Genomic DNA, 115,343 nt, shown 5'->3' with positions numbered 1-115,343 from the left:
TATACGCAAAGACAGAGTCTTTATGTCTGGTTGGGTGATGCCTGACAATGATCTTCGCGTAGAAAGTCTTTCTCTCTATTTGAGATACAAGTCTGATAGTTCGCCCGTAATAATTCCTATTTCGTATAGTTCTAAAAGAGAAAATATTGCATTACTGTACCCCGCCAGAACTGGTGCTGAGTTTTATGTATTTTCTTTATTGTCGGGTAGCTTGCAGATAAGAGATATCTTGAGCGCCGAATTGCACTGGGGGTTATCTAATGGACAGACAATAACAGCAGATCTTTCGAGTATGATTTTTAGAAACAAGTTTCATTGGTGGCTCACTACCTTTCATAATTATAAAAAATTACTATATAAAGCTGTAAAACTATTAAGAAATGCGGAAGTTAGCGTTTTTATAAGCAAAATAAAAAAATACATGTCTAAGCCAGCCCGGAAATATCCTGTCGCCTCTATACAACGTGTGCAAAGCGCAGTGAAAGGCAAAGCGATCGCTTTAATTGTTGATCATGATTTGGGCGGCGGAGCCAATTTATATCGAAAAGAGTACGTCGCTAACAAACTAGCGGTAGGGCAAGCGGTTATTGTTGTGGGATTTGATATTATTAAATTGCAATACTTTTTAGACGTTTTTAGAGAAAAAAAACGTTTGAGATATGGTATCGATTCTATTGAAGATGTTTTGTCTTTTATACATTCGGCAGATGTAACGAGTATGCTTTATAATTGCGCGGTTTCTTTTCCTGAGCCGATTCTCTGTTTTGAGTTTCTAATAAATTTAAAAAAACAACAAAACTGTGAATTTATTGTTGCGTTACATGATTATTTTTTAATATGCCCAAGTCCTTTTCTTATTAATAGTGAGGGTAGTTATTGTGGAATTCCTGATCCTAAGGTGTGCGCGTCATGCCTTGCCCACCATAACGATGATTTCGTGAGAATGTTAGCCGTTAATAATATTACGGACTGGCGAGAGCAGTGTGCTTATTTATTAAAAGCTGCGGATCAAGTAGCACTTTTTTCCGAGGCTTCCAAGAGGCTTTTAAAAAAAGCGCATCCTAAATTGTCGGATGAGAACTGGAAAGTTATTCCTCACGTTCTGCATACAATAATGCATAAAGTATCATTAAAAGCAGCTAATCATTTACATATAGGTGTTGTGGGCAGTATTGGAAAACACAAAGGCGCTGATGTCGTAAATGAGCTTGCGCACGAGATTTTACGAGTGGGATCAGAGGCGAAAATAACAGTAATAGGCATGTTAGATGCTATTGCGCCTGTAAACATAGTGACGGTTACAGGAAACTACAAACCTGCTGATTTACCTGATTTGATTGCGAATTCTGGCATAGATATATTCTTATTCCCTTCAATTTGCGCCGAAACTTTTTCTTACGTTTGTCATGAATTGGTGGCGATGGATGTGCCCATTGCGTGTTTTGATTTAGGCGCTCCTGCTGATTTAGTTCGTGATTATGCTAAGGGTCAAATATTAAAATCTACAGCGCCTGATGATATTTTAAAAAATCTAGCTGAATTTAAAAACAGAATTTATAAGTTATAAAGGATTTTATTATGAAAAAAATACATGTCTTTACAAGCGCGGCTTGTAACTATATTCCTAAAGTAAGAGTTTTGCTTCGTTCTATTAAAAAGTGGCATCCAGAGTGGGTGATCCATTTGGCTCTTTCGGACGAGATTCCAGAAGGGATTGATTTGTCCGATGAATTGTTTGATGAAATACACCCTGCTTCTGAATTAGGTATTCCTGATTTCGTGGGCTGGGCTTTTTGTCATAACATCGTTGAGTTGTCGACAGCCATTAAACCATTTGTTCTAAAAAAACTGCTTGCACGCGATGATTGCGCTGGCGTTATTTATCTTGATCCAGACATGGTAGTTTTTTCTAGGCTTGAAGAAGTGCTATTAGCTTTGAAAGATTTTAATATTGCTTTAACTCCGCACCAGACAAGCCCCGAAAAAAGTTTGGTTGCGATCATGGACAATGAGATATGCAGCCTTAAACACGGTATTTATAATTTGGGTTTTATTGCTGTGAGCCCGACCGATATTGGAAAGACTTTCGCTAATTGGTGGGCTGAACGTTTATATTATTTTTGTCGAGATGAAATCCCCAATGGCCTATTTACAGATCAGCGCTGGATTGATTTGGCGCCGGCCTTTTTTGAGGGTGTACATATTTTGCGGTCTTCACGGTTTAATGTTGCGCCTTGGAATTTAACTACACGCGTAGTAACAGGTGATATAAATGGCGAGGTGTTAATTGATGGCAAACCATTGGGCTTTTATCATTTCACGGGGTTTGATAGTGGCGCTCATCATGTAATGATGCAAAAAAATTCCAATAATAATAATACTGCGATCGATTTAGTTAATTGGTACACGGGCATGACGTCTGAGCTTAGCAAAGATCCTTTGAGTGCCGTGCCTTGGAGTTTTGGTTCTTTTTCTGATGGCAGCAAAATACCATCGTACGCACGGTTAATATATAGAGAGCGTGTGGACTTGCAGCATAAATTTCCAAACCCTTTTGACTCTGCTGTAGAGAATGGTGGATATAAAACATGGTGGCAAAGAAGAGCCAAAAAAGAATACCCTGAATTATTTAGCACGAAAAAACAAGCCTTAGAATTAATGCGTATACAAAAAGCTTTAACTCCAGGATTTCAGGCAGGCAGTACGTTGGGCGCGATCGCTATATCGTCCTGGGGGCATTTGCGCGAATCTTTAAGAGCACCCGGCATGCTGGTAAAACTATTTAACAAAGCATGGAATATTTTTAAAAACGAAGGTGTAAGCGGTATTGCAAAACGTATTCATAGACTCTATTAATATTTTTATAAAGTAGAGTTTAAAATTCCTTTTAAAAAAAGAGATATTAAGAATGACAGTTAGTTCTATTCCTTTTAACAAACCTTATATGACTGGGCGTGAGCTCTATTATATTGCTCAAGCGCATCATGACGCTCATCTAGCCGGAGATGGCCGCTTTACTAAAAATTGTCATGCTTGGTTAGAGAAAATCACAGGCACGAAAAAAGCATTGCTTACGCATTCCTGTACTGCGTCGCTGGAGATGGCTGCCCTTCTGGCAAATATTCAGCCTGGTGATGAAATAATAATGCCTTCTTATACATTCGTGTCTACGGCTAATGCTTTTGTTCTTCGAGGCGGAGTACCTGTATTCGTAGATATTCGTTTTGACACATTAAATATTGATGAGACATTAATTGAAGCCGCGATTACTGGACGGACGCGAGCGATTGTCCCTGTGCATTATGCTGGAGTGGCATGTGAAATGGACTCCATTATGGAGATTGCTCATCGTTACAATCTCATCGTCATAGAAGATGCTGCGCAAGGTGTTATGTCGACTTATAAAGATCGATCACTGGGTACGATTGGAAATTTAGGAGCGTATTCTTTCCATGAAACAAAAAATATTATTTCTGGCGAAGGCGGCGCTTTGTTAGTTAATGATGAAAATTTCATAGAGAGAGCAGAAATTATTCGTGAAAAAGGTACTAACCGGAGTCAATTTTTCCGCGGCCAAATCGATAAGTATACCTGGGTTGATGTCGGATCTTCATATTTGCCTAGTGAGATTGTTGCAGCTTTTCTTTGGGCGCAAATGGAAGAGGCTTTTAATATTACAGAACGAAGATTAGAGCTCTGGACGCAATATCATGAACAATTTGAATCGTTGGAAAAAGCCGGTAAATTGCGACGGCCAATTATTCCTGCGCACTGTCAACATAATGCCCACATGTATTATGTGCTACTAGATTCATTGGGAACTCGTATGAGAGTGATTGATGGACTTAAGAAACAGGGCGTTAATGCAGTCTTTCATTATGTCCCGCTCCATGTTTCTATAGCGGGCAAACAATATTCGAAAACCCATGGAAATATGACTCATACAGAAGATTTATCAGATCGTTTATTGCGTTTGCCCTTATGGATTGGTATGGAGAATGTAAATAAAGTAGTAAATGCACTTTCTAATATTTTGTAAAGTTTTTCGATAGTTAATGATTTTCTATTAAATAATTAAATTTTTTATACCAAGGATGCGTTTTTGTATGATTAAAAAAATAGACAAGTTAGCGGGTCAAACATTTCCGCAGTCTGTTTCAATACTGTTCGCAACGATAGTTACGGTATTAGGGATGTTTCTTTGGCAAAGTCATAATGGGCAGGCTTTGTTATGGGATGAAGGTTTTCTTTGGTATGGCGTCCAGCGAGTTATGGTGGGAGAAGTGCCTATTCGCGATTTTATGGCTTACGATCCAGGCCGTTATTATTGGTCTGCGACTTTAATGGGTTTATGGGGCGATAATGGGTTGGTGGCTTTAAGAGCAACTACTTCGATTTTCCAAGCCATCTGTCTTTTTATCGGGTTGAAAACAATTTTTCAAAAAGAGGTACAGCCTAATCTCATTTTATTGGGGGCTGTAACAATAACATTGGCTTTATGGACATTTCTTAACTATAGATTTTTTGATACTTGTTTGCCTTATCTATTGATAGGCGTTCTTACTTTTCTTATTAATAAGCCGTCATATTATAGGTATTTCATAACGGGCTTGATTGTAGGTTTAGCGGCAGTTTTTGGTCGAAACCATGGTGTATATGGTGTGCTTGCTACTCTCGGCGTTATGGGATATTTGGCAATTCGCGATGGAACCAAGATCAATTTTATAAAAGCATTTTTCTGCTGGGGCGGCGGGATTTTTATTGGATATCTTCCCGTTTTATTAATGTTAATTACTATGTCGGGATTTGCCTCGGCTTTTATAGACAGCATTGTTTTTTTGTTTGAGTCTCAAGCTACGAATATATTCGTTCCGATTCCTTGGCCATGGCGTGTTCCTTTTGGGCAGCTGCCTCTTTTTGAAATATTGCAAGGTTTGTTATTGGGATTTTCTTTTATTGCTATTGGATTATTCTGGATATTAGGGATTCCATGGGTTTTATGGAGAAAATGGAAAGAAAAACAAGTGGCCCCAGCATTGGTAGCATCAGTATTTTTAGCGCTCCCTTATTCTCACTACGCTTATTCCAGAGCAGATTTGCATCATTTAGCACCGGGTATTCCGCCTTTATTAATTGGCATCTTGGTATTGTCATTAAATCAATCGATAAGAATCAAAGCAGCAATAGTAGGACTGCTTTTTGTAACCAGTTTAATAATACTCGTTCCCGGTCAACCGAGTTGGATATGCCTAAAACATACTTGCAACAAAATTAATATTGGCGCAGATCAATTTAAGGTCGTACCGAGTGAAGCCGCTGATTTAATGATGCTGAAAAAGTTGACAGAAGAATTTACCCCAAATGGGGAAAGTTTTGTTGCTATGCCTTTTTGGCCGGGGGCCTATGCTGTATTGAATCGCAAATCACCGGTATGGGAAACTTATGTTTTGTTTCCTCGCAGTGAAGCATTCCAAAAGGCTGAAATTGAACGTATTAAAGCGAGTGACGTCAAATTAGTGATAATATTTGATTATCCGCTCGATGGACGAGACGAGTTGCGTTTCCGCAACACACATCTCATACTTGATGAATATTTTATTAATAATTTCAAACGTTATTATGATGATAGGTGGTCGCCTATTTATCGCATATATATTAAAAAATAGTAATTATGTTAACTTTAGTTTTAAAGGCATTGACTAAAGTTACGCATTACAAGTCAAATTTATTCTTTTAAGAAGAATGTAAAACTTACTAGACATATTACATTTTAATATTGATTACATGCAGAGCTTTCAAATTATTCATAACGGTATGTTAATTCTTTAATAAGGAATGCGAATTAATTTTAAAGCCTTTCCAGGTTGTATTATATATTTAAAGTGAAGCATCATTTCGTCATGATGCGAAATTAGTTTCTCTGGCATAGTGAAATTATAGTTCCGTAAATGGAAAATAAAAAATTTTAAAGTGAAAAATGATCCGAATGAAAAAAATCGCAATTTTACAATCTAATTATATTCCCTGGAAAGGATATTTCGATTTGATCGCGGCTGTGGACGAATTTATTTTGTACGATGACATGCAATATACACGGCGTGACTGGCGCAATCGCAATCAAATTAAAACTCCACAGGGAGTGCAGTGGCTTACTGTGCCTGTTATGGTTAAAGGTAAATACTACCAAAAAATTCGAGAAACTGAGATCGATGGTCTGGAATGGGCGGGAGCGCATTGGAAAGCGTTGTTGCAGAACTATAAGCGCGCACCACATTTTGATGAAATTGCAGCATGGTTAGAGCCACTTTATATGACAGGGTCTTACACTCATCTATCTCAACTCAATCGCCATTTTATTGAGGCTATTTGTACTTACTTGAGTATAACTACTAAGATTACTGACTCATGTGAATATTCTTTATTGGAAGGTAAAACAGAGCGTTTAGTTGACTTATGTGTGCAGGCAGGCGGTGCAGAATATATTTCCGGTCCTGCAGCCAAAGGTTATGTTGAAGAGCAACTGTTTGCTGATAGGGGTATTACATTGACTTGGTTTGATTATGCTGGGTATCGTGAATATCCCCAGCTTTGGGGTGAGTTTACTCATGGCGTTACGATTTTAGACTTGCTCTTTAATTGCGGGAAAGATGCGCGCCACTATATGAGATACGTGTAGTTATGAGGCTTTCTATTGTTGCAACGCTTTACCAATCAGCACCTTACCTCAATGAATTTTATCAGCGAACGAGTGCTGTAGCTAAACAGTTAGCAAATGAAGATTATGAAATTGTTTTAGTAAACGATGGCTCGCCTGATAACAGCCTGAACCTTGCGGTGCAACTCGTTGATAGTGACATTCATGTTGTTGTTGTTGATCTGTCGCGTAATTTTGGACATCATAAAGCAATGATGACGGGACTTGCGCATGCGAAAGGAGATTGGATATTACTGCTTGATAGCGATTTGGAAGAAGAGCCCGAGTGTTTGATTGTCTTCGCCAAAAAAATGCAAAATCAACATTGTGATGTTGTATATGGTATTCAAGAAAAGCGCAAGGGTGGTTGGTTCGAGCGCTGGAGTGGTCAGTGGTTTTATCGTTTCTTCAAAATTCTTACAGGTATAGCCTTGCCAGAAAATATTGTGACTGCTCGACTGATGACTCGCCGTTATGTTGATGCTTTGTTGCTCCATAAAGAAAGAGAGGTCTTTATGGCTGGGCTCTGGCACATCACTGGCTTTGAGCAATGTCCTTACATTGTGAAAAAGCACAGTACAAGTGAAACTACTTATACTCTTCGTAGGAAAATGTCATTGTTAGTTAATTCAGTTACTTCATTTAGTAATGTTCCTTTAGTTGGCATTTTTTATATCGGTTTATCTATTTGTCTAATTGCAAGTACCTATATCGCTTACTTAACAATTAACTGGATTTTTCTTGCGCGACCATTAAGCGGCTGGACGTCTGTTATGGCTTCAATCTGGTTGTTAGGCGGTATGATTATTTCTTTTATAGGGGTGGTTGGCATTTATCTTTCAAAAATATTTTCTGAAATAAAACAGCGTCCTTATACTATTGTGAAGCAAATTTATGCAAAAAACACAAATTGATCTATTGGCAGAGATTGCTGATTACTACAGCACTAAATTTACTCAGCATGGAGAAACCCCATGCGGAGTTGATTGGAATGGAGAAGAAAGTCAAACGTTACGTTTTGCGCAGTTATGCAAAATTATTGATGCAACCCACCCATTTTCAATAAATGATCTTGGATGCGGCTATGGCGCACTATATGATTATCTTGCGTGTAAATATCAACACTTCTCTTATTCTGGAATTGACGTCTCCGATAGTATGATTCAAGCAGCCGAACAGCGTTATAAAAATAAGTCTAATGCTCGGTTTGTGTTGTCTGGTAATCCTGATGAAATTGCGGATTACGGCATAGCGAGTGGGATATTTAATGTTCGTTTGGAAAGACCCGACAACGAATGGCGGTCTTATCTAGAAGATACTCTTGATGTGCTCGATAAAACCAGTCGTATTGGTTTTTCTTTCAACTGTTTAACTTCTTATTCTGATAAAAATAAAATGCGCGACTATTTATACTACGCCGATCCTTGTATTATTTTTGATTTTTGTAAAAGACGCTATTCTCGTAACGTCGCTCTATTGCATGATTATGAATTATATGAATTCACGATACTCGTAAGGAAATGAGCATGAATGAAGCACTGATATTTTTTATTTTAACTTTAGTCCTATCCTATTTAGCCATTCGTTATTGTGCGCCTTTATCTAACGTGATGTTGAAGTTGGGTGAATATCTTGCCAAGAGAGTATTTTTAAGCGTTTCTGGGTACGAGCATAATAAATTTGCTTTGTTAAGAATCATATTCGGGGGCATTTTAGTAATCAGGAGTCTTTTTGTTCTTCAATTCCTGCTTCCCTCTGAATATTTTTCTCCTGTTGGTCTATGGAGTATCGCTGAATTAATTGGCGGAATATGTTTGGTATTGGGTTTATTTACTCAATGGGCATTCATATTTTTGATGGCGGGGATGTGGCAAATAGGAGACCAGGTAGTTGAAAAATCAACATTGGGGAATGATATCGCCGCGATGGTTTCTCTTTTATTGTTACTTACAAATGCAGGCAAGTACATTTCTTTGGATGCAAAAATTCTTAAATTCGTACCGAAGAGCAAATATTTTTTGTTTTATTACGAAGGAGACCCCACTCCGGAACAAATAGCGTTAGCAAAATTTGGGGCAGTCATAAGTTATTGGGCTCTTTGCATGTATTCGCTTGCTATACATTTAAATGAACCTGCGTGGACAACCGGCGTGGCGGGCCCTTTACTATTAACTAATAATTTCATGTCATCATGGTATGCACAATTAATCGTGTTTTTTTCATCCAGTGAAAATTTTACTTATTTAGGCAAAATATCGCTGTGGTCTATAATGCCTTGGTATGCATTGATTTTACCCTTTGTTATTTTGGGTGGAATTTTTCGTGCTTATATAGTTATTTTTGGAATTTTATTTTTTTCACTGTCGTTCTTTGTATTGAATTTGGGATCTCTAGCAGAGATTGAGTTTGTTTTATGGGCTGCTATTTTTTGGTCTACTCTTGGATTAAATGCAAATAAGTCGATTCAAATTTTTTATGATGACCGCTGTAATTTGTGTGACAAGACTGTTCAGGTAGTGACATTCATTGATGTTTTTGGAATCGTTAAATTAAAGCCAGCCTCTACTAATCAAGACATTCTCATGAGTCATGGCATCACAAGAGATCAATCACTTACGGAACTTTATGGTCTTATTGAAGACAAGGCTACGCTTACGTACGGATATGATTTTTATATTCAGCTGTCTAAATCATTGGTTTTATTGTGGCCTTTATTACCCCTTCTGCTTCTCGGAAAAGCATTGAAAATTGGCCCAGTAATGTATCGGTTCATTGCCAAACGTAGACTAGAATTATTTGGCATTTGTGAGTTACCAAGAAAAAAACTTATTAGAACTTCTACTAGATCCTATAGTCGTTCTAAAGTGACAAGTGTAGTAATTTTGCATGTGATGACGTTAACGGTTTTTTACTTTTTAACGATACCGATGCCTTATCTTGGATTTAATAGTCAAGCTAATGCGAGAGGGGAGGCCGCGCATTATTATGGTATAGCACCGATTAATGTATTTAATCATACTGATTTAAGAATGGCTGAAAATTGGTTCACGTTAGTTAGTCTAGATTTTAAGGAACGCGTACCATTATTTACAGATGAAGGTTCGCGGTTAAATATGCACAAATCTGATCGTATCTATTTTGGCCATACATTGCAGTTTCGAAGAGCCACTATCGGCTCCGATATATGTCAATTTGAAATATGGGAAGATAAGATCACATATCTGAGTAAAGTCTATCTTAGTGCAAAACAGGCTAAATCTGGTTTATATACCTTTAAATATACGCAAAAATTTCAAGCTTTACCTGATTGGGAGTTGTTGGTCAAAAATAAATATTTAAAGACTAGCACTGTGGATCGGTGCACAGTTATATATTTAGTCGATCACGCAGGTTAATAGGTGATGAAAAAAAATTTGGTAATATTTGGTTCTGGTGAAATTGCGCAACTTGCGCACTTTTATTTTAGTTCTGATTCGCAATACCAAGTTGTTGCTTTTACTGTTGATGCCGCGTATTTAACGGAACCAATTTTCTGTGACCTTCCAGTAATTCCTTTTGAAGAGGTCGTCACTCGCTTTTCTCCTGACCAATATGAAGTTTTTGTAGCGCTCAGTTACTCTAAATTAAACTCTGTGAGAAAAGAAAAATATTTAGCCGTGAAGGCACTGGGATATCGTTCGGCCAGCTATATTAGTTCTCGTGCCACTATTTTGGATGCCAATTGCATTGGAGAGAACTGTTTTATTTTTGAAGATAACACGATACAACCATTTGTTACTATAGGTAATAACGTTACGCTATGGAGTGGTAATCATATAGGTCATCACTCTACTATAAAAGATCACTGTTTTATTGCTTCACACGTAGTTGTTTCTGGTGGTGTGGAGATTGGAGAACAATGCTTTATTGGCGTAAATGCAACGTTACGTGATCACATCACGATCGGTGATCGATGTGTAATTGGTGCAGGCGCATTGTTATTAGCTGATGCCGAACCAGATGGGCTTTACATCGGGACAGCAAGTAACCGTTCACTTATGCCGAGCACGAAGCTAAAAAAAATATGAAAAGACGGTGGCAAAAAATCGGCTTACTTTATTGTCCTTTTGGTGCTAATAGACATCCTAAGCTTTTATCACATGCTGCAAATCCTTTAGCAGTTTTTATTGAAAAAGACGTTTATCGTATTTTTTTTAGCGGTAGAGATGCTGACAACAGATCTTCAGTCGGTGCTGTTGATATTGATATTGTGAGTCGAAAAGTTATTCAGGAGCACAGGAATCCATTTTTTGAGCATGGATCAGAAGGAAGCTTCTATCGCGATGGGATAAGCATTGGCAATTGTTATGAAGCGAACGGCGTACAGTATATGCTTTTTATGGGATGGCAAAATCCTAAAGATGGACATTGGCGGGGCGATATAGGCCGACTTATTGTGCACTCTGATCTCAGCTTAGAGCTAGATTCCGAATATCCTTTCATGACTTCTGACAATGTTGATCCTATAAGCCTTTCTTATCCATGGGTGAAAAAGCAAGACGAGAAAAGCTACAGTATGTGGTACGGCTCAACGATAACGTGGGATGCAGGCAATGGAGAAATGTTACATGTTATCCAATATGCTTCCTCTGTGGACGGACATACTTGGAATCGTGAAGGCTTAGCTGTTCCTTATGAGCTGGGAAGAGCGCAAGCATTTTCAAGACCTACGGTGCTGGGAAATATAGAAATAGGCTATGAAATGTGGTTTTCTTACCGTAGTGGTATAGGAGCAAAATATCGCATTGGATACGCGGTTTGTAAGGATGGAGAAAAATGGAATTTGGCATTGGATGCGGTAGGCATTGATGTTTCCGCTGATGGATGGGACTCTGAAATGATTGAATATCCTTTTGTGTTTGATCATAAAGGCGAACGATACATGCTCTATAACGGAAATGGGTATGGTAAAACGGGATTTGGTTTGGCTCTGTTAGTATATGGATGATATATTTATTTTTGCTAAAAAACAAAACTCCGTTAAACAATTATTTCACTATGGTCTGGTGGGAATAGTAAGCAACTTTGCGGGCTATATAATTTATTTGTTAATAACTTATTTTGGGGCTTCGCCGAAGATAACTATGACTATTTTGTATATAGTGGGCGCTGGCATGGGTTTTGTTGGAAATCGTAAATTAACATTTAAATATACAGGTGATTTGTTAGAAACAGGATTTCGCTACTCTGTTGTACACTGCTTTGGATATCTTATTAATCTTGCAATGCTTATCATAATGGTTGATAAACTTGGATATGCTCATCAATGGGTTCAGGCAATTGCAATTTTTGTTGTAGCTATTTTGCTTTTTCTTGGCTTTAAGTTTTTTGTTTTTCCTGACTTAAATATTTTAAATAAGGAAAGGAAATGAAGCGTTGTCTCGCTTGTAATGAGCATTACGCCATGCCCATGGTTGCTTGTCCAAGTTGCAAATTTAAGCCGATTCTTATGAATGGTTTTCATGCTTATGCTCCTGATTCGGCCCATGCCGGAGGTGGATTTAAATCAAGTTATTTTTCAGAATTGGCCCGGTTAGAAGAAGCTAATTTTTGGTTTCAAGCTAGAAATAGATTAATTCTTTGGGGGCTCGAAAAGTATTGCAAAAATTTCAAATCTTTTCTTGAAATTGGATGTGGTACTGGATATGTTTTATCTGGAATATCCAAACAATTTCCCCACTCAACAATCTCAGGAAGCGAAATTTTTATAGATGGCCTTGCGTTTGCAGCGGCGAGATTACCATCTGTCAATTTTATGCAGATGGATGCAAGAAATATTCCTTTTGAAGAAGAATTTGATGTTATTGGAGCTTTCGATGTTCTGGAGCACATTGAAGAGGATGAACGCACTTTAGCGCAAGTGCATACGGCATTGCGGCCTGAAGGTTATATGTTGCTGACGGTACCGCAACATGCATGGCTGTGGAGCCCTGTCGACGAATATGCGTGCCATGTGCGGCGTTATTCTGCGTTAGATATACACGCTAAAATAACGGCAGCAGGATTCCATATTATAAGAAGCACATCATTCGTAACTTCCTTGCTACCTGCCATGTTGGTTTCTAGAATTGTGCAGAAAAGGGCGTCTAAAGAAAAGTTTGACGCAACTTCTGAATTAAAAATTTCTCATTGGTTAAATTCATTATTTTTTAGAATGCTGAGCTTGGAATTGGCATTAATCAAAAAAGGATTTAATTTTCCGATAGGTGGCTCTAGATTGGTCGTTGCAAAGAAAATTTAACTGTTTTTTCTTTAAAGTCAAACATGTTATGTTTTTTGCTGGTTATTTTTTAAGACCTGTAGTGGTCTAATAAATTCAGTGCTACTGATAGGGTAAAATTGCCTCAATCATTGAGGCATGCAAATCTCATGAGTTGAAGGCATTTTATTGAAGAATTTAATTTGGAATGCGCGCATTTCAAAGTCATAGCAAAGCATTTTTTAAAGGTCAATATATTTTATGAAAAACACGGATGGAAGATTTTTCTGGGTTGATTGCCTGCGTGTTGGAGCCATATTCGGCGTAATAGTTATACATATAGTCTGTCAATGTTTGTATGTGTACACCGAAAACATGAGGAATATTTGGTGGTCGGGGCACTTAATGAATTCATTTGCTCAGGTTTCAGTGCCTATTTTTTTTATGGTTAGTGGGTATTTGGCGTTACTTGATCATGAGTCTGATGTGTTTTCTGATATTCCGAGGAAGCTAAAAAAAATCATTGTGCCTTTAATAGGCTGGTCTTTGATGTACATAGTATTTTCAGGATATCTAGGCAATGAAAAACCGCTGTCGATCATCGGTTTTTTTAGTATAGCTTGGACTCCTAGCTATTTTCATTTGTGGTTTATCTATTTTTTGATTGGGTTGTATTTAGTGACACCCTTTCTTCGAGTGCTAGTCAGGTTTTCGGATGATAAGGTTGTTATCTATTTTTTGGTGTTATGGTTCTTATTTTCGTCGATTGGAATGCTGGTTAAGCACTATTTTAATGTAAGTGTAATGGGTGTCCCTGGAATGGTCATTGGCTATGTTGGTTATTATATGCTTGGCCACTTGCTCGGCTCAAAAAAAATTGAACTCCGTAACCCACAAGCAGTTTTTTTATTGGTGGTAGGTTATTTGATAACGGTGATTGGAACAGCGGTGGAGAGTATGCCTTCTAGACAATTGGTGCCGGCATATTACGATAACTTTTCCCCCGGCATTGTTTTTATGGCTATTGGCATGTTTGTTTTGGCCATACTTATAAAAAATGTAGAAAATAAAAAAATAACTCGTTTTGTAAATTCCGCAGCACAGTGTAGTTTTGGAATTTATTTTATTCATTTGTTTTTAGTTATGATTGTTGATGGGTATACAGCGGGCATGGAACATTCTTTTAGTGGGCATTTTGCCGTTTTTGTTTTTTTATGTCGCGCGGTCGGAGTTTTTCTGCTTTCTTGGTTTTTTATTTATATCTTAAGATTGTCATATTTGAAGAGTTTGTTGGCTCCCTGATTAAGTATTAAGTGGCCCGTATTATTTAAATGTAATGCGGGCTCGTTTGATGTTTTCCGGTTATTTGGCGACTGTTGCCATGTCGGTTTTCTGTCATATGGTAGGCTTGGTTGTATGTAAAAATGCAGCCTGTTACCGATTGCTGAATGGCTGAAGCCGCATAACTTTGCGGCGCGGATGAGTGACAAAGGTAACTGTTGGGGCTATGCTGGCGTAGAAGTTTTTTTGGGTTGCTTAAGCGCAAATGTATCCATCGAAAAGTATATAAAACCCGTGCGAAGGCAAAGTGCGATATATATAATTATAATGAGCTATTTTATAATTCCACTACGCGGCATAGTAACTACACTGACTTATCACCGATGGAATTTGAAAAGGATTATTTTTTGAAACAGCAGAGTGCCTAGAGATTCAGGAGCGATCCAGAGTAAAATAACGCTTTCCCATTTGAAGCAATTTGGCTTATGTTAGCAAATCCTTCTTCGAATATGTCTTATCGCCTTTATAGTCTAGGAGTATTTACGTTAGCTCCTTTTTCCATGGCTTCTTGGCTTCTCAGATCAAAAGATAGGGCAACGTGAGGCAATTTAGCAATTAAAAGAAACGGCACCTATTACGGGCTTCCGAACACTATTTTGAATATCTAAAAATATATTGTGTAAAACATTTTCAAGCAAGTTAAAAGATCTACGTCCTGTTTCTACTATTTGTTCGGAGATGCATAATGTGAATTACAGGCAATGTGATTTTGACCAAAATGCATTAATACTTTTTAAATTATTTTGTTATTTAATAATGTTTGTTTGGACATAGAATGTTTGTTTGGACATAGCTTGTGTGAGCGTGGATTTAATTCACATCGATTTTTTTGCAATAATTAATTTCTAGGAAAGCACGTGCTGTTTAATTCATACATATTCATATTCTGTTATTTACCAATTGTATTAGTTGGATACTTTGGTTCAGCTCGTTACTGGGGACAAACGGCAGCTCTTTTATGGTTAGTAGCTATGTCGCTGATATTTTATGCTTGGTGGAATCCAATATATAGTCTTTTGATCATTGGCTCCATGAGCATTAATTACAAATTGAGCCAGATACTCCATAAGTCTTATATAAAGAAGATTTATCTTATCATTGGTATCACGCTCAATTTAGCATTGATAGGTTATTTTAAATATACGAATTTCATGATTGAGCAATTCAACCAAGTATATGGCACTGATTTTTTTATCAAAGATATAATGTTGCCATTGGCAATATCTTTTTTTACATTTCAGCAGATAGCTTATCTTGTAGATGCGTATCATGGCCAAACTAAAGAATATAATTTTTTGCACTATTGCTTGTTTGTTTTATTTTTCCCCCAGTTAATTGCTGGACCGATTGTTCATCATAAAGAATTATTGCCGCAATTTTTTAATAGTGCTGTATACAAATGGAGTTCAGAGCATTTTTCGATTGGGTTGACAATATTTGTTATAGGGTTATTTAAAAAAGTAGTGCTGGCAGATGGGGTGTCTGTTTATGCTACCCCTATATTTGAAGCCGCAGAAAGCGGAGTTGTTTTAACACTATATGAGGCATGGGCGGGTGCTTTAGCTTATACGTTACAACTTTATTTTGATTTTTCTGGGTATTCAGATATGGCCGTTGGATTGGCTCGAATGTTTGGTGTTTTGTTGCCTATTAATTTTCTATCGCCTTACAAAGCTAGCAGTATTATAGATTTTTGGCATCGCTGGCATATTACTTTATCTAGATATCTGCGCGACTACTTGTATTTTCCTCTTGGCGGTAATCGTCGCGGGGTGGTGAGACGTTATTTTAATTTATTTATAACAATGTTATTAGGAGGGTTGTGGCACGGAGCCGGGTTAACCTTTTTAATCTGGGGTATGCTTCACGGTTTTTATTTAATCATAAACCATTTATGGCGCTCTTTGAAACAGACGTTCAATGTTACCCTTCATTTAAGTTGGTTGAGTGGCGCTCTGACTTTTCTCTGTGTGGTTATTGGATGGGTTTTCTTTAGAGCAGAGTCATGGAGTGTTGCGCTTTCAATATTAAAATCTATGATTGGCATGAATGGTATAGTGTTATCGAATAAGATTATAACCGCTAGCCATATTCCGCTTCATGTTTTTAATGCAATGGGCGTGCAGGCAGGAGATTTTTTCGCCAATGAAATAATTTCCGGAAAACTTGCGGCGAAATGGATTCTTGTATTATTAGTATTAGTTTGGTGTTTCCCTAATGTATATGAATTCATGAGAAATCAAAAACCAGCTCTAGATTTTGAGGGAAAAGGAAGCCGTTTTGTTTGGCAGCCATCTTCCAAATATGCATATTTTATTATGATTTTATTTGTGTGGGCAATTTTTGGACTCTCCAAAGAGACTGAGTTTCTGTACTTTAATTTTTGATATATATGAGCCATAAAAAATATCTTATTTCATTTTTTTTGGGTGTGCTGATTTTATATTCAGTCAAGCACTTGATGTTTTATATCGTAGATCCTTTGCAGATATTTCATCCGCCGTGGGTGCGAGGTGAATATTTTATTCGCGACTTGCGAGTGCAGGCCGCAGGTATTATAAGGCATGCCGAATTTGATTCTATTATTATTGGTACAAGCCACGCTGCCAACTTTTATCCCAAAGATGCTGAAAAGTTATGGGGTGGGCGGTTTGTAAATTTAGCCGCCGATGCTTCTTTTTTGTCAGAGCGTGCTTTGATTTTGGATTTTTTATTTAAGCATAAAAAAATTAACAACGTTATTATTTCAATGGATGGTTATGCGAAAATAGATGAGTATTCTGCCAGTTATCCAGTAGGTAGTTATCGATATTTGTATAATGATTATGCGTTTGATGATATTAAGGTTTACGGCGGCAATAAATATTTGTCATACCTAACCTGTGATAGCAAGGTTTTCCCTTCTTTAAAAGAACATGATGTTTGTCTGCAATTAAAGCCCTTAGATACTTTGGCGGAGTGGGCAAGTGACAAAAGCCATAGCGAACGGTTTGGCGGCATAAATAATTGGTTTTCAGCTAAAAATAATTGGCAAATTCAAGAGGCCTTTAAAACTATTGTTGAGAATGCAGATCGCGTACAAACATCAGGTGTTCCACAAATAAATGAAACCGAGTTAGCTCGACAGGAGCTGGAGGATCAAGCTTGTTTTGATCAATATGTTATGCGATTTATTAAAGAACACCCTGGTGTACAGTTTTATTTGTACTATCCGCCGTATTCTCGTTTAAATTATGCTATGTGGGCTCAAACAAACCCGACTTACTATGCGCGTTATTTGGCTCAATTACGGTACGCTGTTAAAAAAACGAGCGGGCATAAGAACGTTTCTGTGTATGGTTTTGATGAGCTCGATTTTTTAGATGATATTGCAAATTATAAAGATACGATTCATTACCGTCCCCAGCTTAATGTAGCTATGCTCGAATGGATGCATGGCTATAAGCATAGATTAAATGATAGAAATATAGATGATTATATTAAGTATATTAACTATAAGGCCAAGGCTTATAATTTTATTTTTATTGGCAATGAGATAAAAACCTATTTAAATAGAACAAATGAAAAATAAAATATTTTATCGGTAAGTTGGTAGTGCGCTTAGATTTATAATGATGCAATTTTAATATGATGTTTGTTCGTGACAATATTGCATTGGTTCATATTTCAAAGTTCTGTGTCACGCGGGGACCATGCTAAATAAATTCTTTTAGCGGTGTTCATTATATTTTTTGGCTCGATAATTGTTGAGGTTATTTTTTAAAAAATTCATGGTGCATACTTAGTTTGGAGTTAATTAAAGAAGGAATATATTTTTCAATTGCTCCTAATCGGTAAGCGGCATACTTTAAAATATTTCGAATGACAGCCGCAAGTAGAAGCATTGAGCGGGCTCGTAATAAAAATCCACATTCTGAAATGATAAATTTTTTACCTTCTCCTTCTGATTTTCCGAAAGCATTCGTTATCCATTTTTCGCGGCTATGAAAAACGCCAATATCAAAATAACGTTTGAATTCCTGAATAAGACTGTAGTCGTGTGAATGTGTTGCTAAGGCGTCCGCGACATAAGCAATGCTGTGGCCATTGAGTAGTAGTTTTGCAGTTGCATACATGTCTTCGCCCAGAATCACGTCATTAGGAAATCCGCCAATGCTGTTTAGTGCTTGTTTGCGATACGCGGCAAAAGAATTGGACATGAAAGCATCTTTAATACTGCTTTTTTCTTTGGAGGTATACGTTTTTATATGTGAATGCGGTGGATAGTTAAACAAGCGATGGTGTGCTTCTATAGGACCTGCTTGAGGGCGTGGTAATTGTCTGCCGTAAGCGGCGGCGATTTTGGGATTTTCAAAGACTTTGAGCAAATTCTCTAATGAAAATTCATTTGTCAGATAAGCATCTTGGGTCATGTAGACCAGGATATCGCTATTAGTGTGTTCGATAGCACGATTCCGCGTGGCACCATGATTAAAATCTTTTTGGTCTATGACGACAATGTGAGTGGTAAATTGTTGAGCAAGCAATACAGTTTTGTCGGCAGAAGAAGAATCAATGATTACAATTTTGTCGGGCTGTATGGTTTGCTGCTGAATGCTAGAGAGTAATTGTGTGATACAGGATTCGCCGTTAAACGTGGGGACAATCAGGCTAAAAGTTGGAGCGGGCTTCATGGGATGCATTGGATCCGTAAGGTGAGTTTTTAAGTGCCGCTTTCTTAATAGGGCGGTGGTATTAAAACACAAACGAGTGGGTGAGGTTAAATAGGCGTTGAGCTCGCGTTAATTCAGCGGTGGCGGTGTCTACGAACAGGGCTGTGAATTGTTTATTGATTATTTGTATCGATCACGGTTTAACAACGCTTTGTCACTGATGTCCAAAGGGGTTTTGGATCATCGGGCAGTAGCTTTAAAAACCATATATCTTGCTGAATTTCAAAGCCTTTTTTACAACAAGGCTACTATTTACAAGGTGATTTGTTACTATAAGCGCCTTGTCGCCCCCCTGCTGTAAAGGCGCGGTAACCCAATTAGCTGGAGTCGTTTTTGAGTCTGCGCGATCATTCTGCGGTTTTGACTTATGGCATGCGTGTCCTGGACCCGCTGATGCTGGTTTTGGCTGCGTGGCTGGCCTATACGCTGTATTTGGGTGATTCAGGTTTCGAATTCGCAAGCTATCGCCCCGCGGTTTTGCTGGTGGTCTTATTGGCAGTCATTATTTTCCCACCGGCCGGGATGTATCGGACGTGGCGTGGCAGCCAAATGTTGGCTGAGCTGCGTATAGTTACTTGTGCCTGGGGCGCGGTTTTATTGGGGGCGATGGTCTTGGCGGTGGTGACTAAAACTAACGCCGAATATTCTCGTGTCTGGTTTGGTCTTTGGGGCATTACGGCTTGGTTTAGTTTGATATTTTATCGTTTGGGTTTGCGTTTATTGTTATTTATGGCGCGCGGTTTAGGCTGGTATCAGCGCCGGATTGTGGTTATCGGCTCGGGTGAAAGTGTGCAGGTGGTGATCGACAATTTAATGCAAGCGCCATGGGCAGGTTACCGTATTGAAGCGGTGTTTGGCGGCGATGATTTATTAGAATCGATTGCACATTGGCAAATTAATCAAATTGGTGGTTACGAAGGCGTGCCCGCTTTTTTAGAACAGCACAGTGTTGATGTGGATCAAGTATGGATTGCATTATCGCTCAGTGAAGAAGAACGTTTGAAAAAAGTGCTGCATGATTTACGTCATTGCACCGCCGACATTCGTTATGTGCCGGATATTTTTGGTTTTAAATTATTGAATCATTCAGTCAGTGAAGTTGCTGGCATGCCGGTGTTGAATTTGTCAGTAACACCGATGGATGGTGTGAATCGATTGGTTAAAGCAATAGAAGATCGTCTCTTAGCGGCGACGATATTATTAATTATTGCGCCTTTGATGATGGCTTTAGCCCTCCTAGTAAAATGCAGTTCTCCTGGCCCCATTTTTTATCGTCAAGAACGTATGGGTTGGAATGGTAAAACTTTTTATATGTTGAAATTTCGCTCTATGCCGATTGATGCCGAACAAAACAGTGGTGCTGTCTGGGCAAAATCCGGGGATCAACGTGCAACACCGTTAGGTCATTTTTTGCGTCGTACGAGTTTGGATGAATTACCACAATTTATTAATGTGTTGAAAGGCGATATGTCAATTGTGGGTCCACGTCCAGAGCGCCCCATTTTTGTTGATCAATTTAAAGAAGAAATTCCTGACTATATGAAAAAACATTTAGTCAAAGCGGGCATTACTGGCTGGGCGCAAATTAATGGTTGGCGCGGCAATACCGACTTACAAAAACGCATCGAATGTGATTTGTATTACATTGAGAATTGGTCGCTGTGGTTTGATATTAAAATCATTGTTATGACCATCTTCCGAGGTTTCGTCCATAAAAACGCCTATTAAATTCTCAGGTGTTTCCATGATCTTTTTTCTGTAACGATTAGATAAATTATGACACGTAAAGTTTATATTAAAACCTATGGTTGCCAAATGAACGAGTATGATTCAGCGAAAATGCTGGATGTGCTCAATCATTCGCATCAAATGGAAGTTACGCAAGATCCAGCGGAAGCCGATGTGTTATTGATGAACACTTGCTCCATTCGCGAAAAAGCCCAAGAAAAAGTATTTTCAGATTTGGGGCGTTGGCGCGAACTCAAAGAAAAAAATCCTAATATCGTAATCGGTGTAGGCGGTTGTGTTGCAAGTCAAGAAGGTGCGTCATTGCGTCATCGTGCGCCGTATGTTGACATGGTATTTGGCCCGCAAACTTTGCATCGCTTGCCGCAAATGTATGATTCAATAAAATTAAAAAATATTCCGGTGGTAGATGTCTCATTTCCCGAAATAGAAAAATTTGATTATTTGCCAGCGCCGCGCGTCGAAGGGCCTAGTGCTTTTGTATCTATCATGGAAGGTTGCAGTAAGTACTGTACGTTTTGTGTAGTGCCTTACACCCGCGGCGAAGAAGTCAGTCGACCTTTAGACGACGTAATTGCGGAAATTGCGCAACTAACTGAACACGGTGTGCGCGAAGTAAATTTATTAGGTCAAAATGCAAATGGTTATCGTGGACGTATGCATGATAATGAAATATGCAGCTTCGCTTTATTATTGCATTATGTTGCAGCTATTCCGGGCATTGCACGGATTCGTTATACAACCTCGCATCCGATTGAATTCACCGATGATTTAATTCAAGCCTATGCGGAAATTCCGCAACTAGTAAATCATGTGCATCTACCAGTACAAAGTGGCTCTGATCGTATTTTAATGGCCATGAAACGGGGCCATACCGCATTAGAATATAAAGCCACCATCCGTAAATTACGTAAGATTCGCCCTGGTATTAGTTTGTCTTCCGATTTTATTATCGGTTTTCCGGGTGAAACGGAAATGGATTTTATGGCAACCATGAAATTAATTGAAGATTTAAATTACGATTTTTCTTACAGCTTTATATATAGTGCGCGTCCGGGTACGCCAGCTGCCAACTTGCCGGATGATGTGCCGTTCGAAGAAAAACGCGAACGCTTAGCGCGCCTGCAAGCGTTAATCACCGCACAAACCAACGCGATTAGTAATGCCATGATTGGGACAGTAGAAACTATTTTAGTAGAGCGACCATCGCGTAAAGATGCGACAGAGTTTGCGGGTCGCACGGAAAATAATCGCGTCGTTAATTTCGCCGGCGATAGCAGTATGATCGGACAGTTTGTGGACGTGGAAATCACTCGCGCCTTAACAAACTCGCTGCGCGGTCGTTATGTGGGATTGGCGCAAGCACCTACCACCAGTGTTATTCAGCAGCGCGTAAGCGCATAATTTTTAATTGGTAACGGATATAAAAAGCACTTGAACGCTAAATTAGATTCTTTAGATCTTATTCTTAAACCCGAAGACAATGTTCGTTTGGCAAATCTTTGTGGTCAATTTGATCAGCATTTGCGACAAATTGAACAACGGATGGGTATTCAAATTAATAATAAAGGTCACCGATTTAAATTAACGGGACCCACAGTAGACATTGGTTCTGCCCGTGAATTATTAAAAACACTCTACCGCATCAGTGAAGACGAAACGATTACGCCAGCGAATATTCATTTGCATTTGCATAATACGGGACAAGCATCATCAATGCCTAATGCCAGCGGTGACAGTGTTGCCATTCGATCGCGACGCGGTTCCATTGAAGTACGTGGCGAGCATCAATTGGAATATGTGCGCGCTATTCAAACTAGCGATTTAACATTTGGAATTGGTCCTGCTGGCACCGGCAAAACATATTTAGCGGTCGCATGTGGCGTGGAAGCTTTAGAACAAGAACGAGTGCGTCGTTTAGTATTAGTACGTCCTGCGGTTGAGGCAGGTGAACACTTGGGTTTTTTGCCAGGCGATTTAGCGCAAAAAATTGATCCTTATTTGCGGCCTATGTACGACGCGTTATATGAAATGTTAGGGTTTGAACGTGTTGCGCGTTTGGTAGAAAAAAATGTTATCGAAATTGCACCGCTGGCGTATATGCGCGGCCGTACGTTAAATGATGCTTTTATTATTTTGGATGAAGCGCAAAATACGACGGTCGAACAAATGAAAATGTTTTTAACGCGGATTGGTTTTGGCTCCACTGCCGTTGTAACCGGTGATATTACTCAAATTGATTTACCTATTTCGCGAATGTCGGGTTTAAAACAAGCGATTGAAATTTTGCGCGATGAAAAACAAGTTAGTTTTGTATTTTTTAATAGCAAAGATGTAGTGCGACATCCCTTAGTTCAGCGAATTGTGGATGCGTATGAACGTTTTGAAGAACAAAAAAAGCCGAATAAAAAATCTAAAAATGAATAAGGCATCATCAGTGTTACAGGTTGATGTCGAAATCGTCTCCATAGCCAAAGATATTCCAGATGCGACACTGTTAACCGCATGGGCGCAAGCAGCTTATCAAGACACCGTGATCGCGGATGTGGCCATTCGTATAGTGGATGAAATAGAAGCGGCAGCTATTAATGAGCAATATCGTCACAAAGCGTATGCGCCTAATGTTTTGTCTTTTCCTATGCAAATTCCATCCGACCTAGAGTTAGAATCGCGCCCTTTGGGCGATGTCGTTATTTGCGCGCCCGTGGTGCAGCGCGAAGCGCTGGAACAAAAAAAAGCACTAACCGCGCATTGGGCGCATATGGTGGTGCATGGTTTGTTGCATTTACAAGGTTATGATCATGAAGAAGCCACTGACGCTGACGAAATGGAAAATTTAGAATGTCAGGTCTTAGCGGCGTGCGGTTTTGCTAATCCCTACGTGGAAACGGAATAGCGCAGGCAAATTTATTTGCAATATGACAGGAATGTTTCACTGAATGATGCTTGCATGCGACGCAGTGACACGGCAAAATTAACCCACAAAAGTATGTATAAGAGTGTGCTGTAACCAGCATTTTGATACCCCTCATGAATGAAATACCCCCGAGTAATAACCTCGCAGCTCCTGTTATTGTTAAGCTAAAACCTCCCGCACGTAGCTGGTTAGTCCGGCTCGGCCAAGTGATGGGTGTTGAACCCCAAGATAAAGAAGAATTGCTCGATATTTTGCGCGCCGCCGCGCAACGCGAAGTATTGGATGGTTATACGCTGGCGATGTTGGAAGGCGTCTTCGAAGTCACTGACGAGCAAGTGCGCGATATCATGATTCCGCGCTCACAAATGACGGTGGTGGATCACGATGCTAATTTGCATGCACTATTGGGCATTGTCACTCCCTCAGGCCATTCCCGTTTCCCCGTGATTGGCGATAGCAAAGATGAAGTTGAAGGCATTTTGTTAGCTAAAGATTTATTGGCGTATGTTGGTCGTGAAAGTGAATTTGAATTGCGTGACGTAATGCGTCCGGCGATTTTTGTGCCGGAAAGTAAACGCTTAATCAGTTTGTTAAAAGAATTTCGCAGTAGTCGTAATCATATGGCCATTGTGATTGATGAGTATGGTGGTGTATCGGGTTTGATTACCATTGAAGACGTCATCGAAACCATTGTGGGTGATATTGATGATGAGCATGATACTGAAGAAGATTTAAATATTCGTAAACTGGCGGAACATCGTTACGTTGTGAACGCCTTAACTGAGCTTTATGAATTTAATGAATTCTTCAAAACAGAATTTGATGAAGATGAATGGGACACCATTGGCGGTTGGGTCACGAATTTATTTGGCCATTTGCCAAAACGTGGTGAATATATTGATAACGCCGCGATGCGATTTAAAGTTTTAAGCGCAGATTCACGGCGTTTGCATAGACTGGAAGTCCGTTTGTTGTCGTCAGCAAACGTGAATCCTGAATAAAATTAAAAATAGTTAACTACTTTTTGTTGGGTTCTTATCTGTGTTGAAATTTTTGAAAATAATTATTTTTTCGCTGTTATCGGTGCGGCGCTTGTGCCTAATTTTTTTAGGCGCGCTTATGCCATTATGTTTTGCGCCTTTTGGTGCATGGTGGTTAGCACCGTTGCTGTTAGCTGCGTGGTGGTTATGGAGCATGGGCAATCTTCCGCGCACCGCGGCGGCTGATGGATTTTGTTTTGGCCTCGGCATGTTTGGCGTAGGCATTAGTTGGGTTTACAACAGCTTGCATGATTTTGGTGATGCGCATCCATTCGTTGCCGGTTTTATCACGGTTGCGTTAATTTTAACCATGGCGGCTTATTTTGCTGCATTTTCTGCGCTCGCTGCGTACTTACGTAAACGTATTTACGATGCACGTTTATATTGGTTAGTGGCTATTCCAGTATTGTGGTTATTGACTGAATGGTTACGTAGTTATGTCTTAACGGGTTTCCCGTGGTTATTGATGGGTTATGGCCAAGCGGAATCACCGTTGGGTGCATTCTTGCCGGTGATTGGTGTGTTTGGTTGTGGTGCGTTAGTGGCTTTATGTGCAGCGAGCATTGCATTATGGGTTAGCACACCAAATTATTGGTCGGCTGCGTTGATTAGTTTAGGTGGTTTGTTACTCCTAACGTTTGCGTTACAAGATGTGCAATGGACGCAATTACAAAATAGCACTAAGCGAGTGGCGTTAGTGCAAGGTAATTTAGGACAAGAAATTAAATTAGGTGCTCAAGGTTTACCGATCAGTCAACAGCGTTACGCTGAGTTAAGTGCAACAGTCGGCGACGTAGATATATTATTATGGCCAGAAACCGCATTGCCTGCATTTCAGGAAACCGTTCAACCTTATTTGCAAACCATTCAAACGAATTTACATACCTTGCCGCGACACGGACATTTATTAACCGGCATCTTTTTTTATGAGCGCAGTACCGGTGTGTACTACAACAGTTTGTTAGTTGTTGATACGAAGCAGGCTTATCACAAACAACGTTTAGTGCCGTTTGGAGAATACATGCCGTTGCGCGGTTTATTAGCTTTTATGAATCGCTTTGTGCAAATTCCGATGTCAGATATTGATAATGGGCCCGCACAACAATCACCCTTGTTAGTAGGTGATGTCGATGTGGGTGTAACGATTTGTTATGAATCAGCTTACGATGAAGTTTACCGCGAACAATTACCTAAAGCGGATTTTCTGGTGAACGTGAGTAATGATGCATGGTTTGGTGATTCGTTAGCGCCTTATCAACATTTACAAATTGCACAAACTCGTGCGCGTGAAAGTGGTCGTTATTTATTGCGTGCTACTAACACGGGCATTACCGCGATGATTACGCCGCAAGGCGCAGTGACTTCACGCTTGGCATCTTTTCAAGCCGGCGTGTTAATTGTAGATGTGCCTTTATTAATGGGTGCCACGCCTTATGTGCGTTTAGGTCACTACTTGTTATTATTTTGCGTAATAGCCGCATTGGTGGGTGGTTTTTATTATCAGCGGTTTTGCGGGCGTGCGGCTAAGCAGTAGAATAGCGCAGCAGCATTCAGTCAAACTCGTCAATAAAAGTAGGTCAGTGCCTTGAACATCACTCCGATCATCGAAGTATTAGACACTACCCCTGCACTTTGGCCTTTAGCGCGAACGGCTGCGCCAGTTTCCCTTTCGGTATCATTAGCGTCTAGTTTGTTATCGCAAGATCAGCACGTTGTACCGTTGCGGCGTTTATTAGACGTCATCATGAGTATTGCACCGGATAGTCGACCGTTAGTGGTAGTGCGTGATACGTGGTTGGATCATGCGCGCGGCGCTTTACAAGGTGTGCCAGTGCGTTGGATTGCGGTGCCCGAAGCGACGGATGCATTAGCGGCTAAAGCCAGCGCGGCATTAGAAGCTGCTGTTTATGATACTGATTCCGTGTTGTGGTTTGTGCCCGGTGATTTGCAGATACAAAACCCCGCCGACTTTGAAATGATTATTAGTGAAGCTTTATTGCCCGCGCGCGATGGTTATGTCGGTGCCTTTGGTGAGTGTCCCGTGTTGCCGGTAAGCGGTAAAACCACGTGGTGGTTAGATACGCAAGGCATTTTGCGCGCGCGTGCAGGTCGTGGTAACGCAGAGGCAATTACTGCGCACGCTATTGATATGTGCATGTTAAATAGTAAAACCTGTTTACAACGTTTTAATACTCACGCTGCTTGGTTTGATGCGTGCAAACAGGTTTATGCGCAAGCAAAACGCAAAGACAATATTTTACGTTTAACGAAGTTGCCGGAGTTACCGGAAAAAAATCTGAGCCTATTAGATTTATTACTTGATACGGAAGGACACACCTGGTGGTTAGCGTTAAATCACAGTGCGGTGCGGTGTCAAAATTGGCAAGATGTGATTGATACTCGCGTGCCTGATAAACATAACAATTTAGTATTAGGCGATGTGGTCACGCAAGATTGTCAAAATTTAGTCGCGTTATCAGCGAATCGAAAATTAGCCTTATTAGGTGTGCGTAATCACATCGTAGTAGAAACAGCGGATTCTGTGTTAATCGCAGATCGTTCGCGCATTAAAGATATTAGTGAATTAGTAGCCCGTATGCAGCGTGCGCAGGGCAGCGAAACCCAGCGCGCGATCCATGAGTTCCATGCGTGGGGTGATACGGCAGTATTGGCGCGCGATGCAAATTTAATTGTACAACGTCATCGTTTAGCACCGGGCCAAACATGGGAGGCCCGGTGGCATCATCATCGTTATGTATCATGGTTGATTTTACACGGCACGGCGCGAATTCAATTGGCGGAAGGTTCGCAACTTTTAACCGAACATCAAAGTTTACAAATTCCGATGGGCAAAGAATATCGCTTGCATAATCCCGGCGCGATTACTTTAGAAATACTTGAAATACAAACAGGTCCTTATTTGGGCGAAGACGATATTCTTACTGATTCACCGCCAGCGGAGTTCTAATTTTTTCATGCAAGAACAATATGATCATAAGTTAATCGAACTCGCAGCCCAAATATTTTGGGATCAGCAGCAAAGTTTTGTGGTTGATATCACTACTAAAGAAAATACTTTTTATTGTTTATCCATGTTTCCTTATCCCAGTGGCCGTTTGCACATGGGGCATGTGCGTAATTACACTATTGGTGATGTGATTTCACGTTATCAACGGATGCGGGGTAAAACCGTCTTTCAGCCAATGGGTTGGGATGCGTTTGGTTTGCCAGCAGAAAATGCCGCGCTTAAAAATAATGTAGCGCCCGCGCAATGGACTTACGAAAACATGGCGTACATGCGTACGCAATTAAAACAATTAGGTTTTGCCTATGACTGGAGCCGTGAAATAGCCACTTGTCGACCTGAGTATTATAAATGGGAACAGTGGATGTTCATTCAGTTGTATAAAAAAGGCTTGGCGTATAAAAAAACTGCGACAGTGAATTGGGATCCAGTTGATCAAACAGTATTAGCAAATGAGCAAGTCATCGACGGTAAAGGTTGGCGTTCGGGCGCACCCGTTGAGCGACGTGAAATTCCTCAATGGTTTTTGCGCATCACTGATTACGCGGAAGATTTGTTGAATGATTTAGAAACATTAGATGAATGGCCAGACGCCGTAAAAACCATGCAGCGTAATTGGATAGGCCGTTCGGAAGGTGTGGAATTACAATTCGTAGTTAATGATTTTGCTGAACTGTTAACAGTCTATACCACGCGCCCAGATACTTTAATGGGTGTGACCTATGTTGCAGTAGCAGCGGAACATGCTTTAGCAAAACAAGCGGCGCTGAATAATTCGGCGATTGCGACTTTTATAAAAAATTGCAAACAAACTAAACTTGCTGAAGCCGAAATGGCGACGATGCAAAAGTTAGGCATCGATACTGGCTATCGTGCCACGCATCCTATTACCGGCGCGAGTGTGCCAATTTGGATTGCGAATTTTGTGTTAATTGAATACGGCGCCGGCGCGGTGATGTCAGTGCCTGCACATGATCAGCGAGATTGGGAATTTGCGCAGCAATATCAATTGCCCATACAACAAGTTATTTATCCCCTCGACGATTCAAGCGTTGATTTAACCAAGGCTGCTTATACTGAAAAAGGCCTATTAAAAAATTCCGGTGAATTTTCTGACCTAACTTCGCAACAAGCATTTAAAGCCATTGCTAGTTATTTGCAGGCGCAGCAAAAAGGCCAAATTAAAATTAATTATCGCTTACGTGACTGGGGCGTTTCGCGTCAACGTTATTGGGGCGCGCCGATTCCGATGATTCATTGCCAGCAATGTGGTGATGTGCCTGTACCAGAAAATCAACTACCGGTTATTTTGCCAGAAGACGTGCAGTTTGAAGGTGTTGCATCGCCCATTAAAATCATGCCATCGTTTTATGAAACGACGTGCCCGCTGTGTAATGGCCCTGCTAAACGTGAAACCGATACTTTTGATACTTTCATGGAATCATCTTGGTATTACGCACGTTATACCGCGCGTAATAATAATGATGCGATGTTAGATAAAAATGCCGATCATTGGTTGCCCGTAGATCAATACATTGGTGGGATTGAACATGCCATTTTGCATTTATTGTATGCGCGTTTTTATCACAAGCTATTACGAGACGCGGGTTTGGTAACATCGAAAGAACCGTTTAAGCGTTTACTCACGCAGGGCATGGTGCTTAAAGATGGCGCTAAAATGTCTAAATCCAAAGGTAACACGGTAGATCCGCAAGCATTGATTGAAAAATATGGCGCGGACACCGTACGTTTATTTATCATGTTTGCTGCGCCTCCTGAACAATCATTAGAATGGTCGGATGATGGTGTTGAAGGTGCTTCGCGTTTCTTAAAACGTTTATGGCGTTTAGTATACGATCATACGCAACGAGGCGTAGTGCCTAGAGCCATGATTAATCAAAGCGAATTAAGCGATGAACAAAAAGCGATTCGTCGTAAACTGCATAATACCATTGTCAAAGTAGGTGATGACATGCAGCGGCGTTACACTTTTAATACCGCGATTGCAGTCAACATGGAATTAGTAAACGATTTATATAAATTTAATGACGTCAGTGTCCAAGGCCGTTTAATTACACAAGAAGCGTTAGAAGGCCTTACGCTGATGTTGTCGCCGATGGTGCCACATATTTGTCATCAGCTCTGGCAGACATTAGGTCATACTACTGCTTTAATCGATCAAGCTTGGCCATTAGTAGATGAAGCTGCTTTGCAACAAGATCGAGTAGACATAGTGGTGCAGGTTAATGGTAAATTGCGCGGGCGCATTGCTGTCGATGTGCATGCAGATCAAGCCACAGTTGAAGCTGCTGCCTTAAATGAAGAAAATGTGCGACGTTTTGTGGAAGGTAAAGCTGTGCGTAAAATTATCGTTGTACCTGGGAAATTAGTAAATGTCGTTATTGCAGAATAGTATCGTTGTTATTGCCGTATTGTTTACCGGTTGCGGTTTTCATCTGCGTGGCGACATTGATTTACCACCTGCATGGCAGCCGTTGGAAGTGCAATCTGAATCGTTGCCATTGGCAACACAACGCGATTTGCAACGCATGCTGGATCAAGCGAATGTCAAAGTGGTAGAAAAAGATGCTGCTGCGCAATTACGTATTATTAGTGAAAATATTAAAAAGAAAGTATTAAGCGTAGATTCTTTTGGTCGCGTTTATGAATACGATTTGGAATATAGTTTAAATTACGCATTAACCTTGCGCGGCGAGCCAGCCGCTGCGGAGACTGGTGAAGAATTAACGGCAGACTTGCCCGGCGGTATTATCGCTTTATCGGGCAGTTATCGCTTTGATCCTTTGGCGGTTTTAGCAGCGCAGGACGAAGAGCAACGCGTAGTGAGTGAGTTACGGCAAAAAGCTTTGCAACAAATGATGCGTCGTATGGCGAAATTCAAAGCTCGGCAAAAAAATCAGCCACCTGATAAGTAAAAAAATTTAATTTAATATTATTGAGAATATTTTATGAGCGGTGAATTACGGTTATCCAGTGAGTTAATTAAAGCAATTATGCAAACGGTTAGCACGCATGATGCGGCTGCCAGCGATCCATTTATGGCGGCGCAATATTTAGCCGCGATTACGGCGGTGGTAGTAGCAGAAATGGATGCGCCCGGAGAAGACTTAAAGCGAGTGATGAGTCAGCTAACTGGTTTTTCTAATTATGTATTAGAAGAAGAATTAAAAAAGCGCGGTAAAGTACAAGAAAGCTTCGGCCATTGGAAACCCGGTGACGCTTGAGTCTGAAAGTTAATTTGTACCCATAGCAATACTGCATTCCTTAATTAATTTCGGTCCGCGATAAATTAAACCCGTGTAAATTTGTACTAAGCTTGCGCCTAAAGCACGTTTGTCGGCTGCGTCTTGTCCGCATTGAATACCACCCACGCCAATAATTGAAATGGTGTTGTTAAGTTCGCCGCGTAAAGTGGCTAGCGCACGGTCGGCAAAAGATTTAAGAGGTTGTCCACTTAAACCACCGCTTTCTTGTGCTAAAGGATGTTGTGCGATTAATTCGCGATTAAGCGTGGTGTTGCTCATGATGACGCCATCTACCGCTTGTTGATTTAATACCGCTGCAATATCAGTCAGAGCTGTTGCATCTAAATCTGGCGCGAGTTTAATTAATAGTGGTACGTATTTTTTTTGTTGGTCTTTTAAAACGTCACGAGCCTGATATAAGCTTTTTAATAATACCGCTAACACATCGGCTTGTTGTAAGTTACGTAAGCCCGGCGTATTTGGCGATGAAATGTTAATAGTGATATAGCTGGCGTGCGCATACGCTTTGTGCAAGCAATGCAAATAATCATCTAGGGCTTGCTCGTCGGGCGTGCTTTTGTTTTTGCCAATGTTAATACCTAATACACCGCGAAATTGCGCGTGTTGTACTTGGCGAATTAAGTGATCAATTCCTTTGTTATTAAATCCCATGCGATTAATGATGGCGTGATGTTCCGGTAAACGAAACAAACGTGGTTTTGGATTGCCGCTTTGTGGGCGTGGCGTGACGGTACCTATTTCAATAAATCCAAATCCTAATGCCGCTAAGCCATCAATACATTCGCCGTCTTTATCTAAACCCGCGGCAAGACCAATGCGATTTGGAAAGCGCAAACCCCAAAGTTCTTGTGGATCCGCTGGTGGCGCGGGAAACATTTTTTGCAATAAGTGTGGCGGCGTAGCGCGCAAACCTTGCAAGGTTAAATGATGCGCAGTTTCAGCATTGAGCGAAAATAAAAAAGGTCGTAAGCCGTGATATAAATTCATTTTGTTTTACGTGTATGACGAGATGAATGCGCACTATAGCGATTTTTGTGCGTAGCAGCTAGCTGCCAGTACTAAGAGTCAATGCGAATATTACACCGTGTTTTTGATGTGTAAGATAATATCCATGTGATCGATCACCAAACCGTGCGGTAAATTAGGCAATTGATCAATATGTATTTGTTCACACGCAATATCGGTGAGCTCACCGGTGCTGGCATCGTATAAATGATAATGCGGTGCAGTGTTAGTGTCGTATAAAACATGGCTAGGTGTAATAGGAACGGTATTTAACAAACCTTTATCCGCAAACAAATTTAAGGTGTTATAAACCGTCGCGCGTGAAATGCGACTACCTTGCGTTTTTAATTGGTTGATTAAAATCTCGGCGCTGAGATGTTGAGCACGTGCAAACAATAACTGTCCCAGCTCGATGCGTTGCTGCGTGGGCAAGATATTGTGCGTGTTTAATAAGTTAATGATGGCGTCGTGTTGCATGTGCTCATTATAGCCATAGCCTAGACAGTTTTTAAACGCCGTTTGCCGGTTTCAATAGAATTTTCTTGGGATTTATTAGTGTCGATAACCGATGTTGCTGAATAAGCAGCAAGTTTATTCCACGCATTTAAGGCTGCAATTTTGTAGGCTTCAGCCAGGGTAGGGTAGTTAAACGTGCTTTCTACAAAATAATCTAATTTACCGCCTAAGGATAATACCGCTTGGCCAATGTGAATTAATTCAGTCGCGCCTTCGCCAACAATATGTACGCCCAACAAGCGCCTATCATCAATCGCGAATAATAATTTTAACAAACCATCTTGTAAGCCCATGATTTGTGCGCGTGCAGTTTCGCGAATCCGCGCAATGCCGGATTCATAAGGAATGCCAGCTTCTTTTAACGCTTGTTCCGTTTGACCAACCATACTAATTTCTGGCACGGCGTAAATACCATAAGGAAAAAATGAAGTATTACTGTGAGCTATATGTTGAAAAGCATGACACGCCGCTAAGCGACCTTGTTCCATCGACGTTGCGGCCAAACTTGGGAAACCAATAATGTCACCCGCGGCATAAATATGATTGATTGACGTTTGGTATTGCGCGTTCACCGTTAAACGACCACGCACATCTGCTTCTAAACCCGCGTTTTCTAATTTTAAATGTTTGGCTGCGCCAACACGGCCAGCGGCGTAGAGCACCATGTCACTACGCACCCGTTTGCCACTGGCGAGTGCGGTGATAACTTTGCCATCGCTGGTTTTTTTAATGCTGCTAACACGTTCGTTGAAACGCAAGATCATGCCATTGTCACGCATTTGATGTACAAAGGTTTCAATGATCTCATCATCAACAAAGTCGAGAATGGCATCACGACCTTCGATTAAAGTTACTTCAACATCCAACGCGCTAAAAATAGTGGCGTATTCCACGCCAATCACACCCGCACCGACAATGGTTAAAGTTCTGGGTAGATACGAAATTTTTAAAATATCGTCACTGTCTAAAATACTACTGCCATCAAAAGGAATATCACTGGGGCGATAAGGTTCGGTGCCACAAGCGACAACAATATGTTCGCCGTAGTACAACGTGCTTTCACCGGCGGCACCTTGAACGTGTAACTCATGCGGATTATGAAACGCGGCGCTGCCGACAATAACATCTACGCCATTACGATTTAATTGATGCTGCATGACTTCAACTTGATGTTTCAGCGTGACATCTAAACGTTGCATCACATCTTGCGCACAAATATGTTGTTTGACTTTATAACTGCGGCCATAAATACCGCGTTGACGCCAACCCGTTAAATATAAAACGGTTTCACGCAAGGTTTTACTTGGAATCGTACCGGTATGCACCGACACACCACCGACGTGTGAACGTTGATCAATAATCGCCGTGCGTTTGCCCAATTTTGCAGCCTGCACAGCCGCGCGTTGTCCCGCTGGGCCGCTACCGATGACCAACATGTCATAACGTTGCATACACTATCCTTTTGTGAGGCATGAGGTGAATAGCCTGTAGTAGCGTTAGCGGCATTTAAGCGACGCGCTTGAGGTTATTGTGTACAGAGAAAAGTGACGTTTGAAATCGCGTTATTTCTAATCGGAGTAAATGCGACAGAGATTTGAAGATTTTGAAAACGCATTTGGCGTTCCGTGAATACGGTAACGCCAAATCGCGGGTTGTTACATTAAATAATTATGCGCCTAATACTTTTAATGCGGCATCATAATTAGGTTCTTCGCTCAGTTCTGCAACTAATTCTGCATGTAATACTTTATTGTTTTCATCTAACACTACAACTGAACGCGCGGCGATGCCGGCTAATGGGCCGTCTTGCAATAAGACGCCGTAGTCTTGTAAGAATTGACGCGAGCGCATTAATGATAAAGGTTCAACATTCGCTAAGCCTTCTACTTCGCAAAAACGTTTCATCGCAAATGGTAAGTCAGCTGAAATAACTAACACCACGGTGTTTTTTAATGCAGAGGCTTTTTCATTAAACTTGCGTGCTGAAGTTGCGCAAGTCGGCGTATCTAAACTCGGCACGATGTTGAGGACTTTACGTTTGCCAGCAAAATCGGCCAGTGATAAATCTTGTAAGCTACGATTGGTGAGTTTGAAATCGGGGGCAGTGCTGCCGACTTTGGGTAAGTCACCGTTGGTATGAATGGGATTGCCGCGTAAGGTGATATTGGCCATGATGATTCCTGTGTAGGTTAAGGTTTTGGAAGAGTAATACGAGGTTTTTGTTTGTTGCGTTTATACAAGCTCAGCATTTTGCCGATATATTGCACGCGGTCGGCGTTATGTTGTTCGCAAATCGCAGCGACGATGGTTTCGCGTTCGTCGCGCTCAGCGCTGATTTTGATTTTGATTAGTTCGTGATAGGTCAATGCCGCATCAATTTCTGCATTGACGTTCTCCGTTAAGCCATTTTGGCCGATAATAACCACGGGTTTAATGGCGTGTAGCAAGCCGCGCAGATATTTCTTTTGATCGACCGAGATTGGCATGGTGTTTCCTTTGATAATGGGCGCGTAGTTTAGCAGAAGGCAGAATTGGATTTATGGGGAGTTATGGCGAAAAGTAAAAGCAGTCAGCGGTGGATGAAAGAGCATTTCGATGATGAGTATGTGTTGCGGGCGCAGCGTGAAGGTTATCGCTCGCGTGCGGTTTATAAGTTGATGGAGTTGGATGAAAAATACCGTTTGCTGAAACCTGGCCATTCCGTGGTGGATTTAGGCGCAGCGCCCGGCGGTTGGTCGCAATACGCGGCGCAGCGTGTCGGCGAACCAGGCAAAGTTTTAGCTACGGACATATTGCCCATGAATGGTTTGGCCGGTGTGCAATTTGTTTTAGGGGATTTTCGCGAAGCCGAGGTGCTCGATACTATTTTGAGGGCCTTGGGGGGCAATAAGGCAGATGCGGTGTTATCCGATATGGCGCCGAATATGAGCGGCACCGACGCCGTGGATATTCCCCGCGCTATGTATTTAGTGGAATTAGCTCATGACACGGCCTGCCGCGTCCTGCGACCGGGCGGTCTGTTTTTAAGCAAAATGTTCCAGGGCGAAGGCAGTGAACAATTTTTGGTCGATTTGCGGCAGCATTTTACCGCGGTGAACGTGCGTAAACCCCGCGCATCAAGGCCGCGTAGTCGAGAGGTTTATGTGTTGGCGACGGGCTTTAAGCCTTAATTTAATTAGCTGGAACCCAGCCAATTTAAATTCAACTACTTTAAAAATAACTAATCGTCCCCATTTCCTTATCTCTCCCTCCTGAAACGGTATTCCGCCGATTCAGTGTCCGTAGGAACGGTCTGTGCTAGCATTGGTCTATCAAGCGCGTCGCCGGCATTAAAACAGTTTCTTGGCGAGTTTTTCAACATTTGCATAGGATTTCCCCCTTGAACGAGCTGATTAAAAATGTTTTGTTGTGGTTGGTCATTGGTCTGGTGTTGTGGACGGTGTTTACCAAAATCAATGAACAAAGCGGTGCTCCGCAAACGCTGGGCTATTCTGAATTTCTTGATCGTGTGGATGGCGGCTCGGTAGAGCAAGTCACGCTTCAAGGTACGCGTATCTTGGGCAAATTAACCAGTGGCGAAGAGTTCACGGTGTATAACCCTGAAACCTTGAATGGCCCTTTGATCAAAGCACTGCGCGATCACAATGTCAGCATCACCGGCAAAGAGCCAGAAGCGCCATCGCCTATTTGGGCGATTATTATTAATTTGTTGCCTTTATTACTGCTGTTTGGTTTGTGGATGTATTTGATGCGTCAAATGAGCCAAGGCGGTGGTCGCGGCGCGATGTCATTTGGTAAAAGCAAAGCCAAGCTACTGGGCGAAGACCAAGTCAAAGTTACCTTTGCCGATGTGGCGGGCGTAGACGAAGCCAAAGACGAAGTCCGTGAATTGGTGGATTTTTTACGCGATCCGGGCAAATTTCAAAAACTCGGAGGCATGATTCCACGCGGTGTATTAATGGTGGGTTCACCTGGTACGGGTAAAACCTTATTAGCGCGTGCCATTGCGGGCGAAGCGAAAGTGCCGTTTTTTACGATCTCAGGTTCTGACTTTGTCGAAATGTTTGTAGGCGTGGGCGCATCGCGGGTGCGCGATATGTTTGAGCAAGCCAAAAAACACGCACCGTGCATTATTTTTATCGATGAAATTGATGCGGTCGGTCGTCATCGTGGCGCCGGTTTAGGCGGTGGTCATGATGAGCGCGAACAAACGTTAAATCAGTTGTTGGTTGAAATGGATGGCTTCGAAGGTAATGAAGGCGTCATCATTATTGCTGCGACTAATCGTCCTGATGTATTAGATCCTGCTTTGTTGCGGCCGGGTCGTTTTGATCGTCAAGTGATTGTGCCGTTACCGGATATTCGTGGTCGCGAACAAATTTTGAAAGTGCATATGCGCAAAGTACCTTTGTCGGACAATGTAAAACCCGCCATCATCGCGCGCGGTACGCCAGGATTTTCGGGCGCAGACTTAGCGAATTTAATTAATGAAGCCGCATTGTTTGCTGCGCGCAGTAACAAGCGCACGGTGGAAATGGAAGATTTTGAACGTGCGAAAGATAAAATCATGATGGGCGCAGAACGTCGTTCGATGGTGATGGATGACGAAGAAAAACGCCTAACTGCATATCACGAAGCAGGTCATGCGATTGTCGGCTTAACGGTTCCTGAGCATGATCCGGTTTATAAAGTCAGCATTATTCCGCGGGGTCGTGCCTTAGGTGTAACGATGTTTTTGCCGGAGCAAGATCACTACAGCATTAGCAAACAAAAATTGAATAGTCAGATTTCAAGTTTGTTTGGTGGACGGATTGCCGAAGAACTTATTTTTGGTGCGGATCGCGTAACCACCGGTGCGTCCAATGATATTGAACGCGCGACGGCGATTGCACGCAACATGGTGACACGTTGGGGATTGTCTACCAAGATGGGCCCATTAGCGTACGGCGAAGAAGAAGGCGAAGTATTTTTAGGGCGCACGATGACGCAGCATAAAAATTTGGCCGATGAAACCTCGCGTGCGATTGATCAAGAAGTGCGTACCATCATTGATCAAAACTATCAGCGGTCAGTCACTATTTTGCAAAGCAATATTGATAAGCTGCACATTATGGCGGAAACCTTGATGCGTTATGAAACGATTGATAAAAATCAAATTGATGCAGTGATGGAAGGTCGTGAACCGGGCCCGCCCCAAGATTGGGGTAATGATGGATCCGGTAGCTCTTCCGATTCTAAAGAAGATAAATCGGCGGATGCGAGCGGCACGATTGGTGATCCTGCTAGTCTGCATTAAATTTTAGTTTTGTCTTAAATCGCATGAGCGAATTTATTACATTGCAATCGGGTGCTCGTCAGTTGGTGTTATCACAACCACGGCTGATGGGCATTTTAAATATCACGCCTGATTCTTTTTCTGATGGCGGTCAATTTCAAACTGTTGACGATGCTTTATATCAAGCAGAACGTTTATTACAAGAAGGCGCGACTTTTTTAGATGTCGGCGGCGAATCAACTCGGCCTGGCGCACAAACTGTCACAGAAAATGAAGAATTAGCGCGTATTATTCCCGTTATAGAAGCCATAGCAGGGTGTTTCGATGTGTGGATTTCGGTCGACACTAGCAAACCTGTCGTAATGGAAGCGGCTATTAAAGCGGGCGCCCATTTAATAAATGATGTGCGTGCGCTGCAAATGCCGAGTGCATTAGCGACAGCGGTTTCTTTGGATGTGCCGGTGTGTTTAATGCATATGCAGGGTCAACCCACCAATATGCAAATAACTCCGCACTACGATGATGTGGTGAGTGAAGTAAAACAATTTTTGTTAAATCGCGTAACCACCTGTGCAGCTGCGGGTTTAGCGCGTCAACATATGATGTTGGATCCGGGTTTTGGTTTTGGTAAATCACTTGCGCACAATGTGACATTAGTAAAACAATTGCCTGAAATAGTTAATTTAGGATTCGCCGTATTAGTCGGCGTGTCACGTAAAAGTTTTTTGGGTACGTTAGTACAGCATGATCAAAAAATTCGTGCTGTTGATGAACGTTTATCCGCGAGTGTCGCCGCGGCGCTTTATTTGGCTCAGCAAGGCGCGCATATTTTGCGAGTGCATGATGTTGGCGCAACCAACGATGCATTAAAAATTTGGCAAGCGTTTAGCGCATAAAAAATGCAACAAAGGATTAAAAAATGAGTCGACGTTATTTTGGTACCGATGGCATACGCGGCAAAGTCGGTGAGTCTATGTTAACGCCTGAATTTGTCATGAAGCTCGGTTGGGCAGCCGGACAAGTATTGTGTCAACCCGGTGAAGGTCGTGTGTTGATTGGTAAAGATACGCGCATCTCAGGTTATATGTTTGAGTCTGCATTAGAAGCAGGATTTTCTGCTGCGGGTGTTGATATTCGTTTATTAGGTCCTATGCCAACACCCGCTATTGCGTATCTTACGCAAACTTTGCGCGCGTCCGCAGGCATAGTGATTTCGGCATCGCATAATCCTTATTACGATAATGGCATTAAATTTTTATCGCACAGCGGCAAAAAATTACCCGATGCAACGGAATTAGCCATTGAAGCATTATTAGATCAACCGATGCGTTGCGTAGAGTCTGCGCAGCTCGGTAAAGCTGCGCGCATTGTGGATGCGGCGGGACGCTATATTGAATTTTGCAAATCGAAATTTCCATCGCATTTAGATTTGAGTGGATTAAAAATCGTCGTGGATTGTGCGCACGGCGCGACTTATCAAATTGCGCCTAAAGTGTTGGCAGAATTAGGTGCACACGTTACCAGCATTGGCGTTACACCCGATGGCGTAAATATTAATGATCATTGCGGCGCCGTGTATCCACAAACTTTGCAAAAAACCGTGCTTGAATTAGGCGCTGATATTGGGATTGCGTTGGATGGTGATGGCGATCGTTTAATCATGGTTGATGCTAGCGGTGAAGTATTAGATGGCGATGACATTTTATTTATTTTAGCGCGTCAACGTTTAGCGCAAGGTGATTTAGCGGGCGGCATCGTGGGTACGCAAATGACTAATTTCGGTTTGGAATTAGCGTTTCGTGAAATGAATATCGCATTTCGTCGCGCCAAAGTCGGTGATCGATACGTGCTGGAAATGTTAGAGCAAGAAAATTGGTGTGTCGGCGGTGAAACCTCGGGGCATATTATCTGCCTCGATAAATCACCTACCGGCGATGGCATCGTTGCCGCTTTGCAAGTATTAGCGGTCGTTGTTGCTAGCGGCCAGTCTTTAGCGGAGTTACGTAAAGGCTGGCAAAAACTGCCGCAAATTTTGGTCAATGTGCCACTGGCGAGTCATCAAAACAGCAGCGATGTGTTACAGCACTCACCGGTGCAAGCGGCGCTCCAGGTGGCCGAACAGCGTTTGGCCAGCAGTGGTCGCGTATTATTGCGTCCGTCGGGTACTGAGCCCTTGATTCGAGTGATGGTCGAAGGTCGAGATCCGGGTTTAGTGAAGACCCTGGCAGAAGATATTGCGATCGCGGTTCGACGCGCCTAGAAAATCCCGCTTTGATGGAGTTTTGCTTAAATTGACGCCGGTTATCGCAAGATTCCGCATTGATTTATAAGCTTGCCCTGAGTACCATTCCTGCCCCTTAAGGGTGGATCTTGCCCACGGAATGAATGAGCTAATAATGACTAAGCGTATTCCGCTAGTGGCGGGTAATTGGAAATTAAATGGTTCACGCGCCAGCATTCAAGCATTGCTCGCGGGAATTAAAACGGGTTTGCAAAATAATGCAGCAGCAGGCGAATTAGTTGTTTGCCCACCGTTTGTTTACTTAAATGAAATTGCACAACAACTGCAAGGCAGCAATATTATTGTTGGCGCGCAAGACGTGAGTGAACAAGCCGAAGGTGCATTTACCGGTGAAGTTGCGGCGGCGATGTTAGCAGAAGTGGGTTGTCGTTATGTCATTATCGGTCACTCTGAGCGCCGTCATGTTTATGGTGAAAGCGATCAACTTACCGCACAAAAATTTGTTGCGACGCAACATGCAAAATTAATTCCGATCTTGTGTGTAGGCGAAACGCTCGCGGAACGCGAACAAGGTATTACCGAAAAAGTGATCGCGCAGCAATTAGATGCGGCCTTGCAAGTAAGTACGATCAAAGCATTTGTTAACGCCGTAATTGCTTACGAACCTGTTTGGGCAATAGGCACGGGTAAAACCGCAAGCCCAGAACAAGCGCAAGCAGTGCACGCGTTTATTCGGCAACGACTCACGCAACACGATGCTGTTATTGCAGCAGCAGTACGCATTATTTATGGTGGCAGCGTTAAAGCGAACAATGCCAAAGAAATATTTTCGCAGCCCGATATTGATGGCGGGTTAATTGGTGGTGCTTCGCTGCAAGCGAAGGACTTTTTAGATATTTATTACGCGGCAGGTTGATCTCTATGTTGTATGCAGGATTATTAGTACTACACACCTTAATTGCAATTTCTATTATTGCATTAGTGTTGTTGCAACAAGGCAAAGGCGCCAGCATGGGTGCTGCATTTGGTAGCGGCGCATCGGCAACCGTATTTGGTGCGCGCGGTTCAGCATCATTCTTAACTAAACTTACCACCGGTTTAGCGATTGTTTTTTTTGCTAATTGTTTAGTGTTGGCTTATTTATCATCGCATCGCCAACCTGCAGAAGGCAGCAGCATAGTTGAACAGTACGAACAAAAACGCGCACTAGAACAAAAAGACAATGCTGCAATTCAAACGCGCTTACAAGAATTAGGCGGCGATGTTCCTGGTGAAGGTTTTGGTGTTGCACCTGCATCAAATACGGCGCCCGCTACACCTGCAGACGTACCCCCTGCACAGTAACAATCAGCAATAAAGTTAAGTGCAATAAAAGTAATATTGCCGACGTGGTGGAATTGGTAGACACGCTATCTTGAGGGGGTAGTGGCGTAAGCTGTGTGAGTTCGAGTCTCACCGTCGGCACCACATTAATTTAATCAAATAAAAAGCTATGGAGCTTGGCTAGAAATATAAACAACTGATTCTCATAACACTGCGTTTCTATTTTCAAATAAGTTGATGATCATCGTTGAACCAGATCTGGGTTTCTTAATGTCAACTAATAACTAATAGTGAGACGGCAGAATCCTCATGGCGAGAGCCTTCCCTTATTGAAGAAAAGCATTTTTTTTAATAATATTCTTGTCAGCTGGAACAGATTATTTTGTGTTCGTCTTATGTGATAATGCAGCATGAAAACCACTCCCACAGCATCTCTAAGTTCTTTAACGATTATCCAGCCCGACGATTGGCATTTGCACTTGCGTGATGGCGATGCGATGCGTGCTGTGCTCGTGGATACAGCGCGGCAATTTGCGCGTGCGATCGTGATGCCGAATTTAAAACCACCCGTAACAAGCACTGCGCAAGCAATAGCGTATCGCGAACGCATTATTGCGGCACGACCCCAGGGCTCTACATTTGAACCATTAATGGTGTTGTATCTAACGGATATGACGCAGCCGGAAGAAATCGCGCGCGCAAAGGCTAGCGGCGTGGTGCGCGCGGCTAAATATTATCCTGCCGGTGCAACGACCAATTCTGAAAATGGTGTAACCGATTTAACACGCATTTATCCGGTGTTAGCTGCGATGGAAAAGCATGATTTACCATTGTTGTTACATGGCGAAGTGACGGATGCTGAGATTGATGTGTTTGATCGTGAGCGAGTCTTTATTGAAAAATATTTAGTGGCTATCGTTGAACATTTTCCAGGTTTACGAGTTGTGCTGGAACATGTCACAACACAAGACGCGGTTCAGTTTGTAATGGGTGCTCCCGATAATGTAGCAGCAACGATTACCGCGCATCATTTGTTGTTCAATCGCAACGCAATGTTTCAGGGTGGAATACGACCGCATTATTATTGCTTGCCCATTTTAAAGCGAGAAGTGCATCGTTTGGCATTGGTGCGCGCAGCCACAAGCCATAATAAGAAATTTTTCTTAGGTACTGATAGTGCACCGCATGCACGTCATACCAAAGAAACCAGTTGTGGTTGCGCGGGCATTTATACCGCCCATGCGGCGATGGAGTTATATGCCGAAGCTTTTGAAAAAGCGAATGCGTTGGATGCTTTAGAAGATTTCGCTAGTCACTATGGCGCAGACTTTTATAAATTGCCCCGTAATCAAAATAAAATTACTCTGCGGAAAGAATCCTGGACGGTTCCGCAAGAACTGAGTTTAGGTGGGCAAGATAGTTTGGTGCCGCTGCGAGCGGGTGAAAATATTGAGTGGAAATTAAATGCCTAGCAAAAGCTATTGAAATTACCGGGTTAAATTAAATTGTGATTCCCTCATATGTAATAAATTAATTTGGTAATGAAGGCGCGCGTATTTGATTGGCGTCATTTATTACGTCATTAGATTTTCCGAAAGATGTATAACAAACGCGATTACGTCCTGCTTCTTTGGCTTCATACAGTTTTTGGTCGGCAAGTCCAATAATGGTTTCTGCGCTGGTTTGTGTGCCACTTTGAATTCCGCATACTCCAATGCTAACGGTCACGGATAAACCCGCTTGATCGGCATCTTGAGTATTGAGTTGCACAATCAGTCGCCGATAGCGTTCGCCGAGTTGCGCTAAAGTAGATACGTCTATTTGCGGACAAATGACTAAGAATTCTTCGCCGCCCCAGCGTGCAATAACATCGTATTCACGACAACCACGTTTTAATTGTGTGGCCACTGTCTGCAAAGCCAAATCGCCTGCTAAGTGACCAAATTTATCATTAATGTTTTTGAAGTGGTCTATGTCAATTAATAATATCGCTAATGATTGTAAACCGCGGCCGACGCGCGCGAGTTCGTTGTGCAATGCGTCATTGCCACGCCAGCGATTAGAAATGCCCGTGAGGGGGTCGGTATACGCCATTTGATGTAATTGATTGGCGTACATCTGCACTTGTTGTTGTGCGCGAATTAAACGTAAGCCTACTTGAATGCGTGCGATTAATTCGTGCGTATTAACGGGCTTGTTAATAAAATCATCTGCGCCTTTGTTTAACGCAGTAACGACGGCATCTTTATTTTGTGCGCCGGTAAAAATAATAATGTAAGGACGTTCTAAGCTCGCACTTAAACTATCCATGCGCAAATGTTCACAAATGTCGATGCCGCTGCGGCCAGGCATATTCCAATCTAAAACAATGACGGCATTACCAAAGGCATGTGGATCTTCGAGAATGCGGGCAGCACTGCTGAGATATTCTATTTTCCAATCAGGGTTAAGATTTTTTAATTGTCGACCTAGCCCCGCTAGAAACTGTGGGTCATCATCAACAAAATAAACGCGATGGGGTGTGGTTTGCATGCCTAGTTGGCGGCAAAAGACACTTAATCTTTATATTATTTGTATGAAATTTATTGGCCGTGTTGTTGATATAAGGCGTTAGCTAAATAATCAATTTCCGCTAATGAGTCAGGCGCCGGACGAATCGCTAGATAACTGTACCCATCGTTTTGTGCACTGTTATGCGCGGCAAAACGCAAAATGCGATGCTTCGGTAGTGTTTGAATAGCGGGGCTGGTGTTATTGCGAGGCGCAGGCACATTATTATCGATAGTGTTATTGGCTAATTTTAAAATGATTTTGCCGGATACGCTAAAGCCGGCGCTAATGGGCGTTACTTCCGCATTGCTATGAGATAATGGCGGCACGTAATACAACCACAAGGCATGATTTTTATAATTCCCACCATATATATGAGGATGAGGTTTGTCGGTTAGCGGCGCTAAATGATAATGCTGCGCGAACGCTTTTAGGGCTTTTTCATCTTGATCTTGTTCGTACATCAACATGCCGATCAAAATTAAACTGGCGGACATTAAACCTTCAAAACTTGTGCGTATCGTCATCGCGACAATCGCGCCGATAGCGATTAAGGTCGCTAATGATTTAATCGCAAACCATATCGTAGAATCGGGAAGTGGTAATTGCTCGGCAGTTGCGAAATCGCGAATTGTCGATTGAAATTGCAAGGTTGCAAACACGTCATACAATAAACCCGTGCTTAACCATAAGGCCAGCAAACTAATTGTACCAAGACCCAGTAAACGCAAAATGCGCGCATGGCGTTTTATGCGCCGTAGCAACAGTGGTTTAGTTTGAGGGTTTGCGTAAACCATCAGCTCGATGGATTGATTATTGAGACTCCGTATTTCTAAAATAAATTCTTCATGAACGCGAGTGATAACGGGCGAGATTTTATTGGAATGATAAAAACTATCTAAACATTGATAATTGTCGCGCAGATCACGAATGCCTAACGCAATTAAACTACCGTCTGCAGAAGGGTGATACTGAATTAACTGACATGCGAGTACACCCGGCACAACCACGCTGGCGGCTTGCTCGCAAACTAATTCGCTGCGACCCAGTAATAGACCTTTGCGTTGTTCAGTCATCTGTAACACTCGTCACTAATATAGTGTAACCAGCATAAAGCTTACGTTGGCTTTTGCAAGCGAGCTTTGTCGTTACATTACCCGCGCTGGTAAGTTTCGTCCAGAGGAAGATAAAAACCCCAGCAAAACCTTATATCCTAGTATACGCTATAAGCATGTTAAAACTTCTCAGAACGAGCATAGCTTGGTTACTGGTGCTGGCCATCCCTACGCAGGGTTTGGCGGCGTCCGCTATGTTGTTTTGTAATATGAATAAGACTACTACCGTTACGCAAAGTGCTAGCCCAGACAGCTCCGTCATGATCAAGAGCGGGTGTCACGAAGGCATGATGGCAAAAGTATCTATACCTGAAAATACGACTGCAACATCGCTAGATGAATCAGCCGCGTCGCAGCAATCAAAACACCAAGGTAATAAATGCAGCGCGTGTGCTGATTGTTGTCATGCCGCAGCATTACTAAGTTATGCAAAAATTTCTTTTATTGTCTTTTTTAACCCTAGCCCCCTTGTTGTTGAAACTGCCTCCTTTGTTACAGTTGTCAGCGATATTTTAGATCGACCCCCGCGCAATATCCTCGCCTAAAACGCCGTAGGCAATACGCAAGCTTCCATCTGCGCTGTTGTTCTGTATCGTTTAATTAACCTTGAGCGTGTAATTTTTTTACGTTTGAGCGGTTTGTTTCTTATGCGAGAATTTTATGGAAACTCAAAGTTATTTCCTTTATGGCCTGCGTAGCGCCTGTTTATTTGCAGCGTGCCTTTTAATTAATTTGTCGAATGTCTTTGCGCAAGAATCGAATGCTGCGTCCGCAGATCCGCTCGATGCTGCAGCCATCGTCTGTGATGTCATTTATGAATCCTCTTTTAGTCAATATCGTGCTTTTGAAAATGAAAAAATAATTTCATGGCAAGCCGCAAATGATCATGTAGCCGCTCTTGGCGGTTGGCGCAAATATGCCGCAGAAGCAGCGGGTGAAGTAGAAAGCGCTGATACCGATGAGGCTGATATCAGTAAACCCGCGGATCATTCTTCTATGCATGATGCCCATCGTGGCCATCAAACAGAATCAGGTGAATGATATGTTGATGTATTTAAAAAAATTCTGCGGTGGTGATCGATTTTATCGGCTCTCACTTATAGGCCTGCCGTTATTTTTATTAAATGGCTGCGCAACATTTAGTTCTGATAATGGCTTTAACGCTGTGCAAACAATGGCTACTCCCTATATAAGCCAAGATTTGGTATGGGCTAGAAGTGACGCCGATAAAAAAATAATTAATCAGCGCGTTACTGATTTATTGGAAAAACCTCTGGATGTAGATACGTCTGTGCAAATCGCGTTGTTAAACAATCGAGGTTTACAAGCAGCTTATTATGAGTTGGGTATCAGCGAAGCCGATCTTGTGCAAGCGGGGCGTTTAACTAATCCACATCTTTCTTTAGTGCAAGCAAGTGCCACTGAAAATGGCACGCGTGAATACACGATAGAGCAAGCGTTAACATTTAATATTTTTTCTTTAGTAACAATGCCGCGTGTAGTGGCAATTGAAAAGCGGCGTTTTGAACAAGCGCAACGTGCTACTGCGTTAGAGGTTTTGCGCGTTGCCGCAGAAACCCGCAAAGCTTATTACCGAGCGGTGGCAGCCGCGCAAACGCAACGTTATATGCAGCAAGTACAGCAAGCAGCGGATGCCAGTGCGGAGTTGGCGCGGCGCATGGCGCAAGTGGGGAATTTTAATAAATTAGAACAAGCGCGCGAACATGGTTTTTATGCGGATGCGGTGTTAAATGTTGCGCGTGCAACCCAAGCTGCTCTTGCAAGCCGTGAACAATTGACGCGTTATTTAGGTTTGTGGGGCATGCAAATTAACTATCAATTGCCGGAACGTTTGCCCGATTTTCCAATAACCGCGGATGACTTGCCCAATATAGAGCAAACCGCAATGGCGCAACGTTTAGATTTACAAATGCTAAAAATAGAAACGGCGGCTCTCGCTAAAAACTTAGGTTTAAATAAAACCACACGTTTTATTAATGTTTTAGAGGCAGGGCCAGTGCGTATATTAGAAGGGCAAAAAGATGGTCCATATAAAAAGGGTTATGAGGTTTCATTTGAATTGCCATTGTTTGATTGGGGCGGCGCTAAAGTTGCCAAAGCCGAGGCGGTTTATATGCGACAAATTAATTTAGCTGCGGAAGCAGCGATCAATGCACGTTCTGAAGTGCGGGAAGCGTATTTTTCTTATCGCAGTAATTTTGATATTGCGCGTCATTATCGTGATGACATGGTGCCTACTGCAAAACAAATTTCCGAAGAAAATGTTTTGCGTTACAACGGTATGTTAATCGGCGTATTTGAATTACTAGCCGATGCGCGTTCGCAAATTATGGTGGTCAATGAATATATTCAAGCGCAGCGAGATTTTTGGTTATCTCAAACCGATTTGCAAATGTCCATGATCGGTAAACCCAACATGAGTGGTTTTTCTGCGAGCGAGATGAAATCATCTGTGACCACAGGATCTCATTGAACTGTATTTTATGGAGATTAAATAAATGACAACAAGACGTAATTTTTTTAAAGGCAGTGCTGCGGTATTAGCTGCAGTAGCAGCCACTTCTGTTAGTAAAGTGGCGTTAGCAGCATTGCCTGAACCTGTTTTGCAAACTAAACCGGATACGATGCCGCCGTTAATACCTAAAACAGGCCGTGATTATAATCCTGTAGTGACATTAAATGGTTGGACTTTACCGTGGCGAATGAATCGCGGCGTAAAAGAATTTCATTTAGTTGCGGAGCCGGTAGTGCGTGAAATGGCGCCCGGTTTTAAAGCGCATTTATGGGGTTATAACGGACAAAGTCCAGGGCCAACGATCGAAGTAGTAGAAGGCGATCGTGTGCGAATTTTTGTGACGAATAAATTGCCAGAACATACGAGCGTGCATTGGCATGGCCAACGTTTGCCTAATGGCATGGATGGTGTTTCTGGCTTAACACAACCTTCTATTCAGCCTGGTAAAACGTTTGTTTACGAATTTGAAGCGCGTCGTCCGGGTACTTTTATGTATCACCCGCATGCGGATGAAATGACGCAAATGGCGATGGGTATGATGGGTTTTTGGATTACGCATCCAAAAGAAAAACATCCATTGATTGAAGAAGTAGATAGAGATTTTGTTTTTTTATTGAATGCCTATGACATTGATCCGGGTAGTTACACACCAAAAATCATGACCATGCTCGATTTTAATTTATGGAGTTGGAATAGTCGTATCTTCCCTGGCATTGATTCGTTGAATGTAAGGCTCAATGACAAGGTACGCATTCGTATTGGTAATCTCACCATGACAAATCATCCGATGCATTTGCATGGTCATGAATTTGTTGTCACCGGCACCGATGGTGGGCCTATACCGCATAGCGCGCGTTGGCCAGAAGTTACAACCGATATTGCCGTGGGACAAATGCGCCAAATAGAATTTCTCGCCAATGAAGAAGGGGATTGGGCGTTTCATTGTCATAAAAGTCATCACACCATGAATGCGATGGGGCATAACGTGCCTACTTTGATCGGTGTACCGCATCAAGAAGTTGCAAAAAAAATCACACAATTAATTCCAGATTATATGGTGATGGGGGAACGTGGTATGGCGGACATGGGAGAAATGCAAATGCCATTGCCGGATAACACAATACCCATGATGACCGGCAAAGGACCTTTTGGCGGTGTGGAAATGGGCGGCATGTTTAGTGTGCTTAAAGTGAGACGCGAACAAAAACCGGGTGATTATAAAAATCCTTCTTGGTTTAAACATCCTAAAGGGACGGTTGCATTTGAATATACGGGTGCACTACAACAACCACAACGATCATCTACTAATAGCGGTGAAGCAATGCCGCGTGCGCAAACCAATACGCCAGATGTTGAAGTAAAAGTTCGTAAACCTAGCGGCCATTCTGGTCATTAATGTTTTTTAAATATTTATTTTGGAGAATGATGATGAAAAAAATGCTGATAGCAGTGTTGTTAATGGGTTTTTTGGTGGAGCCGGTTTATGCAGCAATGAATGAGTTCACCTTAGGCGAGGTACGAAAAATAAATGTAGAGGCTAGTACCATCACGATTAAACATCGGGAAATTAAAAATTTAAATATGCCGCCGATGACGATGGTCTTTCAGGTAAAAGAGGCTGCTTTGTTAGATACGATTAAACTCGGCGATCAAATTCAATTTAAAGCCGTCGAAGAAGATGGCGCAATATTGGTAACTGAAATACAGCTAAAAAAGGTGACACCATGATTAATTATTTACGACATGCAGTAGTGGCTGCCGTCTGGTTTTTTGTGGCGAGTAACATTAGTTATGCAGGGCCCATGGGCTTTAAAGAAAGCGCCATGTCGATGGGGGATTTTTCGCCCAATTGGCAAGAAGCATTCGTGAATTATGCGCTTACGAGTCGAGATGCTGCCGGAGTGGAAGTCGTTGCTATGCAATCGGATGATCAACGATTAGAGCGCGAAGCTGTGCAGCTCACGTATACCCGGTTATTGAAAAGATGGAATTTGCCACATGCGCAAGCGAATGTGTGGTTGGTGGGTGGTATTGGCGCATTGGAAGGCAATGATTTTTCTGGCACACGTTTTTTATACACGCCGGGTATTCAGCTTGACTATGAAACAACGCGAATTTATTTAGCGTCAGCTTTTCGTGCATACCGTGCTGAAGATATTGATCATGATTACGCATCGGCACGTGCGGGTTTTTCTTTTTATGAAGTAGATTACGATGAAGTTCAGCCATGGTTTATTGTCGAAGCACGGCGTATGCAAGGTCTTTCGGAAGAAGCTGAAGTTACACCGATGTTGCGGTTGATTCACAACCGTTATTTTGTGGAAGCTGGTGTTTCTAATATGAAGCAAGCGCGTTTTAATTTTATGTACATTTTTTGAGGAGTGTTGTTATGAAAACTTTAGTAAATAAAATAGCAATGATCTGTGTGTTGTCGGCATTAGCAAATTTTTCAATGGCTGCAACCACTACGCTGGTAACAGTGAATGGCATGGTTTGCGCATTTTGTGCACAAGGCATTGAAAAACGTTTATTGAAATTACCAGAAACTCAAGCGGTGTTCGTGAACTTGAAACAAAAAATAGTGGCAGTGGAGGCAAAACCAAATCAAGCGGTCAGTGAAGCGTTAATTAAATCAGAAATTGCCGATGCGGGTTATGCGGTAGTGAAATTTGAAACCGTAGAAAAATCGGTTGATGATATTAAAGCCGAATACGCGGCGAAGAATAAAAAATGAAAATATCTTTATCAAACACAAACAGTAGTTATTGGTCATCGTTACTTTCTTTATTGACGAGTTCCAGCACGCTGATTTGTTGCGCGTTGCCCGCATTGTTAGTCGCCTTAGGTGCGGGTGCGGTGTTATCGAGTTTGATTACCGCGGTGCCGCAATTAGTGATACTCAGTGAATATAAAGAATGGGTGTTTAGTTTTGCGGCGGTCATGTTAGTGAGTAATGGTCTTTGGCAGTGGCGGCATCGTAATGCGCCTTGTCCAGTGGGCTTAAGCGCAGCAGAGTCGCTGGCGTGTGCGCGTACACGCCAATGGTCATGGCGAATTTATTGGTTCAGTGTGGTGGTGTTGTTAATCGGTGTGTGGTTTGCATTTATTCAACCGTGGCTATCAGCTTAGTGTGACAACAATGTTATTTAATCTCATAGATCAACTTGATCAATGGGGGGCAAGTGGTTAGACTGCGCGCTGCCTGATGCGGGGTGGAGCAGTCTGGCAGCTCGTCGGGCTCATAACCCGAAGGTCGTAGGTTCGAATCCTGCCCCCGCTACCATATATTCTGTGCATGACTTAGTTGTCATGCTGAATGTGGCCAGTTTTTGAAGTTCGCAGGCCCCTTTATGGGGCCTTCGTATTAACGGGGATGCCCTCGTGTACTGCGCAATGTCGCAGTTCGAAGAAGTTGAAGAGGGCATTTGCCCTTTTTTTATGGCCGACTCCTTAATCTTGAGGGATCGGCATTAATGAGGAGTAAGACCACTTGAGTCGTAGCGCCAACAAAGCATGGGTTTTGGTGGAGCCAGTGGTGGAAGGCTTGGGATATGAATTGGTGGGTGTTGAGTTTGGTCAACACGGTGGCCAATCCGTATTACGCATCTATATAGATAAGCCCGATGGTTTAACGGTTGAAGATTGTGAGCGAGTCAGTAAGCAGGTCAGCGCTTTACTGGACGTAGAAGATCCAATCAGTGGTGCGTATGACCTAGAAGTGTCTTCGCCCGGATTAGATAGGCCGCTGTTTCGTTTACGGGATTTTGAGCGCTTTAGTGGCGAACAAATTAAAGTGCGTTTGTTCGATAACGTGAATGGACGGCGCAACTTTAAAGGTCTATTGCTAGGTGTCCAAGATGGTCATGTAGTGATTAAAGTAGATGAAGATGAATTTAAGTTGGAATTTGAACAAATCGACAAAGCTAAGCTGGTACCGCAGTTTTAGGGATTGGAGTTATCGATGAACAAAGAAATTTTATTGGTAGTAGACGCTGTTTCAAATGAAAAAGGTGTAAGTAAAACCGTCATTTTTGAAGCAATGGAAACCGCATTAGCCACGGCGACGAAAAAACGTCATCCGGGCGACATTGATGTGCGCGTTACTATTGATCGTAAAACCGGCGGTTATGAAACCTTTCGGCGTTGGGAAGTGTTGGCTGAAGATGCCGAACAAGATTCGCCTGAACAGCAAATTACTTTTGCAGCGGCTGACGAATTAGAGCCTGGCATTCAAGTCGGTGATTACATCGAAGAACAAATTGAATCGGTTGAATTCGGCCGTATTGCTGCGCAAACCGCGAAACAAGTGATTGTGCAAAAAGTGCGCGAAGCAGAACGTATGCAAATCGTTGATGCGTATCGCAATAAAGTCGGCGAAATTATTATGGGCATTGTTAAGCGGGTGGAACGCGGCAGTGTTTATTTAGATTTGGGTAATAACGCTGAAGCATTTGTCCCTAAAGAACAAATGATTCCTCGCGAAGCCGTGCGTCCGGGTGATCGTCTGCGCGGTTATTTACAAGAAGTTCGTGCAGAAGCACGCGGCCCCCAATTATTTGTTAGCCGCACCTGTCCTGAATTTTTAGTTGAACTGTTTAAAATTGAAGTCCCGGAAGTAGGTCAAGGTTTGATCGAAATTATGGGCGCTTCGCGTGATCCTAGTATGCGCGCCAAAATTGCGGTGCGTTCACATGATCCCCGTTTAGATCCGGTTGGCGCTTGTGTTGGTATGCGTGGTTCGCGTGTGCAATCAGTCACGAATGAATTAGCTGGCGAACGTGTTGATATTATTTTGTGGGACGATAATCCCGCGCAGTTTGTTATTAATGCGATGTCACCTGCTGAAGTGTTATCTATCGTGGTCGATGAAGACACTCGTACGATGGATTTAGCTGTTGCTGAAGATAAATTGTCACAAGCCATTGGTCGTGGTGGTCAAAATGTACGTTTAGCCAGCGAATTAACGCGCTGGACTTTAAACGTCATGGATGAAAAAGCCGCTGAACAAAAAAATGAAACAGAAGCCCGCGAATTACAAGATCTCTTCATGAAACAACTCGATGTTGATGAAGAAGTGGCCGTAATTTTAGTGCAAGAAGGTTTCACTACTGTAGATGAAGTGGCGTATATCGCGTTAGATGAATTAACTGCGATTGCCGAATTTGACGAAGATATCGCGAGTGAATTACAAGCGCGAGCCCAAGATGCTTTATTAACGCGTGCAATTGCTAAAGAAGAAGCTAATGCACCGACTGCAGAGTTATTAGCGTTAGACGGTATGGATACAGCGCTGGCTAATTTATTAGCTGCAAACAGTATTGTTACTTTAGATGATTTAGCTGAACAAGCCGTTGATGACGTGCTTGATATAGATGGTACGTTGGATCGTGATCGCATTTCCAAGTTGATCATGTTAGCGCGTGAACATTGGTTTACAGAGAAAGCCGGTTGATGCTCGTTTAGTAGCACAATCAGACAGAGTCCATAAGGGGGCATTGTGTCAGACGTCACAGTAAAGCAACTCGCGGAAATGGTTGGTACTCCAACTGAGCGGCTGTTGCAGCAACTTTCGGAAGCTGGTTTGAATAAAACATCTGTTGATGATTCCGTCAGCAACGAAGAAAAAATGCGTTTGTTAGATTATTTGCGCAGCAACCACGGCAGTAAACCCGCCGTGAGCACCGCTGGCAATGGCCGCATTACTTTAAAACGTAAAAGCGTTAGCGAATTAAAAGTAGGCACGAGTACGCGCGGTAGCCCGAGTAAAACCGTCAGTGTTGAAGTGCGCAAAAAACGTAGCCTAGTGAAGACTGGCGCAGAGCAAGATGAAGTTGGAACTCAACAAGACTTTCAGGCGGATCGTGATGCGTTAAAGCGCGAAGCGGAAGACCGTCGTAAAACCGAAGAACAATCACGTCAACAAGCGGATCTTGAAAAACGTCGTGCTGAAGAAGAGCAAAGCCGTAAACGAGTTGAAGACGAAAAACGTCGCGCTGAAGAACTAGTTAAACAACGTACAGATAAAAACCAACCGCTTGCCCCGCATGTTGAAAGCGTGCCGGTTAAAAATGATAGCGATAAACGCAACGTAGATGAATCAGCTAAGACGCGTAAAGCGCCGACTACTGAAGAAGATGATCGCGGCGCTAAGAAAGGTAAAAAAGTTGGTGAAAAACAACGCGGCACTGGCCGTCGTGGTTTTGAAGAAAAACAAGCTCCACTTCGTAAAAATATTCAACGCGAAGAATTGCATGTGGATGCCGCTTTAAGTGGTCGCCGTCGCAAACCTAAATCTAATAAAGAAAATAAACACGTGTTTGCTAAACCTAGCGTGCCGATTGTTTACGAAGTTAAAATTCCCGATATCATTTTAGTCGGTGATTTGGCGCAAGCCATGGCTGTTAAATCCGGCGAAGTGATTAAGAAATTAATGTCTTTGGGCATCATGGCGACGATTAACCAAGTGATTGATCGTGATACCGCTGTGTTAATTGTGGAAGAGTTTGGTCATACCGCTGTGGCCACACAAACGGCTGCAGTACAAGCAGAAGCCGCCATTGAAATTGAATACAAGTCAGGATCTGTCACGCGTTCACCTGTTGTAACCGTAATGGGTCACGTCGATCATGGTAAAACGTCATTGTTAGATTATATTCGCCGCACCAAAGTAACCGCCGGAGAAGCCGGTGGCATTACTCAACATATTGGTGCTTATCATGTGACTACTGATCAAGGCATGATTACTTTTCTTGATACACCCGGCCATGCTGCGTTTACCGCCATGCGTGCACGCGGTGCAAAAGCTACTGACATTGTAATTTTAGTGGTGGCTGCTGATGACGGTGTTATGCCGCAAACAATTGAAGCGGTACAACATGCTAAAGCGGCGGGTGTACCTATTGTTGTAGCGGTTAATAAAATTGATAAACACGGTGTTGATCCTGATCGTGTTAAGCAAGAATTAACTAAGCATGAAGTGATTCCAGAAGATTGGGGCGGCGATACTATTTTTGTGAATGTTTCTGCGCATACCGGCAAAGGCATCGATACTTTATTAGAAAGCGTTTTGTTACAAGCTGAAGTCTTGGAATTAAAAGCACCGGCTGAAGGCCCTGCAAAAGGCGTGATCATTGAATCTAGTTTAGAAAAAGGTCGTGGTCCAGTTGCTACCGTATTAGTGCAATCCGGTTGTTTACAGGTAGGCGATGTGATTTTGTCGGGCATTGAATTTGGTCGTGTACGCGCGTTGTTTGATGAAGCCGGCAATCGTGTTGAAAAAGCCGGTCCTTCTATTCCTGTGCAAGTGTTAGGTTTGTCTGCAACGCCTAATGCCGGCGATGATGTGCAAGTCGTGGAAAGTGAACGCGCCGCCCGTGAGATTGCAGAAATGCGCAAAACTAAGTTGCGGGATAATAAATTATCGACGCAGCATGCTGCTCGCTTAGAAGATTTATTCGGCCAAGTAAATACTGATAACAGTGTCGTTTATTTGTTATTAAAAACCGATGTACAAGGTAGCGCAGAAGCGTTAAATCAAGCGTTAAATAGTTTGTCGACTAGCGAAGCCAAGGTGAAAATATTATCTACTGCGGTTGGTGGTATTAGTGAATCAGATGTGAATTTGGCATCGGCTTCTAAAGCACGGATTTTAGCGTTTAACGTGCGTGCGGATGCGACGGCGAAAAAAGTAATTGAAGAAACTGGCGTCGAAGTAAAGTATTACAGCATTATTTATGAATTGATTGATGATGTGAAGCAATGGCTCTCTGGCATGTTAGCGCCAGAAGTTCGCGAAGAGTTTGTAGGTTTGGCACAAGTTAAAGATGTTTATAAGTCTTCACAATTTGGTGCAGTCGCAGGTTGTTTAGTTATTGATGGCTCAGTGAAAAAGAACAATCCTATTCGTGTGTTACGCGATAACGTGGTGGTTTATGAAGGCGTGCTGGAATCATTACGCCGCTTTAAAGACGACGTTGCAGAAGTGCGTGCGGGTACGGAATGTGGTATTGCCGTTAAAAACTATAACGATGTTAAACCTGGCGATCAAATCGAAGTCTTTGAACGTATCGAAATTCGCAGAACACTATAAACGAATAAGCGACGGATATTATGGCGAAAGATTATCCCCGTAGTGATCGAGTGGGTGATCAAGTGCAGCAAGAACTGGCTGCACTGATACGCACGGAAGTTAAAGATCCGCGTTTAAGTACTTTATTGACAGTGACCGAAGTGCGTTTGTCGCATGACTTGCAACATGCCAAAGTTTATATTTCCTCGCTAGATAATCGCGGTGAAGAAAGTGTCGAATTATTAAATAGCTATAAAGGACGTGTGCGTAGTTTATTAGGTAAACGCATGCGCTTGCGTGTAGTTCCTGATTTACATTTTATTTACGATACCTTGGGTGAAGAAGGCGCACGCATAAGTGAATTAATTGATCGCGCCGTGGGCAAGCCACGCGCTGATGATGATACTGCGCAATAATATTTCCTGCTTTATTTGTAAAATCCATGTCGCGTAAATCCAAAGGTCGTCCAGTACATGGCGTGTTGCTATTAGATAAACCTATTGGCATGTCCTCCAATGCGGCCTTACAAAAAGTAAAACGTCTTTATAATGCACAAAAAGCTGGTCATACCGGCAGCTTGGATCCTTTAGCGACCGGCGTGTTGCCTTTATGCTTTGGTGAAGCGACCAAAGTTTCCGGTTTTTTATTGGACGCAGATAAACGTTATCTCTGTGAATGTCGTTTAGGAGTGACTACGACCACGGGTGATGCAGAGGGTGAAGTTTTACTGACCCGTGAAGTGCCGGTATTGAGTGACGTTTATTTGCAAACGGTGTTAGCAAAGTTTACCGGCACCTTGCAACAAATCCCGCCGATGTACTCTGCATTAAAACGCGATGGTGTGCCGCTGTATAAATTAGCGCGCAAAGGCGAAACGGTTGAACGTGCGGCACGCACTATAAAAATTTATGCATTACATTTAAATGAATGGCAGGCGGATCGTTTGGTTTTAGATGTAAGTTGTTCCAAGGGAACTTACATTCGCAGTTTGGCGGAAGATATTGGTGAAGCGATCGGTTGCGGCGCGCATTTAACCATGTTGCGACGTATAAAAGCTGGACCGTATGAGATTGAACAAAGTGTTACTTTTGAACAACTCGAACAAGCCTTGCATCGAGTCGAATCTATCGATGCGTATTTGTTGCCATTAGATGGCGCAATCCAAGCGTTACCCGCGATTGTGTTGCCGGCTGAATTAGCAAGACTGATGTTGCAAGGTCAAGCGGTGTCAGTGACGCCGGTGCCGGACATGAAGGGTCTAGTTTGTTTGCGTTTATATCGCGCTGAAGTCGATATGAATGCCGAATCCACGATCGAGACCGCACCCACTTTCCTGGGCATAGGCCAAATTTTGGCGGATGGGCGGATTGCGCCTAAACGTCTGATTTGTGAGTAATTAAACGAGTGGCGTTGGCCTACCAGTCTGGGGCTTTTGGATTGAAATTAAGCCCAAGTAGCTATTCTTTTCCCAGACCTGTGCTGTTAGAATGTGCGCCCTTACGAAGACGAGCGGAATTGGAGTTTTAGGCAATGTCCCTAAGCATTGAAGAGAAAGGGCGAATAGTCAAAGAATACGGTCAAGTCGCCAATGATACCGGTTCACCTGAAGTGCAAGTTGCGCTGCTAACAGCGAACATCAGTGGTCTCACTGAACACTTTACCAGTCACAAGAAAGACCATCACTCCCGTCGAGGGTTGTTACGTATGGTCAACCAGCGCCGCAAGCTGCTGGATTATCTGAAGGGTAAAGATCAAGGCCGCTACAAAACATTGATCGAACGCCTAGGATTGCGCCGTTAATTAACGGCGCAAGTCGTTTCTAGTACCTCATTTTTTTTACCCCAATCGTTGCCGTGTCCACGGCATAGGGAGATATCTCAGTGAAAAGCATTAAAAAAACATTTCAGTACGGTAGTCATTTGGTCACTATCGAAACCGGCGCTGTGGCACGTCAAGCCGATGGTGCGGTGTTAGTCAGCATTGCCGACACCGTGGTTTTAGTGACGGCAGTAGGCCAAAAAAAGGCTATTGAAGGTCGTGACTTTTTTCCGTTGACCGTGAATTACCAAGAAAAAACGTATGCAGCCGGCAAAATTCCCGGTGGCTTTTTCAAACGCGAAGGTCGTCCTTCTGAAAAAGAAACCTTAACCAGCCGTTTGATCGATCGTCCGTTGCGTCCTTTATTTCCCAAAGCGTTCACCAATGAAGTTCAAGTGGTCGCGACAGTGATGTCGTTAAATCCACAAGTTGATCCGGATATCGCGGCATTGATTGGTGCTTCAGCAGCGTTAGCGTTGAGTGGTTTGCCATTTTTAGGTCCTATCGGCGCGGCACGTGTGGGTTATATCGACGGTCAATACGTGTTGAACCCAGAAGCAGCAGTATTAAAAACTTCAAAATTAGATTTAGTTGTCGCCGGTACTGATCAAGCTGTTTTGATGGTCGAATCTGAAGCGGCTGAATTATCAGAAGCGATTATGTTAGGCGCGGTGATGTTTGGTCATCAGCAATTAAAAACTGTTATCAGCGCGATTAACGAATTAAAAGCAGAAGCAGGCAAACCCGCTTGGAACTGGCAAGCACCCGTGAAAGATGAAAGTTTAGCGAAAGCGGTAACGGAGTCTGCGGAAACCGCATTAAATGCAGCTTATAGCGTAGCTGATAAACAACAACGTCAAGATTTAGTCAGCGCAGCGCGCGATGCAGCGATCACTAAATTGACCGCTGAAGGTAGTCAGTGGACTACAGATGCGGTGAAGGGGGCATTTGGTAGCGTTGAAAAGAAAATTGTTCGCGGTCGTGTATTACGCGGCGAAGCACGTATTGATGGTCGTGATCATAAAACCGTGCGCGGTTTAGATATTAAAGTCGGTGTGTTACCTCGTACCCACGGTTCATCTTTGTTTACGCGCGGTGAAACGCAAGCCATCGTAGTAGCTACTTTAGGCACGGGTCGTGATGCACAATTAATTGATGCGATTGAAGGCGAACGTAAAGACAGCTTTATGCTGCATTACAATTTCCCTCCTTACAGCGTTGGCGAAACCGGTATGGTGGGTTCACCTAAACGTCGCGAAATTGGTCATGGTCGTTTAGCAAAACGCGGTTTACAAGCAGTGATGCCGAGCACCGATGAATTTCCTTACGTGATTCGTTTAGTGTCAGAAATTACCGAATCAAATGGTTCTAGCTCAATGGCTTCTGTGTGTGGTGGCAGCTTAGCGTTAATGGATGCAGGCGTACCGTTAAAATCATCCGTCGCGGGTATCGCGATGGGTTTAGTAAAAGAAGGTAATCAGTTTGCTATTTTGACTGACATCTTGGGTGATGAAGATCATCTAGGCGATATGGACTTTAAAGTAGCGGGTACACGTAACGGTGTTACCGCTTTGCAAATGGATATTAAGATCGACGGCATCACCGGCGAAATTATGGAAATCGCATTAGCACAAGCGGCACAAGGTCGTTTGCATATTCTGGAACAAATGGACGAAGTACTGCGTCAACCACGCGGTGAAATGTCTGAATATGCGCCGCGTTATACCACCATCAAAATTAATCCTGACAAAATTCGTGACGTAATTGGTAAAGGTGGTGCGACGATTCGTTCTATCACTGAACAAACCGGCGCAGTGATTGATATTGATGACACCGGCACTATTAAAATTGCTGCGGTTGATAAAATTGCTGCTGAACGTGCGCGTATTATGATTGAAGAATTAACCGCTGAAGTAGAAGTAGGTCGTATCTATGAAGGCAAAGTTGCCAAGATCATGGATTTTGGCGCGTTTGTAACGGTTATGCCGGGCCGCGATGGCTTAGTGCATATTTCACAAATCAGTGAAGAGCGTGTGGAAAATGTCGGTGATAAATTATCTGAAGGCGATATTGTGCGCGTGAAGGTTTTAGAAATCGACAAACAAGGTCGTGTGCGTTTATCGATTAAAGCCGTTACCGAAACAGCAGAAGCGTAATCGCTGTTTGTTAACAAGATCAAAAAAGGGCGCACTAGCGCCCTTTTTTATGTCTGATGCTAATTAAAAGAATCCAAAACATGATATCAAGCGTATATAGAGTAAGTTTCAAAGTTTGGCGCTGGGTAAGGAGATTTTGTGCAGGATGAATTAAATGAATTGTTGGCGAGATGTGCGTTGGGTGACCAACGTGCATTGGCGCGTTTGTATGAACAAACATCGGCAAAATTATATGGTTTGGCTTTGGGCGTGTTACGCCAACCTGAGTTAGCGGAAGACGTATTACAAGACGCATTCTTAAAAATCTGGCGCAGCGCAGAACAGTTTCGTCCTGGTGAGAGTAGCGCATTAACCTGGATGAGCTCGATTGTACGGCATCGTGCCATCGATAAAATTCGGCAACAGCAACGAGATTTTTTGGAGTTCCGAGATAATAGCGATGTTGGCGCTATGCCTGACATGATTGATCATAGACAGCATCCCGATCATGCCGCTGCGATTCGCAGTGATTTGCAATCGTTGATGATGTGTTTGCAAGATTTAGATGAGCCACAACGCAATGCAATTTTGATGTCTTATTATCGTGGTTATAGTCATCAAGAATTAGCAAAGCATTTAACTCAACCCTTGGGCACCATTAAAGGTTGGGTGCGACGTGGCATGGAACGCTTAAAAATGTGCATGGGAGAATTATCAATATGAAAATTGCCCAACGTTATGCAAATCCAGAATTACAAAATAAATTAGCCGGCCAATATGTGTTAGGTACATTACATGGCCGTGCGCGTCAGCGTTTTGAGCGTTTATTGCCGCATGATGCGTCACTGCAAACAGCGGTTGAATATTGGCAACAACGTTTGAATCCTTTAGGCCAATTAAGTCATGCTGTAAAACCGCCCGCGCGTGTCTGGCGACGTATCCAACAAAAAATTGCGCCATCATCACTACCCGTTTGGCAACAGTGGAATTTTTGGCAAGGTTTTGTAACCGCGAGTGTGTTGGCGGTAATTACTCTGGTGTTATTACCTAAGCCGCAAACGAATGTAATGCAACCGACTATTGCCGTTTTACAAACAGCAGATGAGCGCGCGATGATGGTGGCGCGAATGGCAAATGATAATACCTTAATGATTGAAAAAGTTGCGTATACACAAGCACCTGAGCATCACATTATGCAAGTGTGGTGTATTCCTAAAGGTGGTGGTGAGCCGATGCCAATAGGTGTTATCAGTGGCAAGATGGCGCGTTTTGAATTAGATCCGCATAGTTTGCAGATGCTACATGAAGCAGAAGCTATCGCAATTACGTTTGAGCCGATGGATAAGCCGAATATGGATAAACCAACGGGTGAAATAATGTACAAAGGCATTATGATTTAATTAAAAGTCGTGTTTTAGCGATCAATAAAAAGCCGGTGCTTAATTAAGTACCGGCTTTTTTTATAACATTTTTTAAGAGTATTTATTGTTGGACGTTTTCAACAATGCCTTTGCTGTTGAAATGAACAATAAAGCGATTAAATTTGTTTTTCCAATAAGTCCATTGGTCTGCTGTTTTTGGATCCGGTGTAATGTGTTCAGGCGGATAACCCAGCGCGAGTAACACGCCATTTTTGCTCATGCCTTTTTTAGCAAGACCGGTTTTAATGCCTGCTTGATCGGCATTGTTAAGATTTTTTGAAAGAGCAGTGTTGCATTTGGCAGCGAAGACCTTGGCTAAATGATTATCAAATTCGCCAGGCGTAGATTTAGCGTGAAAATCATACGAGTATTCAATGCCAGATTCTTTAATTTTAAACTTCAAACGTTTTTTGCCAGCGTCAGTAATTTCCAAAGCCGTGCACCGCGGAATGAGACCTTCCAGTTGATAATTTACCGATGATAACGTGTGACGAGTAGGATCTGCGTGTAGGTTAAGTAAATTGTAAACGATGGCGCCTTTGCTAAGTTCGGATAGGGCATCTTTTGCCGACACAAAGCCGCTCATTAATATTGTGAGGGTGGTCAAGCTGCTGATCATTAAAATTTTATAAACCGACATAGACGTTCTCCTTATAAATAAAAGCATAACGAAAATAGAATTAAGGAAATAACGAGACGCAATAATAAGTATTTTTTATTACGACCAGCGTTTAAAAATCAAAGAAGTATTAATCCCGCCGAATGCGAAGTTATTGCTCATGACGTATTCGGTAGATAGTTCACGGCCATGGCCGGTGATGTAATCTAAGTCACCACAACGCGGATCAATATTATCTAAGTTAACAGTAGGCGCAAACCAATTACGATTCATCATTTCTATGGTTAACCAGGCTTCAATAGAGCCACAAGCACCGAGTGTATGTCCCATATAACTTTTTAATGAACTAATAGGTGTGCGGGCACCAAATAACTGACTGCTCGCATTTGATTCCGCAATGTCGCCATGTTCCGTTGCTGTGCCATGTGCGCAAATATAACCAATAGCATCGCTGCTCAGTTGCGCATCTTTTAATGCCAGTTCCATCGCGATACGCATGGTTGCAGCGCTAGGTTGCGTAACATGTGCACCGTCGGAGTTGCACGCAAAACCTACGATCTCAGCATAGATTGGCGCACCCCGTGCTTGCGCGTGTTCGAGTTCTTCGAGAATTAAACTGCAGGCGCCTTCACCAATCACAAGTCCGTCGCGTTCTTTATCAAACGGTCGTGGTGATTTTTCCGGTGTAGTATTCATAGTGCTGGTGGCATACAAGGTGTCAAACACGGCCGCTTCAGTAGGACATAATTCTTCAGCGCCGCCGGCCACCATCATCAATTGTTTGCCATAACGAATGGCTTCATAAGCGTAACCGATACCTTGGCTACCTGATGTGCAGGCGCTCGACGTGGGTATTACGCGACCTTTTAATTCAAAAAACACACCGACATTAACTGCAGTGGTATGCCCCATCATTTTTAAATAGGTGTTAGCGGTGATGCCATCCATCGTGTGATTAACTAATAGATTAAAAAAATCAGCTGCGGCACTGGTACTGCCTGTGCATGAACCATAAGCAACACCCATGCTGCCATTACTAATTTCTGGATCATCTAATAAACCCGCATGTGCTAACGCGCGTTCACTGGCAACGGTGGCTAATAAAGCGACCCGACCCATAGAGCGCGTGCGTTTGCGAGTGTAATGCGCAGGTTGTTCAAATCCTTGCACGGGTGCGGCGAGCCGCGTATGCATATCGATGTATTTATCCCAGTCGTGCATAGTAACGATGCCGGTTTTACGATTGCGTAAATGCTGTTCAATAACCGACCATTCTGCACCTATAGGAGTAAAGCCGCCAAAGCCGGTGATAACGACACGTTTCATTAGAGTATTCCTCCGTTCACCGAAATAACTTGGCGCGTAATATACGCAGCTTGCTCAGACATTAAATAAGTTACTAAACTTGCAACTTCAATGGGTTGGCCGACGCGTTGCATAGGAATAATTTTTAATGCTTCAGCAACCACTTCTTGATCAACCACCATATCGGTTTCAATTAAGCCGGGTGCCACACAGTTAACTGTGATCTTGCGTTTAGCCAGTTCTACTGCGAGGGCTTTTGTTGCGCCAATAATACCCGCTTTGGCAGCACTGTAATTAGTTTGTCCGCGATTGCCCATAATGCCAGAAACCGAGGCTAAGGTAACAATGCGTCCCGCCGCGCGACGGCGAATCATCGGCATCACGAGCGGTTGTAAAATATTATAAAAACCATCTAAATTGGTGCGCATCACTGCATCCCAATCTTCGCCGGTCATTGCCGGGAATGCCGCATCACGCGCAATGCCTGCATTACACACGACACCATAATAGGCGCCATAGGTTTCAACATCGGCGGTTAATATTTCATTAGCTGCGGCGCGATCTGCAACATCAAATTGTAAAATACGTGTTTGTCGACCTAATGCTTGAATTTCAATCGCAACTTGTTCAGCTTCTTCGCGACGCGAACGACAATGCAGCACAATGTCATAACCATGGCGCGCTAAATCGAGCGCAATGGCTTTGCCGATGCCGCGACTAGAACCTGTTACAAAAATAGTTAAGCCCGTAACGATATTGTTATTATCTGACATTAGTGTTGTCCTGCTAAAAAGGCGGCCGGATCATCGGGTTGAAACACATTGAGCGCAACGTGAATATCAATCGGTTGATCTTTAATAATAGTATGAATATGACAATCAAAAGCGCTAAGGCCTGCCGCTTCATGATGTTGACGCACGCCGCGTACCGTTAACGTACAGCCTTCAGGAAAATATGAGATGGGTGTTTGATAACGGCGCGTGCCTAATAAAAAACCAATTTTAATTTCGCCGCCTACTTGCAATGCACACAGACCTGCCCACGCGGCAATCGTTTGTGCCATGTATTCAATACCTACCCAAGCAGGTACACCTTTACCCGTTTCAAAAAACATGGCGTCTTTATGAATATGTACGAGACTGGTAACACTTTCAGCGTCGTGTTGAATTAATTCATCGACTAACACCATCGGCGGTGCGTGTGGCAATAAATCGGCAATCGGAGGGAATGTTGTTAGTGTCATGTTTATTGTGCGCGCCCAATGATTAATGAAACGTTATTACCGCCGAAGGCAAATGAGTTGGACATCATCGCGTGTCGCGTTTTATCAAGACGACTATTGTTATCGGTTAAAGCCATCGGCATTAATTCATTATCCCATTGTCCGTCCCAGACATGCGGCGCTAAGCGTTGAGCAGTATTCAGCGACGATAATAATAACCAGCAATAAGCGAGTTCGCTGACGGCTGCTGCGCCCAACAAATGTCCGGTCATGCCTTTAGTGCCGCTGCACGGTGTGTTCGCACCAAACACGGCATGCATAGCTTTGCTTTCCATCGCATCATTTAACGGCGTGCCGGTCGCGTGCAAATTAACATAGGCAATTGCATCACTGTTTAACTGTGCATCATTCAAAGCTTGTTGCATCGCGGCAATCGCACCTAAACCATCGGGATGTGGTGCGGAGATATGATGTGCATCAGAAGATTCACCGCCACCTAAAAATAATATTTCAGCTTGCGCATCACGCTGCATAATAAATAAGGCAGCGCCTTCACCGATATTAATGCCATCGCGTGTCGCACTACACGGCATACAAATACCACTGCTGATGGATTCCAGGGCATCAAAGCCGCGCAAGGTTAATTGACATAGACTATCTGCGCCGCCCACGATAACGGCATCGCATAAACCTAAGCGTAATAAACGACGCGCCGATAAAAAAGCTTTGCCGCTAGAAGAACACGCGGTAGAAATAACATAACGCGGACCTTGTGCGCCGCTGTACCAGCTTAAAAATTCTGTAGCCGAACTTAATTCTTGTTGCGGATAAGAAAAATCATGCGGCAGTTTTCCGTTTTGCATGTAGTGCGCAATAGCGAGTTCACCTTCGCGGATGCCCGAAGTGCTCGTGCCTAATACTATGCCAATGCGCGCCGCGCCATGTTGTTTAATAAGTGAATCAACTTGAGTTTTAATTTGTTCATACGCCATAACCAGTAATTGATTATTACGCGTACGATAAGGCAAAGGCCAATCTGTGTTTGCGGGTAATTTTTGTTCGGCAACAGCGGCTGTGCCCGTATACATTTTGCGACCAGGTGTGAGTGTATCGTTTTCAATCAAGCCTTGGCGTGAGCCCGCTAATAACCCGCTCAATACGCTGTGCGCATCATGACCGAGAGGCGTGACTAAACCGGGAGCTGATAATGAAAATATATTACTCATGCTGTATGCGTAGGCTTATATAGTAGTGGTTGTAATAGTGGCTGTAGAGTCTTAATCAAGTGGATTAATGTCTAAGGTGTAGCCCATGATTTTATCCGTGTAATGAACTTTGCCGGACCATGGTGTAGCACCCTCATATTGCACTTGTGTAATCAGCTGATTTTTTTTATAAAAAGCGCGACTATTAGGTGTGGTTTCAATACGCCAACCATTGGGTTCTAATTTGTCACGTAATGCTTGTTCTGGCCAAAAACAAAATTGAATATCACGTAATACATAAAAGGCATCAAGTTGTGCGGGTAATAAAGGACTGCGATCTACCGTAAAATCTTCGCCGCTTAAACGAATAGTTAAAATACGATTTCCTAAACCACTCATGCCTACTAAAGTAATCACGTCGGGCGTCGCTTCGATTAAGGCCAACATTTCGTGCTTTTGCGCTTGTGATTTATCTTTGGTAAATCGATGCGCAGAATAGTGCCCCACTAAATGTTGTTGAGCATTGCGCGTTTCACCTAAGCTATTGCTCGACAAAGGAAAGCCAGCAGTTAAATCGGGTGGCGCTAAACGTTGATTAGCACAAGCGCTCAACAATAAACTGCTTAGCAGTATTGCGCTAAAATAAAACGGGCCACGATGAGTTAGTTGCTGCGACATATTTCCGCCAAGGTATTTAAGCGGCGCGGTTCGCTCACATAAGGGTTTTTTTGATCCCACGCATAACCGGCTAATATCGAACAAATCATGCCGCGTATTTCTGGAGATTGTCCTTGATAAAAAATAATATCTTGAAAACGTCCGTCATACCACGCTTCAACAAACATACGAAACGCATTAACACCTGCTTGCAAAGGTTTTGCATATTCAGTTTGCCAATCAACGCTACCACCTTGTAGTTGTCGATCTAAAAGATTGGCAGCCATGCTGGCGGATTTCATTGCGATGGTCACGCCGGATGAAAATACCGGATCCAGAAATTCACCGGCATTACCTAACAACGCATAACCCTGTCCATACAAACTTGTTACATCGGCGGCGTAACCGACAATACTGCGTACGGGCATGGCGTATTCTGCATTACGTAATAAATGTTGTAAGGCGGGTGTTTCTTTTACGAGTTGGCGTAATTTAATTTCAGGATCTTCAGGATATCGATCAAGAAACGCTTGTGACGCCACTACGCCTAAGGAGCAGCGGCCACCTGCAAATGGAATTAACCAAAACCATACGTCTTTAAATTCGGGGTGTACTGATACTAAAATTTTATGTCGATCAAATTCGCTGGGTTCGATGTTATCCATCACGTGAGTGAAATACGCTTGACGCACTGGAAACTCAGAAGGCTTGTTGAGATTTAATAGGCGAGGTAAGACCCGACCAAAACCGCTCGCATCTAAAATAAATTTAGCGCGCACCGTTTTTTCGGAGCCATCTATGGCACGCGATACTGCGCTCGGTTGTTGCGCATCAGGCGTTACTGCAATAATTTCTTGTTCGTAAAAAATATTATTGCCTGATTTGGCGGATTCATCGGCCAATAATTTATCAAAACCGGCACGTTGTACTTGGAACGTATTGCCCCAGCCGGGCGTAAATTTTTCACTAAAATCAAAATCAGTGTAGGTATCGCCGCGTCTAAAGGCCGCGCCATTTTTATATTGCAAACCCGCATTGTTAACGGCTTCCAGCATGCCGGCTTCTTCGATAAATTCCATGCACTGCGGTAATAAACTTTCGCCAATTGAAAAACGCGGGAAGGTTTGTTTTTCCAACGTCATGACGCTATAACCTTTACGCGCTAATAAAGCGCCGGCGATCGCACCCGAAGGGCCTGCGCCGACAATTAAAATATCAGGATTTTCTAACCACTTTGCCATTTTACTTTACCGCTAATAAAATTAAGTTTTTTGGGCTGTAACTAAACAGCCATTACTATTTTGGTAATACATATCCACGTGTTTAATTGAAGTTGGAATGTATTGCTATTGTCTAAATTGTTGCCTAAATCTACGTCCACAGGCGCGAGATTGTACCTATTTTAATGGTCAAAATCACGGTCACCGATCACAAAACGGCGACTGCAATGGGGCGTTATTACTTAACCAATTCGAAGATTTTGCGCTCTGCATCTGTTAATGCTTTAGGTTGAGATAAATTGCGTAACTGAATTTCAGTAACGTCACCATTGAGTTCTTTTAGTTTGATGACCGCAGGTTGAGCGGCACCGCTGATCTCGATGTTGGCTAACACACTTTTGAGGCCTGCATTGATAGGGGTTAAGGTAGCGCGCCAACCTTGGTTTTCTTTAACCGCTTCAATAGTAAAATCATTTTGTAAGGATTTGAAACGTCCGCTAATCAACGCCGGCAATAATTCGCCAAATCCCGCCGGCAGCGGAATCGCTTGACGCGGATCATTCGCTGGCATGATTTTGTTTTTAGTAATGATTAATTTATTTTCGAAAGGTTTGATGGTGTGCCACAACACCCCGTATTGAGTATCAAACAAAAAATCGCCTTCGCTAATGAGCGGTTGTTTGAGAACCGCAATATGTTTCTTTTGTAAAAACTCACCTTTTGCTAAATCGGAGGGCTTAAGCTGTTTAAAAATAACATCGATTGAATCCGCAGCATGGGCTGGCGTGATCGATAAAAAACTTAAATTAAAAGCCAGTGCCATAATAAAAAGGCGAGGAAAGATTAAATTATTCATACGGGACTCCAAGTTTTTCAAATAATATTCGTGGGGATACAAAACACATTTCTTTTTTGCTGACATCCACAGCCACTTGAATCGTGTGGCCGCGGGTTAAGCGCTGTTGTTTAGTCAGGCTGGTGACCAAATAGTTTATTTTGAGACGATTTTCCCATTCTACTATTTCAGCTAACACAGTGATTTCTTGCCCAAAATAAGCCGCTTGGGCGTAACGGATATGTAAATCAATGACGGGCCAAGCGTAACCCGATTCGCGCATTTGCGCGTAGTTATAATCAATTTTATCTAACAAGGCACAACGTGCGATTTCAAAATACTTCACATAGTGGCCATGCCAAGCCACTTCCATAACATCGACATCGTGAAACGGCACGCGGATATTTACGCTAGCACCGATAAGTGCAGTGGCCTTGCTCATGATGCTTGCTCTTTAGGAGGCGGTGTGATTTTTGTAGTGTGCCAAAAGTCATAAAAATTGAACCACTGCAATGGCGCTAATTGACAATATTTTTCTAAGACGTGGGCGTAGCGCTGGGCGTAGTGTTGCAAATGGGTTTCACGATCTTTACGTGGCAGTTGAATGACGTCAGCAAAAGGTTCTAAATAAATACGGTAACGATTTTTTTCTTTAAGACAAAACAATACTAAAACGGGACATTTTAATAAGCTGGCTAGAATGTAAGGCCCTTGCGGCAGCGGCGCTGGTTTATTTAAAAAATTAACCAAGCTAACCCGTTCGGCGCTTTGCACCGGTACGCGATCACCGGTAAGAATAATCATTTCGCCACGATTGATGCATTCATTAAGCATCATGGCGGTGTCAGCACCTATGTCGGTGACTTGAATCAAGTTAATTCTGCGTGCTTGCGGTGTTTCGCGTAACAGATGGTTAAATTTAGGATTGTGTTTGGTATGCATTAACACATTAATGACGGCGTCTGGATTGGTTTGGGATAAAGCCCGTGAAATTTCAATGTTGCCTAAATGCGAGCCAATAATTAACGCGCCTTGTTTGCGTCTGACTAAATCGGATAATACCTCGCGATCTTCAAACGTAACATTGTGTTCGCGATAATGCCCAACCCAGGTAATAATTTTATCTAAGGCAACGTGCGTAAATTGATTGAAGTGCTGTAGCGTGCTTAAGTAATTGGGTTTTTTATTTTTAAGCGCCTGCGGGAAAGCCGCATAAAAATGAGTTAAATACTGGTGTGAGCTGCGGCGTGCGGTGGGATGAAATATAAAATAGTGTATAAGCGCCGGTGCGATAGCGATTTGGAAGCCGCGGGCGCCTAATAAACGATGCACTGCTAATAATAAGCGCATGCCGAGTAAAGAACCGCGTTCTTGTAATTGATGCCATTGTTGATGCTTGCGTTGTACTCGGCGCGTGATAAAACGTTTTATTAAACGCATTAACAAAAAGGGCAAGCGCAATAACATGCCAAAAAATAAACGCGTGTGTAATGCAGTGATTAAGGCGTTGTCATTAATTAAATTAAAGTGTGATTGACCATCTTCAGGATAAATGACGCGACTAGGTATTTGTAAGATCGACGTATTACGCCAATAAAGGCGAACCATCACTTCTGTGTCAAAGTCCATGCGCGCGCCTAGCCGCACCTCGTTTATCAATCGCAGCGTAGCGCTGATGGGATAAACCCGAAAACCACACATAGAATCTTTTATCTCGAGTGATAAGGTGTTTAGCCAAACCAACACATGCGTGAGATAACGTGCATATAAACGATGCTTGGGTACGGATTCGTCGTAAACAGGTCGACCACTGATTAAAGCGCTGGGATTTGATTCTGCCATCTTTAATAAGGCAGTTGCATCTTCTATGGCGTGTTGACCATCAGCATCAACTTGTAAGGCATGCGTATAACCATATTCGGCTGCAGCGCGAATGCCGGTCATGACTGCCGCACCTTTGCCTTGATTCACAGTATGTTCTAACAAGGTAAGCCATGAATATTCTTGGGCGATTTTTTGTAATAATGCGCTGCATAGTGTTGAAGAGCCATCGTTGACCACTAAGCATGGCAAATGCAAATGCGCTAAACGATCCAGCACAGCAGGCAACATTTGCGCGTGATTATAAACAGGTATGATGATGCAAGGTTTGAATGACATAAAAATTACACTGTTATCGCATCAGCGCTAAATAACATACGACCAGAAGAATGCTGGCTATGCGCGCTAGTGTATTGAAAATGAAGTTTGTTGGTGACGCTATTAAAGCGCAGCTGTAATTTGATTAAGGTGTTGGGCAGGATGACGTGTTGAAATTTTATGACTTCCATGCCCACAAAATATTCGGGCATTTCAAAATAACCACGTGCTAATTGTGCAGCCCAATGAACTTGCGTTACGCCAGGTAATACTTTCACGTGCGGAAAATGACCTTCAAGATACAGAAGATTTTCTGGTACGGTTAACGCAAGTTCAATAATCGACTCAGTATTTTCTTGCGTACGAGTTTCGCTATTGATGATAGGTAAGGTTACGGCAGAGGTCATGATTCGGACTCAAACAAGGCTATCAAATCGGTTTGTACAAATTTACCCTGTGCATTAACGGGTAGTTGTTTAACGTAGCGCCATTTACGCGGTAATGTTACCGGCTCAAAATAATTGCGCAAAATTTTGCGTAGTTGTTGATTTAACGCATGTTTGCCCTGTGCTTGCAGGATTTTTTCGCCGGCCGCGCTAAGGACAATCGCGGCGCCAATAATTTCACGCTGCGTTGAAGCATCTTTGCTTGCTTCATTTTGCAATACTAAAGTGCGGACTTCGTGTATTAAGGACTGGCGTTGTAATTGTTTTTCTAATTCATCCAACGAAATGCGTTTTTCTTCGATTTTGACAATGCGATCTAAACGACCTAACAAACGAAATTGTCCGTCTTCGATATGGGCTGCGTCAGCCATCGTAAACCATTCTGCATCCAGCAAATTTGCGGAACGTATTTGTAAAGCGTGGCTGGCTGATTCTAAACGAATGTCTACGCCACTGAAGGGTGTCCAGGGCGTATCGGCTTGACGTTCATCTTGTATGCGATACGCGATACCACCGGTTTCAGAGCTGCCAAAAATTTCAAATATCGGCGCGTCTAATATTTCACTGATGGTGCGACTGGCGTCATAACTTAATGGTCCGCCTGAAGAAATCATTTTGCGCAAAGTGCCTTGTGCGCTATTGAGGTCTGCATGTTCGGGTAAACGTTTGTAATGTGCGGGTGAAGAAATAAAAGTAACGGGTGCGTATTGTCGCAACGCGTGACAAATATCGGTTGGATGCTCGAGCATTTCTGCGAGCAATGGAACACCGGCTGATAGTGGCCACATGACTCGAAATAATAAACCATATATATGTTGGTGAGAGACCGTACCTAAAACAGTACTGCCAGCTAATTCGTTGGGCCACGTGGCATGTAAGGTATCGATTTCACGGCAGAGTTGGCGTAATTTTTTTTGCAAAGGTTTTGGATCGCCAGTAGTGCCAGAAGTATAAATTTCAATTTCGATAGCGTCGCCATTTAATGGCGTTGTAAATAATATCGGCGCGCTTGCTGCACGCGTAAATGCAGTAGTGATAATTTTTGTATGCGTATTTTCAAAGTCGCCTAAAAATCCATCGACACACTGTTCGCCCGTTGTTAGTGATGCAATGAAACCGGGTTGACGATTCCCTGGAATGACGATGTGCTTGTCGCTAGCGGCCAAGGCTAATAAACCCACGGCAAATGTTAGCGCGTCATTTGCATAAAGTGCCCAGCGCCTACCGGTGTTTTTTTGTAGCGCACTAATGTTGTCGGCTACTGCCTGTTGAAATGCTGCGCGAGTAATTGGCAGATTATGGCGCCACGCAATAATGTCATCTGCGTTGCGGCTATCGCACAGTAATTGTTCAAATGTCAGATACGACGGCATTAGACTTTTAACACCAGTTTGCGATAAAGCCATTCAGCAGCGAATAAACAGCCCATTAGCGCATACGCAATTAAGCCGTTGTATAAAGCCCAAGTAGCGGTGTCCGCATATACCGCTGTATAAAATGCGACACTTGCATTGAGAATAAAAAACACACACCAAATTACCGTGAAATTACGTGCATGTTGTACGCCAGCAGGTGGGATGTCGGGATATTTAATCCGTGCAATGCGTTCTATTACGCTCGGTGGATAACGGAGCGATAAACCGAATACGCATAAAAAACTGAGATTGACGACCACGGGATAAAACTTTAAATACAGTGCATCTGCGCGCCAAGCCGCTAATAAACATAAAGTGATGGTGATAAGTAAAGTGGCTAAATAAAAACGCCGATTGTTGTCAGCGGGTTTTTTCGGTAATGCGAGTACGCGCAGTAACAGTAGCGATAACAATGCTAATGCTAAGTGAGAAACATGCAGATGAGTAATGCCAAAATAAACGGCGAAGGGATATAAAAAGAGCGCCGCTCCGGTTAAAACTGAGAGCAGAATTTTCATTATGGCTTATTCGGCGGCTAACCCGTGAATGACGTCGACGACGTCTTGTAGCGTGCGCACTTCTTTAAAGTCGTCGGGTTTTACTTTTTTGCCCGTGCGTTTTTTGAGTTCAACAATTAAATCCACTGCATCGATGCTATCAACATCGAGGTCATGATAAAGATGAGCTTCGGGTTTAATTTTGGCAGCGTCAATTTCAAACATCTCAACTAAGATGAGTTTGATTTGAGCAAAAATTTGTTCTTTAGTCAGGGCATTGCTGGACATGACAACCTCTTGCACGAATATTGTAAGCGCTTATTGATGCGGTGCTACAAAAGCCGCTAATGCATTGATGGACGCAAAATGTTTGCGTGTTTCTTCGGAGTCCTTTTCCATTTTAATGCCGTACTGTTTTTGTAATGCTAAGCCTAGTTCTAACGCATCAATGGAATCCAAACCTAAGCCTTCGATAAATAAAGGCGCGTCATCGATGATGTCCGCAGGTGTGACGTCTTCCAAATTAAGGCTGTCGATAATTAATTGTTTTAACTCTAATTTCAAATCACTCATGCGCTTAATACCTGTATTTCGTTCGTTAAATATTCAAAGGGCTTTGGGACAAGCCGCAGTTTTAACTAGCCTTTAAATAGTCGGCTAGATATTCCGTGAGTTTGCGAGCCTTAACGGCGTTCAGCCCATCCCCTTCGAGGAAAGGGGTGATATCAATATCCGCGTGTACTTCAAAATGGAAATGAGGTTTTCGCGGGGGCACATGATACCACTTTTCCTGTTTGGTCAGCGTGCTGGGCTCTGCTGTGATAAGCACCGGGGTTAAAGACGAACCCGCTTGTAAGGCAATATTGGCAGCACCGCGTTGCAGTTTAGTAATAATGCCCGGTGTGGTACGCGTGCCTTCAGGGAAAATAATTAAGGAATGGCCGGCGTTGAGAGTGGCAGCGCAGGCGCTGATCACTTGCTCAGGATCGGTGTCATTTCGAATATAGCCGCAAGCACGTACCGGCCCGCTGGTAAAGGGGTTGTTCCACAGTTTGTTTTTCACCACGCAGCCAACCTGAGGCACGAATGAAATTAAAAATACAACATCAATAAGACTGGGATGGTTGGCAATGATTAATAAGCCTTTTTCATTAGCGGCGTGGCGAAGTTTTTCCAGGCCCGCGGTACTAAAGGTTAAAACACCTAAGCCCTGCATGATATGGGTATACCAATAGAACAGTTTATGAATCACGTATTGCCCCGCACGATGGCGGTGAGTGGGGTGGCGGTAGAAGAGCAGAATCATCAAAGGAAAAATGCTAATACTGAGTAGCACGCCAAACAAACCAAACAAGGCAAAACAAAGCGCTGTAGCGAAAATGCGCCAGTAATAATCAAACACATTGCTGGAGGGCAGGCTAAGCGTTTGCATATTGCCAATGCCAGTGGTGTTCACGGTCTTGCCAATCCACCTGGGTCGCATTGCCAGTCAATAAACGCAATAAACTAAACGCGCTGGGTTCTGGGATGGCGGTGTGACTAAGGCTTGCGGCGGTGGTGAGTTGCAGTTCTAAACGCACCGCACTGGGCGCGGCGCTCAGCACCAAACCCAAGGCATACCGACAGGCGACGCTGTCGGGAATATTGCGGTACACCTCGGGCAAGATGTCGTCATACATCAACACCAGCACCTGCGGATAACGACCTTCGGCTAAGAAACCGGCGGCTTCGATGCACGCGTGTTCTAAACCTGATTCTCCAGCGGCGATCGCATTTGAAGGCAGAGCTTCTTGGCGGGCGATGGTGTATTGACCTACCGCGGCATTGTGTACCGATAAGCTAAAGCCGGTCGGCGACAACGGCATTTGTTCGGCTAAGGCTTTGAGCAATTCAACCGTTTTGTGGTTGTCGCCGTGGCGCGAACAAAAAATCGTCGGCATGGGGCCGTGTTTATCACCGAGTGCATAGGCTACTGCGAGCGCTGCACGATACAGCGGGCTGAGTCGGCGGCGTAACATGGCAGGAATGGCAGAAACATCGGGTTCGCTGGCAGTATCAACCGCAATCGGCGGTACTTGGCCTGGCGTTGCGACTTTAAGCCATGCTGCCCACGCATCGGTCGTATTGAGGCCGGGCGCCCAGGCATGCCAATCCACTACATTCAGTGCAACCGTGTTGGTCATAGGCTAACAGCGCCAAATCCAGAAGGAGTAAGGGGGGCGGCATTGTAGCAAAGCCCGCTAGATTCTCTCCATATTATTGGTAGGACTGCGCGCGGGTTTTTGTTCAATAGTGCGACAAATTTTAATCTGTCAGTGCTTATCTCTTATACTCTGCGCCCTTACTGTTTGATCCCCACTGTGATTGAGGCTGTTATGCGTTTTACCGGAACTGATTCTTATGTTGTAACCGATGATTTAATGCTGGCGGTCAATGCAGCTGTGACTTTGCAACGTCCTTTGTTGATTAAAGGCGAACCGGGCACCGGCAAAACTCGTTTGGCGGAAGAAGTCGCGCGGGCGTTGAATGCGCCGCTATTTCAATGGCACATCAAATCCACCACCAAAGCTCAACAAGGCTTGTATGAATACGATGCGGTCAGTCGCTTGCGTGACTCGCAATTGGGTGATGTCCGAGTGCACGATATTCGCAACTATATAAGGAAGGGTAAGCTATGGGAGGCATTCGAGTCGCCACAGCGTGCGGTGTTGTTGATCGACGAAATTGATAAAGCCGATATCGAGTTCCCCAATGACTTATTACAAGAACTCGACAAAATGGAATTCAATGTTTATGAAACCGGCGAAACCATCAAAGCCGCGCAACGACCCATTTTAATTATTACCAGTAATAACGAAAAAGAATTACCGGATGCGTTTTTGCGACGTTGCTTTTTCCACTACATTCGCTTTCCAGATAAAGAAACGCTGCAACAAATTGTTGACGTGCATATGCCTAATTTAAAAAAAGATCTGCTGCGAGAAGCGTTGGAAATCTTTTTCGAAATTCGTGAAGTGCCAGGCCTGAAGAAAAAACCCTCTACCTCGGAATTACTAGACTGGTTGAAACTGTTAGTTGCTGAAGATATTCCGCTGGATGTATTGCGAAATAAAAATAAAGCCCAAGCGATTCCCGTCTTACACGGCGCGCTGCTGAAAAACGAACAAGATGTGCACTTGTTCGAACGCTTAGCGTTTATGTCACGCCGCACTAACAAACCTTAATCACACTATGTTAATTGATTTCTTTTTAACCCTGCGCAAACATCAAGTCAAAACCTCGTTGAAGGAATTGCTGGATTTGTTGCAGGCCTTAAAAGAACATGTGGTGTTTGGTGATGTTGAAGAGTTTTATTTGCTCAGCCGTTTGTGTTTGATTAAAGACGAAAGTGAATACGACAAATTTGACGTAGCATTTGCCGAATACTTCAAAGGCGTTAATGACATTAATTTAGAATCCTTATTTGAAACGCAGATTCCAGAAGAGTGGGTGCGCAAACTCGCAGAAAAATATTTAACTGACGAGGAAAAAGCGCAAATTCAATCATCAGGTGGTTTTGAAGAACTGATGAAAAAATTAATGGAACGTTTAGCCGAACAAAAAGAACGTCATCAAGGCGGCGGTAAATGGATAGGCACTGCCGGCACTTCACCGTTTGGTGCCTATGGTTACAATCCCGAAGGCATTCGTATTGGTCAACACGAATCACGTCATCGCCGCGCAGCGAAAGTCTGGGATAAACGCGAATTTCGTAATTTAGACGGCAACGTTGAACTCGGCACTCGCAACATTAAAGTTGCTTTAAAACGACTGCGCAAATTTGCGCGGCAAGGTGCAGCCGATCAATTGGATTTAGATGACACCATTCGTTCCACCGCGCACAAAGGCATGCTCGATATTAAGCTCGTGCCAGAACGTCATAACGCTGTAAAAGTATTATTATTTTTAGATATCGGCGGTTCGATGGACGATCACATCCAAATTTGTGAAGAATTATTTTCGGCCGCGCGAACTGAGTTTAAGCATCTAGAATATTTTTATTTTCACAACTGCGTCTACGAAGGCGTGTGGCGCGATAATAATCGGCGCTACAGCGAACGCTTATCCACCATGGATGTGATTCACACGTATGGCGCTGATTACAAATTGGTTTTTGTTGGCGATGCCAGCATGAGTCCCTATGAAATTGCCGCGCCCGGTGGCAGCGTTGAACATTGGAACGAAGAAGCGGGTGCTGTGTGGGTGAATCGTTTATTAAGTCATTTTAAAAAATCGATTTGGCTCAATCCGATGAGTGAAGAATATTGGAGTTACACGCAATCCATTGCGATGATGCGTCAACTCGTTAATCAGCGGATGTTTCCGTTGACATTGTCAGGCCTTGACGCTGGTATGCGAGAACTATTGTAATGCAGGCGCCGTCAATTTCGTTTTGGTATTTTGCAACCTTGCCGAGCGTTATCAAGCGCGGTTTGATTATTGGTTTAATCGTCGGCACCATTTTAAATTTAATTAATCAAGGCGATATTATTGTTGTATTCGCATGGAGCGAAGTTACCTGGTGGCGCGTCGCGTTAACCTACTGCGTACCGTATTGTGTTTCCACCTATTCGAGCGCCATGTCGTTGCGCGCAACCGCGCTTGCGCAAAGCAATGCCTAATATAAAAACGGCTGACACCAATCCAAACAGTCCATCGACGCAATGGTTTTTATACATGGTGCGTTCCGGTGATAACAGCTTGTACACCGGTATCACCACCAATGTTGAGCGCCGCTTTGCCGAACATCAAAGTAAAAGTCCCAAAGCTGCGCGTTTTCTAAAAGCGAAATCGAATTTGCAGCTGGTGCTATCAATGGAAGTGGGTGATCACTCATCAGCATTGCGGTTAGAGGCCGCGATTAAAAAATTATCTAAACAGCAAAAAGAATATGTAGTACAAGATCCACGGCGATTGGCAGCCTTCAGATCCTGAAGTGTGAAAAAGACGCTATAACTATTCACTTCGCTGTATTTAAATGACGTAAATGTTGACGCATGAGTTATTATTTCGATGTGGAAAATTATTTATCCTATTTTTGTCGGCATATAGAAATATATATGCCTGTGGTAACAAGGATTTCAATATGCCAAAAATTAAACCGTTAGCGTTGACCGAGCAGAAGGCTCGACAAATGTTAGTGGAGGTGGGCGCACGCGCTACGCCTAACCGAATTGCAGTACTAATGCTGTTGCTCGACAGCGAATGGGCGCTGAGTCATCAAGATATCGAGCAGCTCTTGCTTAAACGCAAACAGGATGTTGATCGGGTTACTTTATATAGAACGTTGGATTGGTTAGTGGAACATGCGGTCGCACATAAAATTAGCGGTGATGATCGTATCTGGCGTTTTAATGCGCCGACCTCTCAATTAGATGAGCACGCGCATTTCTTTTGTAATAACTGTGGAAAAGTTTTTTGTATAGCGCTAGCGAGTGAAAGTTTGCCCGTCCGCTTACCTGCCCATTATCGTCTAGCTTCCAGTGAAGTTGTTTTGAAAGGGCAGTGTCCGGCGTGTCGTGCCTGATTGTGAAATGTCATATCGTGTAATGTTATAAAGTCGCACACAATTAAAATGCAACTCAGTTGCATTTTAATATGCTCATTGATAAACTCCCCCTCGAATTAACCGAACTCACGTTTTCACATGATTTTTTCATGCATAAAGGCGCGGCTGCGCAGAATAAATAGCGTGGTTTTGTCTGCTAGTAAAAATTATTCCTAAGAGACGATTTCGTCTTGGCGATGTTTATCGCAATTACAAAAGTTACAGGGTATGGAAAATTATTTAATTTTTGATATTACCGGTTTTACGCTGATGTTCATGTTGGGTTTAAGGCATGGCTTAGATCCTGATCACATAGCGATCATTGATAACATGGTTATTCGTATTCATGATCAGCGACCTTCATTAGCGCGTTGGGTTGGGACTCTATTTGCTATTGGACACGGTCTCGTCGTCACATGTATCGCTGTGTTGGTGAGCCTGCTCTCGACAAAATTTAGTATCCCGCAAAATATTAGTGTGATTCTTGAGTGGGTGCCGGTTCTTTTATTGTTGTTAGTCGGCACATTAAATTTAGTTCAATTACTTAAAGGTAATTACGTTAGTCCACAAGGCTGGCGTAGTCACTTTATTCCACAAAAACTTCGTGATGGTACGAGTGCATTGTCGGTGTTATTGGTTGGGGTTTTATTTGCAACAGTATTTGATACCGCCACCCAAGCCGCTGCCTGGGGTTATGCTGCATCCGTCAATCATGGCGTATGGGGTGCATTGGTAATTGGTTTGATTTTTTCGGCAGGCATGATTATTACCGATACGATTGACAGCAATATTGTTTGCGGGATTTTGGCGCGTGCCACAGACGCGACTACTATAAAAACTTATCGTACCTTTTTGGGTTGGTTTATTGTCGCTATGTCATTTGGAGTCGCTGGTTATGCGATTTTAAGCGCATTTAATTCTTCTTTTGAATTAAGCGACGACCAAAAATCTATATTGGGTGTGATTTTTATGTTACTTGCGTTAATGATGTATTTTGTTTTGCTACTTCGAAAGTCTTTTAAATCTTACGCATCTATAGGTTCGCTATGAAAAATAATTTGATTCCAGTAACGGTGTTGACCGGATTTTTGGGTGCCGGCAAAACTACGTTGTTAAATAGAATATTGAATGAACAACATTCTAATAAAATTCTTGTTATCGAAAACGAATTTGGAGAAGCAGGTATTGATAATGCTTTATTAGCCGAATCGATTAAAGAACAGATTGTAGTGATGAACAATGGCTGTATTTGTTGCACCGTACGCGGCGATTTGGTCAAGATCTTGGGTGAGTTTAGAGAAAAATTACAAAACAAAGAATTGGATTTTAATCGCGTCATTATTGAAACCACGGGATTGGCAGATCCTGCCCCGGTGGCTCAAACTTTTTTTATGGAGCCATCCATAGAGTCATTTTATAAATTAGATGCAGTGGTAACGGTCGTCGATGCCGTGCATGGTTCTATGCAACTTGATGAGCATCATGAAGCTCAAGAACAAGTAGGTTTTGCGGATCGCATTTTAATTTCGAAGACGGATCTAGTAGAAGCTGTAGCATATGAAACACTGCAACAGCGCTTGCGAAGTATTAACCAGCGCGCCTCTATCAAAAAAGTGCATTTTGGCGAAACGGATATTAATGAAATTTTAGATGTGAATGGTTTTAATCTAGATGACATCCTCAAAATAGAACCGGGCTTTTTGGAAGAAGATCATCATGAGCATGATGACAATATCAAATCTTTTGTCATCCGCGAAAAGAGACCGTATGTGTTGGACCGTTTAGAAATGGTTATGTCGATGTTAGTGCAGCAATTTGGCAATGACATGCTGCGTTACAAAGGTATATTAAACATTGAGAACAACCCTAAAAAATTAGTGTTTCAAGGTGTGCATATGATTATGGGTGGTCATGAGTTTTCACTGTGGCCCAAAAATGCCGAACGCGAAAGCGTGATGGTATTTATTGGCCGAGATCTTCCAGAGCGCGCCATTAGGAATTTGTTAGATGGCTGTGTGGCCATTTAATAATTGGATTTTTATTGTTAATTTTTAGTGAGGAATAATACGTGAAGTTTTTGACAGCGTTTGTGGTTTTGGTGTTAACCAATGTAATCCCTTCTATCTGTTGGGCGGATATCCAGCATAATCATAAGCCAGAGTCAGAGCCAGCGACGCAGCTGGAAAAGGTTGAGGTTACGGGCGTTAAGATGCGTTTAGAGCAAGCGGGTGTGTTGAAGAATGTGATTCAACAAACCGAGCTTATTTCGCAAGAGTCGATTGAAAAACAACAAGCCAATACGTTGGCTGAAGCCATTCAAAAATCCCCGGGCGTGCGTGTAGCGAACGAATGCTCTATGTGCGGCGTAAAAAGAGTGTTAATGAATGGTATGAAAGGTGAGCACACGACAACGTTAATTGATGGTATTCCAATGTATACGTTGATTTCGGGCTTTTATGGTTTTGATGCTAGCAGTGCTGCGGGCATTGAAAGTATAGAAATAGCGAGAGGCGCGGGCGCTTCATTAGTTGCACCCGAAGCGATTGGCGGCACGATCAATTTAATTACGCGTGAAGCTAAAGAAGATCTTGCTGAAGTAGATATTGCCGGCGGTGAAAATGGTTATAGAAAAACTTCCATATTGGCGACCGGTGTTAGTGATGATGGAAACACACGTGCAACTTTAGTGGGCCAACAAGACACACGTGATCAATATGATGGTGATGACAATGGTGTTAGTGAGTCACCTTCTTTGAAAAATGCGTCTTATGTTGTGCGTATATCTCACGATATTGGTACCAGCGATAATGTAACGTTTCGTTTAGGCAATGTTCGTTCTGAAATATTTGGTGGACCTAAGTTAGGATCTCGTCCTCAGCTGGCACAAACTTTCAGTACACTGGCAAATGGCCCAACAGCAGGCGATTTTTTTGTTGATGGCGATGTGCGTAATCAATACATTGCTAATCCTTGGGAAACTGCCGAATGGATTAAAACTGATCGAGAAGAATTAGCCTTAAGCTGGCTGCACGAAATTAATGAGAAGCTCAATGCTACGTTGTCGTTGAGTACGGTTGAGCATATTCAAGATTCTTTTTATGAAGGCATTGATTATTATGCTGACAACAAAATGAGTAATGTTGATTTACGTTTTAATTATTTCTTAAGCCAGCAACATCTGTTGACGTTTGGTGCGAATATTAAACGCGAAACGTTGCGCTCAGAGAATCTGGCATTACAAACATTGCCTGATTATGTCACTGATAGTTTTGATTACGACACCGACAGTGTCTATGTGCAAGATGTGTGGAAGCCGATTGAAGCGTTAGAAATATCCGGCGCTTTGCGTTATGACAATGTTAAAGCTGATTTCATAGATCCAGCAAAACCCGGTATAGAAATCGAAGAATCCATTGTATCGCCACGTTTAGACATTCGATATATGCACACGGAACATTGGGCATCGCGTCTATCAGCGGGTCGTGGTTATCGCGCGCCTTTATCGTTTTTTGAATCCGACCATGGCATATTGGATTCAGGTTTGGGCTATCAAATAGAAGTGGATAAGCTTGAGCGTTCACTGTCAATGAGTTATGCCTTGAGTTATGAAAGCGACGTGCTTACCACTACAGCATCGTATGTGACTACGTCGATTGATAACCTTGCAGCATTATCTGAAACAGATATGGGTGTTCCTTTGTTGACGCAGTTGGATGAAACCGCAAAAGTTAATTCGGCCGATATTGTGATTGGTTATCGTATTATTGAGCCGTTAACGTTGTCGGCTACTCTAGAACAATTGCAATACGACGATGTATTCAAACAATCATTTTCAATTGCACCTATCGAACGTCGTGCGTCGCTGGGTCTTGATCTTGATATCAATGCATGGGATCTCAGCGTCAGTGCCACGTGGGTAGGGAGTCGTGATCTGACAGATTATGGTTACGAAGGTTATAACCGTTCGGATGCCACTGCGCCTAAAACCACCGATGCACCGGCTTATACCACTGTAGATGCAAAAGTGAGTTATGAGTTTGCAGCGGACTTTAGTCTTTACCTCGGTGCAACAAACTTGTTTGATTATACACAAGTCGGCGATAGTGAAACGCCGTTATTCTATGACGCGACTGGCGGTTATGACGTAGCGTATATTTATGGTCCATTGCGTGGTCGTGAAGCTTATGTCGGAATGAAACTTACATTCTGAGCAATAATCAGACATGAAAATATTACGTAGTACATTCTTACTGTTGCTGTGTTTTTTGGTTTTGCCGTTCAATATGTTAAATACTGCAGCCGCGTCTTCGCTGCTGCAGTATCCGCTCTTCAATTTAAATAATAACCACGCTCAAAGCCTAGATGCTTCTGCTACAGGAAAAATTTTATTAATCAATTTTTTTGCAGCCGATTGCGTGTGGTGTGAACGTCAATTTAAAGCTTTAAATTTATTGCAGCAGCATTGCGGAGCATCGGTTTCTATTGCTGTTGTCGGGGTAGGTGCAGGCAGCATTAATAATTTTCGCAATAAATTAAAATCGCATCAAATTACATTGCCCGCTTATATCGCCGATAAGAAGTTTTTAGCAGCCATAGGCGATGTGCCTTTCACCCCGTATAGTTTGATATTTAACGAGCACAGTGAATATCTAGAAAAAATTAACGGTTACATGGACGCTGAAAAATTACAGCGTTTGCTGATGCAATATCAGCCTGCATTGAACTGTAAAATATAATTCCGGTTTTTGCAGATTCATCGAGAACGCTTTGCAATTTTGCAAATTCCCTTCAGGGTGGCCGCACTCGTGGTTTAATTTTTTTTGGCTGGTAATATTAATTGCTGCCAAACAGTAAGTTTATCCGCAAATGACAAACTTGCATGCGCCGGACTCGTTGACGGCAGCGTCTGATAATGCAGCGTATGCGTCATCACCGTCGGTAGTACATAACGTTTATATAATTTTGCCGCAGTCTGACCGTTGAAATAAACCGTTTTGATCGAAGGATGTGCATTAAAAAAACTTACAAAGTCATTCGCGATAATTGATGATTGGATAATGTTCGCATCCAAACTGCCGGGACGTGCACAACTTTGTAATACATCCCACACCGCGATGCGATTTTTTAGCAACAGCGCGACTCGCTGCTCATACGGCAGCAGCACATCAAATGCAAACAGGCTTGCCATCATTGGCCAAAATCCGTTGCGCGGATGCGCGTAATATTGTGCAGCGCTTAAAGACGCCACTCCCGGCATGCTGCCAAGAATCAACACACTCGCATCGGTGTGCGCCAGTGGTGGAAATGCGAAGAGGGTAGTGGGAGTGTTCATAATGCAGATTATCTAATGAACTGATTATGATTAGGAATATCTTGTTAATAATAGGTAGAAAAATAATAATAATGTCGTCATAATCCTGACGGCGACAAAGGAAAATTCCATGAAAACTGCTAAAAGGGCTCTGACCCCTTTAATTGTTTTTTGCCAGGAAAAGCATGGACAGTTTTATCAGTGAGTTCTTTTTTCCATTTGTAAATCTGATTAACACGAATATCTAATTCACGCGCTATTTGCGTGACGGCTTTATCCGATGATTCTGCTAAACGCACCGCTTCCGCTTTGAATTCTGCACTGAATTGACGGTATTTTTTCGGCATTGCAACACTCCTTAAGTGGGTTAATATAACCTCTTTCGAAGTGCTCGTTAAAGCAGGGTAAGTTCAATCTGACCCCATTGATTCGATTGCCATTTTATAATTTAAATTCACGCCGAAACCAAATAACGAAGGCATCCCACGATTTAATATGTTCGATTTTCGGGAACGCCTCACCTTTTTCCAATATATCAGCCATTTCTAACAGTTCTTTAGTAAGTAATTCTTCGTAATCTTTATCTTTCGCACAAAGATTTTTATCATCATCAAAATGTCCGACCATATGAATCGCTGTTGAGACTGATTTGTCAAGATCTTCTTGTGGTAGCGCGTTCATGAAACTTTCATAGTCAATTTTTTTTGCGGCATACTGTTTTAACATCTTGCCGGTGAGTATCCGCAAATCCTTTATCTCTTGTTCATTCATTAGTCGTGTCCTGTAGTACTACCCATACCCATACCACCCATCCACCTAGGCAAATCATGATACTCTTTCATATTGGGTGACATATGATAGTGAGTATATGGTAGTCCATTGGTTCCGGGGTAGGCTTTATAATCAACCCTAAACACTGGTTTGCCTTTATATCTAATTTGGCATATTTTTCCTTGACCTCATTAAAGGGTCAGAGCCCTTTATGGGCAAACAACATTAAAGGGGTCAGAGCCCTTTAAAGGGGTCAGAGCCCTTTAAAGACAAACAAAGCTCTGGTAGAGTGTGGCTTGATTAGTTTAGGGCTGTGTTATGCCACGTAAACCTCGTTTTGTGATTCCCGGTGTTCCCATGCATATCGTGCAACGAGGGCACAGTCGTGAACCGGCGTTTTTTGAAGACAGCGATTATTCTGCGTACTTGGGCTGGTTGAAAGAAGCGGCTGATCGTTATCAGTGTGCGATTCATGCTTATGTGTTGATGACCAATCATGTGCATATCCTTGCGACGCCCGCAGACGAGATGGGTGTTGCGCGCATGATGCAATACGTAGGTAGACGTTATGTGCCTTATATAAATTATAGTTATGGCACAACCGGTACTTTGTGGGAAGGACGTTACAAAGCAAACCTCGTTCAAGCGAATGATTATCTGCTGATGTGTATGCGTTATATCGAATTAAATCCTGTGCGTGCCAATATGGTAAGTGCGCCTGCACATTATCGTTGGTCGAGTTACCGTGCGAATGGCCAAGGCAAAGTCGATGTATTAATCACCGAGCATCCTTTGTATTTGGCGTTAGGCAGGACAAAAGCGCTGCGTGAAGAAGCTTATAAGGCTTTATTTAAAGCGCATGTGGATGATGAGATGTTAGATGACATTCGTTGTGCATGGCAAAGTGGTACGCCATTAGGCAATGATTCTTTTCGTAAAAAGGTTGAGGCAAAGCTTGATTGCCGTGTTGGGCACGCAAAGCGCGGTCGACCCTCTAAGATCCTCTAAAAGGCTCGCTTGAATTCAAGCGGAATCCTTAATGCGTTAAAGTGAGTATGTGTTTCGATTTTCCATGTGTTTGCACCGGTGCTGCTGATATGCCACTGGCTGAATGAGTTAGTTAAATGAGTGTATTCGCAACAGATGCTTTATATATGCAGCACGCTTTGCAGTTAGCGCAACGCGCGGCTGATGCTGGTGAAGTGCCTGTGGGTGCGGTGTTGGTGAAAGATAATGAAATAATTTCCGAGGGTTGGAATCAGCCGATTGCGGGTCATGATCCCACCGCACATGCGGAGATAATGGTGTTGCGCGCGGCGGCGCAGCGGTTAAATAATTATCGTTTGAATGATTGCACTTTATACGTAACGTTGGAGCCGTGTGCGATGTGTGTGGGTGCGATGATCCATGCGCGGATTGCACGTCTCGTTTATGGCGCAGCGGAACCGAAAACGGGCGCGGTGAAAAGCGCGATGGCGTTGTTAACACATCCTTCGCATAATCATTATATTGCGATGACTGAAGGTGTGTTGGCCGCTGAATGCGGGCAGGTGTTAATTGATTTTTTTGAAGCAAGGCGTGGACTGCGCTGATTAATTTTTTAAACCCAACTTTAGATTAAAGCAGTGGCGATAACGCCAATGACTTTGATGGCTTTATCCACATTATTTAAAACAGTTTTAAATTGTTGAATATCTTACGAATAGAGAGTGTGCGCGTGTTGAGTTGGTCGGCGGTACACGAACCATTCCCTGGTGTTTGCTTATGGGAGGCGAGTCTCCGGGAATTTCAACAGGCTGACCTATTGGGCTGAGTTTGGGGTTTTTAAGGTGGGTCAGTGACGATTGGCAATTTTTTTACTGTGAAAGCCACGGAATTGCTTGATTCGCTTCACATTTGCCAAAAAATGCGTAGAATTCGCGCCTCACGATAAAGGCTGCCCGTGGGGCGGCTATTTCCGGATTCGACAGGATAGGTATTTTTCATGGTAGTGATTCGTTTATCACGCGGCGGCACCAACAAGCGTCCGTTTTATCACATGGTTGTCACTGACAGCCGCAATAAGCGCGATGGTCGTTTTATTGAGCGTTTGGGTTATTACAACCCAGTGGCGCGTGGCAATGAAATCCCTGTGCATTTTGATCAAACACGGGTTGATTATTGGTTGTCGCAAGGCGCGCAAGCTTCTGATCGTGTTAAAAGCTTGTTCAAGCGTGCACCTAAGGCTGCTGCTTAATTAGTTTTTTGATTTCGCCTGGCCCCCTTACAAATTTAAGGGCTGCGAGGGTTTTGCTGATATGACCGAGCCGGATAATGCAGTTATTACCCTTGGCGAGATTGTTGGCGTGTTTGGTGTTAAGGGTTGGGTCAAACTTTTTTCTTATACCGAACCGAAAGAAAAAATTGGTCAATACGCTCCTTGGTTAGTGGGCAATGGCGTTAAAAGCCAGTCGGTGGTGTTGGAAGTTTTACATATCCACGGCAAAGGCTTGATCGCAAAGTTACAAGATATCAATGACCGCGATAGCGCGGCTTTATTGATCGGCCACTCCATTACGGTGGCGCGCAGCGAATTAGCCGCTTTGCCTGCGAATGAGTTTTATTGGCGAGATCTGCTGGGATTGCGAGTAGTGAATCTGCAAGGGATCGAGTTGGGTGATGTTGAGCAATTGTTGGAGACCGGTGCACATGACGTGCTGGTGATCAAAAAAGAGGGTATGGAGACCCTGATCCCCTACGTTTGGAACCATTTTATCTATGCGGTAAATCTGGAAGCAGGGATTATCCAAGTAGACTGGCCAGTTGATTGGCAAACAGATTAGCGTTTGTTAGTTACGGCATTAGGGAGGTTTGATGCGTTTTGATGTCATCACGCTATTCCCCGAATTAGTACAAAGCGTGGCTCTGGGCGGCGTTATTGGTCGGGCATTCGAACAAGGCTTACTCAGTTTGCATTGTTGGAATCCACGCGATTATGCCCTAGATCGTCATCGCACCGTGGATGAGCGCCCCTATGGTGGTGGCCCCGGAATGGTGATGAAGATTCAGCCATTGGAAGATTGTTTAGTGGCAGCACGCGCTGCGAATCCTACGGCGCAAGTAGTGTATTTATCGCCGCAAGGTCGAGTGTTGCAACAGGCCGCCGTGCAAGAATTTGCTGCTGGCCAGGATTTGATTTTGATTGCCGGTCGTTATGAAGGCATTGATGAGCGGTTTCTTGAACGTTATGTCGATGCAGAATGGTCGATTGGTGATTATGTAATAAGTGGTGGGGAATTAGCCGCCATGGTGTTGATTGATGCGATAGGTCGGCAATTGCCTGGTGTATTAGGTGATGCAGATTCAGCGTTACAAGATTCGTTTATGACGGGTTTGCTAGATTGCCCTCATTACACGCGTCCTGAAGTTTATGATGGCCAAACAGTACCAGCAGTTTTGTTGGGCGGTGACCATCAAAAAATTGCGCAATGGCGTCATCAACAAGCGTTATTACGAACGGCGCAGCGTCGACCGGATGTGTTGAGCGCGCAATGGCCCAGTCTTAGTGCGAATGATCGTGCTTGGTTGAGCAAAAATGCACCGGATATAGCGTGGCTTGAAGTGCTCGCTGTAAACGGAACGAATGTGAAAGATTGAATATTGAACTATTAAGGTGATGACCATGAGCAACATCATTGCACAGCTGGATGCCGAACAACTGAGAGAGATCCCTGATTTCGCCGCGGGTGACACCGTGGTGGTAAACGTGAAAGTAAAAGAAGGTACCCGTGAGCGGGTGCAGGCTTTTGAAGGCGTGGTTATCGCGATTCGTAATCGGGGTATTAATTCTGCGTTCACAGTGCGCAAAATTTCGCACGGCGAAGGTGTTGAACGCGTTTTCCAAACGCACAGCCCGATCATTGCTAGTATTGAAGTTAAGCGTAAAGGCAAAGTTCGTCGCGCTAAGCTGTATTACTTACGTGAGCGTAGCGGTCGTTCTGCCCGTATTAAAGAAAAACTCTAAACAAAGCCTAAAGATTATTGGCCAGTGGCCGATAAACCTTTTGAGTTCGGGCGCCCCATCGCCCGCGCTTGTTTGGGTTCCCCCCCATGTGCGCTGCACAAGTGCACAACCTAACGGGCAGTTCCACGGAGCTGCCCGTTTGTTTATGCTAGGCCCCCATGTTGATGCCCACTCTTTATAAATATCTTCGAGCTTGGTCGCGATGCCGTGTTGCGCTAGGTGCAGTGTTGTTATTGCTCGCTTATCAATCGCCAGTCATTGCTCAAGATTTACGCACGATTGGCCAATTAGCACGCGATGGTGCGCCTGAGTTGGCGTTGAAGTTACTCGACAATGTGCAGCCGTCTGCGCAAACAAATCTTGAAGGTTGGTTATTTTTTGAGCAACAGCGCATCAATATCATGCGTGAAAATGCGCAATGGGATTTACTGACGCAGCGCTTGCAACAATTGCCTTCGATCGTACCCGTCGCGTTTCGTCACGAAGCATTATTAGAATTAGCCAATGCAGCTTTACAACAAGGCAAAGGTGTTGCCGCACGTGAAGTTTTGCAGCAATTAATTTGGCATAGCGATCCTGCACCGACGGCTGATAATTTGGCGTTGTTTCGGCGTTTAATTATTCGTAGTTATATTATTGATGATCGCTTGGAAGATGCGGAACGTAGCATGTTGCGTTATCAACAAGACTACGGCGACAAAGGGCTGGCCTGGGGCAAATTACGCGCACGCGTGTTGCTGTTAACGGCGCGCGAAGCAGAAGCGCGAGATTTATTACAGCAATTAACTGAATCTGATGCTGAAACCATTGCGTTGAAATTATTAGCGCAATTAAAAACCCAGAGTCGCGAACTTAAAAACATTTCGCAGGAAGCGCTGGCGCAATTAAAGATAAAAAATCTCGAGGATATGGATCGTTCACGCTTGTGGTACATCGTCGCTTTGACGGCAAAAGAAAGCAAAGATTATCCAGCGCAGATTCGCGCATTGGAAAATGTTGTAATAAAAAATGCCTATGTACCTAAAGATGATCGCCTTTTTAAAATAAAAAACGATGTGTTATGGGATAGTTATCTGCAATATGGTCTAGCACAAGGTAATAGTTTGCAATTATTGATTGGCCAAGATAAAGATTGGGTCATCGAAGCCAATAAATGGTTTCGCGATCAGCCCACCCAAGCGCGCGCATTATTTACGGTAGTCATGTTAAAAGGTTTAGCCGGTGAACAACGCGATGAAGCATTTGCGCGTTTTGTTGAGTCATTAGAAACACAAACTGATGGCATGCTGGTGGTTAGGCAATTATTTTTATACAGCGATATGTTTGCGGATGTGCAGCGTCTTCCGGCAGCGCTGCGTTATCGTTTAGTCGATGATGCCTTGGCGCGTAATGATTTAGCTGCGGCCAATCGCTTAATGGCGGATTTAACTCAAGCGCCAAAAAATTCAGATGCTTTAGAGTGGGCACTGCGGCGCGCACGCGTGTTTATTTTAAGTGGTCGTGCCAAAGAAGGTATAACAGCTTTGAATGCTGGTTTGGATGCACAGAAAACTCTGGATAAAAATCAACTCGATAAAGTCTTGCAAGTGATCTTTGATTTACAAACCGTGCGCCGCGATGAAGATGCACTATTAATGTTTACCGAATTGCTGCGTAGACCTTTAGCAGACGGAACGCGTCGAGAAATTTTATTTTGGATGGCGGATTCGTATAAAGCGCAAAAAAATGCACCCTTAGCCGCGGCTTATTATTTGAATTCTGCGACCTTATTAGACGGGCGCGGCGATGATCCATGGGGACAAACCGCACGTTTTCAAGCAGCCGATGTTTTATTAGAGGCGGGTTTGTTTGACGATGCGCGACGGATTTATCAGCAATTGCTGAGCGTGACGCAAGCGGCGGATCGACGCGCGATGATCAAATATAAATTACAAGAAATTGGCTTGCGCAGCCAAGCAACACAACCTTAAACGACTTGAAGTTGGTCGGATTGACCTTATATCGGTTAGCTGATTGGAATTTCGCATTATTTTTAATTTTTATATTAATTGATACCTAGGAACAGAACATTATGAGCACAGCTACCGCGAGCGTTAATCCCGCTGATTTAAAAGGTGAGAGTTTTGAGTTTCAGGCTGAAGTGCCGCGTTTGCTGCACCTGATGGTGCACTCGCTGTACTCTAATAAGGAAATTTTCCTGCGTGAGTTGATTTCGAATGCGTCGGATGCGTGTGACAAATTACGTTTTGAAGGTTTAAAAAACGAAGCCTTGTTTGAAGGTGACGGTGACTTGCACGTCACTATTCGTTTTGATGCAGATAAAAAAACGCTAACCTTCAGCGACAACGGCATTGGTATGACCCGCGATGAAGTTATTGCTAATTTAGGCACCATCGCTCGTTCGGGCACGCGTGAATTTTTTGCTTCTTTAAGTGGTGACCAAGCTAAAGATGCGCAATTGATCGGTCAGTTTGGCGTAGGCTTTTATTCTGCTTTTATCGTGGCCGATGAAGTGACGGTGGAAACACGTAAAGCCGGAACGCCGATTGAAGAAGGTGTGTTGTGGCGTTCCAAAGGTGAAGGCCGTTATGCATTAGAAACTATTAGCAAAAAAACGCATGGCACGGAAATCACTTTGCAATTAAAAGAAGAGGAAAGTGAGTTTTTAGATGCATGGCGTTTACGCAGTGTCATTAAACGTTACTCTGATCATGTCACTTTGCCGATTTGGTTGGTTTCGCCGGCAGATAATGAAGATGAAAATGCCGAAGAGAAAGCCGCTGACAAAAAAGAACAAATAAACAGTGGCACTGCTTTGTGGCGTCGTTCGAAAAAAGATTTAAAAGATCAAGACTATATCGATTTTTATCAGTCTTTGTCACATGACTTTCAAGCACCATTAGCATGGACGCATAACCATGTTGAAGGTCGCCAAGAATATACCAATTTGTTTTATATTCCAGCGGTTGCGCCGTTTGATTTATGGGATAGAGAGCATGTGCAAGGTGTGAAACTGTACGTGCAGCGCGTATTTATTATGGATGATAGCTCGCAATTGCTGCCGCGTTATTTGCGTTTTGTGCGAGGCTTGATTGATTCAAGTGATTTGCCTTTAAATGTCTCGCGTGAAATTTTACAAAGTAATAAGTTACTTGAAAGCATTCGCAGCGGCTCGGTAAAAAAGATTTTAGCGTTATTGCAGGATGTCGCAGATAAAGAAAGCGAAAAATATAAAACGATTTGGTCGCATTTTGGTAATGTGATTAAAGAAGGTGTTGGTGAAGATGCTGCTAATCGTGAAGCGATTGCTAAGCTATTGCGTTTTGCGACGACCCGCAGCGACGCGGGCAAGCAAGAGGTGTCTTTGGATGAGTATGTGGCGCGCTTAAAAGACAAACAAAATCAGATTTATTTTGTAACAGCGGACAGCGAGACGGTTGCGCGCAATAGCCCTCATTTGGAAATATTCCGCAAACACGACATCGAGGTTATTTTATTGCACGACCGAGTTGATGAATGGATGATGCAGTTTTTGCGCGAATACGCGGGTAAATCTTTTGTCTCGATTGCTAAAGGCGATTTAGATTTAGGTGATCTGCTAAGTGAAGCGGATAAACAAGCTGAAGAAGTTATTAAAACCGAAGCGCAAGGTTTGGTTGAACGTTTGCAAAATGCATTGGTAGAACAAGTGGATAAAGTGCGCGCAACCACGCGTTTGATTGATTCGCCCGCGTGCGTGGTGTTGCATGAACATGAAATGGCTTTGTATATGCAAAAGTTGATGAAACAAGCCGGGCATGATGTGCCAGGCAGCAAACCGGTTTTAGAAATTAATCCGCAACATCCTTTACTGCAACGTATTGCGAGTGCTCCCGCTGAAGATTTTTCTGATTGGGCGCAGCTATTATTAGATCAAGCTTTATTAGCGGAAGGCGCGGCATTGCCAGATACCGCTGCTTTTGTAAAACGCATGAATCGACTGTTGCTGCATTAAGTTCTTTGCATTGGGCGGATAACTCACTATAAGCTTTACAAAAGCTTTTTTTAGAAGGGCAAGACTTTATTTATGAGCACGACCGGTGTCTGGTTTTCTGATGTGTGGATGACTGTTTTTGACCTGGTCGTGATCATCTGCGTCACCGTTGCGGTGAGTGTGGTCTTGCGTTATCGCCGTCAATTTGAAGACACTAGTGGGTTTTATATTATTTTGCTGGGTCTTTGTAGTTTCTCTTTTAAACATATCATTGATGTTTGCAGTATCTGGATGTTGCCCTGGTGGTTTACGCCAGCTGAAGCTGCGCACATTACTAATTCCATTCGCGCTTACGTCATTGGTTTTTTTGCTTTGTTCGGCATTATCTGCGTTTCTATTGGTGTGGTTTTTTTAACGCGCAATCTATTAGGTCAGCAGCGACGATTGTTAATGGCAAAACAATCATCAGAACTATTGAGCCATTTTTTGCAAAGCGTCATGGACGGCATTGCTGAACCGATTATGGTAGTGAATCGAAATTTAGAAATTACCTTATGTAATCGAGCAGCCTGTGAATTGTGGGGTTGCGAACCTGGGCAGCAAGGTTTGCGCTTGTCAGATTTGATGGTCGCTGATGAAAGTTGGCGCAGAAAATTACTGGATGGCGTGTTGTTTCAATATGCTGAGTTACGCAGTGTTGAGTTAGTCGTAAAAAATGCTAAAGGTGATTTATTGCCAATGATATTTTCAGCGGCAATATTGCAAGATGTAAACGATGGTGTTCAACAAGATGGACGCGTAGTTGATAATGCGTTGTGTGTTTGTGTTTTATATGATGTTTCTGCGTATAAAGCCGTTGAACAAGAGCGTTTAACATTAGAGCGACAATTGCGGCAATCGCAGAAGATGGAAGCATTGGGTGTGCTCGCTGGTGGCGTTGCGCATGACTTTAATAATATTTTAGGCATCATTGTCGGCAGTAATGAGTTGCTGCAATTGTCTATGAGTAATAATGAAGAAGGCCGTCATTATGCAGAACAAATTCGCCAAGCGTGTGATCGAGCTAGTAATTTAATTAGACAAATTCTTGCGTTTAGTCGTCGGAGTGCGGAAAAGCATGAAGCGTTTTCGCCACAAGCGGTGTTGCGCGAAACCTTAGAAACATTGCGCGCCACTTTACCGGCCAATATTGATATTCGTGTTGATGCGCATGTTGATAAAGCGCGCGTGCATGGTGATGCAAATCAATTTCAGCAAATTTTATTAAATTTATGCACCAATGCTTTGCATGCCATGGAAGCAAATGGCGGCTTGCTTGAAATAACCTTAGTTGCGTTACCGGCGGGTGTGACACCGCTGGCAAAAAATAAAGCGCGACAAGTATTGGAAATGCGCGTCAGTGATACCGGCGAAGGTATTAATGCTGAAGATTTAGCACGTATTTTCGATCCCTTTTTTACAACTAAACCGCGCGGCAAAGGTACGGGACTTGGTTTGTCGGTCGTGCATGGTATTGTCGAGCAGCACCAAGGTGCCATTAAAGTAGAAAGTGAACGCGGTGCGGGTACTACTTTCCATATTTATTTTCCGATCACGCATGATAGTGCGGTGGCTATTTTAATTGAAACCATGGATGTGGCGCCGGCGACCGGTGATGGCCATATTTTGGTGGTGGATGACGAAGAAGATTTGGCCGTGTTGTATCAAGATTATTTGCAAAATTTAGGTTATGTGGTCACGGCGTACACTGATCCGCGTGAAGCCTTGATCGCATTTCAAAAAAATCCTGCGGGTTTCGATTTGGTGTTTACGGATCAAACGATGCCGGGCATGATCGGAATGGATTTTGTTAATCGAGTGCGCCGTATTCGTGCCGATATGCCAGTAATTATTGCGACTGGTTATAGTCATTTATTAAGTATGGATACGATAGAATTGTTAGGCATGGCGCAGTTTTTGCAAAAACCCGTGTCGTTAAAACAATTAGCTAAAGTAGTAGCAGAGTTGTTGCTTAGTCATAATCAGCAGCATTAAGCCTTCGCATTATTTTTCATGCATGCTGTTGCGAATAAAAAATTACAAAGGTGAACGAGATGTCCGATAAAATGTTTTTGCGCAGTACCGATATTCAAGCATTGCCGGAAGAAGCGAAACGGCATTTTTTAAATAGCAAAGCGACGCGTCATACAAAATCTTTGGGTGATGCGGCAGGTCTTAAAAATCTAGGCGTACACTGGGTGCGTGTAGAAGCAGGTGATGATAGTACCGAGTTTCATGTGCATCATTATGAAGAAGAGTGTGTATATATTATTGCAGGCACTGCTACCGCTATTTTAGGTGATGAAAGCTTTTCGGTTATGGCGGGTGATTTTATTGCTTATCCTTGTAACGGCGTGCCGCATAAAATAGTCAATCACAGCAGCGAGCCTTTGATTTATTTATTAGTCGGCGAACGTCGCGCGCATGACATTTCTGATTATCCGGCTGCGGGTAAACGGTTGTATCGCAATACAGGTCGTTGGGACTTAGTTGATCTAATGGCCATAGATGATCCACGTAAGAAATTACCGCGTTAAATTTTTAGGCGCATAAATCTAGCTGCTTGCACATTCCATGTCGTCATCCCATAAATTAACAACACCGCAATCGGTCGCTGTCATTGGCGGCGGTTTGGCTGGCATTTGTTGCGCAACAGCTTTAAGCGCAAGCGTGACAGACGTTACGGTGTTTGAAGCCAGTGATGAAGTGGGTGGACGTTTGCGCAGTTTGGTGATTGATGGTGTTGCAGCAGATTATGGTGCCCAGTATTTCACTGCTCGCAGCGATGAATTTACGGAACAAATAAAAATTTGGCGTGATGATTGGTTAGTAGATGAATGGCAAGGCTGGTTGGTTGATTTGCATAATGGGCAAGCAATAAGTCATGTTGATAATGTGGCGCGTTATGTAGGTCGACCGCAGATGCAGGTTATGGTGAGTGCTTTGGCGGAAAGTTGTAATGTCCGTTGCGGCGTAACAGTAGATGTTATTAAGCGCGAACAACAACGCTGGAGCTTAGCGGCTGCAGGAATTGAGTTAGGTAAGTTTGATGCCGTGGTATTAGCGGTGCCCGCACCTCAGGCGATGGCTTTATTAAATGTTTGGCCGGAGGCACAACAAGAACTAGCGGCGGTAGAAATCATGCCGTGTTGGAGTTTGGCCTTACAATTTGCTGAGCCCTTAGCCGTGGGTTACGACGGTGCCTATGTGCTGGAATCGCCTTTGGCTTGGATTGCCCGTGACTCCAGCAAACCAGAACGCAGTGGAGCAGATACGGGACCCGAAATTTGGATTTTACAAGCCTCGCCCGAATGGTCGGAAATGCACAGTCACCTTAGTCAGAGTGAGGTGAGCGCTCTTTTAGTGGCGGCATTTTGCCAGGCAACGCAAATTTCTTTGCCAGCCCTTGAGCGCCAGCGGTTACACTACTGGCCTTATGCGCAAACCGTCCGACCCTTGGGCGCCGCCTATTTATATTCGCCGGCGCTGCAACTAGGCATATGTGGTGACTGGTGTTTGCGTGGCCGCGTTGAAGCTGCATTTCAAAGTGCGGATGCACTGGCAAAACGCATGCTGCGAGACGACGATATTTCAGATAATAGTTTAGTAGAAGGTTAGAACGATGAAAAAAATTGAAGCGATTATTAAACCCTTTAAATTAGATGAAGTGCGCGACGCTTTGTCGAATGTTGGAATTACAGGCATGACCGTCACTGAAGTGAAAGGTTTTGGTCGCCAAAAAGGTCACACCGAAACTTATCGCGGTGCTGAGTATGTGGTGGATTTTTTACCTAAAGTGAAATTAGAAATTGTGATTGCCGATGATCAATTAGAACAATGTTTAGAATTGATTCGTAATGCTACGAACACTGGCAAAATCGGTGATGGAAAATTATTTGTTTACAATGTCGAGCGTGCAATACGCATACGCACAGGTGAACAAGACGACGCAGCGGTGTAACTCACCCTATATAACCTTATGAGCCTAGCTCATAAGGTTGATTGAATTTACTTTTAAGGTATCACTCATTAACCCCGTCATTATTCCCCGTGCTGAGCACGGTATTTCTCGCCAGCAAATTAGCGATAAGGCGTTGAAAGTTTTGTATCGACTACATGAAGCCGGTTTTCGTGCCTGTTTAGTCGGCGGTTGTGTGCGCGACTTATTATTAGGTTTGCGTCCTAAAGACTTTGATGTCGCCACCGATGCGCGACCCGAACAAGTGCGCGAAGTATTCGATAATTGTCGTTTAATTGGTCGGCGTTTTCGTTTGGCACATGTGCATTTTGGTCGTGACATTATTGAGGTTGCAACATTTCGTGGCCAAGATGCAGCCGAAGATGATGCGGATGATGCGCGTTTAATTGATGACAGCAAAGAAGGTCGTATCGTTCGCGATAATGTTTACGGTACTTTGGAAGAAGATGTATGGCGGCGTGATTTTACGGTCAATGCGCTGTACTACGACATCGCCAATTTTTCTATTATTGATTACGTTAATGGCATGCAAGATTTGCAAGCCGGCGTTATTAAATTAATCGGTGATCCAGAAGCGCGTTTTCATGAAGACCCAGTGCGTTTATTGCGCGCGGTGCGTTTTACTGCAAAATTAGGTTTTGTGTTAGATCCTGCTACAGAAAAACAGGTTTTGCCGTTAGCATCATTGTTAGCGGAAATGCCCAAAGCGCGTTTATATGATGAAGTTTTGAAATTATTTCAAAGTGGTCATGCGGTGCGTAGTTTAGTGTTATTGCGTCAGTATGATTTATTTCGACATTTGTTTCCGTTAACAGAAGCCTGTTTGCAGCACGATGGTGAGTTATTGTTGAGTATGCTCAATCAAGCTTTAAGCAACACTGATGCGCGCGTGGCTTCAGGTCGAGGTTTGAATCCGGCTTTTTTATATTCGGTGATGTTGTGGGCGCCGATGATGAAAAAAGCAGGATATGCAGTACAAGATGCTTCGCCGATTATGGTTGATTTGCAAGACGCTGCGGGCGACGTCTTAGATGGTCAAGCGAGTGCTACGGCGATGCCGCGTCGTTATAGTGCCATGGTACGTGAAATTTGGGCTATGCAGCCGCGGTTAGAGCGTTATCAAGGTCAACGCGCGTTGTTGCAATTAAGTAGTCCTGCGTTTCGTGCGGGTTATGATTTTTTATGTTTGCGCGCACCGTTAAATCCTGTACTAGCAGAACGTGCTGCATGGTGGACGGAGCTACAAGAACAAAATCCAGTGGAACAAAAAAATCTTGCACAAGCGTTAATCAAAGAAAAATCCGATAAACCGCGTCGACGTCGGAGAGTGCGGCGTGAGCGATAATTATGTTGATGCGTATATTGGGTTAGGCGCCAATTTAGGCGATCCGATTGCGCAATTACAATCGGCGTTGCGCGTATTAGCCTGTATGGAGCACAGCGAATTAGTCGCGGTGTCACCGTTTTATCGTAGTCCACCGATGGCGATTGATGGTGAAATTCCTGATCAACCGGAATACATTAATGCCGTTGCTCATTTGCGCACGAAGGTATCGGCGCAACGTTTATTAGCAGCATTGTTATATATTGAGCAAACGCATGGTCGGGTGCGTGATGGTCATAAGTGGGATGCGCGTACGCTAGATTTGGATTTATTATTGTTTGGTGATGCAATAATTAATGAGCCAGGTTTGCAAGTGCCGCATCCCGGTTTAGTAGCACGCGCATTTGTTTTGTATCCTTTGTATGATTTGCAGCAAAATATATTACTGCCTGGTATTAATAATAATTTAGCGCAATTATTGCAGCACTGTCCGTTGGCAGGTTTGCAGAAAATTAATGAGATCGCTTGATGAGCGTACCTAGTTTCATTGTTGTTGAAGGACCCGTGGGCGTAGGTAAAACTACCTTGAGTCGACGTTTGGCTGAAAGTTTTGGGTCTGAGTTATTATTAGAAGCGCCAGATAAGAATCCGTTTCTGGAAAAATTTTATCGCAAGCCCCGCCAACATGCCTTGCCTACACAGTTATTTTTTTTGCTACAGCGCGCGCAGCAGTTACAAGAATTACGTCAATCAGATTTATTCAATCCGGTTCGCGTTGCAGATTTTTTAATGGAAAAAGATCGTTTGTTTGCGCAGCTAACGTTAGATGCTGACGAACTAACTTTATATAATCAAGTGTTCGAGCATTTGACCATTGATGCGCCTAAACCCGATTTGGTTATTTATTTGCAAGCACCAGTGCAAGTATTGTTGACGCGTATTCAGCGCCGAGGCGTGCATTATGAGCATTGGATTCAACCTGGTTATTTGCAGCGTTTAGTCGATAGTTATACGCAATTTTTTTATGACTATAGCGAAGCACCTTTGTTAATTGTGAATGCAGCAGAGGCGAATTTTGTAGAAAGCGAAACTGATTATCAGCAATTGCTAGATCAAATTCGTAAAGTCCGTAATGGTCGGCATTATTTTAATCCGGTGAGTTTAACGTTGTCCTAAACGTTGTTGAGGCAAATATTATGAGCACATCACCTTATCAAGGCACTGCAAATAGTGCGCCAATTAAGCGTACTGTGACCGTTAAAACACTGCGTGATATGAAAAGCAGTGGTGAAAAAATTGCAGCATTAACTGCGTATGATGCTTCTTTCGCAGCATTATTAGATGATGTAGGCGTTGATATACAATTAGTCGGCGATTCTTTAGGTAATGTTATCCAGGGTTTAGATAGCACCTTGCCGGTGTCGGTTGATGACATGATTTATCATGCGCGGGCTGTCGCTACGCAATGCCGTCATGGTTTGCGTATGGTTGATATGCCTTTTATGAGTTATTGGTCGATTGATACTGCTTTGCAAAATGCTGCGCGTTTAATGAAAGAAGGTGGCGCGCAAATGGTGAAGTTGGAATGCACACAAGCGCAAGAAGCGATTATTCGTGCATTGGTGAATGAAGGTATTCCGGTGTGCGCGCATTTAGGTTTGCGTCCGCAATCGGTGCATAAACTAGGTGGTTATCGCGTACAAGGTCGAGACGCGGCAGCGGCAGAAGCGATGTTAATTGAAGCGCAACGTTTACAAGACGCGGGTGCGGATGTGTTGTTATTGGAAGCGGTACCTGCTTCATTGGCTGCGCAAATTACGCAACAAGTAGAAGTGCCGGTGATTGGCATTGGTGCGGGTTCTGATTGTGATGGTCAAGTGTTAGTGTTGTACGATATTTTGGCGATTACGCCGGGTAAGCGCCCGAAATTTTCCAAAGATTTTTTAGCAAATGGCGGTGATATTCGCGCGGCTATACAAACTTACGTTAATGACGTTAAAGCTAAACGTTTTCCTAGCAGCGAACATAGTTTCACTTAAGAGTTTTAAAGTATGCGTATAGTGGAAGAGGTGAGCGCTTTGCGCCATCAATTACGCGCTTGGCGGCGCGCCGGCGAAAGTATTAGTTTTGTACCTACAATGGGTAATTTGCACGAAGGTCATTTGCGGTTAGTGCGAGAAGCGCGTCGCGCTGATCGTGTCGTCGTTAGCATTTTTGTTAATCCTCTGCAGTTTGGTCCGAATGAAGATTTTGCAAACTATCCGCGCACCTTAAATGAAGACTGCGAAAAATTACGCAATGAACGCGCAACGTTATTATTTGCGCCATCACCTGAAATTTTGTATCCCGAGGGCGAACCAACAATGCGCGTACAGGCGGGCGCGTTGGCAGAACGTTTATGTGGTTTACATCGACCGGGACATTTTGATGGCGTAGCGACCATAGTTGCGAAATTATTTAATTTGGTGCAACCCGATATCGCTGTTTTCGGCAAAAAAGATTATCAGCAATTAGCAGTAATTAAACAGCTAGTGCATCAGCTGAATTTTCCGGTGGATATTATCGGTGTTGATACGGCGCGCGAAGCAGATGGCTTAGCGATGAGTTCGCGCAATCAATATTTAAGTCCGGAAGATCGTCAAATAGCGCCACAGTTGTACGCTGCATTACAGCAAATTGCTGCTGCGGTAATGAGTGGCAGACGGGATTATCCCGTTTTGCAAACCAATGCGATAAAAGCCTTAAAGAAAAGCGGCTGGCAGCCCGACTATGTGAAAATCTGTCGACCGCAAGATCTAGCGCCCGCGAATGAACAGGATGCGCAATTGGTGATTTTGGCCGCCGGTCGACTCGGCACCACTCGACTGATTGATAATCTAGAATTTGCGATTTAAACCAGTTATTATGCCCCGTCTTTGATAGTAACTCTGTTTACTATTGGTTTTTTTAATACTTAAAGTTGTAGGGGGCCGGTGATGCAAATTACATTGCTCAAAGCTAAGTTGCATAAAGCTATGGTCACGCACGCAGAGCTGGAATATGAAGGCTCTTGCGCGATTGATGGTAATTTATTGGATGCTGCGGGTATTCATGAATACGAGCAGATCCAGATCTACAACATTACAAATGGTGAACGTTTCACCACCTATGCTATTCGCGCTAAAGAAGGCTCGGGTATCATCTCGGTGAATGGCGCGGCCGCGCATAAAGCCAGCCCGCAGGACAAAGTGATTATTTGTACTTATGCGGTATTTAATGCTGCTGAAGCGAAATTGTATAAACCCACTTTAATTTATTTAAATCAATCTTTGGAAAACAAAATTATTCGCACCGCGAATACTATTCCTACACAAGCTGCTTAAACGCTTAATATTAATATCCTATAAAAGCCCCGCACTAGCGGGGCTTTTTTGTTGCCTCTGAACAATACTGCTAAGATGCTCCACCTTCATTTTTCATGATTAAAATTGATGTCACGTTTGACTGAATCACCGACTTGGCAGGCTCTGCAAGCCCAACAATTGCAGTGGCGTGACCGAACTTTGCGCAGCTTATTTCAAGAAGACCCCGCGCGAGCGGAACGATATAGTGTCGAAGCGGCTGGTTTATTTCTCGATTATTCTAAAAATCACATTGATGATCCAACGCTCAGCTTATTGCATCAATTAGTCGAAGATGCTGCTTGGCAAGACTGGCGTAACCGTATGTTTGCCGGCGAGCACATTAATCATAGTGAGGGGCGACCTGTTCTGCATGTGGCCTTGCGCGTACCTGCTGAAACGCATTTGACATCAACCGACGGTTTGCACGCAGAGATTGTAGCGGCACGTCAGAAAATGTATGACTTTGCTGAGCAGGTGCGCAGTGGTCAATGGCGCGGCTATCAAGGCGATTTGATTACTAATATTGTCAATATTGGTATTGGTGGTTCCGATGTTGGACCTTCGATGGCCTATGCTGCATTGCAGCCTTATGCGAGCCCAGATTTAACTTTATTTTTTGTTTCTAATATTGATAGTGCACAGTTAAATGATGTGCTGGCTCATTGTCAGCCCAGCAATACTTTATTCATCGTATCGTCAAAAAGTTTTACGACGCTGGAAACGTTAACCAATGCCCGCGGTGCGCGCGCTTGGTTTGAGCAGCAAGTAGGCAGCGATCCAAAAGCTTTTGCGCAGCATTTTGTAGCTGTTACCGCCGCGCCGAATGCCGCCATTGAATTTGGTATTCCCGCTAAAAATTGTTTTTTATTTTGGGATTGGGTGGGTGGGCGTTATTCCATTTGGTCCAGTATTGGTTTGCCTTTAGTGCTGGCGGTGGGATCTGAGCAATTTGATCAATTTCTAGCCGGTGCGTATGCGATGGATCAACATTTTTGTACCGCACCGATTGAAAAAAACATGCCCGTTATTTTGGCTTTGTTAGGCATTTGGCAGCACAATTTTTGGGGCTGCACAAATTATGCGTTGTTGCCATACGCTCAACGTTTAGCGGGTCTGCCTTTGTATATGCAGCAGCTGGATATGGAGAGTAATGGTAAGAGTTGGGATCGTGCAGGAGAATGGGTCGATTATAGTACCGGACCGGTGTTATGGGGCGCAGCCGGCACGAATGGTCAGCACGCATTTTTTCAATTACTACATCAAGGGACTCAACAAATTCCTATGGATTTTATTTTGCTTGCGGAAGGTGATGCACATTGGCCGCAGCACCACCAGTTTTTGTTAGCTAACGCGCTGGCGCAGATGGAAGCTTTAATGCAAGGTAAAAGTAGAAGCGAAGCAGAAACCGAATTATTGCCCGGTGAAGCGAAATATTTAGCGGTGTATCGACAGTTTGCCGGTAATCGTTGTAGCAATGCTCTGATATTACCGCGTCTTGATGCTTTCAGCTTAGGCGCATTGTTAGCTTTATATGAGCATAAAGTATTTGTGCAGGGGGTTATTTGGCGCTTGAATTCTTTTGATCAATGGGGTGTCGAATACGGCAAGGCCTTGGCTAAGTCAGTGAGCGCTTGGTTGGGGCAAGAAAAAATGCCGACGACGGTGAGTAGTTCTACTCGACGGCTGGTGGAACGCCTAAAAAACAGGTAGAGTTTCACTTTCTGCGAAATTGGTAAGTCAATTAGCATTTAAAAATCAACTGGTTAGCAGTGGGACTGAAACCAGAATGTAAAATTAGTCAGTATATTGACTAACAAAGCGCTGAAGGTTTACCAACCTCGCTATTTGTTAGTACCGTACTGGGGGAGACAACGTGAATTCAATACGTGCATTAGTGGGCGTTGCAGCCTTGTGTGTGATCACCTTGAGTTGGGCCGCGGATACCAGCGCGCCGGGACGTGAAGAACTTAAAGGTATTGATGATCAAGTTCAGACACTTAAAAAAGACGTTATCCAGATTAATCAGGAGCTGTCTTTATTAGAAGAGAAGTTACTCTTCCCATCGACCACTCAAGTCTCTGTTTTCTTGTCTTTATCCACCAAAGATGAATTCTTTCAAGTTGATTCGGTGGATTTCACTTTAGATGCACAAGTAGTTGCTAATCACGTTTACAGTTTCCGTGAAGTGGAGGCCTTGCAAAAAGGAGGCGTTCAACGGCTTTACACGGGAAATGCGACCACTGGCAAACATCAAGGTACCGTCACTGTTAAAGGTCGTTCGGCGGGTGAAGGTACTAGTTATACTCGCAAAGCAGCGTTCGAGATCAATAAAGAGTTGGGTCCAAAGTTTGTTGAAATACAAGTGGTAGGTAATCCTGCTGATCCTCAAATCAAGGTTAAGCATTGGTAATCACAGTGCGCTGTTGTAACAATCTTTTTTTGCAATATTCAATTCGTGCTGGCGCAGGTTTAGCGTTATGTATGTCTATGCTAGTTGCGTCTGCACAAGAACAACGAGCGCCGGCTTTACGTGATTTGTATTACGGCGAAGCATTGTATTACTGGTATAGCAAAGATTATTTTAATGCCATCGTACGGTTGGACGCTGAATTGATTCAGCATTATCGCTTGGATGAACCTGGCCGTGATCCTTTTGTGGAACATCGTAATGATGCGGAGCTATCGACCGGTAAACTCGAACTCGCTTTTCGAATGCATCAAAAAACCGGGCGCGCTCTTGAAAAGCTTATTAATAACGACAAAGCAGATGATCAGACGCGCAATACCGCGGCTTATCATTTAGCGCGTTTGTATTATCAAAAAAGTGATTTTGAAAATGCCTTGCAGGCCTATAACAAAATCAAAGGTAAGTTACCCAAAGAATGGGAAGACCGCATTTATTTGTTGGGCGGCCAAATTCAAATTACCCAAAAAAAATATCCTGAAGCCGTTAAATTATTAAAAAACGTACGTTCACCACCGTGGGATGCATACGCCATTTACAACACGGGCGTAGCCTTGATGTTGGATGGCAAATTAGAAGATGGCGCACAAAAACTGGATCAAATTGGTCGCTTTAGCATGGGCGGCGAGGAGATGAATGCTTTACGTGATAAAGCAAATGTCGCTTTAGGTTATCGTTTATTGCAAGAAGGCTATCCGCAATTGGGCCGACCTTATCTCGATCGCGTGCGTTTAAGCGGACCGTATTCGAATAAAACATTATTGCACGCGGGTTGGGCAGATGCGGCTCAAGGGCAATATAAGCGCGCACTCACACCGTGGACGATTTTGAATGCTCGCGATCCACGGGATGCAGCAGTGCAAGAATCATTGCTTGCATTACCTTTTGCTTATTCCAAATTAGAAGCTTATGGCCGCGCCGCGATTTTGTATGGCAAAGCAGTCGCAGAATTTGATAAAGAAATTGACCGGCTCGATAGTTCAATCTTAAATATCATGCAAGGTAAATTACGGGATGCACTCTTGCGTGATCCTGATGAAGTAAACGATTCTTTTATTGAGTCACTGGTAAAAACTCCAGACGCACCGGAAACCCGTTATTTGCTCGATTTAATGGCGAGTAATGATTTTCATGATTCTATTAAAAATTATCGTGATTTAGGTCGAATGAAACGTAATGTGCAAGATTGGCAACGCAGTTTGCAAGCTTATGATGATTTGTTGAAAACCCGTAAACAATATTACCAACCGTTGTTACCTGTCATTGAAGATCGATTCCATTATCTCGACACCATGTTGAATTGGGTTGAACGTCGTCGTAATCAGTTAGTAACACAGTTACAAAGCACACAAAATCGTCGAGATGTTTATGCATTGTCGACTAAAGAAGAATTGGAATGGCAGCGTCAATTTCAGCAAATAGAAAATAAAATTCGTCAATTACCACCACAGCCGGGTGTTGCTGATGCAACGGCGCGGCTTGCTCGTTTAAAAGGTCGTATTTTTTGGAGCTTGAATACCGAATACGACACACGATTAGCGCAAACGCACCAACACGCAAAAGAATTGGATCAATTATTAGCGACGCTACGTGCACAGCACGCCGTAATTGTGCGTTTAAAGAAAGAGGCTTATCAAAGTTACGATGGTTATCAGGCACCGTTTCAGCGTAATGCCACTAGTTTACAGTCCATGTTGACGCGTATTGATGGTGTAATGGATCAACAAGCTCGTTATTTAGAAAAAGTTACCGTAATGGAACTTGATCGTCGGCGCCAAAAGTTGGCGGACTATCGCGTGAAAGCCCGCTTTGCATTAGCAGAAAGTTACGATCGGGCCACCAAAAAACAAGCGCGTGATGCTGAAGAAATAATGAAGCAACAACAAAGTATTATTAAAGAGGAGCGCGATAAAGCAGTAGAAACCCCTGCTGAATCGGTTGCTCCCGTTGCTGCCGAATCGGATAAAAGTACTACGGTACCTGCGCTATGAAAACCGATACTTATAAAAACTATTTAAAAGTGAGTTTTATAACCGTCATTGCGACCTTAGGTGCGGGCTGTTTAGGCGGCGGTGTTAATTATCGCGACAGTATTGCGAGTTTGCGTGACCAAGAAGTTGTTATTGATGAGCCGATCATTGAAGACTCATTAGAAAAAGCGATGTCAGCTTATAAGCAGTTTCTTTTAGAAATGCCGGAAGATGCAGCCGCTTCACCTGAAGCGATGCGTCGGTTAGCCGACTTGCAGTTAGAAAAAGGCTCGGGCACTTATGAATTCGTGAAACAAGTGCGTCGTGATCGTGAATTAGGTGCGGATGGAAAATTGATTGCGGGCGCGCCTAAAGCGGCTCCCAAAAAGTTTTTTTCTGCGGCTGGGGGCGAACAAAGTTCAGCTGATTTTGAAGTATTGTTTCCTGGTAATGCAGAAAAAACTGTTATCAAAGGTCGTGAAGGTAGTGCAGCAGTAGATTCACCGATTGTCGCGGCGATGCAAAAAAATAATGATAAGCCTCAGCAACCAGGTGAATCAGATAAAGATTTTGAACGCCGTACCACTGGCGTAACAACGTTGGCAGCAAATGCCGGCAGTGATATACCGGGTGCAGAAGCCGCCGCCGATACTGAGCAAGCCATCAATCTTTATAAAACCTTGTTGGAAAAATATCCTAATTACGATCGCAATGATGAAGTGCTTTATCAATTAGCACGTGCCTATGAAGAAACTGGCCGTCAAGATGAAGCCATGGTTATTCTTGATCGCATCGTTAAAACTTATCCGAATACGCGGCATATCGACGAAACCCAATTTAGACGCGGTGAAATTTTCTTTGTGCGTAGCAAATTCCTGGATGCTGAAAAGGCTTACGGTGAAGTCATTAAAATTGGGCAAGTTTCTGCTTATTATGATCAATCATTATTTAAACGCGGTTGGTCATTATTTAAACAAAGCATGTATGCCGAAGCACTTGATGATTTTGTAGTGTTGCTTGATATGAAAACAGCGTCAGGTTATCACTTAAATCCTGAAGCCAATAAAACCGAATATCAGCGCGTTGATGACACGTTACGCGTGATGAGTTTAACTTTTTCCTACATTGGCGGCCCGAGTTCGATCGTCGAGTATTTCCAAACTCGCGGTCCGCGTAGTTATGAAGATTTGGTCTACGCTAGTTTGGCTGATCACTTTTTAGAAAAACGTCGTTATGCTGATGCGGCAGAATCGTATTTGACTTTTATTAATCAATATCCGATGCACGAAAAAGCACCAGCATTTCATATGAATACGATCGATGTTTATATCAAAGGTCGCTTCCCTATTTTGATTATTGATACTAAACGAGATTTTGCCGCGCGTTATGCCATCAACGGTGATTATTGGCGCCAACATGATATTAAAAAATCCCCTGATATTTTGGCCTTTATTAAAACCAATCTAAATGATCTGGCTAAGCATTATCATGCTTTGTCGCAGCGCGCCGGAAAGCCGGAAGAACGGCAAGCGGCGTATGTTGAAGCGGCTCGCTGGTATCGAGAATTTTTAGCGTCTTTCCCTCAAGATGTACAAGCGCCGGCCATGAATTTCTTATTGGCTGAATTGTTCTATGAAAATAAAGCTTATAGAGAAGCGTCGGTGGAGTATGAACGAACTGCCTATGCTTATCCTGCACATGAAAAATCAGCTGAAGCAGGTTACGCGGCGATTATAGCGTTTCGCGATTATGAAAAAGTTGTGCCCGTGCATCAACAAGCGAATGCTCATAATGAAATGATTCGTAGCTCTTTACAATTTGGCGATACTTTTCCTACCCATCCTGAAGCGCCCGCAGTGCTGACGAATGCGGCGGAAAATTTGTATGCATTGAAAGAGTATGATCGTGCTATTGATGTGGCAGATAAAGTCGTTAAAGATCATCCTAAAGCAGATGCAAAATTGTTAATGGCAAACTGGATTGTGATTGCACATTCGAAGTTTGAATTAGCGCGTTATGATGAAGCCGAAGCGTCTTATAAATCGGTGTTAGACCTGTTGCCCAAAGATGATCAGCGTCGTTTAATTGTCGTAGATAATTATGCTGCTTCCATTTATAAGCAAGCGGAAGTATTAAAAGATAAAGGCGAGATTGACAAAGCGGTTGATAATTTCATGCGCATAGGACAATTGGCGCCAGATTCAAAAATTCGCCCCAATGCTGAATATGACGCCGCAGTTATTTTAATTACTGCAGAAAAATGGGATCGGGCAACCGTCGTATTAAGTGGCTTTCGTCAACAATTCGCCAGTCATAAATTGCAATTTGATGTGACTACAAAATTAGCTTACGTTTATCAAAAAAATGGCAAATTAGCGGAAGCGGCGTTGGAATATGACCGAATTGCAGAGCAAGCAGTAGAGCCTGCTGTGAAAAAAGAAGCGATGACATTGTCCGCTGAGTTTTATGAAAAAGCAGGGCAATTAGACACAGCAATTTCTCGTTATGAGCGTTTCGTGAAAAATTATCCGAAGCCTGTAGAGGACGCAGTGGAAGCGCGTTATCACATTGCTCAGTTGTATCAAAAAACCGGTAAAACAAATAATTACACCGACATGCTAAAAGAAATTGTGCGCGTTGATAAAACCGCGGGCAGTGAACGCACCGACCGTACAAAGTATTTGGCCGCTAAATCTGCGTTTGTATTAAATGAACCGATTTTACAAGTGTTCAAAGAATCGCCATTAAAAGAACCATTCCAAAAAACCTTGGCGGTTAAAAAAGAAAAAATGCAAAAAGCTATTAAAGCTTATAGCGAGCTTACCGAGTATGGTGTAGCTGAAGTGATTGCTGCGGCAACTTATCAAATTGCGGGCATCTATTATCAATTTAGTGTCGATCTGCTTAATTCTGAGCGCCCTAAGAATTTAGATGAGTTGGAGTTAGAGCAGTATCAGTTGGTCTTAGAAGAACAAGCGTATCCTTTCGAAGAAAAAGCAATTGCAGTCTATGAGAAAAATCTCGAATTATTATCCACCGGTATATTTAATGGTTGGATCGATAAAAGTATTGAGCAGTTAGGCAAGTTGCTGCCAGTGCGTTATGCCAAGCAAGAAGCAGGGGAGAACTTTGTCAATGCCATCTATTAACTCAACGCAGGGTTTATATGCAGCGTTATTGATGATGACGTTGATGTTGACTGCATGCACCGGTGGAATGAGCACGAGTGCTAATTATCGCGATCGTAAGCCAGTAGAAGTTAGTGCTGCGGTTGAAGCGCGGTTTAAAGAAGCATTAAGTTTTATGAAACAAGAGAAATATGCCGAAGCGATTCCATTATTGGAAGCGATTGTTGCAAAAAATGATCAGTTAACCGGCGCGTATATCAATCTTGGTATTGCTTATATGAAGTTAAGCGGTGATATTGATAATGCAGATAACATGGAAAAAGCCGGCGCTGCGTTAGCGAAAGCGGTAGCAGTTGATCCTATGAATGCCGTTGCGCAAAATGAATATGGTTTATTTTTGCGGCGCACGGGGCAATTCGAAGAAGCCAAAAAAGCCTATGAAAAAGCCATAAAAAGTGATCCAGCTTATGCCAAAGTGCATCTTAATTTAGGCGTATTATGTGATATTTATATTGATCTACCGAAGTGCGCAGTGGAACATTTTGAAAAGTATCAACAGTTAAATCCTAGTGATGCTCAAAAAGTTAGCATGTGGTTGAGCGACGTACGTCAACGTGCGGGTATTGCCGAGCCGAGCGCTACTCCGCCATCGGCACTACCTGTTGACAATTCGGTACCTGCCCCTGAATCAACAACTGTTGCTCCTGTGAGCAAGGGAAGTTAATGATGATGACTTTGTGGCAACGAGTTAGCGTTTGTATCTTATTGATCTGTGTTACGTCGCTGAGCTTCGCGCAAGGTGAGGTTGTGGATATGCGGGGTACATCCATTATTGGTAATCGTGAATTACCAAAAACCTTATTTATCGTGCCTTGGAAAAGTTCTGCGGTAGGTCTTGAAACACAATTGACCAATACTCTAGATGAACGCTTGATAGTGTTAGACAGAGATGTGTTTATGCGCGAATTAGAATATTACCAATTCGCGAATTCCGGAGACCCGGTCGCTGCTGTTGAGCCGTAAAGGCGAAATATTTTTTTGTACAATTAATTAAAATTACGAAGGTGAGGAGAGCGTTATGCAGTTGATTTATGATACTTGGCGATTTATGTATGAAGGTGGCATTTTTATGGCACCAATCGGTTTTGTGTTTGCTTGGGGCGTTGCAATTGCTATTGAACGCTATATGAAATTATCCAAAGTGGAACGTCAAAATCGCAGAATGTGGGCAGAATTACAGCCTGTTTTAGAAGAAGGTCAGTTTGAGCGCGCACGTGAAATGACAGCGCATTCGAATACTGAAATTGGCACGGTGTTAAGTTTAGGTTTGAGTCGCCATGGCGCAGCTCGTCGTCGTGATGATATCGAAATCGCGATGGAAGAAGGCATGATGGAAGTTATTCCTCAGCTCGAACGTCGTACTCACTATCTAGGTATTTTGGCAAACATCTCAACTTTGTTGGGTCTGCTGGGTACGGTTATGGGTTTGATTCAAGCGTTTAGTCAAGTAACTGGTGTCGATCCTGCTAAGCGTGCTGACGTATTATCAGGCGCGATCGCGGTGGCCATGAATACCACAGCGTTTGGTTTGATTGCGGGTATTCCTTTGTTGTTGTTGTATACATTCTTAACAACCAAAACCGGTCAAATTGTTGATAGCTTAGAAATGGCATCAGTTAAAACTTTAAATTTGTTATCTGAAGTTTCACGTCGTGAGGCGTCAAAAAATGGCTAGACGTCGGGGCCCACAAATCCCCCCGGATCTGGATATCACCGCCTTCTTAAATTTGATGGTGATTTTAGTGCCGTTTTTGTTGATCTCGGCGGTGTTTTCACGCGTTACAATTTTGCAATTAAATTTACCTTCCCCGGGTGGCGCTGCTGCCGCGGATGAAAAGAAAATTGCATTAGAAGTTATCGTACGAAAAGATCGTTTGGAAATTGGTGATGGTTTGCAAATTGTTACGCGTTTTCCAAATTCTAAAGAAGGTGAATACGATATTGCGGGTTTGCGAAATGTATTGCGTGAAATTAAAAATAATTTCCCCGATAAATTAGATGCCACCGTATTGATGGAGCCCGAGTTACGTTACGAAGCCATGGTAAAAGTTATGGATGCGGTAAGCCGTGTCGAAATTGAAAAACCGGGCGGCATTATTGATAGGTATGAATTATTCCCTGAAATTTCAGTGGGTGATGCGCCTTAATAGGCGCTCGAAGCAGGATTATTAAATGAAACAACAATCACGGCGAATGAAACGAATGGAGCGTGCGCGTAGTCGCGCTGTTCCAGCACTCAATTTAACTTCGTTAATGGATGTTTTTACTATTCTTGTGTTTTTCTTATTGAACACGTCCGGTAGTGCAGAAATGCAACCGCCCAGTAGTTTAAAGTTGCCTGATTCAGTAGCGGAACAAAAACCCGAAAAATCTACTGTCGTCATGATAACGCCTACCGATATTTGGTTAAACGAACGCGTTGTTGCGAGTACGGTAGAAGTGATGGCAAGTACAGCAGAAGATCCTGTGATCGAACCTTTGCGTGTCGCTTTAGAAGAAGAAGCTGCTCGGTTAGTGTTACCTGCTGATGACTCTGGAGCAAAACGTAATATCAATATTATGGGTGATCGTGAAATCCAATTTAAAGTATTGAAAAAAATTATGGCTACTAGCACGGTTGCAGGTTACGACAAAATCTCCTTAGCCGTTTCCCAAAAAGCTGTGCAATAAATTTTATAGGTTATTTGAGTTATGGCGAATCAAAACAATACGACACCACCCGTCAGCGAACAAGAACAAGCGCTGCAAGAGAAATATGATGAGACTAAAATACGTTTAGATATTGTTGAGCATGAGTACGCAGAAATTAATGCGGCCATGGCTGAATTAGATGCTAAAGATGCTACTGCACAAGCTTTAAAAAACCTCTCGCAACAATTAAGTCGTTTGGGGGATTTGCCGCCTTTGACCGAAGAGGGGCATTTATTTTTTGAAGATGTAATTTCTCCCGAACAATTAAAAAAACGTAGTGATGCATACGCAGCACGCATTGATCGTCAGTTAACAGCATTGCAAAGTAAACGCGCAGAAATCAAAAAGCAGTACGACGAAAAACGTCAAGTGCTTAGTGAAGCACGTGAAATCACGAATACGGCACGTGCTGAACTAGATAAAATCAGACCGCTTACACGTGCGCAAAAATACATTATTAATGATGCAGAAGGCAGACCTGTCGAGTTTGTTATGTATTTCCGGCATACCACAAACATGCCGTGGAATAGAGACGAAGACGATAAACGTTACAACCGTATTCGTTGGTTGTTATTGTTGTTGGCATTTTTGTTGGCATTTTTAATTGATTATTACATTGATAGATTGCCTGTCAGAGAGATACCAAAAGTTGTCATCTTGGATGATCGTTTTGCGCAATTAATTAAAGAGCGCAAACCACCGCCACCGCCGCCGCCACCACCGCCTAAAAAAGAAACTGATGATTCAGTGAAAAAAGATGATGGTATAAAGCCAGAGAAAAAAGCACCCGGTCCTAAAAACGACGCGGAAAAACAAGCGCGTGAAAAAGCGAGCCGTTCCGGTCTGCTCGCATTTCAAGATAGCTTTGCCGATTTAATGGACAATGATTTAGATCAATCGCTAGGTAAAAATGCGCGCGTAACAGCAGACGGTGCGAATGCACGTAAAACCGAACGTTCATTAATCACTAGCGCCAGAGGTGGTAGTAGTGGTGGCGTAGCGGTTGCGGGCATGAGTCGCGACGTTGGCGGATCTGGTTTCGGTGGTACAGGTTTAGGTTCGCGTGGCACACAGCGTATGACGGGTGTGATCAGCGATGAATTTGGTGATGCGAATGAACCGCTTGCTCAAGATTCAGTACGTGGTTCGCGTACTGATGAAGAAGTTCAAATCGTATTTGATCGTAATAAGAGTAGCTTGTATCAAATGTATCAGCGAGCTCTGCGTACCAATCCAACTTTGCGCGGTAAAGTAGTATTGAAATTAACTATTTCGCCGTCCGGCTCTGTAACAAATGTTTCAGTGGAGTCGAGTGAGCTTAAAGATCCAGAGCTTGAAGCGAAGATTGCAACACGTGTGCGTTTATTTAACTTTGGTCCTAAAGACGTAGACTCTATTACGATTCGTTATCCGATCGAGTTTTTCCCGCAATAATTATTTGAAAATTTTCAGACCGTCATATGTAAGTATGACGGTCTGTTTTGTTTTTGCTGTGAGCGCTAACAATGTCACGCGTTAAAATTATTAATAAAATAATTTTAAAAAAACATAATTAGAGTTTTAATTTTTACAGTAGGTTTTCGATGGCTAAATCCATTAGCACGAGGCGAGCCCATTATTTCAGTGCGGAAAAAGATAGGGATGCGTTTACTACTTGTTATTCATCGAAGTGTTTCCTCTATAGCAATAATACTTAAAGTTATTATTTCAGGCCGCCGCTAGCTTAGGGTGATCTGTCAGTGTCAGGCAGAATGCTGAGCAACTGTTAAGACAACGCAGCATTTAACATTCAGACTTCGATTTTTACCGTTGAATCTGTAGACTTGCCCGCCCGTGAGATTTGGCGCACAGATTGTTAATTAACTATCTATATACTCTACTAATGAAAGTTGTAATCTGGATGTAGATGAACAAATAGTTATGTTGTTGAGTGAGACTATTAGAGACTATAAGCGGATAGGTCGTGCATTAAGCGTGATCTTGTTCGCATTGCTATGTCTATGTATACAGCCTGCCCACGCCAAAAAAGAACAAGCTCGCGATAAATTCGATCATTTTACTACAGGCTTCGTGCTCGAAAATGCTCATGAAAAAGCTCCCTGTGCATCCTGCCATTTAGGTGGCTTATTTCGAGATACTCCTAATCAATGTGTAGATTGTCATGGTATTGATGCGCCTGACAATGGCACCTTATCGCGTGAAAAAACCCTTATAACGCTCGACCATATGGGCGTTGATACCCAATGTGTCGCCTGCCATAACACCATTGCTTGGTCGGATATCGTTACCGTAAACCATCAGCATGTACGCGGCGAATGTGCGGATTGTCATAACGATGTTATTGCTATGGACAAAGATGCTGCCCACATCAACAGCACCGATAATTGCGACGCTTGCCATTTAAATGGTCAAACGTGGCGTCCATTACACAAAATGGATCACAACGAAGTCACGGGCGATTGTGTCGATTGTCATAATGATGGTGACCAATTTGCGCGCAACTCTAAAGAAGACGATTTGTCTGGTCATATCCTCACGAGTAACAACTGCGAAGCCTGTCATGAACCCACAGCACCTGCATGGAATCCTGTCAAAATTCCGATGCCGCACAGTGAAATAGACTTATCAATACGCGATAACTGCCAAGCTTGTCACGATGGGCAAACAGCAACAGGCAAACATCCCGGACATATTCCTACTAATTCCGATTGTGATGTTTGTCATAACAGTACGGTTGATTGGAGAGATGTTTCTAGTACGGATCACACGGCTTTAACGGTGGATTGCGGCGTGAGCTGCCACACACCGACCGGGATTGGTCCGTACAAGAGCGGCGCACATCCGAGCACCAGCGAGACCTGCGAGTTATGCCATGCCGGCGGGGTTGTAACCCCGAACTGGAAGACCACCTGCGGTGATAACGACGGCGGCACCAGCGGCGCGGATTGCATGCGCCACAGCGACACCGTCTCAGCGGCGCTCACCTGCGATACCTGTCACGTCAGCGGCAATGCCTGGGGCGCGGATCTTAAAATTGCCACCCACATTCCGACCGGCACCGCCGAGTGCGAAAGTTGCCACACCAACAGCGGCACCAACTTCAGCGTCTGGACCGCGTGGACCTTTAACCACGCCAGTGATAAGAACGGCAACAGCTGCGTCGCGTGTCACGTCAGCACCACCGCCGCGCTGCGCAACAAACCGACGGCGGCGGCAAGCCATCCGGGCAGCACCAATACCTGCGAGCGTTGCCACGTTGAGAACGACACCATTGGCCTTGCGCAATGGAGCACCAACTGCGGCACGACCGGCGACACGGATGCGGGCAAAGACTGCATGGATCACGGCCAAGCCAGTGGCACGGTCTTAAGCAACTGCAACAGCTGTCACAGTGGGGCGCATGCATTAGCGATGACCAAAGCGGACAAAGTAGGCCATCCGATCACCAGTGCCGAATGCGATACCTGCCATACACCCGTTAAATACACCGACTGGACCGGTGCAGGCTTTGATCACAGCAGTACCGTTAGCGGCTGCAACGCCAGTGGCTGTCACATCAGTGGCGGCGGTCGGCACAAGAACGATTACAGCGCGGTGACTCATATAAGCTCGACCGAGACCTGCGAGTTATGCCATGCCGGCGGGGTTGTAACCCCGAACTGGAAGACCACCTGCGGTGATAACGACGGCGGCACCAGCGGCGCGGATTGCATGCGCCACAGCGACACCGTCTCAGCGGCGCTCACCTGCGATACCTGTCACGTCAGCGGCAATGCCTGGGGCGCGGATCTTAAAATTGCCACCCACATTCCGACCGGCACCGCCGAGTGCGAAAGTTGCCACACCAACAGCGGCACCAACTTCAGCGTCTGGACCGCGTGGACCTTTAACCACGCCAGTGATAAGAACGGCAACAGCTGCGTCGCGTGTCACGTCAGCACCACCGCCGCGCTGCGCAACAAACCGACGGCGGCGGCGAGCCATCCGGGCAGCACCAATACCTGCGAGCGTTGCCACGTTGAGAACGACACCATTGGCCTTGCGCAATGGAGCACCAATTGCGGCTCAACCGGCGACACGGATGCCGGCAAAGACT

General features: G+C 43.4%; 116 protein-coding genes and 2 tRNA genes. 90 read left to right on the top strand and 28 right to left on the bottom strand.

Features of this window, described 5'->3' with window-relative positions:
- Nucleotides 1–22: 22 nt before the first annotated feature.
- The 16 genes from H0W44_00590 to H0W44_00515 all read left to right on the top strand — a co-directional run bounded on the left by H0W44_00590 (nucleotide 23) and on the right by H0W44_00515 (nucleotide 17,844).
- Nucleotides 23–1,567, top strand: coding sequence for a glycosyltransferase family 4 protein (locus H0W44_00590; GenBank protein ID MBA3580929.1), 1,545 nt, complete (start codon nucleotides 23–25; stop codon nucleotides 1,565–1,567).
- Between the two features lie 11 nt (nucleotides 1,568–1,578).
- A complete protein-coding gene (locus H0W44_00585) occupies nucleotides 1,579–2,856 on the top strand; it encodes a glycosyl transferase (protein ID MBA3580928.1) in 1,278 nt (425 codons plus the stop codon).
- Between the two features lie 52 nt (nucleotides 2,857–2,908).
- Nucleotides 2,909–4,039: a dTDP-4-amino-4,6-dideoxygalactose transaminase gene (gene rffA, locus H0W44_00580; protein ID MBA3580927.1), complete on the top strand. Its 1,131-nt coding sequence runs from the start codon at nucleotides 2,909–2,911 to the stop codon at nucleotides 4,037–4,039.
- 67 nt (nucleotides 4,040–4,106) lie between these two features.
- Nucleotides 4,107–5,666 carry a hypothetical protein gene (locus tag H0W44_00575; protein MBA3580926.1) on the top strand — a complete coding sequence of 520 codons (1,560 nt, stop codon included), beginning with the start codon at nucleotides 4,107–4,109 and terminating at the stop codon, nucleotides 5,664–5,666.
- Nucleotides 5,667–5,986: 320 nt separating this feature from the next.
- On the top strand, nucleotides 5,987–6,676 hold the full coding sequence (locus H0W44_00570; protein MBA3580925.1) for a WbqC family protein: 690 nt from the start codon (nucleotides 5,987–5,989) through the stop codon (nucleotides 6,674–6,676).
- Between the two features lie 2 nt (nucleotides 6,677–6,678).
- On the top strand, nucleotides 6,679–7,608 hold the full coding sequence (locus tag H0W44_00565) for a glycosyltransferase family 2 protein (protein MBA3580924.1): 930 nt from the start codon (nucleotides 6,679–6,681) through the stop codon (nucleotides 7,606–7,608).
- Nucleotides 7,589–8,218, top strand: coding sequence for a class I SAM-dependent methyltransferase (locus tag H0W44_00560; protein ID MBA3580923.1), 630 nt, complete (start codon nucleotides 7,589–7,591; stop codon nucleotides 8,216–8,218). Before H0W44_00565 ends, H0W44_00560 begins: the two co-directional genes overlap by 20 nt.
- 2 nt (nucleotides 8,219–8,220) lie before the next feature.
- Nucleotides 8,221–10,089, top strand: a complete 1,869-nt coding sequence (locus tag H0W44_00555) for a DUF393 domain-containing protein (protein MBA3580922.1) — start codon at nucleotides 8,221–8,223, stop codon at nucleotides 10,087–10,089.
- A gap of 6 nt (nucleotides 10,090–10,095) precedes the next feature.
- On the top strand, nucleotides 10,096–10,761 hold the full coding sequence (locus tag H0W44_00550; protein ID MBA3580921.1) for an acetyltransferase: 666 nt from the start codon (nucleotides 10,096–10,098) through the stop codon (nucleotides 10,759–10,761).
- Complete coding sequence (locus H0W44_00545; GenBank protein ID MBA3580920.1) at nucleotides 10,758–11,681, top strand: hypothetical protein; 924 nt, start codon at nucleotides 10,758–10,760, stop codon at nucleotides 11,679–11,681. The genes H0W44_00550 and H0W44_00545 overlap by 4 nt, the downstream gene beginning before the upstream one ends.
- Complete coding sequence (locus tag H0W44_00540; GenBank protein ID MBA3580919.1) at nucleotides 11,674–12,105, top strand: GtrA family protein; 432 nt, start codon at nucleotides 11,674–11,676, stop codon at nucleotides 12,103–12,105. Before H0W44_00545 ends, H0W44_00540 begins: the two co-directional genes overlap by 8 nt.
- The gene (locus tag H0W44_00535; protein MBA3580918.1) at nucleotides 12,102–12,974 is read left to right on the top strand and encodes a class I SAM-dependent methyltransferase; all 873 of its coding nucleotides are present in this window, start codon (nucleotides 12,102–12,104) and stop codon (nucleotides 12,972–12,974) included. Before H0W44_00540 ends, H0W44_00535 begins: the two co-directional genes overlap by 4 nt.
- A 219-nt stretch (nucleotides 12,975–13,193) precedes the next feature.
- Nucleotides 13,194–14,234 carry an acyltransferase family protein gene (locus tag H0W44_00530; protein ID MBA3580917.1) on the top strand — a complete coding sequence of 347 codons (1,041 nt, stop codon included), beginning with the start codon at nucleotides 13,194–13,196 and terminating at the stop codon, nucleotides 14,232–14,234.
- Nucleotides 14,235–14,464: 230 nt separating this feature from the next.
- Nucleotides 14,465–14,641, top strand: coding sequence for an IS3 family transposase (locus tag H0W44_00525; GenBank protein ID MBA3580916.1), 177 nt, complete (start codon nucleotides 14,465–14,467; stop codon nucleotides 14,639–14,641).
- A gap of 489 nt (nucleotides 14,642–15,130) precedes the next feature.
- Nucleotides 15,131–16,660, top strand: coding sequence for an MBOAT family protein (locus tag H0W44_00520; GenBank protein MBA3580915.1), 1,530 nt, complete (start codon nucleotides 15,131–15,133; stop codon nucleotides 16,658–16,660).
- 5 nt (nucleotides 16,661–16,665) lie between these two features.
- Nucleotides 16,666–17,844 carry a hypothetical protein gene (locus H0W44_00515; GenBank protein MBA3580914.1) on the top strand — a complete coding sequence of 393 codons (1,179 nt, stop codon included), beginning with the start codon at nucleotides 16,666–16,668 and terminating at the stop codon, nucleotides 17,842–17,844.
- Between the two features lie 181 nt (nucleotides 17,845–18,025).
- Here H0W44_00515 and H0W44_00510 read toward each other — a convergent pair whose 3' ends face one another.
- Complete coding sequence (locus H0W44_00510; protein ID MBA3580913.1) at nucleotides 18,026–18,946, bottom strand: glycosyltransferase family 2 protein; 921 nt, start codon at nucleotides 18,944–18,946, stop codon at nucleotides 18,026–18,028.
- 411 nt (nucleotides 18,947–19,357) lie between these two features.
- On the opposite strand from H0W44_00510, the gene H0W44_00505 reads away from it, so the two are divergent.
- The 10 genes from H0W44_00505 to H0W44_00460 all read left to right on the top strand — a co-directional run bounded on the left by H0W44_00505 (nucleotide 19,358) and on the right by H0W44_00460 (nucleotide 30,958).
- A complete protein-coding gene (locus H0W44_00505; protein MBA3580912.1) occupies nucleotides 19,358–20,713 on the top strand; it encodes an undecaprenyl-phosphate glucose phosphotransferase in 1,356 nt (451 codons plus the stop codon).
- Between the two features lie 48 nt (nucleotides 20,714–20,761).
- Nucleotides 20,762–22,135, top strand: coding sequence for a tRNA (N6-isopentenyl adenosine(37)-C2)-methylthiotransferase MiaB (gene miaB / locus H0W44_00500; GenBank protein MBA3580911.1), 1,374 nt, complete (start codon nucleotides 20,762–20,764; stop codon nucleotides 22,133–22,135).
- 30 nt (nucleotides 22,136–22,165) lie between these two features.
- Nucleotides 22,166–23,158: a PhoH family protein gene (locus H0W44_00495; protein ID MBA3580910.1), complete on the top strand. Its 993-nt coding sequence runs from the start codon at nucleotides 22,166–22,168 to the stop codon at nucleotides 23,156–23,158.
- The gene (gene ybeY, locus H0W44_00490; GenBank protein ID MBA3580909.1) at nucleotides 23,151–23,627 is read left to right on the top strand and encodes an rRNA maturation RNase YbeY; all 477 of its coding nucleotides are present in this window, start codon (nucleotides 23,151–23,153) and stop codon (nucleotides 23,625–23,627) included. Before H0W44_00495 ends, ybeY begins: the two co-directional genes overlap by 8 nt.
- A gap of 134 nt (nucleotides 23,628–23,761) precedes the next feature.
- Nucleotides 23,762–24,649 (top strand): CBS domain-containing protein, encoded by an 888-nt coding sequence (locus tag H0W44_00485; protein ID MBA3580908.1) that lies wholly within the window; start codon nucleotides 23,762–23,764, stop codon nucleotides 24,647–24,649.
- A 118-nt stretch (nucleotides 24,650–24,767) separates the two neighbouring features.
- A complete protein-coding gene (gene lnt, locus H0W44_00480) occupies nucleotides 24,768–26,222 on the top strand; it encodes an apolipoprotein N-acyltransferase (protein MBA3580907.1) in 1,455 nt (484 codons plus the stop codon).
- A gap of 51 nt (nucleotides 26,223–26,273) precedes the next feature.
- Nucleotides 26,274–27,656 (top strand): hypothetical protein, encoded by a 1,383-nt coding sequence (locus H0W44_00475; protein ID MBA3580906.1) that lies wholly within the window; start codon nucleotides 26,274–26,276, stop codon nucleotides 27,654–27,656.
- A gap of 7 nt (nucleotides 27,657–27,663) precedes the next feature.
- Nucleotides 27,664–30,126: a leucine--tRNA ligase gene (locus H0W44_00470; protein ID MBA3580905.1), complete on the top strand. Its 2,463-nt coding sequence runs from the start codon at nucleotides 27,664–27,666 to the stop codon at nucleotides 30,124–30,126.
- On the top strand, nucleotides 30,107–30,649 hold the full coding sequence (locus H0W44_00465; GenBank protein ID MBA3580904.1) for a hypothetical protein: 543 nt from the start codon (nucleotides 30,107–30,109) through the stop codon (nucleotides 30,647–30,649). The genes H0W44_00470 and H0W44_00465 overlap by 20 nt, the downstream gene beginning before the upstream one ends.
- A gap of 33 nt (nucleotides 30,650–30,682) precedes the next feature.
- Nucleotides 30,683–30,958, top strand: coding sequence for a hypothetical protein (locus H0W44_00460; GenBank protein MBA3580903.1), 276 nt, complete (start codon nucleotides 30,683–30,685; stop codon nucleotides 30,956–30,958).
- 9 nt (nucleotides 30,959–30,967) lie between these two features.
- Here the strand turns inward: H0W44_00460 and H0W44_00455 are convergent, their stop codons facing one another.
- From H0W44_00455 to yhbY, 5 genes are all read right to left on the bottom strand, one after another.
- On the bottom strand, nucleotides 30,968–31,987 hold the full coding sequence (locus tag H0W44_00455) for a quinone-dependent dihydroorotate dehydrogenase (protein ID MBA3580902.1): 1,020 nt from the start codon (nucleotides 31,985–31,987) through the stop codon (nucleotides 30,968–30,970).
- Between the two features lie 90 nt (nucleotides 31,988–32,077).
- Nucleotides 32,078–32,482, bottom strand: a complete 405-nt coding sequence (locus H0W44_00450) for a transcriptional repressor (GenBank protein ID MBA3580901.1) — start codon at nucleotides 32,480–32,482, stop codon at nucleotides 32,078–32,080.
- A 20-nt stretch (nucleotides 32,483–32,502) separates the two neighbouring features.
- Complete coding sequence (gene sthA, locus H0W44_00445; protein ID MBA3580900.1) at nucleotides 32,503–33,972, bottom strand: Si-specific NAD(P)(+) transhydrogenase; 1,470 nt, start codon at nucleotides 33,970–33,972, stop codon at nucleotides 32,503–32,505.
- Nucleotides 33,973–34,189: 217 nt separating this feature from the next.
- The gene (gene tpx / locus H0W44_00440) at nucleotides 34,190–34,693 is read right to left on the bottom strand and encodes a thiol peroxidase (protein MBA3580899.1); all 504 of its coding nucleotides are present in this window, start codon (nucleotides 34,691–34,693) and stop codon (nucleotides 34,190–34,192) included.
- A gap of 17 nt (nucleotides 34,694–34,710) precedes the next feature.
- Nucleotides 34,711–35,007, bottom strand: coding sequence for a ribosome assembly RNA-binding protein YhbY (yhbY, locus tag H0W44_00435; protein MBA3580898.1), 297 nt, complete (start codon nucleotides 35,005–35,007; stop codon nucleotides 34,711–34,713).
- A 63-nt stretch (nucleotides 35,008–35,070) separates the two neighbouring features.
- Between yhbY and rlmE the strand changes: the two genes are divergently transcribed.
- The 8 genes from rlmE (at nucleotide 35,071) to pyrC (ending at nucleotide 42,833) form a co-directional block, all read left to right on the top strand.
- Entirely contained in the window at nucleotides 35,071–35,691 is a 621-nt protein-coding gene (gene rlmE / locus H0W44_00430) for a 23S rRNA (uridine(2552)-2'-O)-methyltransferase RlmE (protein MBA3580897.1), read from the top strand.
- A gap of 209 nt (nucleotides 35,692–35,900) precedes the next feature.
- Entirely contained in the window at nucleotides 35,901–37,817 is a 1,917-nt protein-coding gene (locus H0W44_00425) for an ATP-dependent metallopeptidase FtsH/Yme1/Tma family protein (GenBank protein MBA3580896.1), read from the top strand.
- A gap of 23 nt (nucleotides 37,818–37,840) precedes the next feature.
- Entirely contained in the window at nucleotides 37,841–38,692 is an 852-nt protein-coding gene (folP, locus tag H0W44_00420; GenBank protein ID MBA3580895.1) for a dihydropteroate synthase, read from the top strand.
- Nucleotides 38,693–38,715: 23 nt separating this feature from the next.
- Nucleotides 38,716–40,056, top strand: a complete 1,341-nt coding sequence (gene glmM, locus H0W44_00415; protein ID MBA3580894.1) for a phosphoglucosamine mutase — start codon at nucleotides 38,716–38,718, stop codon at nucleotides 40,054–40,056.
- A gap of 136 nt (nucleotides 40,057–40,192) precedes the next feature.
- Nucleotides 40,193–40,954 (top strand): triose-phosphate isomerase, encoded by a 762-nt coding sequence (locus H0W44_00410; GenBank protein MBA3580893.1) that lies wholly within the window; start codon nucleotides 40,193–40,195, stop codon nucleotides 40,952–40,954.
- Between the two features lie 5 nt (nucleotides 40,955–40,959).
- The gene (secG, locus tag H0W44_00405) at nucleotides 40,960–41,382 is read left to right on the top strand and encodes a preprotein translocase subunit SecG (GenBank protein ID MBA3580892.1); all 423 of its coding nucleotides are present in this window, start codon (nucleotides 40,960–40,962) and stop codon (nucleotides 41,380–41,382) included.
- Between the two features lie 38 nt (nucleotides 41,383–41,420).
- Nucleotides 41,421–41,505 (top strand) — tRNA-Leu (locus H0W44_00400).
- Between the two features lie 266 nt (nucleotides 41,506–41,771).
- Nucleotides 41,772–42,833 (top strand): dihydroorotase, encoded by a 1,062-nt coding sequence (pyrC, locus tag H0W44_00395; GenBank protein MBA3580891.1) that lies wholly within the window; start codon nucleotides 41,772–41,774, stop codon nucleotides 42,831–42,833.
- 58 nt (nucleotides 42,834–42,891) lie between these two features.
- Here the strand turns inward: pyrC and H0W44_00390 are convergent, their stop codons facing one another.
- Together H0W44_00390 and H0W44_00385 are read right to left on the bottom strand one after the other, a co-directional pair.
- Nucleotides 42,892–43,893 carry a diguanylate cyclase gene (locus H0W44_00390; GenBank protein MBA3580890.1) on the bottom strand — a complete coding sequence of 334 codons (1,002 nt, stop codon included), beginning with the start codon at nucleotides 43,891–43,893 and terminating at the stop codon, nucleotides 42,892–42,894.
- A gap of 50 nt (nucleotides 43,894–43,943) precedes the next feature.
- A complete protein-coding gene (locus H0W44_00385; protein ID MBA3580889.1) occupies nucleotides 43,944–44,987 on the bottom strand; it encodes a hypothetical protein in 1,044 nt (347 codons plus the stop codon).
- Between the two features lie 248 nt (nucleotides 44,988–45,235).
- Between H0W44_00385 and H0W44_00380 the strand changes: the two genes are divergently transcribed.
- From H0W44_00380 to H0W44_00295, 18 genes are all read left to right on the top strand, one after another.
- Nucleotides 45,236–45,571 (top strand): hypothetical protein, encoded by a 336-nt coding sequence (locus tag H0W44_00380; GenBank protein MBA3580888.1) that lies wholly within the window; start codon nucleotides 45,236–45,238, stop codon nucleotides 45,569–45,571.
- A 115-nt stretch (nucleotides 45,572–45,686) separates the two neighbouring features.
- Nucleotides 45,687–46,067 (top strand): hypothetical protein, encoded by a 381-nt coding sequence (locus H0W44_00375; protein MBA3580887.1) that lies wholly within the window; start codon nucleotides 45,687–45,689, stop codon nucleotides 46,065–46,067.
- Between the two features lie 7 nt (nucleotides 46,068–46,074).
- The gene (locus H0W44_00370) at nucleotides 46,075–47,520 is read left to right on the top strand and encodes a TolC family protein (GenBank protein ID MBA3580886.1); all 1,446 of its coding nucleotides are present in this window, start codon (nucleotides 46,075–46,077) and stop codon (nucleotides 47,518–47,520) included.
- A 25-nt stretch (nucleotides 47,521–47,545) separates the two neighbouring features.
- Nucleotides 47,546–48,958 (top strand): copper oxidase, encoded by a 1,413-nt coding sequence (locus H0W44_00365; GenBank protein ID MBA3580885.1) that lies wholly within the window; start codon nucleotides 47,546–47,548, stop codon nucleotides 48,956–48,958.
- Nucleotides 48,958–49,290 carry a copper-binding protein gene (locus H0W44_00360; protein ID MBA3580884.1) on the top strand — a complete coding sequence of 111 codons (333 nt, stop codon included), beginning with the start codon at nucleotides 48,958–48,960 and terminating at the stop codon, nucleotides 49,288–49,290. Before H0W44_00365 ends, H0W44_00360 begins: the two co-directional genes overlap by 1 nt.
- Before the next feature lie 23 nt (nucleotides 49,291–49,313).
- Nucleotides 49,314–49,940, top strand: coding sequence for a hypothetical protein (locus tag H0W44_00355; protein ID MBA3580883.1), 627 nt, complete (start codon nucleotides 49,314–49,316; stop codon nucleotides 49,938–49,940).
- A 38-nt stretch (nucleotides 49,941–49,978) separates the two neighbouring features.
- On the top strand, nucleotides 49,979–50,296 hold the full coding sequence (locus H0W44_00350) for a heavy-metal-associated domain-containing protein (protein ID MBA3580882.1): 318 nt from the start codon (nucleotides 49,979–49,981) through the stop codon (nucleotides 50,294–50,296).
- Nucleotides 50,293–50,691 carry a hypothetical protein gene (locus H0W44_00345; GenBank protein ID MBA3580881.1) on the top strand — a complete coding sequence of 133 codons (399 nt, stop codon included), beginning with the start codon at nucleotides 50,293–50,295 and terminating at the stop codon, nucleotides 50,689–50,691. The genes H0W44_00350 and H0W44_00345 overlap by 4 nt, the downstream gene beginning before the upstream one ends.
- A 77-nt stretch (nucleotides 50,692–50,768) precedes the next feature.
- Nucleotides 50,769–50,845 (top strand) — tRNA-Met (locus tag H0W44_00340).
- Between the two features lie 207 nt (nucleotides 50,846–51,052).
- Nucleotides 51,053–51,508, top strand: a complete 456-nt coding sequence (rimP, locus tag H0W44_00335; protein ID MBA3580880.1) for a ribosome maturation factor RimP — start codon at nucleotides 51,053–51,055, stop codon at nucleotides 51,506–51,508.
- Between the two features lie 15 nt (nucleotides 51,509–51,523).
- Complete coding sequence (gene nusA, locus H0W44_00330) at nucleotides 51,524–53,014, top strand: transcription termination/antitermination protein NusA (GenBank protein ID MBA3580879.1); 1,491 nt, start codon at nucleotides 51,524–51,526, stop codon at nucleotides 53,012–53,014.
- Nucleotides 53,015–53,059: 45 nt separating this feature from the next.
- Nucleotides 53,060–55,651, top strand: coding sequence for a translation initiation factor IF-2 (gene infB / locus H0W44_00325; protein ID MBA3580878.1), 2,592 nt, complete (start codon nucleotides 53,060–53,062; stop codon nucleotides 55,649–55,651).
- A gap of 20 nt (nucleotides 55,652–55,671) precedes the next feature.
- Complete coding sequence (rbfA, locus tag H0W44_00320; protein ID MBA3580877.1) at nucleotides 55,672–56,046, top strand: 30S ribosome-binding factor RbfA; 375 nt, start codon at nucleotides 55,672–55,674, stop codon at nucleotides 56,044–56,046.
- Nucleotides 56,047–56,072: 26 nt separating this feature from the next.
- The gene (gene truB, locus H0W44_00315) at nucleotides 56,073–57,026 is read left to right on the top strand and encodes a tRNA pseudouridine(55) synthase TruB (GenBank protein MBA3580876.1); all 954 of its coding nucleotides are present in this window, start codon (nucleotides 56,073–56,075) and stop codon (nucleotides 57,024–57,026) included.
- A 134-nt stretch (nucleotides 57,027–57,160) separates the two neighbouring features.
- On the top strand, nucleotides 57,161–57,430 hold the full coding sequence (rpsO, locus tag H0W44_00310) for a 30S ribosomal protein S15 (GenBank protein MBA3580875.1): 270 nt from the start codon (nucleotides 57,161–57,163) through the stop codon (nucleotides 57,428–57,430).
- 80 nt (nucleotides 57,431–57,510) lie between these two features.
- On the top strand, nucleotides 57,511–59,604 hold the full coding sequence (gene pnp / locus H0W44_00305) for a polyribonucleotide nucleotidyltransferase (protein MBA3580874.1): 2,094 nt from the start codon (nucleotides 57,511–57,513) through the stop codon (nucleotides 59,602–59,604).
- 138 nt (nucleotides 59,605–59,742) lie between these two features.
- The gene (locus tag H0W44_00300; GenBank protein MBA3580873.1) at nucleotides 59,743–60,306 is read left to right on the top strand and encodes a sigma-70 family RNA polymerase sigma factor; all 564 of its coding nucleotides are present in this window, start codon (nucleotides 59,743–59,745) and stop codon (nucleotides 60,304–60,306) included.
- A complete protein-coding gene (locus H0W44_00295) occupies nucleotides 60,303–60,983 on the top strand; it encodes an anti-sigma factor (protein MBA3580872.1) in 681 nt (226 codons plus the stop codon). Before H0W44_00300 ends, H0W44_00295 begins: the two co-directional genes overlap by 4 nt.
- A gap of 82 nt (nucleotides 60,984–61,065) precedes the next feature.
- Here the strand turns inward: H0W44_00295 and H0W44_00290 are convergent, their stop codons facing one another.
- From H0W44_00290 to H0W44_00210, 17 genes are all read right to left on the bottom strand, one after another.
- The gene (locus tag H0W44_00290) at nucleotides 61,066–61,644 is read right to left on the bottom strand and encodes a hypothetical protein (protein MBA3580871.1); all 579 of its coding nucleotides are present in this window, start codon (nucleotides 61,642–61,644) and stop codon (nucleotides 61,066–61,068) included.
- A 78-nt stretch (nucleotides 61,645–61,722) separates the two neighbouring features.
- Nucleotides 61,723–62,949 carry a beta-ketoacyl-ACP synthase gene (locus tag H0W44_00285; protein ID MBA3580870.1) on the bottom strand — a complete coding sequence of 409 codons (1,227 nt, stop codon included), beginning with the start codon at nucleotides 62,947–62,949 and terminating at the stop codon, nucleotides 61,723–61,725.
- Nucleotides 62,949–63,701 carry a 3-oxoacyl-ACP reductase FabG gene (fabG, locus tag H0W44_00280; GenBank protein MBA3580869.1) on the bottom strand — a complete coding sequence of 251 codons (753 nt, stop codon included), beginning with the start codon at nucleotides 63,699–63,701 and terminating at the stop codon, nucleotides 62,949–62,951. The genes H0W44_00285 and fabG overlap by 1 nt, the downstream gene beginning before the upstream one ends.
- On the bottom strand, nucleotides 63,701–64,171 hold the full coding sequence (locus tag H0W44_00275; protein ID MBA3580868.1) for a 3-hydroxylacyl-ACP dehydratase: 471 nt from the start codon (nucleotides 64,169–64,171) through the stop codon (nucleotides 63,701–63,703). Before H0W44_00275 ends, fabG begins: the two co-directional genes overlap by 1 nt.
- A 2-nt stretch (nucleotides 64,172–64,173) precedes the next feature.
- Entirely contained in the window at nucleotides 64,174–65,376 is a 1,203-nt protein-coding gene (locus H0W44_00270) for a beta-ketoacyl-[acyl-carrier-protein] synthase family protein (protein MBA3580867.1), read from the bottom strand.
- A gap of 51 nt (nucleotides 65,377–65,427) precedes the next feature.
- Complete coding sequence (locus H0W44_00265) at nucleotides 65,428–66,033, bottom strand: DUF3261 domain-containing protein (GenBank protein ID MBA3580866.1); 606 nt, start codon at nucleotides 66,031–66,033, stop codon at nucleotides 65,428–65,430.
- Nucleotides 66,018–67,253 carry a tryptophan 7-halogenase gene (locus H0W44_00260; GenBank protein ID MBA3580865.1) on the bottom strand — a complete coding sequence of 412 codons (1,236 nt, stop codon included), beginning with the start codon at nucleotides 67,251–67,253 and terminating at the stop codon, nucleotides 66,018–66,020. Before H0W44_00260 ends, H0W44_00265 begins: the two co-directional genes overlap by 16 nt.
- A 217-nt stretch (nucleotides 67,254–67,470) precedes the next feature.
- Nucleotides 67,471–68,088, bottom strand: a complete 618-nt coding sequence (locus H0W44_00255; GenBank protein MBA3580864.1) for an outer membrane lipoprotein carrier protein LolA — start codon at nucleotides 68,086–68,088, stop codon at nucleotides 67,471–67,473.
- Nucleotides 68,081–68,509: an acyl-CoA thioesterase gene (locus H0W44_00250; GenBank protein ID MBA3580863.1), complete on the bottom strand. Its 429-nt coding sequence runs from the start codon at nucleotides 68,507–68,509 to the stop codon at nucleotides 68,081–68,083. The genes H0W44_00255 and H0W44_00250 overlap by 8 nt, the downstream gene beginning before the upstream one ends.
- Nucleotides 68,506–70,227: a glycosyltransferase family 2 protein gene (locus tag H0W44_00245; protein MBA3580862.1), complete on the bottom strand. Its 1,722-nt coding sequence runs from the start codon at nucleotides 70,225–70,227 to the stop codon at nucleotides 68,506–68,508. Before H0W44_00245 ends, H0W44_00250 begins: the two co-directional genes overlap by 4 nt.
- A gap of 5 nt (nucleotides 70,228–70,232) precedes the next feature.
- Nucleotides 70,233–70,613, bottom strand: coding sequence for a hypothetical protein (locus tag H0W44_00240; protein MBA3580861.1), 381 nt, complete (start codon nucleotides 70,611–70,613; stop codon nucleotides 70,233–70,235).
- Nucleotides 70,610–72,025 carry an acyl-CoA synthetase gene (locus tag H0W44_00235; GenBank protein ID MBA3580860.1) on the bottom strand — a complete coding sequence of 472 codons (1,416 nt, stop codon included), beginning with the start codon at nucleotides 72,023–72,025 and terminating at the stop codon, nucleotides 70,610–70,612. Before H0W44_00235 ends, H0W44_00240 begins: the two co-directional genes overlap by 4 nt.
- Nucleotides 72,025–72,585, bottom strand: a complete 561-nt coding sequence (locus H0W44_00230; protein MBA3580859.1) for a hypothetical protein — start codon at nucleotides 72,583–72,585, stop codon at nucleotides 72,025–72,027. Before H0W44_00230 ends, H0W44_00235 begins: the two co-directional genes overlap by 1 nt.
- Before the next feature lie 6 nt (nucleotides 72,586–72,591).
- Nucleotides 72,592–72,852, bottom strand: coding sequence for an acyl carrier protein (locus H0W44_00225; protein MBA3580858.1), 261 nt, complete (start codon nucleotides 72,850–72,852; stop codon nucleotides 72,592–72,594).
- Nucleotides 72,853–72,882: 30 nt separating this feature from the next.
- Entirely contained in the window at nucleotides 72,883–73,137 is a 255-nt protein-coding gene (locus tag H0W44_00220) for an acyl carrier protein (protein MBA3580857.1), read from the bottom strand.
- Nucleotides 73,138–73,198: 61 nt separating this feature from the next.
- Nucleotides 73,199–73,996, bottom strand: a complete 798-nt coding sequence (locus H0W44_00215) for a 1-acyl-sn-glycerol-3-phosphate acyltransferase (protein MBA3580856.1) — start codon at nucleotides 73,994–73,996, stop codon at nucleotides 73,199–73,201.
- Nucleotides 73,983–74,747 carry a beta-ketoacyl synthase chain length factor gene (locus H0W44_00210; protein ID MBA3580855.1) on the bottom strand — a complete coding sequence of 255 codons (765 nt, stop codon included), beginning with the start codon at nucleotides 74,745–74,747 and terminating at the stop codon, nucleotides 73,983–73,985. Before H0W44_00210 ends, H0W44_00215 begins: the two co-directional genes overlap by 14 nt.
- 192 nt (nucleotides 74,748–74,939) lie before the next feature.
- Here H0W44_00210 and H0W44_00205 point away from each other — a divergent pair, with 192 nt between their 5' ends.
- From H0W44_00205 to H0W44_00165, 9 genes are all read left to right on the top strand, one after another.
- The gene (locus H0W44_00205) at nucleotides 74,940–75,788 is read left to right on the top strand and encodes a MoxR family ATPase (protein ID MBA3580854.1); all 849 of its coding nucleotides are present in this window, start codon (nucleotides 74,940–74,942) and stop codon (nucleotides 75,786–75,788) included.
- Between the two features lie 7 nt (nucleotides 75,789–75,795).
- Nucleotides 75,796–76,974, top strand: a complete 1,179-nt coding sequence (locus tag H0W44_00200; protein ID MBA3580853.1) for a VWA domain-containing protein — start codon at nucleotides 75,796–75,798, stop codon at nucleotides 76,972–76,974.
- Nucleotides 76,974–77,225 carry a nitrate/nitrite transporter NrtS gene (nrtS, locus tag H0W44_00195; protein MBA3580852.1) on the top strand — a complete coding sequence of 84 codons (252 nt, stop codon included), beginning with the start codon at nucleotides 76,974–76,976 and terminating at the stop codon, nucleotides 77,223–77,225. Before H0W44_00200 ends, nrtS begins: the two co-directional genes overlap by 1 nt.
- On the top strand, nucleotides 77,218–77,538 hold the full coding sequence (locus H0W44_00190) for a GIY-YIG nuclease family protein (GenBank protein ID MBA3580851.1): 321 nt from the start codon (nucleotides 77,218–77,220) through the stop codon (nucleotides 77,536–77,538). The genes nrtS and H0W44_00190 overlap by 8 nt, the downstream gene beginning before the upstream one ends.
- Before the next feature lie 151 nt (nucleotides 77,539–77,689).
- Nucleotides 77,690–78,130, top strand: a complete 441-nt coding sequence (locus H0W44_00185; protein MBA3580850.1) for a transcriptional repressor — start codon at nucleotides 77,690–77,692, stop codon at nucleotides 78,128–78,130.
- 249 nt (nucleotides 78,131–78,379) lie between these two features.
- Nucleotides 78,380–79,201, top strand: coding sequence for a nickel permease (locus H0W44_00180; protein ID MBA3580849.1), 822 nt, complete (start codon nucleotides 78,380–78,382; stop codon nucleotides 79,199–79,201).
- Nucleotides 79,198–80,178 (top strand): GTP-binding protein, encoded by a 981-nt coding sequence (locus tag H0W44_00175; GenBank protein ID MBA3580848.1) that lies wholly within the window; start codon nucleotides 79,198–79,200, stop codon nucleotides 80,176–80,178. Before H0W44_00180 ends, H0W44_00175 begins: the two co-directional genes overlap by 4 nt.
- A gap of 50 nt (nucleotides 80,179–80,228) precedes the next feature.
- Entirely contained in the window at nucleotides 80,229–82,361 is a 2,133-nt protein-coding gene (locus H0W44_00170) for a TonB-dependent receptor (GenBank protein MBA3580847.1), read from the top strand.
- A 13-nt stretch (nucleotides 82,362–82,374) separates the two neighbouring features.
- Entirely contained in the window at nucleotides 82,375–82,887 is a 513-nt protein-coding gene (locus tag H0W44_00165) for a hypothetical protein (GenBank protein MBA3580846.1), read from the top strand.
- Between the two features lie 74 nt (nucleotides 82,888–82,961).
- On the opposite strand, the gene H0W44_00160 is transcribed toward H0W44_00165, so the two are convergent.
- From H0W44_00160 to H0W44_00150, 3 genes are all read right to left on the bottom strand, one after another.
- Nucleotides 82,962–83,483 carry a DNA-deoxyinosine glycosylase gene (locus H0W44_00160; GenBank protein ID MBA3580845.1) on the bottom strand — a complete coding sequence of 174 codons (522 nt, stop codon included), beginning with the start codon at nucleotides 83,481–83,483 and terminating at the stop codon, nucleotides 82,962–82,964.
- Between the two features lie 119 nt (nucleotides 83,484–83,602).
- On the bottom strand, nucleotides 83,603–83,809 hold the full coding sequence (locus H0W44_00155) for a transposase (GenBank protein ID MBA3580844.1): 207 nt from the start codon (nucleotides 83,807–83,809) through the stop codon (nucleotides 83,603–83,605).
- A 94-nt stretch (nucleotides 83,810–83,903) separates the two neighbouring features.
- Complete coding sequence (locus H0W44_00150; GenBank protein ID MBA3580843.1) at nucleotides 83,904–84,233, bottom strand: hypothetical protein; 330 nt, start codon at nucleotides 84,231–84,233, stop codon at nucleotides 83,904–83,906.
- A 318-nt stretch (nucleotides 84,234–84,551) separates the two neighbouring features.
- Between H0W44_00150 and H0W44_00145 the strand changes: the two genes are divergently transcribed.
- From H0W44_00145 to H0W44_00005, 29 genes are all read left to right on the top strand, one after another.
- Entirely contained in the window at nucleotides 84,552–85,241 is a 690-nt protein-coding gene (locus H0W44_00145; protein MBA3580842.1) for a transposase, read from the top strand.
- A 116-nt stretch (nucleotides 85,242–85,357) separates the two neighbouring features.
- Nucleotides 85,358–85,825: a tRNA adenosine(34) deaminase TadA gene (gene tadA / locus H0W44_00140; GenBank protein ID MBA3580841.1), complete on the top strand. Its 468-nt coding sequence runs from the start codon at nucleotides 85,358–85,360 to the stop codon at nucleotides 85,823–85,825.
- Nucleotides 85,826–86,217: 392 nt separating this feature from the next.
- Nucleotides 86,218–86,469: a 30S ribosomal protein S16 gene (gene rpsP, locus H0W44_00135; GenBank protein ID MBA3580840.1), complete on the top strand. Its 252-nt coding sequence runs from the start codon at nucleotides 86,218–86,220 to the stop codon at nucleotides 86,467–86,469.
- Nucleotides 86,470–86,530: 61 nt separating this feature from the next.
- Nucleotides 86,531–87,055, top strand: a complete 525-nt coding sequence (gene rimM / locus H0W44_00130) for a ribosome maturation factor RimM (GenBank protein MBA3580839.1) — start codon at nucleotides 86,531–86,533, stop codon at nucleotides 87,053–87,055.
- Between the two features lie 31 nt (nucleotides 87,056–87,086).
- Nucleotides 87,087–87,869 carry a tRNA (guanosine(37)-N1)-methyltransferase TrmD gene (gene trmD / locus H0W44_00125; GenBank protein MBA3580838.1) on the top strand — a complete coding sequence of 261 codons (783 nt, stop codon included), beginning with the start codon at nucleotides 87,087–87,089 and terminating at the stop codon, nucleotides 87,867–87,869.
- Between the two features lie 25 nt (nucleotides 87,870–87,894).
- On the top strand, nucleotides 87,895–88,236 hold the full coding sequence (rplS, locus tag H0W44_00120; protein MBA3580837.1) for a 50S ribosomal protein L19: 342 nt from the start codon (nucleotides 87,895–87,897) through the stop codon (nucleotides 88,234–88,236).
- A 158-nt stretch (nucleotides 88,237–88,394) separates the two neighbouring features.
- A complete protein-coding gene (locus H0W44_00115) occupies nucleotides 88,395–90,206 on the top strand; it encodes a hypothetical protein (GenBank protein MBA3580836.1) in 1,812 nt (603 codons plus the stop codon).
- Nucleotides 90,207–90,307: 101 nt separating this feature from the next.
- On the top strand, nucleotides 90,308–92,230 hold the full coding sequence (gene htpG / locus H0W44_00110) for a molecular chaperone HtpG (GenBank protein ID MBA3580835.1): 1,923 nt from the start codon (nucleotides 90,308–90,310) through the stop codon (nucleotides 92,228–92,230).
- A gap of 72 nt (nucleotides 92,231–92,302) precedes the next feature.
- Nucleotides 92,303–94,243 carry a response regulator gene (locus H0W44_00105; GenBank protein ID MBA3580834.1) on the top strand — a complete coding sequence of 647 codons (1,941 nt, stop codon included), beginning with the start codon at nucleotides 92,303–92,305 and terminating at the stop codon, nucleotides 94,241–94,243.
- A gap of 71 nt (nucleotides 94,244–94,314) precedes the next feature.
- Complete coding sequence (locus H0W44_00100) at nucleotides 94,315–94,785, top strand: cupin domain-containing protein (GenBank protein ID MBA3580833.1); 471 nt, start codon at nucleotides 94,315–94,317, stop codon at nucleotides 94,783–94,785.
- A 37-nt stretch (nucleotides 94,786–94,822) separates the two neighbouring features.
- The gene (locus H0W44_00095; protein MBA3580832.1) at nucleotides 94,823–95,866 is read left to right on the top strand and encodes an NAD(P)-binding protein; all 1,044 of its coding nucleotides are present in this window, start codon (nucleotides 94,823–94,825) and stop codon (nucleotides 95,864–95,866) included.
- A gap of 4 nt (nucleotides 95,867–95,870) precedes the next feature.
- Complete coding sequence (locus H0W44_00090) at nucleotides 95,871–96,209, top strand: P-II family nitrogen regulator (GenBank protein MBA3580831.1); 339 nt, start codon at nucleotides 95,871–95,873, stop codon at nucleotides 96,207–96,209.
- Between the two features lie 31 nt (nucleotides 96,210–96,240).
- On the top strand, nucleotides 96,241–97,572 hold the full coding sequence (gene pcnB, locus H0W44_00085; protein ID MBA3580830.1) for a polynucleotide adenylyltransferase PcnB: 1,332 nt from the start codon (nucleotides 96,241–96,243) through the stop codon (nucleotides 97,570–97,572).
- Complete coding sequence (gene folK / locus H0W44_00080; GenBank protein MBA3580829.1) at nucleotides 97,562–98,080, top strand: 2-amino-4-hydroxy-6-hydroxymethyldihydropteridine diphosphokinase; 519 nt, start codon at nucleotides 97,562–97,564, stop codon at nucleotides 98,078–98,080. Before pcnB ends, folK begins: the two co-directional genes overlap by 11 nt.
- Nucleotides 98,080–98,727, top strand: a complete 648-nt coding sequence (locus H0W44_00075; protein ID MBA3580828.1) for a deoxynucleoside kinase — start codon at nucleotides 98,080–98,082, stop codon at nucleotides 98,725–98,727. Before folK ends, H0W44_00075 begins: the two co-directional genes overlap by 1 nt.
- Nucleotides 98,728–98,747: 20 nt before the next feature.
- Nucleotides 98,748–99,590: a 3-methyl-2-oxobutanoate hydroxymethyltransferase gene (panB, locus tag H0W44_00070; protein ID MBA3580827.1), complete on the top strand. Its 843-nt coding sequence runs from the start codon at nucleotides 98,748–98,750 to the stop codon at nucleotides 99,588–99,590.
- Between the two features lie 12 nt (nucleotides 99,591–99,602).
- The gene (locus H0W44_00065) at nucleotides 99,603–100,445 is read left to right on the top strand and encodes a pantoate--beta-alanine ligase (protein ID MBA3580826.1); all 843 of its coding nucleotides are present in this window, start codon (nucleotides 99,603–99,605) and stop codon (nucleotides 100,443–100,445) included.
- Nucleotides 100,446–100,526: 81 nt separating this feature from the next.
- Nucleotides 100,527–100,913 (top strand): aspartate 1-decarboxylase, encoded by a 387-nt coding sequence (locus tag H0W44_00060; GenBank protein MBA3580825.1) that lies wholly within the window; start codon nucleotides 100,527–100,529, stop codon nucleotides 100,911–100,913.
- Between the two features lie 108 nt (nucleotides 100,914–101,021).
- Nucleotides 101,022–102,644 carry a glucose-6-phosphate isomerase gene (gene pgi, locus H0W44_00055; GenBank protein ID MBA3580824.1) on the top strand — a complete coding sequence of 541 codons (1,623 nt, stop codon included), beginning with the start codon at nucleotides 101,022–101,024 and terminating at the stop codon, nucleotides 102,642–102,644.
- A gap of 163 nt (nucleotides 102,645–102,807) precedes the next feature.
- Complete coding sequence (locus H0W44_00050) at nucleotides 102,808–103,344, top strand: hypothetical protein (GenBank protein MBA3580823.1); 537 nt, start codon at nucleotides 102,808–102,810, stop codon at nucleotides 103,342–103,344.
- 71 nt (nucleotides 103,345–103,415) lie between these two features.
- Nucleotides 103,416–105,389 carry a hypothetical protein gene (locus H0W44_00045; protein ID MBA3580822.1) on the top strand — a complete coding sequence of 658 codons (1,974 nt, stop codon included), beginning with the start codon at nucleotides 103,416–103,418 and terminating at the stop codon, nucleotides 105,387–105,389.
- Nucleotides 105,386–108,517 (top strand): tetratricopeptide repeat protein, encoded by a 3,132-nt coding sequence (locus H0W44_00040; GenBank protein ID MBA3580821.1) that lies wholly within the window; start codon nucleotides 105,386–105,388, stop codon nucleotides 108,515–108,517. The genes H0W44_00045 and H0W44_00040 overlap by 4 nt, the downstream gene beginning before the upstream one ends.
- Nucleotides 108,504–109,220, top strand: a complete 717-nt coding sequence (locus H0W44_00035; protein ID MBA3580820.1) for a tetratricopeptide repeat protein — start codon at nucleotides 108,504–108,506, stop codon at nucleotides 109,218–109,220. The genes H0W44_00040 and H0W44_00035 overlap by 14 nt, the downstream gene beginning before the upstream one ends.
- 5 nt (nucleotides 109,221–109,225) lie before the next feature.
- Nucleotides 109,226–109,519: a hypothetical protein gene (locus tag H0W44_00030; GenBank protein MBA3580819.1), complete on the top strand. Its 294-nt coding sequence runs from the start codon at nucleotides 109,226–109,228 to the stop codon at nucleotides 109,517–109,519.
- A gap of 55 nt (nucleotides 109,520–109,574) precedes the next feature.
- Nucleotides 109,575–110,231: a MotA/TolQ/ExbB proton channel family protein gene (locus H0W44_00025; protein ID MBA3580818.1), complete on the top strand. Its 657-nt coding sequence runs from the start codon at nucleotides 109,575–109,577 to the stop codon at nucleotides 110,229–110,231.
- Complete coding sequence (locus H0W44_00020) at nucleotides 110,224–110,703, top strand: biopolymer transporter ExbD (GenBank protein MBA3580817.1); 480 nt, start codon at nucleotides 110,224–110,226, stop codon at nucleotides 110,701–110,703. Before H0W44_00025 ends, H0W44_00020 begins: the two co-directional genes overlap by 8 nt.
- 25 nt (nucleotides 110,704–110,728) lie before the next feature.
- Nucleotides 110,729–111,226 (top strand): biopolymer transporter ExbD, encoded by a 498-nt coding sequence (locus H0W44_00015; GenBank protein MBA3580816.1) that lies wholly within the window; start codon nucleotides 110,729–110,731, stop codon nucleotides 111,224–111,226.
- Between the two features lie 21 nt (nucleotides 111,227–111,247).
- Nucleotides 111,248–112,681, top strand: coding sequence for a TonB family protein (locus H0W44_00010; protein MBA3580815.1), 1,434 nt, complete (start codon nucleotides 111,248–111,250; stop codon nucleotides 112,679–112,681).
- A gap of 636 nt (nucleotides 112,682–113,317) precedes the next feature.
- The coding region (locus H0W44_00005) for a hypothetical protein (protein MBA3580814.1) at nucleotides 113,318–115,343 on the top strand (2,026 nt) is incomplete at its 3' end.

It is taken from the genome of Gammaproteobacteria bacterium (assembly GCA_013817245.1).
Lineage (GTDB): Bacteria > Pseudomonadota > Gammaproteobacteria > HTCC5015 > HTCC5015 > JACDDA01.
The sequence above is the reverse complement of the archived record's forward strand: the minus strand, read 5'-3'. Positions and strand labels throughout refer to the sequence as shown.

Bases quoted from the DNA above. Each gene is read 5' to 3' on its own strand.
- H0W44_00590 (MBA3580929.1), top strand. From the start codon at position 23: ATGTCTGGTTGGGTGATGCCTGACAATGATCTTCGCGTAGAAAGTCTT.
- H0W44_00585 (MBA3580928.1), top strand. From the start codon at position 1,579: ATGAAAAAAATACATGTCTTTACAAGCGCGGCTTGTAACTATATTCCT.
- rffA (MBA3580927.1), top strand. From the start codon at position 2,909: ATGACAGTTAGTTCTATTCCTTTTAACAAACCTTATATGACTGGGCGT.
- H0W44_00575 (MBA3580926.1), top strand. From the start codon at position 4,107: ATGATTAAAAAAATAGACAAGTTAGCGGGTCAAACATTTCCGCAGTCT.
- H0W44_00570 (MBA3580925.1), top strand. From the start codon at position 5,987: ATGAAAAAAATCGCAATTTTACAATCTAATTATATTCCCTGGAAAGGA.
- H0W44_00565 (MBA3580924.1), top strand. From the start codon at position 6,679: ATGAGGCTTTCTATTGTTGCAACGCTTTACCAATCAGCACCTTACCTC.
- H0W44_00560 (MBA3580923.1), top strand. From the start codon at position 7,589: ATGCAAAAAACACAAATTGATCTATTGGCAGAGATTGCTGATTACTAC.
- H0W44_00555 (MBA3580922.1), top strand. From the start codon at position 8,221: ATGAATGAAGCACTGATATTTTTTATTTTAACTTTAGTCCTATCCTAT.
- H0W44_00550 (MBA3580921.1), top strand. From the start codon at position 10,096: ATGAAAAAAAATTTGGTAATATTTGGTTCTGGTGAAATTGCGCAACTT.
- H0W44_00545 (MBA3580920.1), top strand. From the start codon at position 10,758: ATGAAAAGACGGTGGCAAAAAATCGGCTTACTTTATTGTCCTTTTGGT.
- H0W44_00540 (MBA3580919.1), top strand. From the start codon at position 11,674: ATGGATGATATATTTATTTTTGCTAAAAAACAAAACTCCGTTAAACAA.
- H0W44_00535 (MBA3580918.1), top strand. From the start codon at position 12,102: ATGAAGCGTTGTCTCGCTTGTAATGAGCATTACGCCATGCCCATGGTT.
- H0W44_00530 (MBA3580917.1), top strand. From the start codon at position 13,194: ATGAAAAACACGGATGGAAGATTTTTCTGGGTTGATTGCCTGCGTGTT.
- H0W44_00515 (MBA3580914.1), top strand. From the start codon at position 16,666: ATGAGCCATAAAAAATATCTTATTTCATTTTTTTTGGGTGTGCTGATT.
- H0W44_00510 (MBA3580913.1), bottom strand. From the start codon at position 18,946: ATGAAGCCCGCTCCAACTTTTAGCCTGATTGTCCCCACGTTTAACGGC.
- H0W44_00505 (MBA3580912.1), top strand. From the start codon at position 19,358: ATGCGTGTCCTGGACCCGCTGATGCTGGTTTTGGCTGCGTGGCTGGCC.
- miaB (MBA3580911.1), top strand. From the start codon at position 20,762: ATGACACGTAAAGTTTATATTAAAACCTATGGTTGCCAAATGAACGAG.
- ybeY (MBA3580909.1), top strand. From the start codon at position 23,151: ATGAATAAGGCATCATCAGTGTTACAGGTTGATGTCGAAATCGTCTCC.
- H0W44_00485 (MBA3580908.1), top strand. From the start codon at position 23,762: ATGAATGAAATACCCCCGAGTAATAACCTCGCAGCTCCTGTTATTGTT.
- lnt (MBA3580907.1), top strand. From the start codon at position 24,768: ATGCCATTATGTTTTGCGCCTTTTGGTGCATGGTGGTTAGCACCGTTG.
- H0W44_00470 (MBA3580905.1), top strand. From the start codon at position 27,664: ATGCAAGAACAATATGATCATAAGTTAATCGAACTCGCAGCCCAAATA.
- H0W44_00465 (MBA3580904.1), top strand. From the start codon at position 30,107: ATGTCGTTATTGCAGAATAGTATCGTTGTTATTGCCGTATTGTTTACC.
- H0W44_00460 (MBA3580903.1), top strand. From the start codon at position 30,683: ATGAGCGGTGAATTACGGTTATCCAGTGAGTTAATTAAAGCAATTATG.
- H0W44_00455 (MBA3580902.1), bottom strand. From the start codon at position 31,987: ATGAATTTATATCACGGCTTACGACCTTTTTTATTTTCGCTCAATGCT.
- H0W44_00450 (MBA3580901.1), bottom strand. From the start codon at position 32,482: ATGCAACACGACGCCATCATTAACTTATTAAACACGCACAATATCTTG.
- sthA (MBA3580900.1), bottom strand. From the start codon at position 33,972: ATGCAACGTTATGACATGTTGGTCATCGGTAGCGGCCCAGCGGGACAA.
- tpx (MBA3580899.1), bottom strand. From the start codon at position 34,693: ATGGCCAATATCACCTTACGCGGCAATCCCATTCATACCAACGGTGAC.
- yhbY (MBA3580898.1), bottom strand. From the start codon at position 35,007: ATGCCAATCTCGGTCGATCAAAAGAAATATCTGCGCGGCTTGCTACAC.
- rlmE (MBA3580897.1), top strand. From the start codon at position 35,071: ATGGCGAAAAGTAAAAGCAGTCAGCGGTGGATGAAAGAGCATTTCGAT.
- folP (MBA3580895.1), top strand. From the start codon at position 37,841: ATGAGCGAATTTATTACATTGCAATCGGGTGCTCGTCAGTTGGTGTTA.
- glmM (MBA3580894.1), top strand. From the start codon at position 38,716: ATGAGTCGACGTTATTTTGGTACCGATGGCATACGCGGCAAAGTCGGT.
- H0W44_00410 (MBA3580893.1), top strand. From the start codon at position 40,193: ATGACTAAGCGTATTCCGCTAGTGGCGGGTAATTGGAAATTAAATGGT.
- secG (MBA3580892.1), top strand. From the start codon at position 40,960: ATGTTGTATGCAGGATTATTAGTACTACACACCTTAATTGCAATTTCT.
- pyrC (MBA3580891.1), top strand. From the start codon at position 41,772: ATGAAAACCACTCCCACAGCATCTCTAAGTTCTTTAACGATTATCCAG.
- H0W44_00390 (MBA3580890.1), bottom strand. From the start codon at position 43,893: ATGCAAACCACACCCCATCGCGTTTATTTTGTTGATGATGACCCACAG.
- H0W44_00385 (MBA3580889.1), bottom strand. From the start codon at position 44,987: ATGACTGAACAACGCAAAGGTCTATTACTGGGTCGCAGCGAATTAGTT.
- H0W44_00380 (MBA3580888.1), top strand. From the start codon at position 45,236: ATGAATAAGACTACTACCGTTACGCAAAGTGCTAGCCCAGACAGCTCC.
- H0W44_00375 (MBA3580887.1), top strand. From the start codon at position 45,687: ATGGAAACTCAAAGTTATTTCCTTTATGGCCTGCGTAGCGCCTGTTTA.
- H0W44_00370 (MBA3580886.1), top strand. From the start codon at position 46,075: ATGTATTTAAAAAAATTCTGCGGTGGTGATCGATTTTATCGGCTCTCA.
- H0W44_00365 (MBA3580885.1), top strand. From the start codon at position 47,546: ATGACAACAAGACGTAATTTTTTTAAAGGCAGTGCTGCGGTATTAGCT.
- H0W44_00360 (MBA3580884.1), top strand. From the start codon at position 48,958: ATGTTTTTTAAATATTTATTTTGGAGAATGATGATGAAAAAAATGCTG.
- H0W44_00350 (MBA3580882.1), top strand. From the start codon at position 49,979: ATGATCTGTGTGTTGTCGGCATTAGCAAATTTTTCAATGGCTGCAACC.
- H0W44_00345 (MBA3580881.1), top strand. From the start codon at position 50,293: ATGAAAATATCTTTATCAAACACAAACAGTAGTTATTGGTCATCGTTA.
- nusA (MBA3580879.1), top strand. From the start codon at position 51,524: ATGAACAAAGAAATTTTATTGGTAGTAGACGCTGTTTCAAATGAAAAA.
- rbfA (MBA3580877.1), top strand. From the start codon at position 55,672: ATGGCGAAAGATTATCCCCGTAGTGATCGAGTGGGTGATCAAGTGCAG.
- truB (MBA3580876.1), top strand. From the start codon at position 56,073: ATGTCGCGTAAATCCAAAGGTCGTCCAGTACATGGCGTGTTGCTATTA.
- rpsO (MBA3580875.1), top strand. From the start codon at position 57,161: ATGTCCCTAAGCATTGAAGAGAAAGGGCGAATAGTCAAAGAATACGGT.
- H0W44_00295 (MBA3580872.1), top strand. From the start codon at position 60,303: ATGAAAATTGCCCAACGTTATGCAAATCCAGAATTACAAAATAAATTA.
- H0W44_00290 (MBA3580871.1), bottom strand. From the start codon at position 61,644: ATGTCGGTTTATAAAATTTTAATGATCAGCAGCTTGACCACCCTCACA.
- H0W44_00285 (MBA3580870.1), bottom strand. From the start codon at position 62,949: ATGAAACGTGTCGTTATCACCGGCTTTGGCGGCTTTACTCCTATAGGT.
- fabG (MBA3580869.1), bottom strand. From the start codon at position 63,701: ATGTCAGATAATAACAATATCGTTACGGGCTTAACTATTTTTGTAACA.
- H0W44_00275 (MBA3580868.1), bottom strand. From the start codon at position 64,171: ATGACACTAACAACATTCCCTCCGATTGCCGATTTATTGCCACACGCA.
- H0W44_00270 (MBA3580867.1), bottom strand. From the start codon at position 65,376: ATGAGTAATATATTTTCATTATCAGCTCCCGGTTTAGTCACGCCTCTC.
- H0W44_00265 (MBA3580866.1), bottom strand. From the start codon at position 66,033: ATGTCGCAGCAACTAACTCATCGTGGCCCGTTTTATTTTAGCGCAATA.
- H0W44_00260 (MBA3580865.1), bottom strand. From the start codon at position 67,253: ATGGCAAAGTGGTTAGAAAATCCTGATATTTTAATTGTCGGCGCAGGC.
- H0W44_00255 (MBA3580864.1), bottom strand. From the start codon at position 68,088: ATGAATAATTTAATCTTTCCTCGCCTTTTTATTATGGCACTGGCTTTT.
- H0W44_00250 (MBA3580863.1), bottom strand. From the start codon at position 68,509: ATGAGCAAGGCCACTGCACTTATCGGTGCTAGCGTAAATATCCGCGTG.
- H0W44_00245 (MBA3580862.1), bottom strand. From the start codon at position 70,227: ATGTCATTCAAACCTTGCATCATCATACCTGTTTATAATCACGCGCAA.
- H0W44_00240 (MBA3580861.1), bottom strand. From the start codon at position 70,613: ATGACCTCTGCCGTAACCTTACCTATCATCAATAGCGAAACTCGTACG.
- H0W44_00235 (MBA3580860.1), bottom strand. From the start codon at position 72,025: ATGCCGTCGTATCTGACATTTGAACAATTACTGTGCGATAGCCGCAAC.
- H0W44_00230 (MBA3580859.1), bottom strand. From the start codon at position 72,585: ATGAAAATTCTGCTCTCAGTTTTAACCGGAGCGGCGCTCTTTTTATAT.
- H0W44_00225 (MBA3580858.1), bottom strand. From the start codon at position 72,852: ATGTCCAGCAATGCCCTGACTAAAGAACAAATTTTTGCTCAAATCAAA.
- H0W44_00220 (MBA3580857.1), bottom strand. From the start codon at position 73,137: ATGAGTGATTTGAAATTAGAGTTAAAACAATTAATTATCGACAGCCTT.
- H0W44_00215 (MBA3580856.1), bottom strand. From the start codon at position 73,996: ATGCAAACGCTTAGCCTGCCCTCCAGCAATGTGTTTGATTATTACTGG.
- H0W44_00210 (MBA3580855.1), bottom strand. From the start codon at position 74,747: ATGACCAACACGGTTGCACTGAATGTAGTGGATTGGCATGCCTGGGCG.
- H0W44_00205 (MBA3580854.1), top strand. From the start codon at position 74,940: ATGCGTTTTACCGGAACTGATTCTTATGTTGTAACCGATGATTTAATG.
- H0W44_00200 (MBA3580853.1), top strand. From the start codon at position 75,796: ATGTTAATTGATTTCTTTTTAACCCTGCGCAAACATCAAGTCAAAACC.
- nrtS (MBA3580852.1), top strand. From the start codon at position 76,974: ATGCAGGCGCCGTCAATTTCGTTTTGGTATTTTGCAACCTTGCCGAGC.
- H0W44_00190 (MBA3580851.1), top strand. From the start codon at position 77,218: ATGCCTAATATAAAAACGGCTGACACCAATCCAAACAGTCCATCGACG.
- H0W44_00185 (MBA3580850.1), top strand. From the start codon at position 77,690: ATGCCAAAAATTAAACCGTTAGCGTTGACCGAGCAGAAGGCTCGACAA.
- H0W44_00180 (MBA3580849.1), top strand. From the start codon at position 78,380: ATGGAAAATTATTTAATTTTTGATATTACCGGTTTTACGCTGATGTTC.
- H0W44_00175 (MBA3580848.1), top strand. From the start codon at position 79,198: ATGAAAAATAATTTGATTCCAGTAACGGTGTTGACCGGATTTTTGGGT.
- H0W44_00165 (MBA3580846.1), top strand. From the start codon at position 82,375: ATGAAAATATTACGTAGTACATTCTTACTGTTGCTGTGTTTTTTGGTT.
- H0W44_00160 (MBA3580845.1), bottom strand. From the start codon at position 83,483: ATGAACACTCCCACTACCCTCTTCGCATTTCCACCACTGGCGCACACC.
- H0W44_00155 (MBA3580844.1), bottom strand. From the start codon at position 83,809: ATGCCGAAAAAATACCGTCAATTCAGTGCAGAATTCAAAGCGGAAGCG.
- H0W44_00150 (MBA3580843.1), bottom strand. From the start codon at position 84,233: ATGAATGAACAAGAGATAAAGGATTTGCGGATACTCACCGGCAAGATG.
- H0W44_00145 (MBA3580842.1), top strand. From the start codon at position 84,552: ATGCCACGTAAACCTCGTTTTGTGATTCCCGGTGTTCCCATGCATATC.
- tadA (MBA3580841.1), top strand. From the start codon at position 85,358: ATGAGTGTATTCGCAACAGATGCTTTATATATGCAGCACGCTTTGCAG.
- rpsP (MBA3580840.1), top strand. From the start codon at position 86,218: ATGGTAGTGATTCGTTTATCACGCGGCGGCACCAACAAGCGTCCGTTT.
- rimM (MBA3580839.1), top strand. From the start codon at position 86,531: ATGACCGAGCCGGATAATGCAGTTATTACCCTTGGCGAGATTGTTGGC.
- trmD (MBA3580838.1), top strand. From the start codon at position 87,087: ATGCGTTTTGATGTCATCACGCTATTCCCCGAATTAGTACAAAGCGTG.
- rplS (MBA3580837.1), top strand. From the start codon at position 87,895: ATGAGCAACATCATTGCACAGCTGGATGCCGAACAACTGAGAGAGATC.
- H0W44_00115 (MBA3580836.1), top strand. From the start codon at position 88,395: ATGTTGATGCCCACTCTTTATAAATATCTTCGAGCTTGGTCGCGATGC.
- htpG (MBA3580835.1), top strand. From the start codon at position 90,308: ATGAGCACAGCTACCGCGAGCGTTAATCCCGCTGATTTAAAAGGTGAG.
- H0W44_00105 (MBA3580834.1), top strand. From the start codon at position 92,303: ATGAGCACGACCGGTGTCTGGTTTTCTGATGTGTGGATGACTGTTTTT.
- H0W44_00100 (MBA3580833.1), top strand. From the start codon at position 94,315: ATGTTTTTGCGCAGTACCGATATTCAAGCATTGCCGGAAGAAGCGAAA.
- H0W44_00095 (MBA3580832.1), top strand. From the start codon at position 94,823: ATGTCGTCATCCCATAAATTAACAACACCGCAATCGGTCGCTGTCATT.
- H0W44_00090 (MBA3580831.1), top strand. From the start codon at position 95,871: ATGAAAAAAATTGAAGCGATTATTAAACCCTTTAAATTAGATGAAGTG.
- H0W44_00075 (MBA3580828.1), top strand. From the start codon at position 98,080: ATGAGCGTACCTAGTTTCATTGTTGTTGAAGGACCCGTGGGCGTAGGT.
- panB (MBA3580827.1), top strand. From the start codon at position 98,748: ATGAGCACATCACCTTATCAAGGCACTGCAAATAGTGCGCCAATTAAG.
- H0W44_00065 (MBA3580826.1), top strand. From the start codon at position 99,603: ATGCGTATAGTGGAAGAGGTGAGCGCTTTGCGCCATCAATTACGCGCT.
- H0W44_00060 (MBA3580825.1), top strand. From the start codon at position 100,527: ATGCAAATTACATTGCTCAAAGCTAAGTTGCATAAAGCTATGGTCACG.
- pgi (MBA3580824.1), top strand. From the start codon at position 101,022: ATGTCACGTTTGACTGAATCACCGACTTGGCAGGCTCTGCAAGCCCAA.
- H0W44_00045 (MBA3580822.1), top strand. From the start codon at position 103,416: ATGTCTATGCTAGTTGCGTCTGCACAAGAACAACGAGCGCCGGCTTTA.
- H0W44_00040 (MBA3580821.1), top strand. From the start codon at position 105,386: ATGAAAACCGATACTTATAAAAACTATTTAAAAGTGAGTTTTATAACC.
- H0W44_00035 (MBA3580820.1), top strand. From the start codon at position 108,504: ATGCCATCTATTAACTCAACGCAGGGTTTATATGCAGCGTTATTGATG.
- H0W44_00030 (MBA3580819.1), top strand. From the start codon at position 109,226: ATGACTTTGTGGCAACGAGTTAGCGTTTGTATCTTATTGATCTGTGTT.
- H0W44_00025 (MBA3580818.1), top strand. From the start codon at position 109,575: ATGCAGTTGATTTATGATACTTGGCGATTTATGTATGAAGGTGGCATT.
- H0W44_00020 (MBA3580817.1), top strand. From the start codon at position 110,224: ATGGCTAGACGTCGGGGCCCACAAATCCCCCCGGATCTGGATATCACC.
- H0W44_00015 (MBA3580816.1), top strand. From the start codon at position 110,729: ATGAAACAACAATCACGGCGAATGAAACGAATGGAGCGTGCGCGTAGT.
- H0W44_00010 (MBA3580815.1), top strand. From the start codon at position 111,248: ATGGCGAATCAAAACAATACGACACCACCCGTCAGCGAACAAGAACAA.